The sequence below is a fragment of the Prosthecobacter sp. Pr1 genome (assembly GCF_057652315.1).
In genome coordinates, this window is record NZ_JBYFBS010000003.1 from 57672 (window position 1) to 171414 (window position 113743).

General features: G+C 60.3%; 107 protein-coding genes (2 of these 107 only partly in view). 52 read left to right on the top strand and 55 right to left on the bottom strand.

Annotated features, from left to right (window positions below):
- Both AC24GY_RS05545 and AC24GY_RS05550 read left to right on the top strand, forming a co-directional pair.
- A protein-coding gene (locus AC24GY_RS05545; RefSeq protein WP_487680999.1) for a DUF5682 family protein crosses the window boundary here: on the top strand, positions 1–554 show its 3' portion. Its footprint begins 1711 nt before the window's first position; the window shows 554 of its 2265 coding nt (coding positions 1712–2265); its start codon lies off the left edge, out of view; the stop codon is at positions 552–554.
- Positions 551–1732, top strand: a complete 1182-nt coding sequence (locus AC24GY_RS05550; RefSeq protein ID WP_487681001.1) for a VWA domain-containing protein — start codon at positions 551–553, stop codon at positions 1730–1732. The genes AC24GY_RS05545 and AC24GY_RS05550 overlap by 4 nt, the downstream gene beginning before the upstream one ends.
- 3 nt (positions 1733–1735) lie before the next feature.
- On the opposite strand, the gene AC24GY_RS05555 is transcribed toward AC24GY_RS05550, so the two are convergent.
- Positions 1736–1981, bottom strand: a complete 246-nt coding sequence (locus AC24GY_RS05555; RefSeq protein ID WP_422321100.1) for a MoaD/ThiS family protein — start codon at positions 1979–1981, stop codon at positions 1736–1738.
- Positions 1978–2535 (bottom strand): hypoxanthine phosphoribosyltransferase, encoded by a 558-nt coding sequence (hpt, locus tag AC24GY_RS05560; protein ID WP_422321099.1) that lies wholly within the window; start codon positions 2533–2535, stop codon positions 1978–1980. Before hpt ends, AC24GY_RS05555 begins: the two co-directional genes overlap by 4 nt.
- Positions 2536–2608: 73 nt before the next feature.
- Here hpt and pdxH point away from each other — a divergent pair, with 73 nt between their 5' ends.
- The 9 genes from pdxH (at position 2609) to AC24GY_RS05605 (ending at position 10605) form a co-directional block, all read left to right on the top strand.
- On the top strand, positions 2609–3262 hold the full coding sequence (gene pdxH, locus AC24GY_RS05565) for a pyridoxamine 5'-phosphate oxidase (protein ID WP_487681004.1): 654 nt from the start codon (positions 2609–2611) through the stop codon (positions 3260–3262).
- A gap of 119 nt (positions 3263–3381) precedes the next feature.
- Complete coding sequence (locus AC24GY_RS05570) at positions 3382–3903, top strand: GbsR/MarR family transcriptional regulator (RefSeq protein ID WP_487681006.1); 522 nt, start codon at positions 3382–3384, stop codon at positions 3901–3903.
- A 56-nt stretch (positions 3904–3959) separates the two neighbouring features.
- Positions 3960–4892, top strand: a complete 933-nt coding sequence (locus AC24GY_RS05575; protein WP_487681008.1) for an acyl-CoA desaturase — start codon at positions 3960–3962, stop codon at positions 4890–4892.
- A complete protein-coding gene (locus AC24GY_RS05580) occupies positions 4889–5305 on the top strand; it encodes a hypothetical protein (protein ID WP_487681010.1) in 417 nt (138 codons plus the stop codon). Before AC24GY_RS05575 ends, AC24GY_RS05580 begins: the two co-directional genes overlap by 4 nt.
- Positions 5302–5748, top strand: a complete 447-nt coding sequence (locus AC24GY_RS05585) for a hypothetical protein (RefSeq protein WP_487681012.1) — start codon at positions 5302–5304, stop codon at positions 5746–5748. The genes AC24GY_RS05580 and AC24GY_RS05585 overlap by 4 nt, the downstream gene beginning before the upstream one ends.
- Positions 5745–6188: a thiol-disulfide oxidoreductase DCC family protein gene (locus AC24GY_RS05590; protein WP_487681014.1), complete on the top strand. Its 444-nt coding sequence runs from the start codon at positions 5745–5747 to the stop codon at positions 6186–6188. The genes AC24GY_RS05585 and AC24GY_RS05590 overlap by 4 nt, the downstream gene beginning before the upstream one ends.
- A 32-nt stretch (positions 6189–6220) precedes the next feature.
- Complete coding sequence (locus AC24GY_RS05595) at positions 6221–9487, top strand: PVC-type heme-binding CxxCH protein (RefSeq protein ID WP_487681016.1); 3267 nt, start codon at positions 6221–6223, stop codon at positions 9485–9487.
- Positions 9488–9535: 48 nt separating this feature from the next.
- A complete protein-coding gene (locus AC24GY_RS05600; protein ID WP_487681018.1) occupies positions 9536–10030 on the top strand; it encodes a YcxB family protein in 495 nt (164 codons plus the stop codon).
- On the top strand, positions 10027–10605 hold the full coding sequence (locus AC24GY_RS05605; RefSeq protein ID WP_487681020.1) for a golvesin C-terminal-like domain-containing protein: 579 nt from the start codon (positions 10027–10029) through the stop codon (positions 10603–10605). The genes AC24GY_RS05600 and AC24GY_RS05605 overlap by 4 nt, the downstream gene beginning before the upstream one ends.
- 52 nt (positions 10606–10657) lie before the next feature.
- Here AC24GY_RS05605 and AC24GY_RS05610 read toward each other — a convergent pair whose 3' ends face one another.
- Positions 10658–11551, bottom strand: coding sequence for a sigma-70 family RNA polymerase sigma factor (locus tag AC24GY_RS05610; RefSeq protein ID WP_300199627.1), 894 nt, complete (start codon positions 11549–11551; stop codon positions 10658–10660).
- A 398-nt stretch (positions 11552–11949) separates the two neighbouring features.
- On the opposite strand from AC24GY_RS05610, the gene AC24GY_RS05615 reads away from it, so the two are divergent.
- From AC24GY_RS05615 to AC24GY_RS05630, 4 genes are read left to right on the top strand one after another with little or no spacing between them, the layout of a single operon-like run.
- Positions 11950–12945, top strand: coding sequence for an alpha-ketoacid dehydrogenase subunit beta (locus AC24GY_RS05615; RefSeq protein ID WP_422321089.1), 996 nt, complete (start codon positions 11950–11952; stop codon positions 12943–12945).
- Positions 12946–12957: 12 nt separating this feature from the next.
- Entirely contained in the window at positions 12958–13176 is a 219-nt protein-coding gene (locus AC24GY_RS05620; RefSeq protein WP_422321088.1) for a type II toxin-antitoxin system HicB family antitoxin, read from the top strand.
- Positions 13173–13358, top strand: a complete 186-nt coding sequence (locus AC24GY_RS05625; protein WP_422321087.1) for a type II toxin-antitoxin system HicA family toxin — start codon at positions 13173–13175, stop codon at positions 13356–13358. The genes AC24GY_RS05620 and AC24GY_RS05625 overlap by 4 nt, the downstream gene beginning before the upstream one ends.
- A gap of 12 nt (positions 13359–13370) precedes the next feature.
- The gene (locus AC24GY_RS05630) at positions 13371–14663 is read left to right on the top strand and encodes a dihydrolipoamide acetyltransferase family protein (protein WP_487681024.1); all 1293 of its coding nucleotides are present in this window, start codon (positions 13371–13373) and stop codon (positions 14661–14663) included.
- Positions 14664–14963: 300 nt separating this feature from the next.
- On the opposite strand, the gene AC24GY_RS05635 is transcribed toward AC24GY_RS05630, so the two are convergent.
- Positions 14964–15869: an HTTM domain-containing protein gene (locus AC24GY_RS05635; RefSeq protein ID WP_487681026.1), complete on the bottom strand. Its 906-nt coding sequence runs from the start codon at positions 15867–15869 to the stop codon at positions 14964–14966.
- On the bottom strand, positions 15866–16438 hold the full coding sequence (locus tag AC24GY_RS05640) for a hypothetical protein (protein WP_487681028.1): 573 nt from the start codon (positions 16436–16438) through the stop codon (positions 15866–15868). Before AC24GY_RS05640 ends, AC24GY_RS05635 begins: the two co-directional genes overlap by 4 nt.
- A gap of 163 nt (positions 16439–16601) precedes the next feature.
- On the opposite strand from AC24GY_RS05640, the gene AC24GY_RS05645 reads away from it, so the two are divergent.
- Positions 16602–16961, top strand: coding sequence for an MmcQ/YjbR family DNA-binding protein (locus tag AC24GY_RS05645; RefSeq protein ID WP_487681030.1), 360 nt, complete (start codon positions 16602–16604; stop codon positions 16959–16961).
- Positions 16962–17183: 222 nt separating this feature from the next.
- Here the strand turns inward: AC24GY_RS05645 and AC24GY_RS05650 are convergent, their stop codons facing one another.
- Both AC24GY_RS05650 and AC24GY_RS05655 read right to left on the bottom strand, forming a co-directional pair.
- Positions 17184–17426, bottom strand: coding sequence for a type II toxin-antitoxin system Phd/YefM family antitoxin (locus AC24GY_RS05650; protein ID WP_487681032.1), 243 nt, complete (start codon positions 17424–17426; stop codon positions 17184–17186).
- A 64-nt stretch (positions 17427–17490) separates the two neighbouring features.
- Entirely contained in the window at positions 17491–18246 is a 756-nt protein-coding gene (locus tag AC24GY_RS05655; protein ID WP_487681034.1) for an exodeoxyribonuclease III, read from the bottom strand.
- A gap of 115 nt (positions 18247–18361) precedes the next feature.
- Between AC24GY_RS05655 and AC24GY_RS05660 the strand changes: the two genes are divergently transcribed.
- The 4 genes from AC24GY_RS05660 to AC24GY_RS05675 all read left to right on the top strand — a co-directional run bounded on the left by AC24GY_RS05660 (position 18362) and on the right by AC24GY_RS05675 (position 21813).
- Positions 18362–19036 (top strand): class I SAM-dependent methyltransferase, encoded by a 675-nt coding sequence (locus AC24GY_RS05660; protein WP_487681036.1) that lies wholly within the window; start codon positions 18362–18364, stop codon positions 19034–19036.
- A gap of 128 nt (positions 19037–19164) precedes the next feature.
- On the top strand, positions 19165–20013 hold the full coding sequence (locus AC24GY_RS05665) for a hypothetical protein (protein WP_487681038.1): 849 nt from the start codon (positions 19165–19167) through the stop codon (positions 20011–20013).
- Positions 20014–20176: 163 nt separating this feature from the next.
- Positions 20177–21190 (top strand): DUF5077 domain-containing protein, encoded by a 1014-nt coding sequence (locus tag AC24GY_RS05670; protein ID WP_487681040.1) that lies wholly within the window; start codon positions 20177–20179, stop codon positions 21188–21190.
- Between the two features lie 11 nt (positions 21191–21201).
- Positions 21202–21813, top strand: a complete 612-nt coding sequence (locus tag AC24GY_RS05675; protein ID WP_487681042.1) for a DUF1801 domain-containing protein — start codon at positions 21202–21204, stop codon at positions 21811–21813.
- Between the two features lie 3 nt (positions 21814–21816).
- Here AC24GY_RS05675 and AC24GY_RS05680 read toward each other — a convergent pair whose 3' ends face one another.
- The 5 genes from AC24GY_RS05680 to AC24GY_RS05700 form a co-directional block, all read right to left on the bottom strand.
- A complete protein-coding gene (locus AC24GY_RS05680; RefSeq protein WP_487681044.1) occupies positions 21817–24096 on the bottom strand; it encodes an FAD-dependent oxidoreductase in 2280 nt (759 codons plus the stop codon).
- A gap of 32 nt (positions 24097–24128) precedes the next feature.
- Positions 24129–24554 carry a type II toxin-antitoxin system VapC family toxin gene (locus AC24GY_RS05685; RefSeq protein ID WP_487681046.1) on the bottom strand — a complete coding sequence of 142 codons (426 nt, stop codon included), beginning with the start codon at positions 24552–24554 and terminating at the stop codon, positions 24129–24131.
- 4 nt (positions 24555–24558) lie between these two features.
- Positions 24559–24750, bottom strand: coding sequence for a hypothetical protein (locus AC24GY_RS05690; protein WP_487681048.1), 192 nt, complete (start codon positions 24748–24750; stop codon positions 24559–24561).
- A gap of 56 nt (positions 24751–24806) precedes the next feature.
- Positions 24807–26072 carry a tyrosine--tRNA ligase gene (tyrS, locus tag AC24GY_RS05695; RefSeq protein WP_422322835.1) on the bottom strand — a complete coding sequence of 422 codons (1266 nt, stop codon included), beginning with the start codon at positions 26070–26072 and terminating at the stop codon, positions 24807–24809.
- Between the two features lie 96 nt (positions 26073–26168).
- Positions 26169–26681: a hypothetical protein gene (locus AC24GY_RS05700; protein WP_487681050.1), complete on the bottom strand. Its 513-nt coding sequence runs from the start codon at positions 26679–26681 to the stop codon at positions 26169–26171.
- Between the two features lie 92 nt (positions 26682–26773).
- Here AC24GY_RS05700 and AC24GY_RS05705 point away from each other — a divergent pair, with 92 nt between their 5' ends.
- The gene (locus AC24GY_RS05705) at positions 26774–28855 is read left to right on the top strand and encodes a sulfatase family protein (RefSeq protein WP_487681052.1); all 2082 of its coding nucleotides are present in this window, start codon (positions 26774–26776) and stop codon (positions 28853–28855) included.
- Positions 28856–29209: 354 nt separating this feature from the next.
- On the opposite strand, the gene AC24GY_RS05710 is transcribed toward AC24GY_RS05705, so the two are convergent.
- From AC24GY_RS05710 to AC24GY_RS05725, 4 genes are all read right to left on the bottom strand, one after another.
- Positions 29210–30490 carry an O-antigen ligase family protein gene (locus tag AC24GY_RS05710; protein WP_487681054.1) on the bottom strand — a complete coding sequence of 427 codons (1281 nt, stop codon included), beginning with the start codon at positions 30488–30490 and terminating at the stop codon, positions 29210–29212.
- Between the two features lie 56 nt (positions 30491–30546).
- Positions 30547–30987 (bottom strand): DUF3592 domain-containing protein, encoded by a 441-nt coding sequence (locus AC24GY_RS05715; RefSeq protein WP_422322843.1) that lies wholly within the window; start codon positions 30985–30987, stop codon positions 30547–30549.
- A 71-nt stretch (positions 30988–31058) separates the two neighbouring features.
- Positions 31059–31703, bottom strand: coding sequence for a class I SAM-dependent methyltransferase (locus AC24GY_RS05720; RefSeq protein WP_422322845.1), 645 nt, complete (start codon positions 31701–31703; stop codon positions 31059–31061).
- Positions 31703–32854, bottom strand: a complete 1152-nt coding sequence (locus AC24GY_RS05725; protein ID WP_487681057.1) for a BtaA family protein — start codon at positions 32852–32854, stop codon at positions 31703–31705. The genes AC24GY_RS05720 and AC24GY_RS05725 overlap by 1 nt, the downstream gene beginning before the upstream one ends.
- 184 nt (positions 32855–33038) lie before the next feature.
- On the opposite strand from AC24GY_RS05725, the gene AC24GY_RS05730 reads away from it, so the two are divergent.
- Entirely contained in the window at positions 33039–33830 is a 792-nt protein-coding gene (locus AC24GY_RS05730) for a phosphatase PAP2 family protein (RefSeq protein WP_487681059.1), read from the top strand.
- On the opposite strand, the gene AC24GY_RS05735 is transcribed toward AC24GY_RS05730, so the two are convergent.
- Positions 33820–35526 (bottom strand): ArnT family glycosyltransferase, encoded by a 1707-nt coding sequence (locus tag AC24GY_RS05735; RefSeq protein ID WP_487681061.1) that lies wholly within the window; start codon positions 35524–35526, stop codon positions 33820–33822. The genes AC24GY_RS05730 and AC24GY_RS05735 overlap by 11 nt on opposite strands.
- A gap of 58 nt (positions 35527–35584) precedes the next feature.
- Positions 35585–36013: a hypothetical protein gene (locus tag AC24GY_RS05740; protein ID WP_422322853.1), complete on the bottom strand. Its 429-nt coding sequence runs from the start codon at positions 36011–36013 to the stop codon at positions 35585–35587.
- A gap of 145 nt (positions 36014–36158) precedes the next feature.
- Here AC24GY_RS05740 and AC24GY_RS05745 point away from each other — a divergent pair, with 145 nt between their 5' ends.
- Positions 36159–37259, top strand: a complete 1101-nt coding sequence (locus AC24GY_RS05745; protein WP_487681063.1) for a porin — start codon at positions 36159–36161, stop codon at positions 37257–37259.
- On the opposite strand, the gene AC24GY_RS05750 is transcribed toward AC24GY_RS05745, so the two are convergent.
- Both AC24GY_RS05750 and nrdR read right to left on the bottom strand, forming a co-directional pair.
- The gene (locus AC24GY_RS05750) at positions 37260–37613 is read right to left on the bottom strand and encodes an HIT domain-containing protein (RefSeq protein WP_487681065.1); all 354 of its coding nucleotides are present in this window, start codon (positions 37611–37613) and stop codon (positions 37260–37262) included.
- A 6-nt stretch (positions 37614–37619) separates the two neighbouring features.
- Positions 37620–38108, bottom strand: coding sequence for a transcriptional regulator NrdR (nrdR, locus tag AC24GY_RS05755; RefSeq protein ID WP_395732304.1), 489 nt, complete (start codon positions 38106–38108; stop codon positions 37620–37622).
- A 105-nt stretch (positions 38109–38213) separates the two neighbouring features.
- Between nrdR and AC24GY_RS05760 the strand changes: the two genes are divergently transcribed.
- From AC24GY_RS05760 to AC24GY_RS05785, 6 genes are all read left to right on the top strand, one after another.
- A complete protein-coding gene (locus AC24GY_RS05760) occupies positions 38214–38753 on the top strand; it encodes a flavoprotein (protein WP_422322859.1) in 540 nt (179 codons plus the stop codon).
- A gap of 43 nt (positions 38754–38796) precedes the next feature.
- Positions 38797–39126 carry a hypothetical protein gene (locus AC24GY_RS05765; RefSeq protein WP_487681068.1) on the top strand — a complete coding sequence of 110 codons (330 nt, stop codon included), beginning with the start codon at positions 38797–38799 and terminating at the stop codon, positions 39124–39126.
- Positions 39108–39659 (top strand): DUF6036 family nucleotidyltransferase, encoded by a 552-nt coding sequence (locus tag AC24GY_RS05770; protein WP_487681070.1) that lies wholly within the window; start codon positions 39108–39110, stop codon positions 39657–39659. The genes AC24GY_RS05765 and AC24GY_RS05770 overlap by 19 nt, the downstream gene beginning before the upstream one ends.
- Positions 39660–39803: 144 nt before the next feature.
- Positions 39804–41528, top strand: a complete 1725-nt coding sequence (locus AC24GY_RS05775) for a hypothetical protein (protein ID WP_487681072.1) — start codon at positions 39804–39806, stop codon at positions 41526–41528.
- A complete protein-coding gene (locus AC24GY_RS05780; protein ID WP_487681074.1) occupies positions 41525–43225 on the top strand; it encodes a metal-binding protein in 1701 nt (566 codons plus the stop codon). The genes AC24GY_RS05775 and AC24GY_RS05780 overlap by 4 nt, the downstream gene beginning before the upstream one ends.
- 304 nt (positions 43226–43529) lie before the next feature.
- Positions 43530–45119, top strand: a complete 1590-nt coding sequence (locus AC24GY_RS05785) for a reverse transcriptase family protein (RefSeq protein WP_487681076.1) — start codon at positions 43530–43532, stop codon at positions 45117–45119.
- Here the strand turns inward: AC24GY_RS05785 and AC24GY_RS05790 are convergent.
- Together AC24GY_RS05790 and AC24GY_RS05795 are read right to left on the bottom strand one after the other, a co-directional pair.
- A complete protein-coding gene (locus AC24GY_RS05790) occupies positions 45085–45945 on the bottom strand; it encodes a hypothetical protein (RefSeq protein WP_487681078.1) in 861 nt (286 codons plus the stop codon). The genes AC24GY_RS05785 and AC24GY_RS05790 overlap by 35 nt on opposite strands.
- A 27-nt stretch (positions 45946–45972) precedes the next feature.
- Positions 45973–46992: an SMP-30/gluconolactonase/LRE family protein gene (locus tag AC24GY_RS05795; protein ID WP_487681080.1), complete on the bottom strand. Its 1020-nt coding sequence runs from the start codon at positions 46990–46992 to the stop codon at positions 45973–45975.
- A 74-nt stretch (positions 46993–47066) separates the two neighbouring features.
- On the opposite strand from AC24GY_RS05795, the gene AC24GY_RS05800 reads away from it, so the two are divergent.
- Together AC24GY_RS05800 and AC24GY_RS05805 are read left to right on the top strand one after the other, a co-directional pair.
- Positions 47067–48545: a glycoside hydrolase family 10-like protein gene (locus AC24GY_RS05800; RefSeq protein WP_487681082.1), complete on the top strand. Its 1479-nt coding sequence runs from the start codon at positions 47067–47069 to the stop codon at positions 48543–48545.
- A 219-nt stretch (positions 48546–48764) separates the two neighbouring features.
- Complete coding sequence (locus tag AC24GY_RS05805; protein WP_487681084.1) at positions 48765–49055, top strand: hypothetical protein; 291 nt, start codon at positions 48765–48767, stop codon at positions 49053–49055.
- Between the two features lie 25 nt (positions 49056–49080).
- On the opposite strand, the gene AC24GY_RS05810 is transcribed toward AC24GY_RS05805, so the two are convergent.
- The 3 genes from AC24GY_RS05810 to AC24GY_RS05820 form a co-directional block, all read right to left on the bottom strand.
- A complete protein-coding gene (locus AC24GY_RS05810) occupies positions 49081–49944 on the bottom strand; it encodes a serine hydrolase (protein WP_487681086.1) in 864 nt (287 codons plus the stop codon).
- Between the two features lie 125 nt (positions 49945–50069).
- Positions 50070–51749, bottom strand: a complete 1680-nt coding sequence (rpsA, locus tag AC24GY_RS05815) for a 30S ribosomal protein S1 (protein ID WP_422321847.1) — start codon at positions 51747–51749, stop codon at positions 50070–50072.
- 160 nt (positions 51750–51909) lie between these two features.
- Complete coding sequence (locus AC24GY_RS05820; RefSeq protein WP_487681088.1) at positions 51910–53514, bottom strand: sensor histidine kinase; 1605 nt, start codon at positions 53512–53514, stop codon at positions 51910–51912.
- A 133-nt stretch (positions 53515–53647) separates the two neighbouring features.
- Between AC24GY_RS05820 and AC24GY_RS05825 the strand changes: the two genes are divergently transcribed.
- Entirely contained in the window at positions 53648–54280 is a 633-nt protein-coding gene (locus AC24GY_RS05825) for an RNA polymerase sigma factor (RefSeq protein ID WP_487681090.1), read from the top strand.
- A gap of 18 nt (positions 54281–54298) precedes the next feature.
- On the opposite strand, the gene AC24GY_RS05830 is transcribed toward AC24GY_RS05825, so the two are convergent.
- The 4 genes from AC24GY_RS05830 to AC24GY_RS05845 all read right to left on the bottom strand — a co-directional run bounded on the left by AC24GY_RS05830 (position 54299) and on the right by AC24GY_RS05845 (position 57822).
- The gene (locus tag AC24GY_RS05830; protein WP_422321456.1) at positions 54299–55348 is read right to left on the bottom strand and encodes an MlaD family protein; all 1050 of its coding nucleotides are present in this window, start codon (positions 55346–55348) and stop codon (positions 54299–54301) included.
- Between the two features lie 34 nt (positions 55349–55382).
- Entirely contained in the window at positions 55383–56189 is an 807-nt protein-coding gene (locus AC24GY_RS05835) for an ABC transporter ATP-binding protein (RefSeq protein WP_422321457.1), read from the bottom strand.
- Positions 56190–56192: 3 nt separating this feature from the next.
- A complete protein-coding gene (locus AC24GY_RS05840) occupies positions 56193–56996 on the bottom strand; it encodes an MlaE family ABC transporter permease (protein ID WP_487681093.1) in 804 nt (267 codons plus the stop codon).
- 133 nt (positions 56997–57129) lie between these two features.
- A complete protein-coding gene (locus AC24GY_RS05845) occupies positions 57130–57822 on the bottom strand; it encodes a hypothetical protein (RefSeq protein WP_487681095.1) in 693 nt (230 codons plus the stop codon).
- Between the two features lie 224 nt (positions 57823–58046).
- On the opposite strand from AC24GY_RS05845, the gene AC24GY_RS05850 reads away from it, so the two are divergent.
- The 3 genes from AC24GY_RS05850 (at position 58047) to AC24GY_RS05860 (ending at position 63712) form a co-directional block, all read left to right on the top strand.
- Positions 58047–58487, top strand: coding sequence for a 23S rRNA (pseudouridine(1915)-N(3))-methyltransferase RlmH (locus tag AC24GY_RS05850; protein WP_487681097.1), 441 nt, complete (start codon positions 58047–58049; stop codon positions 58485–58487).
- Between the two features lie 132 nt (positions 58488–58619).
- A complete protein-coding gene (locus AC24GY_RS05855) occupies positions 58620–61559 on the top strand; it encodes a PAS domain-containing protein (RefSeq protein WP_487681099.1) in 2940 nt (979 codons plus the stop codon).
- Between the two features lie 56 nt (positions 61560–61615).
- Positions 61616–63712, top strand: a complete 2097-nt coding sequence (locus tag AC24GY_RS05860) for a hypothetical protein (protein WP_487681101.1) — start codon at positions 61616–61618, stop codon at positions 63710–63712.
- Between the two features lie 98 nt (positions 63713–63810).
- Here AC24GY_RS05860 and AC24GY_RS05865 read toward each other — a convergent pair whose 3' ends face one another.
- The 8 genes from AC24GY_RS05865 to AC24GY_RS05900 all read right to left on the bottom strand — a co-directional run bounded on the left by AC24GY_RS05865 (position 63811) and on the right by AC24GY_RS05900 (position 81231).
- Positions 63811–65970: a hypothetical protein gene (locus AC24GY_RS05865; protein ID WP_487681103.1), complete on the bottom strand. Its 2160-nt coding sequence runs from the start codon at positions 65968–65970 to the stop codon at positions 63811–63813.
- A 17-nt stretch (positions 65971–65987) separates the two neighbouring features.
- Entirely contained in the window at positions 65988–66704 is a 717-nt protein-coding gene (locus AC24GY_RS05870) for a YebC/PmpR family DNA-binding transcriptional regulator (protein ID WP_422321464.1), read from the bottom strand.
- Between the two features lie 360 nt (positions 66705–67064).
- Entirely contained in the window at positions 67065–72683 is a 5619-nt protein-coding gene (locus AC24GY_RS05875; RefSeq protein WP_487681105.1) for an excinuclease ABC subunit UvrA, read from the bottom strand.
- A gap of 244 nt (positions 72684–72927) precedes the next feature.
- Complete coding sequence (locus tag AC24GY_RS05880) at positions 72928–73656, bottom strand: hypothetical protein (protein ID WP_487681107.1); 729 nt, start codon at positions 73654–73656, stop codon at positions 72928–72930.
- A gap of 106 nt (positions 73657–73762) precedes the next feature.
- Entirely contained in the window at positions 73763–73984 is a 222-nt protein-coding gene (locus AC24GY_RS05885) for a hypothetical protein (protein WP_487681109.1), read from the bottom strand.
- A gap of 39 nt (positions 73985–74023) precedes the next feature.
- Entirely contained in the window at positions 74024–76201 is a 2178-nt protein-coding gene (locus tag AC24GY_RS05890; RefSeq protein WP_487681111.1) for a thioredoxin domain-containing protein, read from the bottom strand.
- A gap of 66 nt (positions 76202–76267) precedes the next feature.
- Complete coding sequence (locus AC24GY_RS05895; protein WP_487681113.1) at positions 76268–78196, bottom strand: hypothetical protein; 1929 nt, start codon at positions 78194–78196, stop codon at positions 76268–76270.
- Positions 78193–81231 carry a DUF2339 domain-containing protein gene (locus AC24GY_RS05900; RefSeq protein ID WP_487681115.1) on the bottom strand — a complete coding sequence of 1013 codons (3039 nt, stop codon included), beginning with the start codon at positions 81229–81231 and terminating at the stop codon, positions 78193–78195. Before AC24GY_RS05900 ends, AC24GY_RS05895 begins: the two co-directional genes overlap by 4 nt.
- 89 nt (positions 81232–81320) lie before the next feature.
- Between AC24GY_RS05900 and AC24GY_RS05905 the strand changes: the two genes are divergently transcribed.
- Together AC24GY_RS05905 and AC24GY_RS05910 are read left to right on the top strand one after the other, a co-directional pair.
- Entirely contained in the window at positions 81321–82196 is an 876-nt protein-coding gene (locus AC24GY_RS05905) for a LysR family transcriptional regulator (protein WP_487681117.1), read from the top strand.
- Between the two features lie 93 nt (positions 82197–82289).
- Positions 82290–82967 carry a hypothetical protein gene (locus tag AC24GY_RS05910; RefSeq protein WP_487681119.1) on the top strand — a complete coding sequence of 226 codons (678 nt, stop codon included), beginning with the start codon at positions 82290–82292 and terminating at the stop codon, positions 82965–82967.
- A gap of 82 nt (positions 82968–83049) precedes the next feature.
- Here AC24GY_RS05910 and AC24GY_RS05915 read toward each other — a convergent pair whose 3' ends face one another.
- On the bottom strand, positions 83050–84090 hold the full coding sequence (locus tag AC24GY_RS05915; RefSeq protein WP_487681121.1) for a hypothetical protein: 1041 nt from the start codon (positions 84088–84090) through the stop codon (positions 83050–83052).
- 140 nt (positions 84091–84230) lie between these two features.
- On the opposite strand from AC24GY_RS05915, the gene AC24GY_RS05920 reads away from it, so the two are divergent.
- Positions 84231–84656 (top strand): thioredoxin family protein, encoded by a 426-nt coding sequence (locus AC24GY_RS05920; protein WP_487681123.1) that lies wholly within the window; start codon positions 84231–84233, stop codon positions 84654–84656.
- Between the two features lie 227 nt (positions 84657–84883).
- On the opposite strand, the gene AC24GY_RS05925 is transcribed toward AC24GY_RS05920, so the two are convergent.
- From AC24GY_RS05925 to AC24GY_RS05950, 6 genes are all read right to left on the bottom strand, one after another.
- Positions 84884–85669, bottom strand: a complete 786-nt coding sequence (locus tag AC24GY_RS05925; RefSeq protein ID WP_487681125.1) for an NIPSNAP family protein — start codon at positions 85667–85669, stop codon at positions 84884–84886.
- 47 nt (positions 85670–85716) lie between these two features.
- Positions 85717–86838, bottom strand: coding sequence for a PDDEXK nuclease domain-containing protein (locus AC24GY_RS05930; RefSeq protein ID WP_422321475.1), 1122 nt, complete (start codon positions 86836–86838; stop codon positions 85717–85719).
- A gap of 61 nt (positions 86839–86899) precedes the next feature.
- Entirely contained in the window at positions 86900–87064 is a 165-nt protein-coding gene (locus AC24GY_RS05935; RefSeq protein WP_422321476.1) for a hypothetical protein, read from the bottom strand.
- 17 nt (positions 87065–87081) lie between these two features.
- Entirely contained in the window at positions 87082–87483 is a 402-nt protein-coding gene (locus tag AC24GY_RS05940; RefSeq protein WP_422321477.1) for a PIN domain-containing protein, read from the bottom strand.
- Positions 87467–87682, bottom strand: a complete 216-nt coding sequence (locus tag AC24GY_RS05945; RefSeq protein WP_422321478.1) for a hypothetical protein — start codon at positions 87680–87682, stop codon at positions 87467–87469. The genes AC24GY_RS05940 and AC24GY_RS05945 overlap by 17 nt, the downstream gene beginning before the upstream one ends.
- 83 nt (positions 87683–87765) lie before the next feature.
- Complete coding sequence (locus tag AC24GY_RS05950; protein ID WP_487681129.1) at positions 87766–88674, bottom strand: sugar phosphate isomerase/epimerase family protein; 909 nt, start codon at positions 88672–88674, stop codon at positions 87766–87768.
- Between the two features lie 139 nt (positions 88675–88813).
- Here AC24GY_RS05950 and AC24GY_RS05955 point away from each other — a divergent pair, with 139 nt between their 5' ends.
- From AC24GY_RS05955 to AC24GY_RS05970, 4 genes are all read left to right on the top strand, one after another.
- Entirely contained in the window at positions 88814–89779 is a 966-nt protein-coding gene (locus tag AC24GY_RS05955; RefSeq protein WP_487681131.1) for a hypothetical protein, read from the top strand.
- 63 nt (positions 89780–89842) lie between these two features.
- Positions 89843–90535 (top strand): hypothetical protein, encoded by a 693-nt coding sequence (locus AC24GY_RS05960; RefSeq protein ID WP_487681133.1) that lies wholly within the window; start codon positions 89843–89845, stop codon positions 90533–90535.
- Positions 90536–90610: 75 nt separating this feature from the next.
- On the top strand, positions 90611–90856 hold the full coding sequence (locus AC24GY_RS05965; protein WP_487681135.1) for a ribbon-helix-helix domain-containing protein: 246 nt from the start codon (positions 90611–90613) through the stop codon (positions 90854–90856).
- Positions 90853–91161 (top strand): type II toxin-antitoxin system RelE/ParE family toxin, encoded by a 309-nt coding sequence (locus tag AC24GY_RS05970; RefSeq protein ID WP_487681137.1) that lies wholly within the window; start codon positions 90853–90855, stop codon positions 91159–91161. Before AC24GY_RS05965 ends, AC24GY_RS05970 begins: the two co-directional genes overlap by 4 nt.
- A 33-nt stretch (positions 91162–91194) precedes the next feature.
- Here AC24GY_RS05970 and mutS read toward each other — a convergent pair whose 3' ends face one another.
- The gene (mutS, locus tag AC24GY_RS05975) at positions 91195–93732 is read right to left on the bottom strand and encodes a DNA mismatch repair protein MutS (protein WP_487681139.1); all 2538 of its coding nucleotides are present in this window, start codon (positions 93730–93732) and stop codon (positions 91195–91197) included.
- Between the two features lie 365 nt (positions 93733–94097).
- On the opposite strand from mutS, the gene AC24GY_RS05980 reads away from it, so the two are divergent.
- Positions 94098–94457: a hypothetical protein gene (locus AC24GY_RS05980; protein WP_422321486.1), complete on the top strand. Its 360-nt coding sequence runs from the start codon at positions 94098–94100 to the stop codon at positions 94455–94457.
- An 88-nt stretch (positions 94458–94545) separates the two neighbouring features.
- On the opposite strand, the gene AC24GY_RS05985 is transcribed toward AC24GY_RS05980, so the two are convergent.
- From AC24GY_RS05985 to AC24GY_RS06005, 5 genes are all read right to left on the bottom strand, one after another.
- Entirely contained in the window at positions 94546–95580 is a 1035-nt protein-coding gene (locus AC24GY_RS05985) for an MBL fold metallo-hydrolase (RefSeq protein WP_487681141.1), read from the bottom strand.
- Between the two features lie 82 nt (positions 95581–95662).
- Positions 95663–96592: an alpha/beta hydrolase fold domain-containing protein gene (locus AC24GY_RS05990; protein ID WP_487681143.1), complete on the bottom strand. Its 930-nt coding sequence runs from the start codon at positions 96590–96592 to the stop codon at positions 95663–95665.
- A 38-nt stretch (positions 96593–96630) separates the two neighbouring features.
- Complete coding sequence (locus tag AC24GY_RS05995) at positions 96631–97524, bottom strand: hypothetical protein (RefSeq protein WP_487681145.1); 894 nt, start codon at positions 97522–97524, stop codon at positions 96631–96633.
- 5 nt (positions 97525–97529) lie between these two features.
- A complete protein-coding gene (locus tag AC24GY_RS06000; protein ID WP_422321490.1) occupies positions 97530–99524 on the bottom strand; it encodes an SUMF1/EgtB/PvdO family nonheme iron enzyme in 1995 nt (664 codons plus the stop codon).
- A 19-nt stretch (positions 99525–99543) separates the two neighbouring features.
- On the bottom strand, positions 99544–100890 hold the full coding sequence (locus AC24GY_RS06005; protein ID WP_487681148.1) for a hypothetical protein: 1347 nt from the start codon (positions 100888–100890) through the stop codon (positions 99544–99546).
- 73 nt (positions 100891–100963) lie between these two features.
- Here AC24GY_RS06005 and AC24GY_RS06010 point away from each other — a divergent pair, with 73 nt between their 5' ends.
- From AC24GY_RS06010 to AC24GY_RS06035, 6 genes are all read left to right on the top strand, one after another.
- Positions 100964–102205 (top strand): anthranilate synthase component I family protein, encoded by a 1242-nt coding sequence (locus AC24GY_RS06010; RefSeq protein ID WP_487681150.1) that lies wholly within the window; start codon positions 100964–100966, stop codon positions 102203–102205.
- Between the two features lie 48 nt (positions 102206–102253).
- Positions 102254–102520, top strand: coding sequence for an AbrB/MazE/SpoVT family DNA-binding domain-containing protein (locus tag AC24GY_RS06015; RefSeq protein WP_422321493.1), 267 nt, complete (start codon positions 102254–102256; stop codon positions 102518–102520).
- Entirely contained in the window at positions 102517–102936 is a 420-nt protein-coding gene (locus AC24GY_RS06020) for a PIN domain-containing protein (protein ID WP_487681153.1), read from the top strand. The genes AC24GY_RS06015 and AC24GY_RS06020 overlap by 4 nt, the downstream gene beginning before the upstream one ends.
- A 35-nt stretch (positions 102937–102971) precedes the next feature.
- The gene (locus AC24GY_RS06025; protein ID WP_487681155.1) at positions 102972–103757 is read left to right on the top strand and encodes an NIPSNAP family protein; all 786 of its coding nucleotides are present in this window, start codon (positions 102972–102974) and stop codon (positions 103755–103757) included.
- A 4-nt stretch (positions 103758–103761) separates the two neighbouring features.
- Positions 103762–105099 (top strand): SBBP repeat-containing protein, encoded by a 1338-nt coding sequence (locus tag AC24GY_RS06030; protein WP_487681157.1) that lies wholly within the window; start codon positions 103762–103764, stop codon positions 105097–105099.
- Positions 105100–105239: 140 nt separating this feature from the next.
- Complete coding sequence (locus AC24GY_RS06035; RefSeq protein ID WP_487681158.1) at positions 105240–105764, top strand: 3D domain-containing protein; 525 nt, start codon at positions 105240–105242, stop codon at positions 105762–105764.
- Here the strand turns inward: AC24GY_RS06035 and AC24GY_RS06040 are convergent.
- The gene (locus AC24GY_RS06040; protein WP_300198149.1) at positions 105761–105946 is read right to left on the bottom strand and encodes a hypothetical protein; all 186 of its coding nucleotides are present in this window, start codon (positions 105944–105946) and stop codon (positions 105761–105763) included. The two genes, AC24GY_RS06035 and AC24GY_RS06040, sit on opposite strands and share 4 nt — an antisense overlap.
- Before the next feature lie 126 nt (positions 105947–106072).
- Between AC24GY_RS06040 and AC24GY_RS06045 the strand changes: the two genes are divergently transcribed.
- The gene (locus AC24GY_RS06045; RefSeq protein WP_487681162.1) at positions 106073–107638 is read left to right on the top strand and encodes a long-chain-fatty-acid--CoA ligase; all 1566 of its coding nucleotides are present in this window, start codon (positions 106073–106075) and stop codon (positions 107636–107638) included.
- A gap of 113 nt (positions 107639–107751) precedes the next feature.
- On the opposite strand, the gene AC24GY_RS06050 is transcribed toward AC24GY_RS06045, so the two are convergent.
- The 3 genes from AC24GY_RS06050 to AC24GY_RS06060 are packed head-to-tail and all read right to left on the bottom strand — an operon-like array spanning position 107752 to position 110765.
- Positions 107752–108540, bottom strand: coding sequence for a ThuA domain-containing protein (locus tag AC24GY_RS06050; protein ID WP_487681164.1), 789 nt, complete (start codon positions 108538–108540; stop codon positions 107752–107754).
- Positions 108541–108593: 53 nt separating this feature from the next.
- Positions 108594–109115 (bottom strand): hypothetical protein, encoded by a 522-nt coding sequence (locus AC24GY_RS06055; RefSeq protein ID WP_487681166.1) that lies wholly within the window; start codon positions 109113–109115, stop codon positions 108594–108596.
- Between the two features lie 9 nt (positions 109116–109124).
- Positions 109125–110765: a fumarate hydratase gene (locus tag AC24GY_RS06060; protein ID WP_487681168.1), complete on the bottom strand. Its 1641-nt coding sequence runs from the start codon at positions 110763–110765 to the stop codon at positions 109125–109127.
- A gap of 112 nt (positions 110766–110877) precedes the next feature.
- Between AC24GY_RS06060 and AC24GY_RS06065 the strand changes: the two genes are divergently transcribed.
- Complete coding sequence (locus tag AC24GY_RS06065; RefSeq protein WP_487681170.1) at positions 110878–111090, top strand: hypothetical protein; 213 nt, start codon at positions 110878–110880, stop codon at positions 111088–111090.
- Here the strand turns inward: AC24GY_RS06065 and AC24GY_RS06070 are convergent.
- Positions 111087–111482, bottom strand: a complete 396-nt coding sequence (locus AC24GY_RS06070) for a molybdopterin synthase catalytic subunit (protein WP_487681172.1) — start codon at positions 111480–111482, stop codon at positions 111087–111089. The genes AC24GY_RS06065 and AC24GY_RS06070 overlap by 4 nt on opposite strands.
- A gap of 161 nt (positions 111483–111643) precedes the next feature.
- On the opposite strand from AC24GY_RS06070, the gene AC24GY_RS06075 reads away from it, so the two are divergent.
- A protein-coding gene (locus AC24GY_RS06075; protein ID WP_487681174.1) for a PVC-type heme-binding CxxCH protein crosses the window boundary here: on the top strand, positions 111644–113743 show its beginning. It continues 2841 nt past the right edge of the window; 2100 of the gene's 4941 nt are visible here — the first part of the coding sequence; it begins with the start codon at positions 111644–111646; its stop codon lies beyond the right edge, outside the window.

The following is a 113743-nucleotide window of genomic DNA, read 5'->3' on the forward strand; positions in this document are numbered from 1 at the left end:
ACGACGCAGCCGCTGCCATGCGCAAACGCATCATCGCCACGCATCAGGCCATCAAGCTCATCGGGAATGAAAGCCATCTCGCCGATTGGATGCCGGCGCTCACGCGTCTTGCGGTACTGGGTGGGACGCATGGACTTGTGTGCGGGCTGGCTGCACGCCTGTTGTTTGATGAAAAGACCGAGGATGCCGATGCCACGGCCACACGCATGAGCCAGGCGCTTTCCATTGGCAACGATCCCGCGCCCGCTGCAGCTTGGCTGGAGGGATTCCTGCATCAGAGCGGCATGGTGTTGCTCCACGATGACCGGTTGTGGCAGACCCTGGATGCCTGGCTTGCTTCCTTGAGTGATGAAGGCTTCACCCGCATCCTGCCGCTGGTCCGGCGCACGTTCTCACTGTTTCCCGGCACGGAGCGCACCCAGCTCGGTGCTCGTGCGAAGCACTCGGGTGCGGCTGGTCCGGCAGTGAAGACCGTCATGGCGGAGGAGTGGAACGAAACGCGCGCCCAGAAGCCGCTGGCTGTGCTGGAACAGATTCTTGGACTGAAGTCATGAGCACGCCATCTACAGACAACGAACGACAGCGCCGCTGGCGCCTTGCCCTCGGCGGCGAGGCCAATGAATCCTGCTGCGGACTGAGCGGCGAGGATCTGGAAATCGATCAAGCTCTCGGCGCACTCTATGAGCCTGAAGGCCCCAGTGGTATGAAAGGTGCCCGGCGTGGCGGCACTGAGAAATCCGCTCCACGCGTCGCACGCTGGCTGGGGGACATCCGCAAATACTTCCCCGCCAGCGTGGTGCAGGTGATGCAGCAGGATGCGCTGGACCGTCTGGGCATGCGCGAAATGCTGCTGCAGCCGGAGATGCTGGAGGCCGTGCAGCCGGACGTACACCTCGTGGCGAGTTTGATCTCACTCTCCGGCGTCATCCCCGCCAAGACGAAGGAGACCGCCCGCATGGTCGTGCGCAAGGTGGTGGAAGAACTCATGCGCAAGCTCGCCGAGCCCATGCGCACGGCGGTGACGGGTGCGCTGAACCGTGCGGTGCGCAATCGTCGGCCACGACTGGCGGAGATCGACTGGAACCGGACCATCCGCGCCAATTTGCGGCATTATCAGAAAGACTACCAGACGGTGGTGCCGGAGACTTTGATCGGCTATGGCCGCAAGGCGCAGAAGACCCAGCGGAACATCATTCTCTGCATCGATCAGAGCGGCTCGATGGCCGCCAGCGTCGTCTATTCGAGCATCTTCGGGGCCGTGATGGCCTCCCTGCCTGCGGTGAAGACCCAGCTCGTGGTCTTTGACACGGCGGTGGTCGATCTGACGGAGAAACTTGATGATCCGGTGGAACTGCTCTTTGGCACCCAGCTCGGCGGCGGCACGGACATCAACAAAGCCGTAGGCTACTGCCAGAGCCTTATCACCGATCCCACCAACACCATCCTCGTTCTCATCTCCGACCTCATTGAAGGCGGGGTGGAAAAGAACCTCCTCCAGCGCACCAATGAGCTGGTGCAAAGCGGCGTGCAGTTCATCACCCTGCTGGCGCTCAGCGACGAAGGCGCTCCCTGCTACGACCAGCAGCTCGCTGCCAAGATGAGCCTGCTCGGTGTTCCCAGCTTTGCCTGTACGCCGGACAAATTTCCCGCGCTCATGGCCGCTGCGATCAAGAAGGAGGACATCGCCCTCTGGGCCGCGCAGGCAGACCTCGTGACCACGCGCCATGCGTGAGTTCTACCCCCCCTGCACCGGCGGCATGATCGCCACCTCGCCGCCATCGTGCAGCGGCTCATCGCGCTTCACATAGGTTTGGTCCAGAGCCAGGAGCAGGCTGTTCTGCCAGTCGCTCAGCTTGGGCCAGCGGTCTTCGATTTGAGCGAGCAAGTCGCCCATCGTGGCACCGGCGGGCACTTCGAGGGAGATTTCGTCCGTGCCGGTGATGTCACGAAGGACGGAGAAAAAGAGCACTCGCAGCTTCATGATGCTGGATTGGGGTTCAGGATGCCGATGCAGGGCAGATTGCGGAAGCGACCCTGGTAGTCCATGCCGTAGCCCACGACGAATTCATCGTCGATCTCAAAGCCGGCGTCATCCAGCGGCACCTCACGCAGGCGCTCGCGGCGTTTGCTCAGCAGGACGCAGGTGCGCAGCGAGGCCGGCTGTTGCGCGAGGAGGCGCTCGCAAATGGCGCTGAGCGTGAGCCCGGTGTCGAGGATGTCATCCAGCAGCAGCACGTCCTGATCGCGCATGTCAAAGTTCGCGGGCCAGTTCACCTTCACCTCGCCGGTGGTGGCGGTTCCGCCTTGATAGCTGCTGGCGCTCAGGGTGTACAGCCGCACGGGCATTTCGAGTTTGCGCAGCAGATCAGCTACAAAGAAAAGGCCGCCATCCATCAGCGCCACCACGGTGACGACTTTGCCTGCGAGTTCCGCATTCAAACGCGCGGCCATCGCGTCCACCCGCTCGCTGATTTGCGCGGGAGTGAGCAGGATGCGTTCGAGATCTTGAATGACGCCGGTGACAGAAGATGGCATGGAGCAAAAGAGTGTATAAAAGGCCAAAGCTGACGTAGCGCAGGCCGCACGACACGCGTTTCTTGTAACCTGAATGAACCCAACTGACAAACCGAACCTGCCCGACCTGCGCGTGAGTTACGACCAGGGCGAACTCGACGAACACAGCGCCCCGGCCGACCCCCTGGCGCTCTTCACGATATGGATCAACGACGCCCTCGCGCACAAGCTGCCGGAGCCGAATGCGATGAGCCTCGCCACCAACGGCCTCGATGGCACTCCGACCGTGCGCACGGTGCTGCTCAAAGGCATCGACGAGCGCGGCTTTCATTTTTACACCAACTACGAAAGCCGGAAGGGCCACGAAATCGCCGCCGATGCCCGCGCCGCCGCCTGCTTCTTGTGGACGGACCGCCATCATCAGGTGTGCCTGCGCGGTTACATTTCCAAGCTCGACCGTGCCGATGCAGAGAAGTACTTCGCCAGCCGTCCCTACGGGCATCAAATCGGCGCCTGGGTGTCCGATCAGAGCGTGGTGATCTCAGGCCGTGAATGGCTGGAGCAGCGCGATGTCGAACTGAAGGCGCAGTATCCGGAAGGCCAGGTCCCCTGCCCGCCGCACTGGGGTGGCTACACCCTGCAGGCAGAAGAAATCGAATTCTGGCAGGGCCGCGTGAGCCGCCTGCACGACCGCATCCGCTACCGCAAAGAAAACGGCGTTTGGGTCAAAGTGCGCCTGAGCCCGTAATCACCAAGGAGCGGCACTTGCCAAGTGCTGCCCCTTTTACGTGGGCCACGTCCCGCCCCAGGGCTGAAAAAATCTCGAAAGCCACTTGCCTTTCATTATTTTCAGTTTTTAATGAAAGTGTGAGCAAGGAACTACCAGAATGGGAAAAGGCACGCGAGGAATTCGTGGTCCAGTGGGGTTCGCTCGGCACGCAGTGGGGCATCCCCCGCACCATGGCCCAGATTCACGCCCTGCTCATGACGGCCCCGGAACCCATGTGCACAGACGATGTCATGGAGCGCTTGGAGATCAGCCGCGGCAATGCACACACCAATTTAAAAGATCTCGTTGGCTGGAACCTCGTGCGCATCATCACCAAGAAGGGCGACCGCAAGGAGTACTTCGAGGCGGAGAAGGACGTCTGGAAGATCTTCATCACCATCTCGAAGGAGCGCAAACGCCGCGAGATCGAGCCCGCCATCCACCTCCTGCGCGACTGCGCCGCACGCACGAAGGAAGAAGCCACCGGCCCCGGCAAGGACTTCCACCAGCAGATGCAGGACCTCGACGAATTCCTCAGCTTCGGCGTCAAAGTCGCCGACACCGTGATCTCCATGAAGCACGCCTCCGCCCTGCAGTGGGCCATGCGCCTCCTCGGCTGATCTTTTCATGCCTATGTATTTCACAAAATACTGAAAATTCAGAATATAAAGTCAACATGAACACCGCTCCACTCGAAGTCCGCCGCATGCGCCCGGGCTGTGATGAGACGAATCCCCTCGAGGGCGAAGTCGTGTGGAGTCCGGTGAAGTCGCTCTGGTTTACTACGCATCTGGTCATTGCCCTGATTGGCGGTTGGCTCACGCTCAGCCCGGGGGCCGTGATTCTGTCGGGCGTGTTCACGGTGCTCACCCTATGCCTTGGGCACACCATTGGCCTTCATCGCCTGCTGATTCACCGCAGCTTCGCCTGCCCTCGCTGGCTGGAGCATGCGCTGGTGCATCTCGGCACGGTGGTTGGCATGGGTGGTCCCTTCAGCATGCTTTACCTGCATGACATCCGTGACTGGGCGCAGCGGCATTCGGCCTGCCACCCATTCTACATCGACCAGCGGCCTATCTGGCGGGATGCGTTGTGGCAGCTCCACTGCAAGCTGCGTTTGAAGCATCCGCCGCAATTTGAGATCGAGCGCGAGGTAAGCGAGGATCGCTTCTACCAGATGCTGGAGCGCACCTGGATGCTGCAGCAGCTTCCCTATGCCTTGTTGTTCTACCTTCTCGGTGGCATCGGCTGGGTGGTGTGGGGCATCTCGGTGCGCATTGTGGTTTCGTTGCTCGGTCACTGGCTCATTGGCTACTGCGCGCACAACATCGGCCAGCGTGACTGGCACCTGCAAGGCCATGCGGTGCAGGGCTACAACCTCCCCCACCTGGGTATTCTCACCATGGGTGAGTGCTGGCACAACAACCATCACGCTTTTCCTGACTCTGCTCGTCTGGGGCTCACAACGGCTCAGCACGATCCCGGCTGGTGGGCGCTGCGCGTGCTGAATTTCTTCGGTCTGATCACCCACGTGAAGCTGCCCGCCGACATGCCGGCACGGCCTGAACTCATTCCCCTCAACCCAAACACAAACCACACACCCCTATGAACGAAACCGTCATCAGCTACAGCCTCTACCTCATCCTTGCCGTCAGCATGACGGTCTGGGTGGCGCGCACCCTCCACAAAAACGGCCGCATCTTCCTCGTCGATTGCTTCAACGGGAACACGGACCTCGCCGACAGCGTCAATCACCTGCTCGTCGTCGGCTTCTACCTCGTGAACATTGGCTTTGTCTCGCTCTACCTGAAAAGCACCGAGGAAATCAGCGGTGCCCGCGGCGTCTTCGAACTGCTCAGCGGCAAGATGGGCGTCGTGCTGCTCATGCTCGGCGGCATGCACTTCTTCAATCTCTACGTCTTCACCCGCATGCGCCGCCGCGCCACCCTGGCCAACCTGCCCCCGCCCGTGCCACCCATGCATCGCGTCAGCAAAGCTCACGACATTCTCGACACATTATGAACAAGCTGCTTGCTTCCTTGCGGTCGATGCTCTGCGGGTGGGTAGCTTGCAACATTCTTTTCTGGATCTGCAATCTCTCGTGGATGGTGGATCGTTATAAATCCTTCAGCGATTACATCGGCTACTCGATATTCATGGGAGTTTGCACCGGAATAGTGATCATGTGCGCTTGGTTGGTGATCTTCCTTCCAGTTGATCTCTGGATCGCAGACAACTCCATGCTGCGTCGCCCATGGGTTGCATCGGTCTGCGGCTTTGTGACAGGCGCTCTGTTGACCGTAGTTCTATGGCCCTCCTTTGAGGGAGCTGATTGGCTGGAAAAAGTCACAAGCATGAAATTTTCACTGCAAGACATGCCATACGTCCTTGGGCCTAGCATCACCGGCATGGTGGCGGCCTATATCAGGTCACTTGATCGCGATCCCTTATTGAAGACGCCATGAACACCCTCACCATCTTCTACGATGCGCGCTGCGGCCTGTGCTCGCGCTTCCGGCGTTGGATGCTCGAACAGGCCGCGTATGTGAGGCTGGAGTTTCTGCCTTACGATTCGCCGCAGGCCCTGCGCCTCTGCCCGGATCTCCCGAACTTGCGTGCAGATCAAGAAATCGTCGTCATGGGAGATGACGGCTCTCTCTGGCAGGGCGCGGGTGCCTGGGTGACGTGTCTGTGGGCGTTGCGCGAATACCGCGAATGGTCCCTGCGCCTTGCCAGCCCGGCCATGCAGCATATCGCCCGCCGCGTGGTGCATTGGATCTCCAGCAACCGCATCGGCCTTTCCCACCTGCTGCGTCTGCGCAGTGATGACGCGCTGCGGGCGCAGATCACGGAGACGGCCTGTGACAATGGAGCCTGTTCCATTGAAACACGAAACGCGGCTTGAATGAAGACAGCGGTCTGCGCTGTAATGGCTGAATGTCATTCCTCCGCAGCCTCCTCATCGCCTGCACCCTGTCCGCCAGCCTTCATGCAGCCGAAGACAAAATGCGCCTCGTGCGTGAGACGGACGCACTGACCCCTGATCAGGAGCGCGCGGGCCTGCACGTGCCGCCGGGCTTCACGGTGCAGCTCTTCGCCAGCGAGCTGATGATCAACAAGCCCATCAACATGGCCTTCGATGCGCGAGGCCGCCTGTGGGTTTCCTCTACCGTCGAGTATCCCTATTCCGCTGACAAAAGCCGCTGGTCCGACGAGAAGGGCACGCGCGTCAAAGACAGCCGCGATGCGATCAAAATCCTCGCAGACACCGATGGCGACGGCAAAGCCGACAAGGTCACCGACTTCGCCGACGGCCTGAACATCCCCACCGGCATTCTCCCCTGGCACAAGCCGGAGCACAAAGTCGGCTGCATCGCCTGGAGTATTCCTAACATCTGGTACTTCGCCGACACCGATGGCGATGACAAAGCCGACCATCGCGAGATTCTCTTCGGCCCCCTCGGATATGAAAAAGACACGCACGGCATGTGCAGCAGCTTCCGCCTCGGCCTGGACGGCTGGGTGTATGCAACACATGGCTTCAACAACACGAGTCACTTTAAAGCCAAAGATGGCAGCACGCTCGATCTCCACAGCGGCAACGTCTTCCGCTTTCGCCCCGACGGTTCGCGCATCGAAAAATGGACCAGCGGCCAGGTGAACCCCTTCGGCTTGTGCTGGGATCGCTTTGGCAATCTTTACAGCGCCGACTGCCACAGCTCACCCATCTATCAGCTCATCCGTGGAGCGTGCTATCCCAGCTTCGGCAAGCCCGATGACGGCCTCGGCTTCGCCCCAGTGATGTGTGAGCACAGCCACGGCTCCACCGGCATCTGCGGCATTGTTTACCTCGACGGCGGCGTCTGGGGCCCCGAGTGGGACGACCACACGCTGGTGGGCAACTGCGTCACCTCCCGCGTGAACCACGACACCATCACCTTCACCGGCTCCACGCCCAAAGCCAACGAACAGCCCGACTTCATCACCAGCGACGACCCTTGGTTCCGTCCCGTCGATCTCCAACTCGGCCCCGACAACGCCCTCTACATCGCCGACTTCTACAACAAGATCATCGGCCACTACGAAGTCCCGCTGGATCATCCGGGCCGGGACAAAGAACGCGGAAGAATTTGGCGCGTCGTGAAGGATGACCACACCAAATCACTGACCGACTGCCAGTTGGAAGCCATGATTGACAAAACACTCGCGCAGCAATTGGAGTCGGAAAATATCCGTCGCCGATACTTAGCTGGAGAAGTGATCTTTCAGCGAGGCGTGGTCGCGTATGAGGAGGTCGTCGCAGGGACTGCGAAACCGCAAAAGGGCCAAGTGGACCAAGGAACTGCTTTACGCACGGCTCATGGAATGTGGATCGGTGCCCGGCTTGGGAAGGCGAGTGACAATCAGTTCAAGCAGGCGGAGTCTGTGGACTTTCTCAGTTCAGCTCATGTTTTCAAAACCTTGAGCGCATTGGCTGATCAGCCTGGAGTGCCTGGATATTTTGCCCACACCTATGAAAAGTTTGATGCGCCTCCTGCCGGCGTAGGCACAATCTATTCCACCAAATTACCTGTTGGACCCATAACAAGAGCAAAGGGGTACATTCAATCCTCCGACGGCCGTTTGATCGAGTCCCGCGCTTCGGTGGAAAATCGCAAGGCTCTGGTTGAATGCCTCGGTCTCAGCGAAGATCGAGCCGCGATTCTTGATCTTGTTAATGAACTCAGGTCTTTGAAAGGTGACGAGACGCAACTGCTCACGACTAAAATCGCTCTCCGTCGCATCCTGAGCCACCCTGGAAATCTCAAAGTGCTGCCACCGGATGCGTATGCCGCGGCTGAAGTGGTGCTGGCCGTGCCGAACGCCGAAGCCAGTGCGTGGCTGTGGCGCATGGAAACGCTGGAAAAGAAAGCGTCTATGAGCCGGGCACAGATCCTCCAACATCTTGCGCGTTATGGAGACGCCGATCTGCTGCAATCTGCGATGCAAGAAACCCACCAAGCATATCGAGACAAGCCTGCCGCTTCTCAGCTTGATCTGGTTCAAGCCATTCACAACGGCCTCAGCGAGCGCGGTGCGCCGACTAATCCTGAGCTGCTGCAATGGGCGCAGGAACTTGCCATGCAGCTCCTTGAATCAGCTGACATGCAGCCTGCACCTGTCTGGACTGCGCTGGGCGATGCCAAGTGGTCCTTGCAGACACGGAAGTGTGCGGATGGCTCAGAGGCGCAGGTATTGCAGAGCATGATCAAAGGTGGTGGCGATGAAGAGAAGCGCACAGGGGTGTTGAAATCCAAATCGTTTGCCGCGCCGGAGAAGCTTGTGCTTTGGGTCGACGGACATCGCGGACCACCGACTGCGGAGGCGCATGACAAGAACTTCGTGCGTGTGGTGGATGCGCAGAGCGGTGCCACGCTCGCGAGTGTGTTTCCACCGCGACACAATGATTGCCGGCGAGAGGAACTGGATCTCGCCAAACACACAGGGAAGTCCGTGCGCCTGGAGATCGTGGATGGTGATGATGGGAAGGCTTATGCGTGGCTGGGCGTCACGCGCATTGAGCCAGCGGTGGTAAGCGTGAATGATTTCCACAACGAAGACAGCACACGCAGCGCGCTCAAAACACTCGCCATGCTTCTGCAGCACACGGCACCGGCGGCGCTGCGTGAAAAGCTGGTGACCTATTTGCCACCACGGCCCGCGCCACCACCGCTGCCCGTTTCACCAGAGCAGCGCAAGCAGCTGGATGCCTTGATCACCACGCGAGCGGCGGCGGTTGCCAAAGCGAAGCCGGATGTCGCGGCGGGGAAGACGGTGTTCACCACCAACTGCGCGGTATGTCATCAGATCCGTGGTGCCGGCGGTTTGATTGGCCCGCAGCTTGATGGCATTGGCGCACGCGGAGCGGAGCGGTTGAGCGAAGACATCCTTGATCCGAACCGCAATGTGGATGCGCATTTCCATCTGCACACACTGACGCTCAAAGATGGCTCCTCCCTGAGCGGCTTCCTCAAAGGTGAAGCAGGCCAGGTCTTGATCCTCGCCGATGCTGCGGGGCAGGAGCATCGCGTGTCCAAAAATGATCTTGCGAAGGATGTGACGACGCCCATGTCGCTCATGCCGCCGGTGTTTGGGCAGACGCTGGATGAAGTGGCGTTCATCAACCTGCTGGGGTATTTGATGAATGAGAAGGCGGGGAAGTAGGTTTCAATTTGACGCTGCATTATTAAAGACGCTCAAGCCATCGACATCATGCCCATCGAATTCGACGTTCATATCACTGAAAAACTTCTTCGACGTGTCGCAAGACGTCGGCTGCTTCAACACTGGCCGCGCCTATTGTTCGCCGTGGTGTTGATTATTGTGGCAGTAGCGTTGGATTATCGCCCGGGCACATGGAGCGCTTCTTCGATTTTCGGTATGACGACCATTGGTTTTCTGCTGGTGTTGTATCCCGCCATTGAGATCCGGCAGCGGCGAAGCATTGCTGCCTGGAAACGTATGCAGGGGGATGCTCCCGTACATTACCGGTTGAATGAGGAGACGCTCCAGGCGCAGTCCAATCTTGGGGGCACCGAGTTGAAGTGGACGGTGTTTCGTGAACTCATTGAACATCACGACTGCTTCCTGCTTGCACTGGTTCAGGGAAATAACCTCACATTGCCACGTGAAGGTGTTCCTGCAGAGGCGCTGGATTTTATCCGCCACAAATTTCAGGAACTGAAGCTTCCCATCAAGCGCGCATGATTCTTCGCCTGGCTTCCCTGATAATTTTTTTCGGCGTCGTCATGGCGGCTGATGTTCTCAAACCACACCCCAAGGCTGTTCCAAACATTCATCCGCCGGGCGAGGTGGACCGGCCGGACATGGTGAAGTTTGTTGTGTCGGATTCGGCAATGCTGCCGGGAATTGTGGTGGATGAGATGGATGCGGAGCTGGTGGGTGAGTGGCAGTACTCCACGCACACGCCGCCGTATGTCGGGCTGGGTTATTTGCATGACATGAAAGCTGGAAAGGGAAGCAAATCGGTGACCTTCACGCCCAAGCTTCCAAAGGCGGGCTGGTATGAGGTGCGGCTGGCGCATTGCTACAATGTGCGGCGTTCGACAAAGACGCCGGTGACTATTCATCATGCGGATGGGGAGGCGAAGGTGATTATAAATCAGCAGCAGGAGCCGGAGCATGGGCGGCTGTTTCGCACGCTGGGCACGTTTCGGTTTGAAGAAGGGCGTGCGGGATGGGTGCGGGTGTCCAATGAGGGCACGGAGGCGGACAAGGTGGTGATTGCCGATGCGGTGCAGTTTCTGCCGCTGGCAAAATAGTCCACAAAAAAGCCGGGGGTCTTGCGACACCCGGCTTTGTGAATGATGGATCTTAATCGTCCTCGGCTTCGGCAGCAGCGGCTTTTTTGCGCTTCTTTTTGCCACCGGCGTTGCGGAGAGCCTTGGGAATCGGGTCTTCCTTCTTCTGCAGGGCACGGCGGAGCTTGCGCAGCGCGATGTTTTGCAGCTGACGGATACGCTCGCGCGTGACGCCGAACTCCTGACCGACTTCTTCCAGCGTGCGGGGCTTCTGGCCGGCAAGGCCGAAGCGGGCGTCGATGATCTTGCGTTCGCGTTCGTCGAGAACAGTCAGCAGGCCATCGAGCTGGCTGTGCATGTTCTTGTGCGAGAGCAGGTCGAACGGGGTCTGGGCGTTTTCATCGCCGACGATTTCGCCGAACTCGGTGCTGTCGTCGTCGCTGATCGGGGCGTCGAGCGAGGCAGGGCGCATGGAGGCGACCTTGAGCTGGCTGAGCTTGGCGCGATCAATGCCGATTTCTTCGGAAAGTTCGTCGTCCGTGGGTTCGCGGCCGAGTTCCTCGGACATCGCCATGGCCACGCGGCGCATCTTGCTGATCTTGTCCACCATGTGGACAGGAAGGCGGATGGTCTTGGACTGGTTGGCGAGGGCACGCTTGATGGACTGTTTGATCCACCAGGCGGCGTAGGTTGAAAGTTTGCCACCCTTGTTCGGGTCGAAGCGTTCCACGGCCTTCATGAGGCCGATGTTGCCTTCAGAAATGAGGTCGAGAAGTGGCAGACCGTAGTTGGCGTAATCCTGGGCGATCTTCACCACGAGGCGCAGGTTCGCACGAATCATGTGCGAACGGGCTTCGGGGTCGCCGCGTTTGATGCGTTCAGCAAGCTCGACCTCCTGGTCGGGAGTCAGCAAGTCTGTCTTGCCGATCTCACGCAGGTAAATCTTAATGCCTCCGTCGAGTTCCATATGAGCGTTCTAGTTGGGTAATACGATACAAGGACCAACGTCCATGCCCCGAGCTGAGACGCAGGGGGTAGTCAGTATAAAAGCAATTTCACACTTCGCTCGTGTTTTTTGAGCAAGTTTGCGGCCAGCATAGGATATTGGACCGAAGGAAAGTGGCACAAGCGAAGAATAGACAACCTACGTTCAACTAAACTTTCGGGTGATCGTCAACATCATTTCTAAAAAAAGTTAAGATTTGTTAATAAAAACACCTGCAAATCGGCACTTTTTCAGCTTTTAGAGGGCTTGGTTGGTACTTTGGGATTTTTATCAAGGCTGGCAGTTTGTCCTTCCTCGGTGATGCCGCCCGCTTGACACCGCCCGCTCCTTCCCCGACTTACTGCTCCCTCAAAATTGCCATGCCCCGCCAAATTTCCTACCGCGAAGCCATCCGTGAAGCCCTTGACGAAGAAATTGCTCGCGATCCCATGGTCGTGGTCATGGGCGAAGAAGTCGCCCAGTACAACGGGGCTTACAAGGTGACGGAAGGCCTCTGGGACAAGTGGGGCGACAAGCGTCTGGTGGACACCCCCATCAGCGAGGCCGGTTTCATCGGCATGGGCATCGGTGCCAGCATGCTGGGCGTGCGTCCGGTAATGGAGCTCATGTTCTGGAGCTTTTATACGGTCGCCTGGGATCAGATCGTCAACAACGGTGCGATGGTGCGCTACATGAGCGGTGGCAAGATCAACGTCCCCATCGTCATCCGCGGTCCTGCCAACGGTGGCACCAGCGTGGGCGCCACCCACTCCCACACCCCGGAAAACATCATGGCCAGCTTCCCCGGCATGAAGTGCGTCTGCCCCAGCAACGCCTACGATGCCAAGGGCCTCATGAAAGCCGCCATCCGCGACAATGACCCCGTCATGTTCATGGAGAGCACCAAGCTCTACGGCGAAAAATGGGATGTGCCCTCCAACGATGAACTGCCCAACGGCGAACTCTTCATCCCCCTCGGCCTTGCCGATGTGAAGCGCGAAGGCACCGACATCTCCCTCATCGCCCATGGCAAGGCGGTCATCACCTGCCTGGAAGCCGCCAAGATCCTCGAAGAAGAGCACGGCATCAGCGCCGAAGTCGTCGATCTGCGCACCATCCGCCCGCTGGATGAAGACACCATCCTCGCTTCCGTCGCGAAAACACACCGCGCCGTCTATGTCGAAGAAAACAAGCCTTACTGCGGCATCGGCGCCCAGATCGCCTACATGATTCAGGAGCGGATCTTTGACGAACTCGACGCCCCCGTGCAGCGCGTGTGCAGCCTCGATTCCCCCGCGATCTACAGCCCGCCGCTCGAAGCCCTGCAGCTGCCGACGGCGGAAGTCGTTGTCGCCAAAGCGCTGAGTATTTTCTAAGCTGGAACCGCCATGAAATTCACCCAGGTCTTCAAAAAGGTGCCCGAAGGCTACGTCGGCTTTGTCGAGGAGCTGCCTGGAGCCAATACCCAAGGCGCGACCTTGGATGAAACCCGCGCCAACCTGCGCGAAGCCATTGAACTGGTCATGGAGGCCAACCGCGTGCTCGCCGAAGAGGAGATTGGCAGCGACGAAGTTTATCGTGAAACCATGCTCCTGGCTGCTGCTTGAAACTTCGTGACCTCCTCCAACATCTGCATGACCACGGCTGCGAACTCTTGCGTGAAGGCGGCAATCATTCGATATACGTCAATCGCGCCACGCGCAAAAGCTCCTCCGTCCCGCGCCATCGCGAGATCAACGACTTCCTTGTGAACAAAATCTGCAAAGACCTCGAAATCCCCCGCCCTTAACTTTTTCCCGCCATGCCTAAATTCATCGAAATGCCCAAGCTTAGTGACACCATGACCGAGGGGACCCTCGCCAAATGGACCGTCAAGGAAGGGGACAAAGTCACCGTCGGGAAAGCCATCGCCGACATCGAGACCGACAAGGCCACCATGGAATATGCCAGCCCGTTTGAAGGCGTGCTGCACAAGTTCATCGCCACCCCCGGCGGCAAAGTCCCCCTGGGCGCCCCGCTGGCCGTGATTCTGGAAGACGGTGAGGCCGTTCCGGCCGATCTGGATGACCTCATCGCCAAGGCGAAGGCCTCGGCTGCCCCGGCCCCCGCGGCTGAGAAAAAAACAGCCGCTTCTGCCGCCAAGGTGACCGCTGCCGGTCCGCGTCTGCCTCTGGCCCCGCAGCACAAGAGCCGCGCCGTCGCTGGCGGTGCTGCCCTGCGTGTCAAAGCCTCCCCTCTCGCCAAGAAAGTCGCGGCGGAACGCGGCGTGGATCTCAACTCACTCGTCGGCACCGGCCCTGGCGGACGCATCGTGCGTGAAGACGTGGAAAACGCTCCTGTGGGCGGCGCTTCCGCAGGTCGCGTGGCTGCCACACCGGCCATCCGCCCGGTCATTGGTCCTGAAGACGAACGCGTGCCCACCAGCAGCATGCGCAACATCATCGCCGAGCGCCTCCTGGCTTCGAAGACGCAGATCCCTCACTTCTACCTGCAGATGGAAGTGGATGCCGGCCCGCTCATGGCATTCCGCGCCCACCTGAACGCTTCTGCCGAGAAGACCGGTGGCAACAAGTACACCGTCAACGATTTCATCCTCAAGTCCGTCATCCGCGCCGCCCAGGCCCAGCCTGCGATCAACGCCGCGTGGGATGGAGATGCCATCGTGAAGTTCAAGTCCGTCGGTCTCAGCGTCGCCATCGCCATTGATGACGGCCTCGTCACTCCGGTCATCAAGGAGGCGGAAAAGAAAACGCTGCTCCAGATCAGCCAGGGCGTCAAAGATCTGGCCGGCAAGGCCAAGAACAAGAAGCTCAGCCCCGATGACTTCGCCGGCGGCACCATCACCGTCTCGAATCTGGGTGCCTATGGCATCGACCAGTTTGCCGCGATCATCAATCCGCCGCAGGCCGCGATCGTGGCCATCGGCAGCATCCGTTCCGCACCTGTCGTCAATGACAAGGGCCAGATCGTCGTCGGTCAGCGCATGTGGGTCGGCCTTAGCGGAGACCATCGTGTCGTGGATGGCGCCGTTGCCGCGACTTTCCTGGCTGAAATGCGCAAGCTGCTGGAAAACCCGGCGCTGATGCTGGTGTAAGACAGTGATCTGTTGAAAACAGGTCTGAACAGGCGCGGATACCTTCAGGGTGGCCTGCAAGTTGCAGATGATCTCGCAGCTACTCCCGCGCTCCTTCAGAGCGCGGCTTTGAGCGAGAATGCCGCACATCCAACACCCAGGGCTTGCGCCCTGGGCTGACTCCTGCGGGCCTTTGGCCCACGGCGCAGGGGCTTGGCGAGCCTTGTTGATAGCAAATCGCAAAACACATTTCCGTTTAGCAGGCTGACTCTGGAAAGAAAGTCATAGGCTCCGACGGCGGCTGGCTGGAGACAGCCAGCCCTACCTCGCTTTGGGACGTGGCAGGCGGCGCTGAAGCCAGTCCATGTCCTCCGGCTGCAGATAGCTGAGGTAGAGCGTCATCATCGAGAGAAAGAACAGCATCAGGTTGTATGACATGAGGCTGATGCCCGCGTGCAGGAGGATTCCTGCACCGAAGCCAAACCAGCGCCAGCGAGGAACCATGAGCAGAATGGGAATCGCGAGCTCAATGAGCAGCACCAGGTAAGTGACGATTTTCAGCAGGAAACCATAGTTCAGCACCCAGAGGCCGGGCCACCGTGCATTGTGGGAGAGCAGGAAGAAACTCATGAAGTCTCCGCTCATCCAGTATTCATTGTCCAGCCTTGCCAGCACGGCCTGCAGATAAATCGCCGCCAGCTGCACCTTCATCAGAGTCAGGCCATAGCATGGCACCTGCAGCTCAGTTGGAGCCCGTTTGCGCGCTCTGCGTGAGCGCAACGACCAGCAGGCAGGCATGGGGGAGACCAGCACCAGAAAAGAAGTGCAGCGCAAGACCTCATCCCAGCCCACCAAGATCAGCGGATCACGCATGGCATAGGACACATACCAGACATACACAATGCCGGCAGCCACCCGGGGCCACACGCCCAGCAGCAGCATCACCATGCCGCAGCCGCTGAAAAACATGTAGTTGCTGACGGCGCCCACGTCACGGCACAGGTCAAACACAGACAGATAAGCCCCGACGGTGTACTTCCGCACGACTTCCTGATCCGCCATCCCCACATCCGTGAAGAAAGTCTCACGATCCGGCCAGATCTGCATGAGATTCAGCAGCGACACGAACGCGAACGCGATTCGTATGCAGGCATACAAGCGGGAATCCACCGGGGTCAGAAACAAACCGGTGAAACGGGATTGAAGACTTTGGGGGCCCGTCATCATGGAGTGGGTGGAGCCGTTGTTTTACTGGCAACGAGCGTGCCGAGCTCAAAGGGCCCCAGCACGGAAGGGCGCTCGACAGCGATCTCCTTGAGCGAGCGTACTCCCAGCAGGCTGCGGGTGTAGGCAGGGATCACCTCCAGGCTCACCAGGGTCCGGGGGCTGTAACGCCCCGTGCGGAGCAGCGCCTCCGCAGCACTCTTCATGTAGGACTCACGAAACACGCCTCGTGTGGGATTGAAGACGACATTGGCCATCCAGTTGTTCAGCCGCACCTGGTCGTGCTGGGAAAAACGCCGCAGTCCCGGCAGCACCATGCCCACCTCTTTGGGTTTTTGTCCTTGCTCCTGGACGATCAGCCGCGCTTCCGTGCGGTGCATGTTGGGAATGGTTTCAAACATGGTCCAGAGCTGGTGGCAGCGGGTGACACGCTCATACAGGTTGAACACTGAAGACACATGAATCCGGTCTCTCCAGCGCGTAGGCAGAGCACCGAACAGAAGAAAGACCAGATGTGCCGAGGCAAAAACCACGATCATTATTTTTCGGCTGGACTGGGAGGGCGCACGCATGGGCTGTGCCGCCAAGAAAGAACCGTGATGCACCATTCATCAAACGATTAGAGCAGCATTCGGCGCCTGCGGAGCACTCATGCTGCATGGGTTGTGCGGGTCTGGTCAGCTTTTGCGGGGCATTGTATCATTTGCACGGCTGTCAGACGGATTATCATGCTGCATGGAGCTGCCCGATGTCATCGAACAATGCCTGAGCCTTCCCGGCGCGGAAGAAACGCAGCCGTTTGGACCTGAGGCGCTCGTTTACAAAGTCGGCGGCAAGATGTTTGCGGTCACCTCACCGGATGAGTTTCCCGCGCGCATCAATCTCAAGTGCGACCCCGAGCGCGCCATCGAGCTGCGTGACGAATACAAGGGCATCAAACCCGGCTGGCATATGAACAAGAAGCACTGGAACACCGTGATGCTGGATGGGAGTGTTCCGCCAGCGCTGGTGCGGGAGCTGGTCAAGCATTCGTATCAGCTCGTGGTGGACGCGCTGCCGAGGAAGGTACGGGAGGGGTTGAAGAAAAAGAGCTAAAGGAGAAGTCCCGTGGCGAATCAGGAAGTTTATTTCTGTTTAGCTGGCTGTCTCTTACTTGAAAGTCGTGGGCTTCGACGGCGGCTGGCTGAGGACAACCAGCCCTACCTCATGCCGGGCGTGCGAGTGTTCATGGCGTGAAGGTAGGGCGGTTGGTCCTCCAACCGCCGTCGAGCGTCTCTGTGCGCTCTTTTCAGAAATCGCTCGCCCCGCAGCATCGATTCACAGCAGTCCGAGTTCCTTCATGCCTGCTTCGTCCAATGCCGAAAAAGATTCGCCATTCCAACGAACGGGGGCCGAGGTGCGTGTGCCGACACGGGGACGCGTCAGCGGCGATGGTGATTTGACTGGGACGATACGCGCCACGGCCACGGTTCCCTGACGCAGCATTACCTCCTCTCCCAGAGCCACTTGCTGTAGCAATTGGGAGAAGTGAGTTTCAGCGTAGTTGAGGGTGACTTCCATGATTTAATTGTCGCTTTCCAAACTTAGGGCGTGAAGATGACAAAAACACGGCAGGTCAGCCATCTCACCCCACCACCAGCTCCACCGGACAGTGGTCACTGCCCATCACATCCGCACGGATGGTGCATGACTTCAGTGCGGGTTTCAGTTTTTCCGAGGCGAGCCAGTAGTCGAGACGCCACCCGATGTTTTTCGCCCGTGCATCGGGCGTGCGCTGGGTCCACCATGTGTAGCGGCCGGGGTTGGGATCAAACTGGCGGAAGACGTCGAGGAAGCCGGCGTCGAGGTGCTTGGTGAAGCTGGCGCGCTCGTCATCGCTGAAGCCGGGGTTCATGCGGTTGGATTTCGGATTGGCGAGATCGATTTCCTGATGCGCGCAGTTGAGGTCGCCGCAGGCGATGACGGGCTTGGTCTTCTCCAGCTTCTTCAGGTGCGCACGGTAGGCATCGTCCCAGGAAAGGCGATAGCTGAGGCGTGCGAGTTCAGCCTGCGAGTTTGGCGTGTACACATTCACGAGGAAGAAGTCCGGGAACTCGACGGTGATGAGACGGCCTTCGCGGTCGTGCTCGTCGATGCCGAAGCCCAGCGTGTTCGTCTTGAAGGGCACGCGGCTGAGGATGAGAGTGCCGGAATAGCCTTTCTTCACCGCACTGTTCCAGACGGCGTTGTAGCCGCTGAACCAGCCGAGATCCACTTGGTCCTGCTGCGCCTTGGTTTCTTGCAGGCAGATGACATCGGCATCGCCGTCGAGCATGTATTCGCGGAGGCCTTTGCCGAGGGAGGCACGGATGCCGTTGACGTTCCAGGAGGTGAGTTTCATGGGGAAAAATGACGAATGACGAATGTTGGAATGCCGAATTAGAACGGAAATGGGGATCGTGAAAGCGGGGAATCGGTGATGTTGCGGATCGAGGTGTTAGCACTTTGACTGCGGCATGAGTTTTGATCTGCTGGCACCGCATTACCGCTGGATGGAGGCGCTGTGTGCCGCGGGTCAGGTGCAGCGCTGCCGCACGGCATTGCTGGGGACCATTCCAGCGCCGCGGCAGGTGCTGATCTATGGCGAGGGCAATGGCCGCTTTCTCGTTGAGCTATGCCGTCGCTTTCCTCATGCGCGCGTGACCGTGGTGGAAGCCAGTGCGGTGATGATCGATCTCGCACGTGCGCGGCTGCGGCGTGCAGGACTGGCAGGTGCGCAGGTGGAATTCATCCATGCAGATGCTTTAACATGGCAGCCACCCACGGCGGTGTTTGATCTCATTGTGACGTGCTTTTTTCTCGACTGCTTTCGTGCGGATCAACTGCAACATCTGGTGCCAACCATTGCCAGTGCCGCCACAGCAGATGCGCATTGGCTGCATGCGGATTTTCAAATTGCGCCCGCAGGCCTTCGGCGTGTGTGCAGCCGCGTGATCGTGGGGATTCTGTATGCGTTTTTTCGCTGCGTGACACGACTGCCCGCCCATGAACTGGTCAATGTGGGACCCTATTTGAGGGCTGCAGGATTCACGCGGTGGCAGCGGCGTGAGTTCGTTGTAGGCCTGTTGTTTTGCGACTGCTGGAAGCGTGAAGAGATTGCGTCTCATACTCTTCTCATGCCCGTCGCATAACTTGCTTACTGGATGCCAATCCACGCGGATCAAAGCGAACGTATCCATGCTTTATATGCGGCATGGACCCTAAACCACACTCCCAAAACCGGTGGTTGCTTGCGCTGAGCCTCAGCGTCGTAGCAACCGTGTCTTTTTCAACCGCCACTGCGGGCACGCCCGTCGCTGCGAAGAACCCCGCACCCGAGCCGTTTGACTGGAAGGAGAACACCATCTCCCCGGTCACGAATCCGATGTACTTCGAAGATCCGGTGATCCGCTCCGAAATCCGCCCGATCTTCATCTATCACAACTTCGACAACCAGTTCGTCACGGGTCGTGGCAGTGCACGAGTGGGAGCTGTCCAGTTCCGCTATGCGATCACGGACCGCCTTGCCTTCATCGCGACGCAGGACGGTTATCTGAACATCAATGGCACCGGAGTGAAGGGCAGCGGCTGGATGGATCTGGCCGCCGGCTTCAAGTACGCGCTGATCAATGACGTGCAGAATCAGTTCATCCTCACCCCGGGCTTCACGTTCCAGCTCCCGACCGGTGACAAAGATGTGTTCAATGGTCGTGGTTCAGGCCAGTTCAATCCCTTCATCTCCTTTGCGAAGGGTTACGGCGATCTGCACATCACAGGCAATGTCGGCGCACTCATTCCGATGCTGCGCGATGAACAGAACACCATGGCGCATTACAGCCTGATGGTGGACTACTACGTCAGCAAATGGTTCATCCCCTTCGCCACCGCGAACTTCTGGACCACGCTCAACAATGCCTCCAACATCCCCGGCCTGCGCAGCAACGGCTATGATGTGATCAACTTCGGCGCGGGCAATGCCAGCGGCGCCACCCAGGGCATGCTGGGCCTTGGTTTCCGCTCACGCATTCAGAAGAATGTCGATATCGGTTTTGCCTATGAAATGGCGGTTGTGAAGCCCTACGGCCTGGCCAACACCCGCTTCACCATGGACATGAGCATCCGCTTCTAAGTTCGAGTTTTAGTCAGGTTGAGTCAGAAGTTAAGTTGGTTACGCACGGGGACGAAAGTCCCCGTGCGTTTCTATTGCGGGCCGGTTGTTTTGAGGTTGGCGAGGCAGGGCAAAATGATCTAAGTTGAGGGATAGGGTCGCCGTTATGATCCCCCCGACAACCATGACACGCCAAACTCTTTCCTCTGCCGCTGGCGCACTTGCGCTGCTTCTCGCTCTCAATTCCTGTGGCAAGCAAGAGCAGCCCGCCGCCACGCCGCCGCCTGCGCCAGCACCCGTGGCAGCCAAGCCCGCCGCACCGGCTCCTGTCCCCGCCCCTGCTCCCGTCAAACCTGCGGAGCCGGTGTTTGCCGCTGCGCCCGTGGATTTGAACGGCTTTGGCAGTGACGAGCCCGTTTTGCGCGTGAATGAACCGACGCGCGGTGTGATCGTCATCGAGCCCAAGGACATCAAGCACACCTCCCAGCAGCACTGGGATCAGTATGACTGCACCAGCTTCAATGCCAAGCGCTGGGGCCGCTACGAGGTGCGCGTGACCTACACGCTCAGAAATGCCACGCTGGGCACCCAGTTTCGCTTTGCCCAGCAGCCGCTGAAAAAGACGCTCACGGCCACCAGCCAGCCCAAGCAGGCCGTCTATGGGACGGTGTATGTGGAGAAGCCCACGATGTATCCCTTTTCCCTCTATGCTGCCGCCACCGGGACGGAGCCGGGATTTGAAATTCATGAAGTGGCCTTTGTGCCAGCGCCTGAAGGCCCCGCGCCCGTGCAGGCTGCGGATGGCAGCATCGTGCTGGAAGCCAGCAGCGCCACCACGTGGTCTGAAAACATGCGCTTTGAACCGAAAACCGAGAAAAACTGCCTCGGCTTCTGGACGAGCGAGGACGACTTCGCGGAATGGGATTTTGAGGTCACCAAGCCGGGCCGCTACAAGGTGACCGTGGTGCACGGCTGCGGCACCGGCAATGAGGGCAGCGAAGTGGCCGTGAAGCTGGGTGAGCAGGAGCTGAAATTCAGCGTCAAGGACACCGGGGGCTTCCAAAAATGGTCTGAAGAGCAGGTGGGTGAAGTGGAGATCAAAAAACCGGGCAAGATGCGCCTCGTGATCGATCCGGTGTCGAAAGCCAAGAGCGCCGTGCTCGACGTCAACAAGGTTGTGCTCAAGCCGGTGAGCTGAATTCTGCATGCATGGACTGTGCGCGCACCTCCACCCGTGATCCCGAAACCTGGCTCGATCTCGCGCCGGAGTTTTCGCAGGCCATGGCGCGGCAGGTGCGCGGCTGGATTCAGCGCTGGGAGCCGGATCTGACGGAGTCCATCAAATGGAACGTGCTGTGTTTCAGCGGCAGGAAAAACATTTGCGGACTCAGTGCGTGCAAGAAGCACCTCGGCATCACCTTCTTTCGCGGCACGGAATTGCGTGAGATCACGAATTTGTTTGAAGGCGGTGAAGCCAACACCAGCATCCAGACCATCCGCGTCACCCGGCTGGAGAAACTGAATGCGAAGGCCTTTCAGCGACTGCTGCACGCTGCCGTGGCGCTGGATGCCGATGAATCTGCCAAGCCACCAACACCTAAGCAGCGCGCCGAATGGCCGATGCCTGCGGCGCTGGCGAAGGCGCTGAAGCAACACCCGGCTGCGGCTGCGGGATTCAAGGCCATGAGCATTTCCTGCCAGCGTGAATACAAGGTGTGGATCAGCACCGCGAAGCAGGAGGAGACCCTCCAGCGCCGCCTGGGCGAAACACTCCGTGCTCTCGCCTCTGGCAAAAAGTGGGCGCAGCGCAAAGAGGCGTGAAGCTTAAGGCAGGTGCTCCAGCCGATCCGGCACGCCGTTGTTGTTGCTGTCAAAGGGCAGCGGATCCTCGAGACCTTTGCGCTGGTCCTCATCGTGATCGTTGTCGGGCTGCAGCCATGCGTCGTCGTCATTGAGCCATTCGCCCTGCTGGAGCAGCGCGTGCCAGAGCTGGACCGCTGCATCAGCGCGTGTGAGCGGACGCTGTGCAACGTCTTTGCTGAAGAGCCCTGGATTTACGGGCAGCTTCAAAGCGGTGGCCCAGCGATAGAGCGTGGCCCAGTCGGCCTTGTTGTCGGGATTGAAGGTCTTGTCCGTCGTCACGATGCCCCAGGAGCAAAGGGATTCGATGGCCGCGCGATCCGCATCGTCCTGGCCCACATCGCTGAAGCGAGGCGCTGCAGCGACTTTCCACTCCGGTGCATTTGCTCTGGCGCGGATGACCCGGGCCAGCACGCGGGCGAGCTCGCGGCGCGACATGGGGTGCTCCGCATTGAAGAAGACGCTGCCCGCTTCCGCAGGCCAGATGCCGCGCGCCGCCAGCATGTTGGCGGCCTCAAAATGAGAAGCGTCGGTGGGGAGATCCTGCCAGGGCCAGAGCAGTATGCCGGGACCGCCGGTGCCGCGCACGAGGCGCAGCTGAATCTCGCGCCAGTTTTTTTGCGCAGCCGCTGCGGCACGGGGCTGGATGCCATCGCGCAGGCAGAGCCACGCCAGGGTGGCGCTGGCCTGACCGACGTGCATCATCTGGCCGTGCAGGCGCAGCGCACTTTGCACCACGCTGCTGACGCCGATGTTCTTGGAGCAGCCGAGCAGGCCGTTCATCTGCACCGGCACAAGGCCGCGCAGCGGAAACATCGCGCGGTCGGTGTCGGTGTGCCAGCCGCGAGAAGGCGTCTGCACGTACAGCCATGGTCCATTGCGATCTTCGCTGAGGAAGCGGCGGCGCGTGGGATGGAAGTCGATGTTGAACTGGAAACCGAAGAGGCCATCGGGGACCATCACCTTGGCCCATTTGGGCTCGCGTGTTTCAGCGCGGATGTCCTGCTCGCGCAGCATGTAGAGGGCTTCGAGGCGCAGGCCTTCGCGCACGTAGGGCTTCGGGGGCAGCAGATCCGATGTGCCGAACTCGGTGGTGAGTTTCATGTTGCGGAACGTCTGGGGGAAATCGCCCACACGATCATGCACTGCGGTTTGCAGATGGTAGAGCATGCCCAGCGTGTGCTGCTTCGCGTCGTCGAAGATGAGCTGCCGCTGCGCAGGCGAGAGATCGACGATGTTTTTCTTCGATGCGCCTGCTTCGGTTTTTTCGAGCGCATCCACTACACGCTGTGGAAGATGGCACAGCGGATAATCCTGCACCGGCCAGTTTAGAAATGTTGCCTCCGTGCCCGGGGCGAGGTTGTTGTGCCAGCGATCCACGAGGCGTCGGTGCGTGTACACACTCCAGCCCGACTGGCTGTAGGTGCCCGTGCTCATGTCGCTGTCCACCCATGGCGGTGTTTTATCGAGCTGAGCAAAGGAGCGTGCGTCGTAGCTCGCGGGTTTGGGGATGGTGCTGTTCTTACCTGCTTCGCGGAGGACGACGCACCAGGAGAGGGGATTCATTTCCTGCTGGCCGGCGTCATCGAAAGCGGCGGGTGCACTGGCTTCGCCGAAGCGTGATTTTAGATCCGGGCCTGCACTGTATTTCGTGCCGCTGAGGCGGATGACATCGCCCCAGTCGGAGGAGTCGAGGGTGAGCTTTGCGCGAATGGTCAGGGGTGAGGCAGACGAACGACGAACGAAGGTGACCGCGGTGACGTGGTTGTTTTCGACAGTGACCTTGTCCGGCTGCCAGCCGCGCTCGATGCGCAGTACTCCGGATTCCACGTACGGTTTCACGAGTTCCTCGAAAATCTTCGCTGCGGCTGCGGGTTCTATGGTTTCCGTGCCGCAGTAGGCGTTTCCGGGAGAGGGGATGCCGTAGGTCTGCGAATTGTGCGCGCGGATGCGGTGGATGACCTCGCTGTAGATGCCGCTGCGGGGGAAGTTGACGCGACGGCCGTTCACACCGGTCCATTCATCCGGACACCCCACGCCTTCCGCGCTGAACAGTCCGCCGAGCCAGTCGATGTCATTGACGAGGACGATCTTTTTTACGCCGAGACGTGCGGCCTGCACAGCTGCTGCACAGGCTGATTCATTGCCACCGACGATGAGGAGGTCGGCCTCGAGGGTGGGTAAGTCGGCGGCGTGAAGAGAAATGCCGATGAAGATGGAGAGAAGACAGGGTGCGTACTTCATGGAAAAGAGAGTTGGGAATCCGTCAGTACGGTTCAATCCAGCCAGTTCGCTGCTTTCAGGCCCGGCACTTTGATGAAATGAACCAGGTTGCGAGTCAGCACAGTGGCATCGTGAGCGAGGCCGATGGCGGCGATCTTGAGGTCCTGCGTGCCGGCCTGAGGCAGAAGTTTGCGCAGGTCACGAAAGACCACCGCAGCTTGATCATCGAAGGGGAGCAATGTGAGCTCCATCAGCAGTTCGAGGCTGTGCTGGAACTGTGCATAGCCATGGATCTGCTTCTCGCTGCCGGCCTTCTGTTTGCGAATGAACGCGCTCCAACCCTCGCAAACTTCCTGCGCTGTGATGACCGTGGTCAGCACTTCGGCGCGGTGCTTGGTGAATCGTTGCTTCAATCGCGCGCCGTACCCGGTGTCATGCACGAGTTCGGCGAAGTGGTTGGTATCCAGCACCACAAACATCGGCCTACCAGTTTTCTTGGTTGGCCTGCTTCCGCCATTTGGCTCCAAGCCGCATGGCCTCGGCGAAGTGATGATCGTCCTTGGCTGCGCCAGCGATCTTCTTCCAACCACGGCCAGATGGGCTCATGCTGGCTTCGATCCTGGCAACACGGCGCTTCAGATCGATGATCGTTTTTTCGAGAACCTTGGTGCTCATAAGAGAATTTTGCCATGTTTGGGAGGCATTCGCAAGCGTACCCTTCGCACGCAGGCTTACACCCCTGCCACACGCACGGTCGCGTAGCTTTTCTTGCCTTTGCGGAGGATGCAGAGGCGGCCGCCGAGGAAGTTTTCGGGGGTGAGCACGGGTACTTCTCCGGCTGGTACTTGGGCGTTGTTGATGTAGAAGCCGCCGCCTTTCATGAGTCGGCCGGCATCGCCTTTGGAGGTGGCGAGGCCGAGGGTGACGAGGAGGTCGGCGATCTGTGGGATGCTGGCGAGTTCGACTTCGGTGCTCGGTGCAGAGGCAGTGGCTTCGATGAGGGTGCCGACATCAGCCGTGGCCAGATCGGCACCGCCAAAGAGGGCCTGGGAGGCGAGGATGACTTTTTGCAGCTCTTCTTCGCCATGCACCATGCGCGTGACTTCGGCGGCGAGGCGTTTGTGGCCGCTGCGCTGTCCGGGATTGGCATTGTGCTCGGCTTCGATGGCTTCGATCTCTTCGTGTGAGAGCAGCGTGAACTGGCGCAGGAAACGTGGCACGTCCGGGTCTTCGGAGTTCACCCAGAACTGGTAGAAGGCGTACGGGCTGGTCTTGGTGGCGTCCATCCAGATGGCACCGGCTTCGGATTTGCCGAACTTTTTGCCGGAGCTGGTGGTGATGAGCGGGAAGGTGACCACGTAGGTCTGCTGGCCGCGCATTTTGCGTACGAGGTCGATGCCGGCGGTCATGTTGCCCCACTGGTCGCTGCCGCCGATCTGCACCGTGCAGCCGTGGCGCTCATTGAGCACCACGAAGTCGTACGACTGCAGGATCATGTAGGTGAACTCGGTGAACGAGATGCCGCTTTCGAGACGGGCGCTGACGGATTCCTTCGCCAGCATCCATGCGATGGTGAAATTTTTTCCAATGTCGCGCAGAAGCTCCACGGCGCTGAGTTTGCAGATCCACGAGGCGTTGTCTTCGATGATGGTCTGTTCAGGGACGAGGATGCTGCGGATCTGCACCTCGATGCGCTTCACAAACTCAGCGACGGTCTCGGGCGTGTTGAGCGTGCGCTCGTTCGCCTTGCCGCTGGGGTCGCCGATCAAGCCGGTGCCGCCACCGACGATGGCGATGGCCTTGTGTCCATGCTCCTGCACGCGGCGCAGGGCCATGAGCGGCAGCAGATTGCCGATGTGCAGACTGTCAGCGGTGGGGTCAAAACCGCAATAGAAGGTCTGCTGCGTCTTGAGGGCTTCCTTGAGGGCTTCGAGGTCGCTGCACTGCTTGAGCAGGCCGCGCCATTCGAGATCGGCGATCAGGTCGGTCGTGGGCATGAGAAGGGGAAATGACGAATGACGAATTTAGAATGACGAAAAGGCGGTGGCCCGCTCAACTTCGTCCCTTGCGAGGTGGATGGCGGTGAGACGCCTTTAGGGCGTCGAGCCCGGTTCAGAGCGCAGGAGCTGGGAACCGTTGAATCTTTCGTTGGGCTTGAAGAGCCAGCCGGGGCTTTCATTGCGGACTTCCCAGCGGCGAAGTTCAAACTCAGGCAGCACGAGGTTGCTGTTGGGGTCGAAGACCTTGCGGCCCGTGAAGCGGCCCCAGAGGGTGTACTCGGCATTGTGATCGTCCCCGTAGGCGTAGCCGCCATCGGTGGGCTGCTCGGGCAGACGATAAGGGATCTTCTGGTGGCGCTCGTTCATGATGACGAGCTTTGAGTTCTCCCAGGTCTGCCCCGGACTGCGCACATAACCCCAGAGATGGGTGTGATTGATGTAGAACCGGCGGCCGATGAAGTAATCCCCGCGCGGCTCCATGGCGATCTGACGGTGGCGTGCCTCCACCATGGCAGACTGCTGGGGAGTGAGACCGGTGGTTTCACAGCCGGTGATGAAGAGGCTGGCAAGGCAGAACAAAAAGGAGAAGAGGGCGCGGCGTGGCATGGCTGCGCCCACTGTGAAGCGTGCCGGAGCCGTCGCAATGGGAAAGGCGCAACTTGATGAAAGTCAGCCAGCCTCCCCTTCGTCAACGGGCCATGCGTTTTCTGCCCCTCCTCGCTTTCTTTGCTACAGCCGCTTTCGCCGCCGACACACCGAACATCGTCATCATTCTGGCGGACGACTATGGCTATGGCAGCGCCGGGTGCTATGGCGCGGATGGCAGCCTGGTGAAGACGCCGAACATTGATCGTCTGGCGAAAGAGGGGCGGCGTTTCACGGATGCAAACACGACTTCTTCGGTCTGCTCGCCCACACGTTACTCGGTGATGACGGGGCGCTACTGCTGGCGCACCTCCCTCACGCATGAGGTGCTGGGCACGTTTTCTCCGCTGCACATCGAAACGACGCGGCTGAACATGGCCTCGCTGCTCAAGAAGCACGGCTATCAAACCGCCGCGATCGGCAAATGGCACCTGGGTTATGGGACGGATGACGGCTCGCTGAAATGGCGCACGGACTACACCGCTGAGCTTTCGCCCGGGCCACTGGACATCGGCTTCGACTACCATTTCGGCGTGCCGAGCAATCATGGCGATCTCACCGGCGTGTTTGTGGAGAACCGCTTCGTGTATGGCCTGCGCAGCGGCAAAATCCCCGTCGGCATGAAGCTGCACGGCCCGGATTCTGACGATCCGAATTTCAAAGCCACCTACGGCCCCGAAGACACAGAAGGCGGCAAGGCGACCATCCTCGATCTTGATGCGCCACGGCGTGTGAATGAACGCGTCATGCCGCTGCTCACCACCAAGGCGGCCGAGTGGATCACGCAGCAGAAGAAGGGCACACCTTTCTTTTTGTACTACACGCCCGTCGCGGTGCACAATCCCGTCACGCCCGAGAAGGACATTGCCGGACAGAGCAAGGCTGGACCTTACGGAGATTGGATTCTCGAGCTCGACCGCAGCGTGGGCGGTGTTTTGAAAGCGCTGGATGACAAGGGCATCGCGCAGGACACGCTCGTTATTTTCACCAGCGACAACGGCGGTGTGTTCACGCCGACGCGTGATACCGTGCAGACGCAGGCCTTCAAGGCCGGGCTCAAAGTGAATGCCGGTTTTCGCGGCGGCAAACACGACGTCTGGGAAGGCGGGTTCAAAGTGCCCTTCATCACCCGGTGGCCTGCGAAGATCCCTGCGGGCACCGAATGCAATGACATGATCAGCGTAGCCGACATTCTGGCCACCACGGCGGCCATCGTCGGAGAAAAGCTGCCCGCTGCCGCCACGGCTGCAGAAGACAGCTTCAACGCGCTGCCCGCCTTCCTCGGCACCCAGGACGCCGCACCCACTCGCGATCATATGTTCATCCACAGCTCCGACGGCGTCTTCGCGATTCGCAAAGGACCCTGGAAATGGATCGAGGGCATTCCTGTCAGCGACATCAAACTCGGAGCACGCAAGGCCCACGCGACACAGTTCAAACCTCAGCTCTATAACGTGAAGGAAGATCCCGCCGAGACGACAGATGTCAGCGCGCAGAATCCTGAGGTGGTGAAGGAACTGAGCGTCTTGGTGAATCGCTACCGCGATGGCGGCTACAGCCGCGAACTGCCGCCCATCGTGGAGAAAAAGCCGCAGGCGGCACTTCCCGCACTCTTGGGAAGCCCGGTGCTGGCGCAGGATTTCAAAGCACTGCCGGTCAAGCCGTGGACCCTGACACGTGGTGCCTGGCAGGTGCATGATGACGCCATCTGGAATCCCGCGCCAAAGACCGAGGAACAGGGCGCTACATTGACCGGACCTTTGCCGATCACGGACGGCACCTTGCAGTATGACATGAAGCTCCACACCGCAGGTCGTCATTCGCTGCGCATTCACACGGCTGGCAAGCATTCCTTCCGCATCGTCGTCAGCAGCACAGTGCTGGAGATCACCAAGAATCCCGACCAAGGGCAGGACAAGAGCCAGACGGAGCCGCTGGCCCGGCAGAAGATCAAACTCAATGCCGAAGACTGGCAGACATTGCGCATCACCTTCAAAGGCGATCAGGTGACCGCTCAAATCGCAGGAGTCACGGCGACAGGCAAACACCCGGTGATCGCTGAGGCCAAGGAGCAGGTCAATTTGATCGTGTTTGATGGTGAGTCTGGCTTCAAGAATTTGCAGGTGGTGAAGTGATAGCATCAGCCGTTGAAAAGGAGTCCATTGTGGCAACGGTCCGCATTTCCTGCCTCTCTACATTCCAAGGACGGCGCACCTTTTTGAGCGCCCGCGACGCTGCAGACCCACAAATTCGGACCCGCACAGCGGTTCCCTACCAGCGCTGCGGCACGCGCTGCTCTGGATGGTGGGGCTGCGTTGCGCGCGTTCGTTCCATCGTGGGCTGCCGCCTCATCGCATGCCCCTTTTAAAAGCTCCCGCGGGTGTGACGTGCGGAGCAACGGACCTGTATTCAACAGATCATGGTATGAACAAGTCCTGGCATGCGCTTTCTGTCGAAAAATGCCGTGAGCCGTTTCGATTCCAGAGGCTTCACGGCTCAGAGACAGGCCTGTTTTCAGCGGATCGTGACATAACGGATCCACGTGCCAGAGCGACCGTCAGCGGCAGCCAGAATAGCAGTCCTTCGAAACGTGGCGCAGTTGCCAGCGAGGCCAGTGATTCGCCATCAAACAGCAACCCGCCGCAGCCAAACGCCAGCAGCGCGATCCACGTGGCATCTCCTTGAACAGCCAGTCGACGTGCACGCTTGATTCCATGGCTGAGAACCAGCAGCAGCAGTGCCGCACCGACGATCCCACCATGTACGAAGGTGGCCAGGAAGGCGCTGTGCAGGTGAGACATCATGGAGATGTCAGCTTTGGCCTGCAGTTCGCATTGCCAGATCCCGCACACCCCCCACTGGCCGGTGCCGAGCCAGAGATTGTCCATCGCATTCCACCCAGCCCGGTAGATATCGAGGCGGCTGTTGTCGCCACGCTCGACCGCTTTTTGAAAATGATGGGTGATGCCGGGCGCAGAGGCAGTGACAGCCGCCGGTTCCGAACGCCAATGCGCCAGGTGTGCAAACAGAGGGGCGCTGGTGAAATAGACCGCTCCTGTCAGGAGGAACACACAGACCGCCACCCTGCCACGCCGCCAGCCGCGTGCTGACAGCAGCACCGCATGGCCGCATGCCAGTGCCAGCATGGCACCGCGACTGCCGGAAAGAAACGCCGCGAAATGCAGCAGCACGATGGCGGCCCAGGCGATCCTGCGCGGCAGAGGCGTGGCCTCATGCTCCATCAACGCCGCGAGCCACAAAGCGGCAAAGCCGAAGATCAATCCCGTGCAGACCGGATTGAGTCCCCCGTGAACGAGCAGATTCATGAGCCGCTCTCCCGCCTGATGATGGGGCAGCACGAAATACGAAAGCAGGATGCTGATCAGCGCGGCGAGAGCACTCGTCATTCCCGTCACCCAGCCCACGGCGTGCAGGGATTCACGGCTTTGCGCCTGCTGCCAGACGAGCGCGCAGAACATCACCAGCAGGCTGACGCCGACGATGCCACGCATGATTTCATCCAGCGTGCGATCTGGCACGAAGGGGATCTGGATGCAGGAGCGCACCGTCATCCACAGCAGGAAGGAGATGACTGAAAGCGCGCCGACATCCGTCTGCCAGCGCCTGAGGTGCGGCGTCCAGTCTGTCAATGCCAGCGCGGGCAATCCTGCGATCAACAACCACCCGAGATGCACCCAAATATTGGGCAGGCAGGAATGACCCGCCACAAAGCCGGTCACGGCGATTTGTCCCGCCCAAATTCCGGCCATGGAGCGTCGCAACTCATGCGTTGCGCACTCGTTGATGAAGGCAGGTGTCAGGCTTTTCACGCAAACCAGAGTAAGGCCGCAAGCAGGATCAGCAAGAGCGCACAGGTGAGCGCCGCCATGGCTGAACCCTGCCAGGAAAGCGGCTGCACGACAGCCTCTGCGGGATTGCGCGGATGGTAATACACCGGCACCTCCGAGCCCTGCGTGAGACGGGTGATGAACTGCGTGGTTCGGCCGGCCGCGTTGCCCACGGCCTGATGAGTGAAGCGGTTGCCTTCAAAAGTTTGCCCGCCCACGGTGTAGGAGTAGCGCAGCACCGGGTCATACAGCAGGCAGCCGTCCGGGGTTTTCTGTTTTCCGCGCCGCATTTCCGCCATCACCACGCGGCCCTCGGTGCGCCGCCAGCCACGCATCGACCATGCGGTGCTGAAGCGACGGAGAAAATAGATGAAGGCAAACAGCGCGAAAACGGCACCAAGAAGTACGATGTGGGTCATGAGAAGAAGTGGCTTGCGGCACTCCAAAATGTGAGCAGTTCACCGAACTGCACGAAACACTATCGCCACACTCAGGCCTGCTTGCGGCCGATGAAGATGCCGTAGTTCCAGACACCACCGTAGGCGGCGAAACGCTCATCGAGCAGCGGTGCAAACTTCCCGCTCAGATACGGCCAGAGGTGGCCTTCCATGCGCACATGGTTCACGCCCATCCAGTTCCGAAACCAGGAGAAGTATGAATCGGAGAAATCCACCACGGCGATGCAGCCGCCTTCGGCAAGATCCTCCCACGCGGCATCAATCGCCTTTTCCCAGCCGGGATTGAACATGGACAAGGCGTACGAAAACAGCACGAGATCATAAGGCTTCCCGTCTTCATGAATGGGGGCTGAATAGGAGCGACGCAGCAGTGTGATTTTGTCATCACGCACTTTCTTCGCGGCAATGGCCAGCATCTGTTCGGAGAGATCCACGCCCGTGATGTGGGCCTGTGGAAAGCGCCGGCGCAGGCCTGGCAGATTGCGTCCGGTACCGCAGCCGACTTCGAGAATGCGCTGTGGTTTGCTCACGCAAGAAGCGCGCATCAGCACGCTCTCGCGCCCAAACAGAAAGCTCCAGCGCGTGGCGTCATAGATGCGCGAATGGAACTGGTAGTAGCGTTCCAGCGCGGCACCTGTGCGATGGGCGGATGAGGATGTGTCTGCGGTGATGCTCATCACAGCACCTCCGCAAAGTGCAGGCTGCCATAGGTGCCCACGCGATCCAGCTGATGCAGGGCTTCGGTGCGTTCCGGGAAGAAGCGCACGCGTGAGCGGATCGAGTCAGGTACAAAGTCGAGGTTCACACCTGCCGAGCGCATCAGGATCTTGGCTCCGGGGGCGCTGTTGGCGAGGATCAGCTCCCATTCATCCCGCAGAGCTTCGGTGTCATGGGCTGCGAGCCAGTCCTGATGGTCCAGCAGCACGAAGTGCGTGTACTGGCCGGGATACTCGCGCAGGAAACCCGAGAGCGTGGTGGTGTAGCTCTTCAGGCGGTCCACGCGTGACTTCAGCTCTGGCTGGTTTTCCTGCTTCAGATAATTCGGGCAGCAGCCCAGGGTGTAGGAGCCGGTCATGTACACGCGCCAGAAGTAGTTGTCGCTGATCGGCAGCTCCGTGAACACATGGCGCAGCTTGTCCTTTACATAATCGGTGAGCCCGCCGGGATAGGAATCCTGGATCAGTTTGATCTGCGGACGCGGTACGCCCAGTAGCGTCATCAGTGTGGGCTGGCGCAGCAGCCAGTTGCTGAACGGCCCCCAGATCTCGCGTTCGAAGAGTTCATACGCGCTGCGCTGTTCCTCCAAGGAGCGGGCATCCAGCAGGCAGGTGGCGAAGTTCTTCACGTTCGGGCGCAGCTTGAAGAGCGCATTGCCCATCACATACGCGGCGATGCCGGAGGTGCCGTGGTAGTAGAACGACTTCTTGAGACTCGTGGGATTGAAGAAACTGATGCGTTTGTCCCAGAACCTCTGTGCGGGTTCGGAGAGCGTTTTGCGCACACGGTCATAAACAAAAGCGTACTCAGCATGGGAGCCGAAGCCGAACATCTCAAACAGCTCTTCAAAGTTGCCCTGGCGGATGAGCGCCTGCTTGAGCTCCAGCAGTGCATTCTGCCGGTAGTTCATGTCCACCGCATGGATCTCCGCAGGATTGTCGAGCAGGTAGTCGAGCGCGTTGCAGCCGGCGCTGGTGATCATGACCACGCGGCTGTTCGCATCGAGCTTCATCAGCTGCCGGTCGAGTCGCGGATCCTCCCATGCCGTGTTGTAGATGAGGTTGGAATTGTGAACATGGCGGAAAACCAGGTCATGAGCCGATTTCAACATTTGAACCGGACGGCGGGGTGGGGACTCTTTGAGCATGATCGCGATGGAGTAGTCATTTGTTCACGCGAAATGTGACAATGAGCCAGCAGGCGAGTGTGTTTGTTTCGTCACACAATCAGAGCGCAACGAATTCGTTCCATCCATGCGGTGGGCATTTTACCAATCGCGTTTTCATTGTGAGACGATGTACAAAAAACACGGCCTGCTGCCACCGTATGCAGCGTCCTGGGATGAGCTTGCCACAGAAGCTTCGGCCTCGTGGCTGCCTGCGGGTTTTGATCATCAGGCGCGTCCCCTGCTGGCCTGCTGGTGGGCGGATGTGGTGTGCCTCTTTCGCAGCGCCAAAGCCATGCTGGCGGCCAACCGCTGGAAGCTGCTGGGATTCGTGCTGCTGAGTGTTGCGCTGATTGTCTGGCTCATGCCGCAGGATCTCGCCTTGCTGGCGCAGGTGCGGCATGTGGGGGATTCGGTGGAGTGTGAGCGCATCCGCAGCGTGGCGCGGTGGCTGAGCTACTGGGGCGATCTGGCAGGGTTCAACATGTTCGTCTTCGGCACGCTCACCTGCTTTGCGTTTGTGAGGCGTTCGCCCTTTTTTCGGCGGCTGACTCTAGCTGCAGTCATGGGCACCGTGCTCACTGGCGGCCTGGTCAATGTGATTCGTGTTACCACCGGACGCGCCCGGCCAGGCAGCAACGTGGCGCCCGGATTTTATGGGCCCACCTTGAGCGCCCGCAAACAATCGTTTCCCAGCGCCCACACGGCGACTTCGTTTGGCGCCTGCGTGCCACTGGCCGTCGCGTTTCCACCCGCAGGTGTTCCGCTGCTGGCGGTGTCCGGCGGCGTTGCATGGTCACGCATGCAGAACAATTGCCACCATCCCAGCGATGTGCTGACCTCTGTGCTGCTGGCATTTGCTTTCGGTGTACCGCTTGGCCTCACCGTGCGCCGCATGCGGCGTGCAGCACCTAGCGTTTGATCAAGAGCTGCACCTCCGCCCAGCTGAAGCGTGCCACGTTGAAGCCTTCAATCATCTGGCTCTGCACGCCGACTGATTCAATCTGCAAGCTCGCTGTGTGGTCCTTCGCGGCGGTTCCTTTCGGTGCCGTTCCCAGCATCCCTTTGAACCAGCGGTCCAGCGTCCACTCGCGTTTGAGCACTACCACAGCGACAGGGCCGGATTGCTGAAGCAGCCGCTTCGCCTCGTTCACATCATCCGTGAACTCCCACAGATGGTTCGTGTAAAACACCAGGCTGGGCTCCGTGTAGCCGCAGCCATGCAGGGTCATGCCAGATGGCAGCGTGCCGAGTTCGGCGGCGACACGCACCGGCACGGAAGTCGCGCGCAACTGCTGACCGAGCAGCGCGAGGCTCAGGCTGGTCAGCGCCACTGTCAGGCAGACGAGCCCGGTGTTGCGGCGCGTCATGCCTTGTTTCCACACTGCGCAGGCTATGGCACCACCCACAACTAGAACACAGGTCAATACCCACAGTGCGCTGCCCATCAGATCCCGGATGCTGCCTTGCTGGATTTGCATCGCAAACATCCAGCCGCCTGCGATGAGAGCTGCCATCCCCAACGTCAGCCATTTCGCCGCAACGGGGACTGCACGACTGTGGTTTTGCCATGCCAGCGCCAGCAGCACGATGAACGCCGGATAACCCGGCATCACGTAATGCGGCAGTTGTGTTGCATAGAAAAAGAAGATGATCTGCGGTGCGAGAAACCACGCGGCTAGAAACGACGTCTGCGCTGTCCAGTTTATCCGCAGGCTGCGCCACACTGGCAGTGCAAAACTCATCCAGGGAAAGAGGCTCAGCCAGGTGGTGAGGAGGTAGAAGCCGGGTACAAACTTGCGGCCATTGAAAACATCCGTGCCGCGTTTCACTACATGCTCGCCCATGCCGGTCTTCCAGAAAGCACCGTTGGTTTCGAGCAAAGCCGGTATGCCCCAGGCCGCCACCATTGCCATGGCGATGCACAGGCCGGGCACTGCCTGCAGCCTGCTCCACGGCAGCGGTTTTTTCCAAAACACCCAGCGCCACAGCACGAGAGCCAGCGCGGGTACCAACCAAGCGATGGGCCCCTTGGCCAGAAACCCAGCGCCAAGAGACAGCCACAGGCACCAAAACCAGCCGTGCCACCGCCGCAGTTGCGGCTCTGTCAGCAGCTCCAGCAGGGCCCGGCACGCGAGCGCCACCAGAAGGATCATCGGCATGTCAGCCACGCATAAGCGGCCATGCACCAGCGACTGGAGGCTGGTGAGCCAGGCCACGCCTGCCACCAAGCCCGCGCTGGCATTCTGCGTGAGTTTTCGCGCCATGCCCGCCACAACGAGAGCGGTCAAATAAACGGCTGCGATGCTGTGCAGCCGCGCCGCCAGCTCGTTCACACCGAGCAGGGAGTAGTGCAGCCGCATCCACCAGTAGGTCAGCGGCGGTTTGTCGAAACGGTACGCGCCGTTGAAATAGGGGATCGTCCAGGTATCCCGATCCATCATTTCCACCGTGGCGTGGGCAAAGCGCGGTTCGTCGCGGTCCATGAGTGGGATCGTGGACGTCCCCGGCAGATACAGCAGGAGGGCGAGCACCAGCAGCACCCACCAGCCATGCTGGCGGCAGCGCTGGTCATTCCAAAATGGCGTGGCGGACGAACCCATCACGCCATTTGGCATGAGCGCAGGCTTCTTCCGTCAGCAAGTTCCGACGATTTTGTCACACGGCGACCGCCGGTTAATACAGCAGGAAGCCGATTTCGCTGTCTGTGAGCTGGGATGTGTCATCCACCGCCAGCAGAGCCTGAGTGTCAAAGGTCGCCTCCCACGGAGTCTCCGCCGCTGCAGCGAGCAGAGGCAGATCAGGCACGGCCGTTGCGGGCGCTTCCTGTTTGGCAAGCTGAGTCTCCGCCGCAGGCTGAGTCTGGAAAATCACGAGTGCCAAAGCGAGGGTGGCCACGGTGACCGTGGCGAAGGCCCATTTGGCGGCAGGGGCCGCAAACGAGACATCTTCCCACCAAGTGCGCAAAGCAGCGAGCCAGCCGCGATCCTGCGGGGTCTGGCGGGCGGCACGCACCACGTTCTGGGCAAAATTGGTACGCACCTCGACCGCGCGGGCCTGGGCCAGCAGCTTGGCGATGGGGTCTTGGGGCGAGAGAGGTTCCATGACGGACGGGGGATATGATCAGTCTTTCAAACAGCCCTCACAAACCAAAGTTGCACCCAGACTGGATTTTTTTGCCAGCATGAGCCAAAAGGCTCCGAATCTGCGGGCATTTTCAAATTTCCGCCCATTTCCGCCCGCATAATCCATGAAAGTTTTACTCCGCTGCCTCTGCCTGCTGGTCGTGCTGACGACTTTGCTGCGAGGGCAGGAAGAGCCGTCATTTTATGACCGCATGTGGGCCTATCCAAAGCTCTATACCAATCCCAAAGGGTCCTTCCTGCGCGAGTTCTCCCTGATCGGTCGCTACGAGCTGCAGAACTACCAGGTGGACAGCCATGAGGGCAACGCCTCTGGCTGGGAAAACCGCCGCATCCGCTACGGCATCCGCACCCAGTTTGCGGGCAATATTCAGTTCAGCGCCCAGATCAATGCGGATGCCGATCAGGGGCTGCTTTACGAACGACTCTGGAGCCTGATCCTCACCTGGAAGCCGAGTGATCTCTTTTCGGTTTCGCTTGGGAAGATACGCCCGCGCTGGTCACAAGAGTGGGCCAAGAGCTCCTATGAGCTGCTGACCTTCGAGCGAAGCCTTTTGGTGGACACTGCCCGGCCCTTTTACCTGCCAGGTGTCGCCATCGACGGCAAAAAAGGACGGTGGGACTGGAATGTCGGTATCTATGGCGGGGACTGGGACCGCGAGCTGGGCAGCTTCAATGTGGGGGCGCTCTACGTGGCCAGCCTGCGCTACGACCTCACCCAACAGACCGGCCTTGATCGCGCGAATGTCCGCCTCGACTACATGCAGGATGATGGACGACGCGGCAAAACCGGCAAAGGCCCGTGGGACACCAACATCGCCCTCAGTGCCGATCTCAAAGACGGCCCGCTGGGACTGATGACCGAGGTCCTGATGCTGACGGGCAACGTGGACACCACCTGGGGCCTCACCTTCATGCCCAGTTACGATCTGACCTCCAAAGTCCAGCTCGTGCTGCATCTCCATGCCGCGCGTTCCGACGCTGCTGTCATCCGAGACTCGCGACGCTATGAGCGCGAGGTTGGCACCTTGCCGCAACGTGGCATGGGCAGACACTATGAGTTTGCCTACTTGGGCCTCAACTACCGCATCTATGGTGACCGGTTGAAACTCATGACCGGAATCGAGTACGCGCACATGGGCGGCGTGAGAGGCACCGAGGTCTTCAGTGGCTGGACAGGTCTGAGCGGTATCCGCTTCAATTTCTGATCAGCCTGGCGGCCATTCCAGGCTGCGACCTGCCAGCATATGCACGTGCATATGGGGTACGGATTCGCCTGCATCCTTGCCGTGATTGATCACCAGACGGAAGCCCTTGCTGCGGTCATTGATGCCCAGCTTGTCGGCGATTTTCCCCGCTGCGAGCAGCAGTGCGCCCAGCGTGGCTTGATCTTCGGCCACAGCTTCACCGACGCGCGGAATCAGTTTCTTCGGCACGATCAGCACATGGATCGGAGCCTGCGGATTGACGTCGTTGAAGGCGGCCACCAGATCATCCTCATAGATGAGCGGGGCGGGGATTTCGCGGTCGATGATCTTTTGAAAAATGGTCTTCTCACTCATGGCGGATTAACGGAAAAGTTCCGGCTGCTTGCCATCGCGCGGACGGCGTTCGCCGAGGCTCTTGATCTCGTCGATGAACTCGCCCACGTCCTCAAACTGGCGGTACACCGAGGCATAGCGCACGTAGGCCACGTGGTCGATCGACTCCAGGCGGCGCATGACTTTCGCGCCGATCACGGTGCTGGGGATTTCGCGGTAGCCTTCTTCTTCGAGCTCGTTGGCGATGTCATCCACCAGCTGCTCCAGCTGCTCCATCTTCACCGGGCGCTTTTCGCAGGACTTGCGCACGCCGCCCAGCAGCTTGTCGCGGTTGAAGTTCTCCCGGGCGCCGTTGCGCTTGACCACGCGCAGTTCTTCGCGCTCCACAATCTCATAGGTCGTGAAGCGGAAATCGCACTTCATGCACTCCCGGCGGCGGCGGATGGCATGCCCTTCCCGCGCCTCGCGGGAGTCGATGACTTTATCCTGGGAGCTTCCACATTTGGGGCAACGCATTCAGTCGGGGGGTAGGGGTGGGGAATGTGCTTTCTCGGGGGCAGTATGGCAAGCAGCTTCGTAGATCGGGCTTTGCGGGCGGATTTTCGCGTTTATCGTGGGTTTATGTCCCGCATCATCCTCGGCGTCACCGGTTCCATCGCAGCTTACAAGGCGGCGGACCTCGCCAGCAAGCTCACCAAGGCCGGCCATGGGGTGACCTGCGTGCTGACGAAATCGGCGCTGGAATTTGTTACGCCCCTCACGCTGGGAACGCTGTCTAAAAATCCCGTCATCACCGACCTGTTTGCTGAAAAGGAAGGCTGGCAGCCCGGCCACATCCAGCTTGCCGACGAGGCGGATCTGCTGCTCATCGCCCCCGCCACCGCGAATATTCTGGCTTCCATGGCCAATGGCTTCGCTCACGATGCCCTCACCGCCATCGCCCTGGCCACCCGCGCCCCGATTTTGATCGCCCCGGCCATGAATGGCAAGATGTGGCAGCACCCCGCCACGCAGAAGAACGTGGAAACCCTGCGCGGTTTCGGTGCGCAGTTCGTCGAACCCGCCTCCGGCATGCTCGCCTGCGGGTATGAGGGGGTAGGACGGCTGGCGGAGGTGGAAACGATCCTCCAAGCAGTGGCGGGCGTCCTGGCCACCCGCTAAAACGCCCCTTGGCAGCCCGCCTCCTGTCCACTATCTTTCGCCCATGCACGAGCACGACGACACTGGCGACAAGCTGGAACACGCGTATTTCTGCTACCTCGCGGACAAGTTTGAGCGGGAGCCTGAGCTGTTGCGCAGGGCTCAGGCGACTATTCAGCGCTGGCTATCCATTGATCATCATGGGGCTAAACAACTTCTTTCCTGGCAGCAGCTCATTGAAAATGCTCTTGAAACCCATTCCGGCATGTCGAGGCTTGGTGAAGTGCTGCGTGCGGATGATGAAGAAACTCGCTTTTTGAAAGGTTTTGCTCCCTTCCCCGGCCTGCTCAGTCGCACAGAGAAAAAACAATTTTTATGCGCTTCTCGTCATTGAAGCATTTGGCTGCTTCTGTCTCAGTTATCGCGCCTGAGGCCCGCATCATTGTTTTTGGTTCTTCTTCCGCCCTCTGCACACACCCCAATCTGCCGGAGGTGACCGACAGCTATGAGCAGACTTTGGATGCTGATTTCATTCTGGATCCATGGGACGAGTCATTGGGAAACTTGCTCAGTGACACGCTCGGCAAGGATAGTGGCTTCTTCGAGCACTACAAATACTACGCTGACATCGTTCGCCCCGCCGCTTTCGGCAATTTCCCACCAGACTTCCGCGATCGGCTGGTGCCTCTGGAAGGCTGCCCGCGAGTGTTTGCACTCGACCCGCACGACATGGCCGTGGCCAAGCTCTTTGCCGGACGGCCCAAGGACATTCGGCTGCTGTCATTCCTTTTGGCCACAGCAAGGCTGGATGAAGCGAAGGTGCGCAAACTGCTCTGGGACACGCCGATGGAGGAAAAGTGGATTGTGAAAACGCACGCGGTCTGGGATCAAGTCGTGGCGGAGGCGGTGAAGCAACGACGGAACTGAAGAAAAGGCTTTTTTGCAGACGCATGCGGCAATGCTCGCAAGGGGAGGGTGAAATTCTTGCATGGCTTCACCGGTTTTCATTGACGCTATTTCGCTTCTTTTCCAAAGTCGGTGTTCGTGGGAAATTCGAGTGATCAACGGGGGATGCATCTGCTGGCTGAGGAACAACTCAGTGCGGGCGCGGATGCTTTTCTGGAGACGATTCGAAGCATGAAGGAGCCGAAGGCGCTCGCAGGGCTGGCGGAGAAATGGAAGAATGATCCGCGGCCCTGGGCAAGAACGATGATGCAGCGGTACCTGGAACTGCCCTTCGACAAGCCGGGGCATCAGGTGGTGGTGAAACGGCTGTTCAAGGCTGCGGAGCTGCGAGGGGATGATGCGGTGATGGCTCGCTGCCTGGTGGCGTTTGACCGGCTGGTGCGGCGGGTGCGCGCCAAAGAATTTCAGTGGGACCGGGTCACGCGAGTGATGATCCAGTCGGAGATTCTCAAGACACCGCGCGATGTGTTTTCGAAAGTGATGTCGAAGCACCTCACGCCGAAGAAGCTGGAGAAGTTTCGTCTTTTTAAATACCGCACGCGCTACTACCTGCAGCGGCGGGTGTGGCGGTACTTCCGCAAGCTGGGGTTCAATGAGGGGCCGCGTTATCTTGCGGCGGTCGGGCCGGCGCTGGCAGCTTTTCAGGACGCAGATCTGGCGGCGGGGGAGCACCTGATGGACAGCTGGAGCCTGATGCATGTGCTGCATGGCGAGAGCCAGGCAGTGGAGTTCAGCAATTTGCGGGCGGTGCTGAAGGAAGGACGTACGCTGGCGGACCTGCGGCCGGAGCCGGCGTTTTCGAAGCACTGGCGCACGCCGGAGGGAGTGGTGGCGGCGCTGGAGCTGATTGTTGCTGCGCAGTCGCGGCTGGTGCGGGTGTGGGCGCTGGCCTGGCATCAGGAACTGGCGAAGACGATCTTGGTTGCTCCTGCGGCGGACGTTTTGACCCGCATGCTGGCGCATGGCGATGAGGAGGTGCAGAGCTACGGCGCGCAGCTGCTGGCCGAGTGTGCGGAAGCGGCCAACTGGCCGCTGGAGACATGGCTGAAGCTGCTGAAATGCGAGAACCCGCGCGTGGCCCAGCTGCTGTGCGATGCGATGCTGAAGCATGTGCGTGATGAACGGGTGACGCTGGCGCAGCGTGTGGAGATCGCACTGGCGAAGGCCACGCCGATCGCACGGCTGGGGTTGCGACTGCTGGAGAAGACCCCGCCGCGTGATGTCACCGAGCGCGATGTGATTGCAGGTCTGTGGCGGGCGCAATGTCTTAGCATTGGGGGCGAAATCGCGCGCTGGGCGCTGGCGCAGCTTGGCGCGGCGGAGGTTTATCAGATGCCGGTGGTGTGCCGTTTTTTTGACAGTGCGAATGCGTGCATTCGTGAAGGAGCGTGGGCCTGGATGACGCAGGAAAGTTCACCGGGATGGCCGGATGCGGCGCTGTGGAGCCGGCTGGCGGAGACGCCGTATGCGGACCTGCGCGGACGCATGGTCGATGCGCTGACGATGCGCGCCGGGAAACCGCCTGTGAGCGCCGAAAATCTGGCCCCGGTGTGGACCAGCGTGCTGCTGGATGTGCACCGCGGTGGCAGGCAGAAGCTGAAGGCGCTGCGGCAGATTGCGGACACACTTGCGACCACGCCCCATGAAAAACTGCTGCCAGTGCTGGCGGCCACGGTGCGCTCCATCCGGGGCCCAGAAGCACGTGCGGCGCTGGCGGCGGTGATGTCGCTGCTGGCCAGACGGCCGGAACTGGAAAGCGCGATCGCGGCGGCACTGCCCGAGCTGGTGCTGCATCCAGTGGCAGGAAACCCACTCAAGGCCGCCGCATGAACATCACTTTTGCTTATCGCGGTCGCAGTCATGTCGCTGAAACAGGCGGCGGGCAGATCGTGTCGCTGGCGCCGAATTTGACGCGGGACGTGGTGGCCTTTGACGCGGCATTGAAGAATCCGCTGACTTTTCGTGAGGCCATCTCCGCGCTGCATGATGTGGTGATCAATGATCTGCGCTTCAAACCACGCGACAAAGCCGCCTACGAGGAGTGGAAAAAAGGCGAGCTGCAGCGCGAGCGGGCCATTCGAACGGAGGCCGTGCGTGATGCGCGGCTGGAAGTTGAGTCAAAGCTCAAGCAGCCGATGCCGCGTGATTTTGAGCGTCAGTTTGACCAAGCGAGGAAGCGCTACTGGAATGCGCGGCTGAAGTACTCGGACCACCTGCGCCGCCATGATCAGGAGCTGTGGCGTCTGCTCATGCCGTGCGATCCGGTGATCACCGTGGCGCCAGACGTGGTGTTTTTTGAATGCTTCAGCGCGGATGAGTCGAGCTACGGCTGTCTGAGCGTGGAGCGCGATGAGTGCTTCAGTGCTGCGGGAGGCGTGCAGTGTGGCACGACGAATGTGGACTACTCCTGGGATCTGTTTCACCACTTCCAGACGCTGCGCACGTACCAGCCGGCGCGCTTCCATGTGGATCCCTCCGGCTTTGAAGTCAAAGTGCAGGGCGGGGAGGACTATCGGGAAGAAAAGATCGATCTGCCTGCAGGATGGCTGCGCGGCTTCATGCAGCTGCAGGGGGCGATGACACTGCCGATGCGGCGCGTGACGCTGTCGCGACAGGGGCTGTACTCACTGCTCGCCTGGCTTCGTCGGCACAAGGCACCGCGCAGCCCTCGGGCGCTGCGGTTTGAGATCGTGGAAGGGCGTGCGCCGGAGCTGGTGCTGGAGCCATGGGAGCAGCGCATCATCGACCGTGCTGCGCCGCCGTGCGTGCAGTCGATGGAGCCGATCCGCGTGTGGGGCGTGCGCCGTCTGCTGACGCTGGCGCGTCTGCTGCCGCTGATCGACCGCGTGGAGGTGTGCCTGCTCGGCACCGGTTTGCCGAGCCTGTGGATTGCGCACATGGGGCCGATGAAGCTCACGCTGGGGCTCTCCGGCTGGACCACGAATGACTGGACGCGTGGCAGCGCGCTGGATCTGCTGCTGCCACCGCAGGAGCCGGGGAAAGAATTGATCGACAAAATGGCTGCCACCTTGAGGCAGCAGCAGTCGGCGACTCTGGCCGCACTCGTCAGCGCCGGCGGTGCGACGGAGGCACTGACGACGGCGGCGCTGAAGCATCTGGCGCATTCGGGGCAGGTCATCTTTGATCTGCCGCATCAGGTGTATCGCTGGCGGCAGATCATGCCGCAGGTGCTGGGAGAGGAACAGCTCGGCCCGGAAAACGCGGAGGCGCTGGGCGCGCAAAAGATCCCGGACCGCGAGATCCGAGTGCTGAGCAGCACCGACGCGCCCAACGACACCAAGCTGCACACCGGCAAGGTGCAAACCCGCGAGGTGGAGCTGCTGCTGGACCGCGATGGCATGATGCGCCGCGCGAAGTGCGACTGCTCGCACCATTTCAAAGGAGGATTGAGGAAAGGGCCATGCCGCCACCTCATCGCCTTTCGCCGCAAACTTTTGAACCCGGTTGACCCAGGAACGCCCTCTCTGTATGAGAGGCTCTGGTCCGGGTTTCGCACGAACCCTTAACCACGGAGGCCGCCACCACCGAAATACGATCTTTCCACATTTCCCGAGAGGGGACGCATGCTCACTGAGACCATCCTTGCGGTGTTCCGCCGCGAATGAAGCTGCCCGTCCATGCATCCCCAAGCCCGTTGTTCGGATGGCCACTGTCGCCACCCGACGCTTGGCCAAGGCAACCCGAACGTTCGCACGCGTCGGGTGGCGACAGTGGCCTGAGTGAACGGACTTGGTCCTGAGCAAGTAGTCAGTGACGCATGCGCCCCTCCCGGAAATATTTCGAAACATCGCCTTCGGTACGCACACATTCATGGGACTCTTAAGCCTCATCAGACGACTCCTCGGCCGCGATCAGCCCAGCCAGCCGCCACCTCTTTCCCGGCCTGACTCAAGTCCACGAAACAACGTGGTGCCGCAGGCGCGTGCGACGCCTCCGTCACCCATCCGACGGACGCTGGCGCAGCTCGATTCGGATGTCTTCGCGGGCATTTCCGGTGCCGAGACCAAGCAGCAGGCGAAGGCCATGGGCCGTCCGCTGTGGAGCAATCTGTTTGCCTTTGGCCGTCAGAGCGTCATTCCACCGGTCACGGATGCGCGCACGCTCATGATTGATCGTGCGATGGTGGGCGAGGGGCTTATCACCCCGGAGGAGCTGATGGAGATCCACGAGATCGGCCAGAAGATGGATGAACTGCGGCCGGGGAATGACTGGGCGCAGAATCAGGGCACAGCGGCGGTGATGGCGGACAAGGCGGCCAAGGCGGAGCTCAAGCGGCAAAAGAAAGCTGAGGCTGCGAAGCGCCAAGAGGAGCGTGCGGCGGGCATCGCGCACCGCAAAGCCACGGACATCATTTTCCTGGGGCGTGGTGTCTCAGGCGGTCTGGCGGACCGGAGATCGCATGTGGAAAAGTTGCAGGAGGCGAAGCTGCCTGTGCTCTCGACGCCAGCGGAACTCGCCGCAGCCTTGGAGCTTCCCGTGAAACGCCTGCGCTGGCTGGCCTTTCATGCCGAGGTGGCGGTGGTCACGCATTACATCCGCTTTCAAATTCCGAAGAAGAGCGGTGGTGTGCGGGAGATCTCGACGCCGCACACCGATCTCGCCCGCGCCCAGCGCTGGATTTTGCAAAACATCCTCGAACGCGTGCCGGTGAGCGGCGTGGCACACGGCTTTGTACGAGAGCGAGGGACGCTGACGAATGCGCGCTCCCACACCGGGAAGGACGTGGTCTTGAATGCGGATTTGAAGGACTTTTTTCCCAGCATCACCTTTCCGCGAGTGCGCGGCATTTTTCAGCAGCTGGGTTACTCCCCTGCGGTGGCCACGATGCTGGCGCTGCTGTGCACGGAATGCCCGCGACGTACCGTGGTTTACGATGGACAGACTTTTCACGTGGCCACGGGCCTGCGCGCACTGCCGCAAGGCGCCTGCACCAGCCCGGCCCTGAGCAATCTGTGCGCACGGAAACTGGACCTGCGCTTTGCCGCCCTGGCTGCAAAGCATGGCTGGACTTACACGCGCTATGCCGATGACCTGACCTTCTCCTCCCGTGGCGAGGCGGCGAAGGCCACCGCGCTGATCCTGAGCCGGCTGCACAACATCGTGAAGGACGAGCACTTTGAGATCAACGAAGCCAAGACCCGCATCCAGCGCCGCAATGCGCAGCAGAGTGTCACGGGCGTGGTGGTGAACGACCGCTGCAATGTGGACCGCAAAACACGCCGCCGCTTGCGGGCGATCCTGCATCAGGCAAAGCAGACCGGCATTCCCGCACAGAACCGCATCGGCCATGACAACTTTGCAGGCTGGGTCAGCGGCATGCTCGGCTACGTGAAGATGATCAATCCGCAGCAGGGAGAAAAGCTCTTCAAGGCTTGGGATCTGCTGGGCGGCCAGAAGTGACTCGCTGCAGCCACTCCCTGGCCTTTTCACGCGCCGGGCTGGGGCGCAGGGTCCAGGCGTCGTTGTGATTGCGGAAGCCGGTGCTCAGGAAGGTCAGATCGGCCTTGGGCAGCAGCGGGCGCAGATAGGCTTCGGTTTCTTGGGCATTCGATCCTTCGCCGCAGATGAACTGGGGGCGGTTGCCGAGACGTTTCAGGCGGGCCAGGGCCGACTCGCGATCTGAATGGGGGTAGGGCCAGGTTTTGACGCCGTCGTAGTGGCTGTAGGAAAGAAATCCGCACCACAGGCTGGCGGTTTCGTCGTCGTAGAGGCCGAGGTAGTTGCAGGCGATGGCACCGCGAGAGAAGCCACACAGGACGACCTTCGATTCATCGCCGCCGTAGTCTTGGCAGACGGCCTTCACGGTTTCGCGCAGGTATTTCAGCGTCGGCTGCGGATCATAGGCCGGTGGATTGCCCCACCAGGTGATCGCGATTTCATCGCCTTTCTCATTCAGATAGGGCGAGCAGAGCCAGATGAAGCCACGACCGGCCGAGAGGCCGTAGCCGAGATTGCTGCCTTCGGGCAGGCCGGTGCTGACATCCCCGAACTTGTTGGTGTAGCGGCCATTGCCGGCGAGTTCGACGATCACGGGCATCTTTGCGCCGGGTTTCCAATCGGTCGGCAGGTAGAGCACATGCAGGCCCACTTTGACGCGTTTGCCAGCGGCAGGCGGGCCTGCGCTCAATGCGGGCACGTCGAGATCTGGTGGGATGCTGCGGATGTCCGGCAGTTCCTGCGCGAACAAGCTGGCAGAAAGAAGCCAAAAGAAGACGGCGGTTTTCATGGGGGCTTGAGTTAAACGAGGCGCGGCTCAGCGCAGCGGCACGCTCCAGAGATGACTGCCGGAGGTGATGAAAAGCGTCTTGCCATCCTTGCCACCGAAAGCGCAGTTGCAGCACTCATCAGGAGCGACGGGGATGAAGTCGAGCAGGCGGCCTGAAGGAGACAGGATGTAGCAGCCCGCCTTGAAGCGCGTGGTTTCGAATTCGGTGGGTTTGTTGGTGCCTGCGGCCACGTAAATGCGGCCTGCGCTGTCCATCTTCATGCCATCGGGGCCGCGACCGTCTTTCCAGTCGAAGATGACTTTGCGTGAGCCGGGTTTGACGTCGCCGTTTTGGTCGAGGGTGTAGCGCAGTATCTTCCGCGAACCGCCGTGGGTGTTGTTATTGTTGTCGGCAATGTAGAGATGGTGGTCCTTCGGAGAGATGAGGATGCCGTTGGGGCGTTCGGCTCCATCGCAATGGATGCGGTCGACGTTGGGGATCTCATAAGCGAAAGCGCAAAGACCATCCGGTAATTTGGCCTGACGGTTGATGCGATAGACGCCTTCGACGAATTCGATGTTGGATCCTGCATTCGATGCCGGACCGTATTTGCCGACGCGTGTTTCCCAGATCTCCATCCCAGTGCGCGGTCCATATCGGGGGTCCGTAAAATAGATCCGACCCTGCGAGTCCATGCAGAGGTCATTCGGTGTGTTGAAGCGCTTTCCTTCAAACCGATCCGCCAGCACGGTTATGCTGCCGTCTTTCTCTGTGCGGGTGACACGGCGCAGGCCGGACTCGCAGGCGATGAGGCGGCCTTCCTTGTCGAAGAGCAGGCCGTTGGAGGCGTTGTGGCGGAAGACGGTGGTTTTGCCATCCGGGCCCAGGCGGTTGATGTGCTTGCCGTCGGTGAAGTAGAGGGAGCCGTCTTTCCATGCGGGGCCTTCCGTCGCGCCGATGGCCCCATGATCTTTGGGTTTGGCACCGGGGACGACCGGTGAGCGCTGGGACGAGCAGGAGGCCAGGATGAGTACCAGGGCGAGGGTGGAAAGTGTTCGGAAAGACATGCGGTCCATCAATACGGCATCCATTGGAAAAATTCAGCGACACATCCATCACGCAGCGTTTTCTTGAAGACCCCATGCTTTTGAAATTTCTGCTCCCGATCTCTTTGCTGCTCACCGCCTCGCTGCGTGCCCAGACCGGCGTGCCGCTGCCGGCGCGGGAGCTGCGCGGATCGTGGCTGGCGACGGTGCACAACATCAACTGGCCCAGCGAGCCGGGGCTGCCGGTGGCGAAGCAGAAGGAGCAGCTCAAAACCCTCATCGAGTCGGCGGCGGACGTGGGATTAAACGCCCTCATCTTCCAGGTGCGTCCGGCGGGTGATGCCATGTATCCCTCGCAGATTGAACCGTGGTCGCCTTTCCTGACGGGGCAGATGGGCGTGGCACCTTCGCCTTTGTGGGACCCGCTGGAGTTTGCGGTGAAGGAAGCGCACAAGCACGGGATGGAACTGCATGCGTGGTTCAATCCCTTTCGCGCGCTGGCCGGAGAAAAGCGGGTCCCCAGCGCGGGTCACATCGTTCGGAAGCATCCCGAGTGGACGATGAAATACGGCCCTGACACCTGGATGGACCCCGGCATCCCCGAGGTGCGCGCGCAGGCCATCGCGGTGATCATGGACGTCACGCGCCGGTACGATTTGGATGGCATCCACATCGACGATTACTTTTATCCGTATCCGCTCATGGATGCGGCCAAAAAGAAGATCGAGTTTCCCGACAGCGGAACGTTTGGGCGGTATAAAGCTGCCGGAGGGCCCTTGGAACTCACGGCATGGCGGCGGCAGAATGTGGATGAGACCGTGCGCCTCATCTACGAGGGCATCAAGGCGGAGAAGCGCTACGTGAAGTTTGGCATCAGCCCCTTCGGTTTGTGGCGGCCGAATTATCCTGAAGGCACCGGAGGCGGGTTGGATCCCTTTGAAGACCTCGGCGCGGACTCGCGCAAATGGCTGCAGCAGGGCTGGGTGGATTACCTCACGCCGCAGCTCTACTGGACGATCGACCGGCCCAAGCTCGGCTTCATCACTTACTACGACTGGTGGCTGGAGCAGAACACGCAGGGCCGCCACATCTGGCCCGGCATGAACTCGTCCAAGGTCGGCGATGACCGCAATGCGGGTGAGATTTTGCACCAGATGAGTGTGCTGCGTGAGCGCGGCCTGAAAATGACCCCGGGCCACTTTCATTGGAACTTTGGCTCCCTGCACAAGGACCTCGGCAAGCTCGGCACTTACACGAAGGAGCGTGCCTACACCTCGCATGCCATCCCGCCTGCATCGCCATGGCTCAGTCAGTCGCAGCTACCAGCACCCGTTGTTGGCAAAATCACGCCCGGCGGCAAACTCACCGTCGCCTGGCAGCACAGCGACATACGCTGGATGAGCGCGACGCGCTGGTGGGTGATGCAGGCGCAGATCAATGGCAAATGGATCACGTGGGAAACCTATTTCAAAGACCAGCTCAGCGCCCCATGGCCGGACAATGCCACCGCCGTGGCCATTCGCGCTGGCGGCCTAGGCTGGGAGGTGGGCGAGGCGGGAGTCGTGCTGAAATGACGGGGCAAAACCAGCGCCTGTGTTGCACTGCCTGGAGGCCTATGTCTCGGCGCACACGGAAGTCAGCTTCACGCATTCCCTCTCCCGTCCTGCGCCCATCTACTTTCCTGAAGGCTGAAAAGGTGTGGCGTCCCCTACGAACAAGGAGACTACAAAGCTGCTCGTTTTCTGGAGCCACATGCGGGTTGTCATCCCGGACACAGGCCGCATGTTATGTTCATGAGACCGAGGACATTCGAAATCCGTGGACTGCCCGCCATGCTGCTTCTGGGAGTGGTTGCCATCGTGGGAGCCGGGCTCATTGCTTTGGTCCTCATGGTCGGTGCTGCGGTGGCCGTGGCCGGGCTGGCGATTTCCGCCGTTGCGGCCTTGTATTACACCATCCGACGCAAGCTTTCGTCCGGGACCAAACGTGACATCTGGCTGGAGCCCGAGAAGCCTGTGACGACGTCTTCGTCACTCGTGGTGCGGGACATCGAGGTGGAGGTGCTGCCAGACAAGGAACGGTGAAGCCGGCCGGCTCAAGCCGTGAAGCTCACGCGCAATACTCACGGAACAGGCCGCCCATCATGCAGCCGAGCTGATTGCCAGGCGCGAAGTTGCCACGGGTGTAGAGCACGATGGCATAGGGCGTGTTGCGATAATAAAAGAACAGCGATTCGTGATCCCATTCGCCGTAGTTGCCCGTCTTGCCGCCGATGTAGGTGATGCTCGCGGGCATCACCCAGCGGCCGAGGCCGTACTGATCGCGGCGCATCGCCTCCAGCAGCAGCTCGCAGCCATACTCGAGGCGGTAGTTCACGCAGCGCTCGTAAAACTCCGCGTAAAAGCGCGGTGACTGCCAGTTGTTGAGGATCTCCACATTGGGCAGATGGTATTTCTGCTCAAAGTACTGTTCATCGGCCTTCGTGAGGCGGGCCATCAGGTAGTACCAGGAGGCGTTGATGCTCTGATCACAGGCATACACGATGTTCTGAAATTCCTCGCGTGTGAGATTCCCACGGCGTTTTTCCAGCAGCAGCGCCGCCACCGCAGGTTTGGGCATGGACCCGCCCAGGAAAAGCTTGTCAGCCTGAAATTCGGCAAGATACCGGCCCGTGGCCAGATTCTTCACCGCATAGCCAATGCGCGGATCGTGCTTGTGCGTGCGATACACGTACTCCATGCCCGCTGTGAAAGGCCTGCCATGCGCACTGTGAGAGCGAAAGCGCAGCCGGGCGCCCGAGGCGAGAAAGCGGTTGTGATACTCCCACTGCGCACGCGTTTTGCGTGCCGAGGCACCCAGCACCGAGGTGGCGGGAGCCGCACAGCCGACGAGCGCCGCAGGCAATGCCAGCAGGCCACGCTGCAACCAGGTGCGGCGTGTCTCTGGAAGCGCTGAAGGAACATCCTCGGACATTGCGGGAAACTGCCTTCTTCGAAGCAGACCGCCACAGGGAAAGTGTCAGAAGATGGTCAAGAAAAAGGGGACGCCTTGCGGCGTCCCCTTCGTGGTTGATTGGATGTTGAGTCTCAGATCGCGGATTACTGGCCGCCTGGACGCCACTCTTCGGTGGCGAACTTGAAGGCCTGCTCCAGACCGACGAGGTCGGTGCTTGGGCGGAGGGCTTCGAAGGCCTGGCTTTCCTTCTGGATGTCGGCTTCGCTGTAGTTCATGGCCTTGATGGAAAGGCCGATGCGGCGCTCCACCTTGTCCACTTTGATGACGCGTGCTTCCACTTCGTCGCCCACATTGAGCTTGTCCTTGACCTTCTCGATGCGGTCTTCGCTGATCTGCGAGATGTGCACGAGGCCGTCGATGTCGTCTTCCAGTTCGACGAAGGCGCCGAAGGAGGCGATCTTCGCCACGCGGCCCTTCACGACGTCGCCCACCTTGAAGCGGGTGTCGATGATGGACCATGGATCGGTGTCGAGCTGCTTCATGCCCAGGCTGATGCGCTGGTTGGCCTTGTCGATGCCGAGAACCACGGCGTCCACTTCCTGGCCCTTCTTGAGGAGCTCGGAAGGATGGTTGATCTTGCGGGTCCAGCTGAGGTCGGACACGTGGATCATGCCGTCGATGCCTTCTTCCAGCTCCACAAACGCACCGTAGGCGGTGAGGTTGCGGACGGCACGCTTCATCACAGTGCCAATTGGGTAACGAGCGTCAATGTCGTCCCAAGGATTGGTGTCGAGCTGACGCACGCCGAGGCTGATCTTGCGCTCTTCCTTGTTGATGCCAAGGACGGAAGCTTCGATTTCCTGACCGACGGTGAGAACGTCCGAAGGACGCGCGATGCGCTTCGTCCAGGAGAGTTCGGAGACGTGGACAAGGCCTTCGACGCCTTCTTCCACTTCCACAAACGCGCCGTAGGCGACGAGCTTCGTGACCTTGCCGCGCACGCGCTGGCCGACGGGGTAACGGGCTTCGATGTTTTCCCAAGGATTGTTCTGAAGCTGCTTGAGGCCGAGGGAGACACGCTCCTTCTCGCGATTGACTTCGAGAATCTGGACTTCGATCTTCTGACCGATGCCAAGCATTTCGGAAGGATGGTTGAGGCGGCCCCAGGACATGTCCGTGATGTGGAGCAGTCCGTCCATGCCGTTGAGGTCCACGAACGCACCGAAGTCGGTGATGTTCTTGACGATCCCGATGACTTTGTCGCCAGGGGTGACGCCGTCGAGGAACTTCTGGCGCTGTTCGGCGCGCTCTGCCTCGATGACTTCGCGGCGGGAAAGGACGATGTTTTTGCGTTCGTCGTTGATCTTGACGATCTTGAACTCGAACACCTTGCCGACGTACTCGTTGAGATCCTTCGGCGGGATGATGTCGATCTGGCTGCCGGGAAGGAAGGCTTCGACGCCGACGTTGACCATGAGGCCGCCTTTGACGACGCTCTTGATCTTGCCTTTGACGAGACCGCCGTCCTTGAAGACGTTGTAGATCTTTTCCCAGTTCTGACGGTGGGCGGCTTTCTCCTTGGAGAGAACGACCATGCCTTCGTCGTTTTCGAGGCGTTCGAGGAGGACTTCCACCTCATCGCCCACCTGGATGTCTTCATCTTCGAACTCGTTGGAGGGGATGGCTCCTTCGGACTTGTAGCCGATATCGACGAGGATGACCTGCGGTTTGATTTCGAGGATCTTGCCTTTGACGATGGATCCTTCGGAAAGCTCGCGGAAAGAACCTGCGATCAGGTCTGCGAGAGTAGCTGTTGCGCTCATTATCTGTTTTTACGGGTTGCGAGTGTTTAGGAGGGAACCGCTCGCAAACCTCCACTCCTGAGGCGCACGGCGGGCTTTCGTCCCGCAAAGCCAAAAGGCCTCCGGACAAGAGGGCCGGGATTCTCGGAGAAGTTCCGTGTTTGGCAAGGGGGAAAGTAGGCTAAAAGGAGGCAGGCGCCGCCATCCGCACCTCAAACACCGTCTCGTCCTCTCGCGAACTGACGAGCCGCAGCTCCGCTCCGTTCGCACGGGCAAGCTCGGTGGCGATGTTGAGGCCGAGGCCGAAGCCGTCGGTCTGCCGGGTGTGGGCCTTGTCCCCGCGGAAGAAGCGCTCGAAGAGGCGTTGCTGATTCTCAGCCGGAATGGCGGGGCCGGTGTTGGTGACGGTGAACACGATCTGCGTGTCCTGTTTTGATAGGTGCAATGTGACGCGGCCTTGAGGGCGGTTGTATTTGATGGCGTTGCTCAGCAGGTTTTGAAACACCTGCTGCAGCAGCGCGCGGTCCGCATGTACGGTGATGCCGGGCTGGATGTGATGTTCCAGTGTCAGCCCGGCCTGCTCGCAGAGGATTTCCCCGTCTTCGATCAGGCGTTCGAGATCAAGGCTGAGGTCGTAGCTCTCCGGATGCGTGGGCAGGCGCCCCGCATCTGCCTGGGAGAGCAGCAGCAGGCTTTGCGTGATCTGTTTGAGGCGCGAGGCTTCGGAAAAGAGCGAGACAAAGCGCTCGTGCTCCTCACTGCCGGGAGCGGCGTGGCGCACCGCGTCATCCAGATCCGCCAGCATGATGGCCAGCGGGGTCTTCAGTTCATGAGAGGCGTCAGCGGTGAAGCGCACGGCCTGCTGGAAGCTGCCTTCAAGGCGCTGCATCATGCCATTGAGCACCTCGATGAGCTGGGTGAACTCGCGGTTGTCATCGCGCTGCACGGGAATGCGCTCGGCCAGATCACTCGCCGTGAGGCGCTGGGCGGTGCTCACCACGCGTTCCAGCGGCCGCATCGCCTGCCCGGAAGTCCATAGCGCACCGAAGCCGGCCAGCACCAGGCCCAGCGCTCCCGCACCTACATACCACCAGGCCATGCGGTTGATCTCGGCATAAAAATCTGTGAGCGAGAGACCGATGAAGATGGTGTACGTGGGGCTGCTGAAAGCCCCGAAACGCCAGTCGATGCCGCCGGAGCGCGCGGTGAAAGTGGTCGGCTCGCGCACCATGGGCATCTGCGGGCGGAAGGGCAGATCACCACGCTCCTGCGGAGGTGGCGGCCTGCCAAATCCCGGCGTGCCGAGCAGATCGTCAAAGTCCCTGTCTCTGCGTGGTGGCGGAGGTTCGCGTCGTCGGCCATTGGGTGGGCCGGGGCCTCCGCCAGGGGGCGCGACTGGCGGTGCTCGGCCGATTTCCTCCTGCGTCGGGAAGCAGCTGCGGAAGTACACATTCAGATCTTTGGGGGCGTTGGGCGTGGCGAAGAGGGTCTTGCCCTGCGCATGTTCCTGCACCACCAGCACGGCATGGGTGGCATTGTGCTCCGCTGAAGTGCCAAAGACGAGGTCGGCGATCAGTTTGAACTGATCATCCGTCGTGTAGGGGTCGATGCGGTTCCACACCCGCTGAGCGGGAGCGATGATGCGGTCATCCACACTGCGTTCCAGCGTCTGGCTGGCATACCACCAAGCAGCGGCACCAAAGCCCGCCACTAGCGTCCCTGCGACGATCATCGTCTGCAGGGCCAGGCGGATGCGGAAGCTGCGGGTGTTGGCCGGGGCGCTCATGCAAGGAGGTGAACACCCAGACTCTCATGCGGGGAGCGAGGATTCGCACGAAGATAAACGCCTATTAATGTCCGTCCGCAGTCCTGTGTCATGCACCGCTGCTCCAATGCATGGGTAACCACCCCACACCGCCATGCACCTTGGAGAAGACCACGCCAGCAGCCACACCACGGATTCATCCGCTTGCAATGCCACCTCAATGCTCTACAGCCGCCACTGGCCTGTGCTCTGCGCCTTTGCACGGGCACGCGGATGCGAGGTTCACGATGCCGAAGACGCCGTGCAGGAGCTGTTTGCCAAACTCGTGGCCCAGGGTCAGCACGAGCGTGCCGCGGCCATCGTGGATCATGGCGAGCAGGCGGCCTTCCTCTTTGCCCGCCTGCGCACGCACCTGATCAAGCGCTGGCAGCACCGCACACGGCAGCGCCGTGGAGGTGGCGTGGTTTGCTTCTCGTTGAGCGATGAAAACGGCGGCAACATCGACTTGGTTGATTCGCGTCCGTCTCCAGATGGAGAAATGGACCGTGAGTGGGCCAGGGGCGTGATCGAGCGCGCACTGCATTCATTTAACCTCGAACTTCACGCTCAGGGTCGTGGCGAAATCTGGGACCGCCTTGAGGAAAACATCGTCAAAGGCTGCCGTGCCGCACGTCCGCAGAGTGGCGCACTGCGCACTGCTCTTCACCGTGCGAAGCGCCGCCTGCGCGCGCTGATCCTGGCCGAATGCCGCGAGGACGAAGGCATGCTGCATGCCGTGCTGGCATGAGCCGGCACCCTCACAGGCTCAGCGGAAAATGCCGCGTTTCGGCGGAGATTCTTCGAGATGCTTTTTCGCCTCCTCGGCACGGAGTCTTTCCGCCGTGTCCTTGTACCAAAGCGGACCGTTGACCTTGAAGTTGTAAATCAAGTCACGGAAGTCGGTCATCAAACGCTGGTCATGCATCAGCGCTCCCAGCAGACCTTTACCGGAGGAAATGTTGGCACCGACCACCGCAAATGTGTCGGCGGCCTTTTTGATCGACTGCAGGGATTCATCGGCAGTCGCCATCAGCTTGTCAGCCTTGGCGATGGCGGGGTCGAGTTTGTCAAACATGGGGCCGAGTTTTTTGCTCGACTCCTCCATGTTTTTGGCCGCGCCTTTGAAACTGGTGGCGGCGTCCTTGAGCTCCGCGAGCGCGGTCTTCAGGGTCTGTGCGTTTTCCTCGCCCAGCACCTTGTCATCCACACGCTTGAGTGTGTTGTTGAGGTGTTCCATGCCCTCCTTGAAATTTAGAATCGTGGCATCGGAGAGAGCCTCTTTGTTCACCTTGCCCATGGCCGACTGGACATCTTTGAGAGCGACGCGCACGTCATCCAGCACCACATCGACTTTTTTGCCGACCTTCTCCGCCTGGCTCTGCAGGTCGTTCAGGCCGCCGCCTTTTTCACCTTCGATGATCTTGTCATAATCATGCGGCAGAAACACATCCGTTTGTTTGCCGGTGGGTTTGATTTCCACCAGCGCATCTCCCATCAGACCGGCTGAACCGATGCCAAAGGTCGCATCAGCGGGGATCATGACGTCTCTGAAGAGTTCCAGATCAAGAATCACTCCGGTGAAGGTTTCGTTGAGCTGCGGTTTTTTGTCCACCTTGCCCACGCGCGAGCCACCGAGGAACACGGGCGATCCTTCCTTGATGCCGGAGGCGTTTGGAAAGGACACCTGCAGATGGTAGGTGTCCTTGAACACTTCGCGCACGCGTCCGAACATCAGAATGAGGCCACCGAGCAGAAGCAGTCCGACGAACAGAAAGAGTCCGACGAGCATTTCGGTTTTTTTATCGCTGTCGATCATGAGATGGGAAGAATGAGGGTGAAAAAGGGCGGGTTCAACCGGTGATGTCGGAATGGCCGTTGATAAAGTCCTGCACGACTTGATCGGTGGACGCACGCAGTTCCGTGGGAGTTCCCAGAAAACGGATCTGGCCACGGTAGAGCATGGCCACACGGTCGGCGATCTTGAAGACGCTGCGCATGTCGTGGGTGACGATGATGGACGTGATTTTGTAGCGGCGCTGCATGCGCAAAATCATCTGGTCGATGACGTCGGCGCCGATGGGATCGAGACCGGAGTTGGGCTCGTCATACAGGATGCACTCGCTGTGGTCGATGATCGCACGCGCGATGCCCGTGCGTTTGCGCATGCCCCCGGAAAGAGCGGTCGGGAATTTATGCCGGTGCTCGTCCAGATCCACGGCCTGCAGGGCTTCACGCACGCGGCGGTCGATTTCCGCCCGGTCGCGCACACCGTGCTCCAGAAGCGGGAAGGCCACGTTTTGCTCGACCGTGAGATTGTCGAAGAGGGCGGCGCCCTGGAAGAGCATGCTCACCTTCTTCCGGATGGGGGCCATCTCACGTTCCTTCAAACGGTTCACATGAACGCCATCCACGTAGATCTCCCCGCTGTCCGGTTTGATCAGGCCGATGATGTGTTTCAGAGTCACCGTCTTGCCCTCACCGCTGGGGCCGATGATGCAAAGCGTCTCACCATGCTTGAGCGTGAGGTTGATGTTCAGCAGCACCTGCTGGCTGCCAAAGCGTTTGCAGACGTTTTTCAACTCAATGAAAGCATGCGGGCTGCCGTTGTCAGAGGCAGGGGCGGAGGCTGGAGTCGTGCCGGTGGTTGGTTCAGCCATGACTTAGACAGTGCCGATGGGGAAGACGTAGTTGAGCAGGATGGAGAGGAAGAAATTGACGATGAGCAGCACGAGCGAGGAGATGACCACCGCACGGGTGGTTCCCAGACCGACGCCGACTGCGCCGTTTTCAGCGGACAATCCCTGATGGCATGAAATCAAAGTGATCAGCATGCCAAACACGAAGCCTTTGATCATGCCGATGCTGAGATCCTCCATGTTCGTGTGATCGAGCATGTGAGTGAGGTACCATGCGGAGGGCATGTCATAGCCGAAGCTCGTCACCAGGTAGGAGGCGAACAGGCCGAAGGAAATGCTTTCTGCCACCAGGAAGGGCATGGAGATCATCATCGCCAGGAAACGTGGCAGGACGAGGAAATCGACCGGATGCACGCCCATCACGCGCAGGGCGTCCACCTGTTCGGTGACTTTCATGGTGCCAATGTCAGCCGCCATGGCAGCGCCTACGCGGCCTGCCACCATCAGCCCGGCCAGCACCGGCCCCAGCTCACGGCAGAGCGCCACGGAAACCACGGCGCCCACGGTGGTTTCAAAGCCGAAGTCCTTGAACTTGGCGTAACTTTGAAAGGTGAACACCGCACCGGTGAAGGCACCGGTCACAATCACCACCGCCTGTGAGCCATAGCCGATGGCCACGATCTGCTGCGCCACCAGCTTGAGCCGCCACACGCCCGAACGAACAGCAATCGTCAACTCGCGCATCAAGTCTGCGAGCTGTCCGAGATAGACTAGAAAATGTAGGAAGGTGCGGCCCGGTAAGACCAGCAGGCCTGAAGGTAAATCCATTACGCTTTCATCATCGCATGTTGTGGCATGAAGGCAAATTAACCGAGATCCTTGGAGACGAAAATGAAAAGCCCCGTCTGGAGACGATCCAGACGGGGCAAAGGTATTGAACGACTGCTTGTAGCAGCGAATGCTACTGCGGCGGCACGCGGAAGAGCTTGCCGGTGTAGGGGCACTTGACTTCCATGCCCACGGGAAGGCCGGTCACATCCACCAGCTGATGCTTGGCGGCAAACGGGCTGTTCACGAAGCCAGGGCGTCCGGCGATAGGGGAACCGTAAGGCAGCTCGGCCACTGGGGCGGCGGGAGTTGTCGGTGCCACCGATGGGGCGGAGGGCGCTGTCGTGGTCATGGCGGCCACGTTGCTGTTAGGTGCCACAGGTGTGGTGCGTGGGCGCTCGGGCGCTGCAGGTGTCTTTGGACGATTCGCCGCGACGTTGGATGGGGCGGCGGTCACGCTGCCCGGAACCAGGAAGGGACGCTGCGTGTAAGGGCACACCACTTTGGAGCCAGCAGACATTCCGCGCACATCCACTAGGCGTGGTGGATTGGTGAAGGGAGTGCGAACATAGCCGGGGAGGTCTGGCACTGCCTGCGCCACAGGCATCGTGGATGCATTCAGCATCGCAGGAGGTGGTGTCGCGGGACGATCAGGACCCACGATCGGGCTGGGCGTCTGCACTGGCGTCGTGCTTTTTGCCAGCGTCGGTGATCCATTGGTGGCTCCAAGCGGACGACTTTCGTGTCCCATGTAGTAGGTGATGAGCCCACGACTCTGGATCGCCTGCCATGCCTCACGGGGAGGAACGGCACAGGATGCCAGCATGAGCGTCACAACACTTGTTGCGACGAGATGAACCGGGGAATGAGGTGCTTTGGACATAGGCGTGGCGACGGTTAATTTTAAAGTGGCATTCTCATTTTAACGATCTTTTTAAATTATGCAACAACAAGGATGGTAATGCTGCGCAACAAAATCCATCTTTATTAAAATAACAATAATATCATGCCTGCCTTGTATATCTCGCTGAGATGTGCGCTTTTGACCTCATGCAATGGCGCATCATCACTGTTGGAAAGCCCGGTCACCCGTGGGTTAAAGAGGCTGTGGATCTCTATTGGAAGAGACTACAGCACTACAGCCATTTCGAGCATGTGGTGATTAAAGAAGCTCCGCTGGAGCGGGTGGAGAAGCAGATCGAGGCCGCTTGTGCCGGTGATCTTTGCATTCTGCTGGACGAACGCGGGAGGCAATTGCGCAGCGTAGAGATGGCGAAATGGATCGAAAACGAAGAGGTTTCCGGCCGCAAACGCATCTGCCTCGTGATCGGGGGGGCGGACGGTCACTCCCCGCAGTTTCGTGCCAAGGCCAAAATGGCCTGGTCCCTTTCCACCCTCACCATGCAGCATGATATTGCCTGGGTGATGCTGATGGAGCAGATCTATCGTGCTTATACTATTATTCGCGGGGAACCCTACCACCGGGAATGATTTCAGCAGGCTTAAGGATCAAACTTGCCTCCCGGCGCGTTTATTGCTGAACTGAGACGCAAATCTTCGCACTTTCGCCTTGCTGATAACTTGGGAGAACCTAAATTTCAAATTTTCTCAACTAATCGCGACATGTCATCCTCGGTCCTTAGAAACGTCATTCACCCCAAGGCGCAGTCCGCGCCTCTGGAGAAGGCGCGTGACGAGGCCCAGGACCCGCGCACTGGAGTTCAGGGCGGCCCAGAAGCCCCCAAACACGAATCGGAGGACATGGAGCTGGTGCTGGGTGTCCTGGTGGAAAACGCCCCGGTGGCCATGGCCATGTTTGATCGTGGCATGCGCTACATGCTGGCCAACCGCCAGTGGATCACGGAATTCGGCCTGCAGCAGGTGCAGCCGCTGGTGGGTAAGAGCCAGTATGAAATTTTTCCCGGCCTGCACCCAGGCTGGAGACAGGTCTATGAACGTGCCCTGCAGGGGCACATCGTCCGCAGCGAGCATGATTCACTCAGCGGACCTGATGGCCAGCATCTGGTCTACCGCTGGGAAGTGCGGCCCTGGCGCAAGAAGCGTGACGCCGCTGTCGGCGGCCTGATGGTCACCTGCGAGAAATTCAGCTCGCCACAACCTACAGGGGAGGATGCTGTCAAATCAGCTCCTGCCTCGGAGGATCAAGACAGCTCCCAGCCAGTGGCGAAAACGCCCGATCCGCTGGACTGCTCCATTCCGATGCTGATCCTCAATCTGGACGGAGCGATCCTGCGCGCCAACGTCGCCGCTGCGCATCTGACCTTGGACAAAGGCATCCAAGAGGGCACCACCTGCTTTTGGGAAGTGTTCGGTGAAGGCCGGGACTACAGCGCCCTGCGTCAGCAGACGCTCGATGCACTCACCCGCGTGGCGCTGGCTCACTCACCGGTTCCGGTTTATATCACCACGCACAAGGATTCCTCCCCGGATCCTTCCGTCCCTTCCCGCTGGCTGGTTTCAGCTCTGGCACGAAAAGGGGCGGATGATTCCCCACGCCAGGTCATGGTGATGGGCTTTCCAGCTCCGCCAGCTGCGGAAATCGTGCCTCGCTTCATTCCGCCCATGGCTCCTCCTGCGCCCATGGTGCTTCCCCCTCCCCTTCCTGCGGCAGCGCCGGTGGATGATGCCGCACAGCAGCGTTTGGAAAACGAGCTTTCGCGTGCAAGGCAGGAGTTGCGCACTCTCGCCGAAGCGCAGCAGGCCTTCGGCAGGCGTGAGTCCCGCCTGCGCAGCTATCTTGAAGGCATTCCCTGCGGAGTCTTCGTTTTGGATGAACGCGGCATGCCAGTGTATCAGAACGAAGGTCTGGCCAAACTGCTGGGGCGTCCGCTCGAAGCGGATCAAACCGTCGAAAGCTGGCTGGCTCACGCGTGCTCCACCGAGGAGCATCGCGCGCAGGTCGTGCTCGCCTGGCGTGAAAGCGTCTGGCGGCGTCAGTTGACGCGCACCGTGTCTCTGGCCACGGCGGACGGCCTGCTCAAAGAACTCGAGTTTCATCCCATTGCCCTGCCCGGCGGGGGACTGCTCGTCAGCATTCAGGACGCCACCGAGCACACCCGTCATGAAGAGCAGCTCCGCAGCATGGAGGCCAAGCTCCGCACGCTCATGCAGGGCAGTCCCATCGCCATCGTGATGACGGACAAGGCCGGCGTTATCTTCGAGGTCAACCAGCATGCCGAAGAACTTCTCGGCAAGGCCAAGTCCGAGCTGCGGCGCTATCCGCTGGATGCCTGGCTGGATCCTGACAGCGCCACCGCGCGGCGTGATGCTCTGCGCTCCCTGCAAAACAGCGGACGTCAGGCGGAGGCGCTGGGAGTTCGCATCAAGCGCATCGATGGTTCTTTCTCGCACGCCATCCTGCACCTTGCGGCCGTTCCAGATGCGCAGGGGGAAACCCATTGCACCATCCATTACCTGCAGGAGGTCCATGAAGCCGTGGCCCCCCCCCTGGCAGAGCCAGCGTTTTCCGCCGCACCCTTTTCCCAGGCACCTGCCGCAGCTTCCCGGCCGGCCAGCGTCATCCTGCTCACCACGGATGCGAATGGCCGTGTGCGCACCTGGTCGGTGCATGCCCAGCAGTTGTTCAGTCTCGAGGCCGCCGCCGCCATTGGCCGACCGCTGCATCAGTTTTTCCGCCCTTCAGACGCCACCGGTTTTTTTGCAGATCTCGCCGCACAGGCAGCCCATCCTCAGAGCATCGTTCAGCGTCCGTTTTTCGGCGGGAATGGCAAACGCGGGGAAGTGGAAACCAGCGTGCGTGTGCTTGAGGAGGGCGGGGTTGAACTCAGCGCCCACTTCACGGCCGAAGTCGAAAATTCAGCCGTTCCTCCGCTGCCTGCCGCGATCCTGAAAGCCGCCATCCCGCTGGCTTTCCAAGTGGTGTCGCCTTCCAGCCAGCGCTGGCCGGTGGTTGACCTCGAGCGCGAAAAGCTCCTGCTCACCGAGACGCATCATCGCATCAAGAACCATCTCCAGATCATCTCCAGCCTGCTGAACATGCAGATCAATGGGGTGAGCGATCAGGATGCCCGCAATGCCCTGCGCTCCAGCCAGAACCGCGTGCGTGCCATCGCCGCACTGCACCAGCACTTGTATCAGGTCGCTCTTGGAAAGGGTGACACCTTCAGCGATTTTTCGCGCGATCTCGTCGCGCATCTGCGTGAATGTTATGAGGTGAAGGCGGACCAGATCAAGGTGCATCTGGAAGTGCAGGAAGGCCCCATAGAGCAGGAGTGGCTCATGCCGCTCGCGCTCACGCTCAATGAGGCGCTTTCGAACTGCTTTGAGCATGCCTATCCGCATGGCCGCAAGGGCTTGATCACCGCCACGCTGACCTACACCCAGGGCAGCGGCGAACTCGTCATCAGTGACGATGGCGTGGGCCTGCCCTCCGACTTCCATCCCGGTGAAGGCGGCGGCCTTGGCCTCAAAATCCTCGCGGTCTTCGCCGATCAAATGCGCGGCCAGCTCTTTGTCCGGGGCAATCCCGACCAAGGCACCGAGATCAAGCTGCGTTTCCCGCTGGCAACGCCCGAAGGTTAAACCTTCGGCGTAGCATATTCCTTTTGCCAATAGCGGCGCTGTCGTGACAATGCGGTGTGCTGATCCCACCCACGGCCTGCCTGTGCCTCCTGGCGTTTTTAACGCTTGGTCTTTCGGATGTCCTCGCGCAGCCCGTCACCACTCGCACGGACAAAGTCGCCGAACTGCTCAATGACTGGTTTGCCAAAGGCACAGCGGCGGGGCTCCAGGCCATCACGTACGAGAATCGCGACGGCCAGCATTCGCCCCTGAACACCGCGCAGTATCCGCAGCTGCAGGTGTACAAAGGGGCCGAGAATGAAAAAGGTGCCGCGACAATGATCCGCCCCCAGCCGACTTTGGGCAACTGCTCCATGGCCTCCGGCGCCACGCAGATGGGTTGCCTGCCGCGGATCATCACGATGGACCCCGGGGGCAATCTTTTCCTCGCCAAGCAGTACCTCTCCAACAACCTCTTCATCTATCCTGAACACCAGGACTACGACATTGGTGCCAATGGACAAGGTGGCGGTGGCTATGGCGATCTCCTGCCGCTGAACACCCCCTGCCTGCTCATCTCCCAGGGCTCCTCCTTCACCGATCAGCCCTTCCTCAAGGCCCTGCTCTCCGCCACCGCCGCCTTTCCGCCGGACACGCAGAAGCTCCTCATCGAAAAGCGTCTGCTCATGCCCACGCTGCAGTCCATCTTTCGCCGCTCGAACACGGCGGTGCAGACACCTGAGGACTACTTCACCGGCAAAGCCCATCCGCCTGTCTTCGACGGCATGCAGATCGATGAGGAAAAAATGGTGCGCATCGCCCATGAAATGACGCTGGCGAAAATCCCGCCGCTCGTGCTGATGCGTGTCATCGAGGAAACCAAGATCGAGCCCGGCAAGAACTTCTTCGAGCTCGCAAATCCTCATCCCTGGAAGCTCTCCGACACCCCTGTATCCATCGCCCGCATCCTGCGTGGCAATGAAGCCGAGCACGGCATGCTCATCGGTTTTGATAAAACCATGAACCTCTTCAAAGCCCCGCTGCAAATGCGCGCCGTCGTGTTGCAGGGAGATCCGCGCTTCGTCCACATCGAGTCCGAACCCGGCGGCGATGTGATGCGCCTCCGCATCCGCTGGGAGCCGCCCGTGATCACCGCCACCGGCATCCGCAGCCATCGTATCGACATCGGCATCTTCGCCGACAACGGCTCCAGCATCAGCGCCCCCGCCATCATCAGCTTCTACATGCTGCCCAACGAGATGCACTTCTACGATGAGAAGGGCCGTGTCTCTGAAATCCACTACCAAACTCACAATCCAGACTTCGGTCTGCCCGTCACGGAAACCGACCCCCGCTGGGTGAAGATCCTGCTCGCCTTCAGCATGAAGGACACCAACCTCCGCAGCCGCCTGCTTGATCAAATTCTCACGCCCGATGAACGCAGCGGTCTGCAGCAGCATTACGTCGTGCTCAAACCCCTGCTCGATGCCTTCACCGCCATCGAAAACGCCGACAAACGCAAAGACGAGGCCGCCCAGCTGCGTGCAAAACTCGGCGAGTCCATCAGCTCCGCCTTGAAGAAAAAAGTCGCGGAAAAATCCGATCTCACCTTGCGCGCCACCATCGACAAAGTGCTCAACGCCATCGCCGCCTTTCATCCCTTCTACCTCGGCTCCCAGCGCGAGCTCGATGCACTCGCAGCCGCTTCGCCCAAAGCCACCGCTGTCGCCGATGTCCGCGCAGAGCTTCACCGCCTCATCATGCAGGGCGTTCTCGTCGAGCAGGCCTCCGGGCAGATCGACACCATGTCCCCGCCGGAAAAGCTTTCTCTCGGCGAGCGCTACATGCTGCGTGGCCTGAACCTCACCCTCCTCAGCCAGGTGCTCTTCCCCGACGTTCTCGACCGTTCCACCGCACCCGCCTACGTCAGCCCGCGCCTCACCACACTCAAGCAGTGGCGCGATGTCTATCGCTACGATCCCGACTCCGGCGCACTCAAAGGCTGGATCCGCTACGCCGACTCCCGCATCGCCAACTTCGACGCCGAAGGCCGGCTCCTGCCTGACGGCCCGCAAGGCAAGCCCATCCCCGTCCTTTATGTCATGAATGAAAAAGGAATGCTCACCTGGCGTCCTCAGCCCGAGCCAGCGCCGGTGACTTCGTCCTCGAAGTGATTTCCGCATCTAGCTGGGATGCTCCCATTTGGACTGCGGTTGCGGAGTGAGGAACGAACGCAGCTGCCGTTTTCGCAGGTCGTGCCAGCAGCCTTGCCTCAGTCATAGCTCAGCACATCGTGCATCTTCCACGACATGCGTCCCTTGCTCACTCCATCTTCGCTCCACCGCCGCAGGTCCAGCTCCTCAAAAGGCTCCAGCCATTTCAATGCCGCCTTCAATTCCCCTGCGCCTCCGCTCTGCGCCCGCACCGTCGCAAACGCCTTCAGAAACTCCCGCAGCTTGGTGATGCTCAGCTTCACCCGCATTCCCTTGGCAGGACTCGCGTTCGGCTGCTTGAGTACTTCGGCCAAATGACTCTGCTGCACACGTGATGTGCCAAGCATGAAGAGTCGATCATTCAGCGACGCACACGGCCCCAGCTCTCTCGAATCAAACGGCAGCTCATAGCTGTAGCTCGTCAGCTCACCACTCCGCTTCACCACCACTTTCGGCAGCTCGATCGGTTGCGGTGAAGGCACGTTTTTCAGCAACGTCTGCAGCGCCGTCTCCATGTTATCCCACGACACCCCGATCAACGGGCGGTTCTTGATCTCATGCACACTGGCAAAGCGTGGCACCGGCACCGCTTCACCTCCCGGTGGCAGGCCCGGCAGCAGCGGCATCTTCCCGCCGATGTCGAGGATGAAAGCCCCGTCTCCGCTCAGCGCCTTCTGCCAGATCGTCTTAGTCCCATCATACACGGCGATGACGCTTGGCAGCACCGCGAGATCCGCCAGCTTGAACATTTGCGCAGACTGCTCCCCGCCCACACCCGCCTTGACCAGTTCATGCGCCGTCGCATGCAACGCACGCATCCACGCTTCAAAATAAGCTCTCCCCGTTCCAGCGTCCGACCCCTGCCCGCTCACGCCAAACACCAGCTCCGGTTCATCCAGCAACGCCGAGAACTGCGATGCCTTCGCCAGCTCTGCGGTTTCCGCTGCCGAGGTCCCGCCGGCCATTTCCATCTGTAGCCCGCCGTCCCACCATGCCACGGCCGCGCCGTTTGTGTGCTCGTTGCGGTAATAAGCGCGCTCCGCCGCCGCCAGCTCGATCACCTGCGGCTCCAGGGCGCGCGCCACGCCTGAAAAAATCTTCTCCCGCTGCAAGCCCGCCATCACTCCCCGCACGATGGGCTGAAACGGGTGGTCCGATTGCAGCACGTCCAAGAACACGCCGTCCCAGCACGTGATCAGACCCAGGCCCTTGAGCGCATTCGCATCCAGCGTGCGCAGCTCCGGCCGCGCCAGCAGCGATTCTTCCACCGAGTTGGCCAGTCGGATTTGATCCTTCGATTTCCCCACCGCCACATACGCACGCTGAGTGCCCAGGCCCAGTGCCAGCACCCACTTCTTGCGTGCCAGCACCTCCAGGCCACGCGCCATCCGGTCCTTCATTTCCGGCGTGATCCCCGGCACGGCCTGCGCCAGCAACTCCAGCCACTGCCGCCGCCGCTCCGTCGTCAGCACCTGGTCCATCGCGATCTCATTCACCGTGATCTTCTCCCCCTGCGCCGTCACGATGCGCGACTGCGGCGCATCTCCCAGCCAGTCTGCCAGATGCAGCATGTCGCTCATCCGTTTCAGCACCTGCTCCGGCTCCGGCGATGCCACGCCGATCATCACCGGCGGCATTTCAAAGCGCTCCAGCAGCAAGATCAGCGCCTCCAGTACATCGGGGTCGCGCAGCGCGGCCTCCATCAGCTTCTTCGCATCAAAACTCGTCCCCAGACCCGCCAGCATCCCGCCGCTCATCATGCCGCGATACGCCGTCTCGTTGTAGAGGTCGTTCAACTGCCGCAGCAGCACCAGGCTCTTCACGCTGTCTTTGCCAAAAGCAATAAACGCCTCATCCACTGTCACGCTGTTCGTCTTGTCAGGAGTCGGCGCCTTGTCTTCCAAAAACGCCATCATCTGCCCCCACCAGCGCGAGGCCTTAAGCGCCTCCACATGTTTCTTCAACTGCACGCTGCTCACGCAAAACTCCACATCCACCGGCACGCGGCCTGCCAGCCCCAGCCGGTCAGCCTCCGTCAGCAGCGTGGGCATCACCACCACCGGAGCTTCGGTCTTGGGCTTCGCAGCGGCCTTTTTCTTCCCGCAGCCGCACAAGAGCAGCATCACGGGAAGGAGCAGGAAGGACGAAATTCGAAAGCCGCGCCCCACGAGTCGATGCCTCACCCCGGTGGCATTCGGGCTTTGGCACGGCTTCGTCATTTTGTTTTTGTCATGCGTCATTTCAGCGCCGCATACACCCGGTGCACATCATCATGTCCATCCAATGTTTGCAGGAAATTCGTCACTTCTTCGCGCTGCTCATCCGTCAGCTCCGGGTACTCTTTCGGTACGTAGCTCATTTCAGAGGTCGTCACCACCCAGCCCGCCGCCTTCAGCGCCTTCGTCACCGCGTCCAGCGTCGTCGTCTGCGTGAAAAAGCGCGCGCCGATGTGGCCTGCCGCTTCTTCATCCTCGACCTCCATCGGCTCCACATTCTCCGCTTCGGCATTCAGCGCAGCCTCCTCGATGTCCAGCGACTTGTCCGCATGGTGCGCCTCGATCAGGCCCACATGGTCAAACATCCACATCACCTTGCTCATGGTGCCTGCACGGAACAGCACCTTGATGTCCGAGGCCGTGCGGTTGTTGTTGTCCGTCAGGCATTCCACGATCACCGGCACCCGGTGCGGCGTGAAGCCCTCATACGTCGTCGTTTCATACTGCACAGCATCCGGCCCGGTGCCCGAGCCCTTCGCGATCGCACGTTCGATCGTTTCCCGCGTCACACTTTGCTTCTTCGCGACCGCCACCGCCGCCGCCAGTCGGGCATTGTACTCCGGGTGCGGCCCGCCCAGCTTCGCCGCCACCTGGATTTCACGCACCAGCTTGCCCGTGATCTTCCCCTTCTGGTCTGCGGCCATTTCCCGCCATTTCTGTTTCCATTGTGCGCCCATGATGTTGTCTTTCAGTTCAAAGTTAGACCGTAATCAAAGGTGGGAGCCGTGGGAATGCAAGGAGCACGACCTTGCGAATGCATCCTAGTGGGCATAATCTATGTCATGACCACGCTGACTCTGGAACTACCCGAGGCGCTCTCCGCCGAACAGGAGCTGATCGAGAAGCAGCAGCTTAACGACATCGACTGGGCGTTGAATGCCGCTTAGCAAGGCGCAGCGTCATCCAACGCGACAGCGTCCTGGAGTGCGCCGGACCTCCGGCGCTTTCGAACGTCCTCTGGCTCGCGAAAAGCTCCAGAGGGCTGGAGCACTCCAAAACGCTCTCGCGGCTGTATGATTCTTACCGTGCACAAGTCATCACAAAAACCGCGCCGTCTCGCTTCCCTTGCACTTCTTCACCTGCTCCGGCGTTCCCGCCGCGACAAGCTTCCCACCTTCGGGCCCAGCTTCCGGCCCGATGTCGATGAGATAATCCGCCTCGGCATACACATCCGGATGATGCTCGATGACCACCACCGTGTGTCCTTCATCCACCAGGCGGTGCAGCACATCAATCAAACGCGCCACGTCCTGCATGTGCAGCCCGATGGTCGGCTCCTCGATGAGGTAGAGATTCCGCTTTCCGGCCACGGTGATGCCCTTGAGCCGCTCCTTGTTTGTACGGCCATCGCCGCTGCGCAGCTCAGTGACGAGTTTGATGCGCTGTGCCTCGCCACCGCTCAGCGTGGGGCTGGGTTGGCCGAGCTGCAGGTAGCCCAGGCCCGTGTCAGCGAGCAGCTTGAGCGGACGCGCGATCTTCTGCACCGGCGCGAAGAACTCCGCCGCCTCGGTGATGCTCATGCGCAGCACATCGCCGATGTGCTTGCCGTTGTATTCGATCTCCAGCGTGGATGAATTGAAGCGCAGGCCGTTGCAGGCCTCGCAATGCACGCGCGTGGTCGGCAGGAAGGCCATCTCCACCTTGATCTCCCCATTGCCGCCGCAGGTCTCGCAGCGGCCGCCTTCGGTGTTGAAGGAGAAGCGGCTCGCCGTGTAGCCGCGCGTGCGTGCCAGCGGCACCTGTGCAAACAGCGCGCGGATGTCATCCAGAATGCCCACATACGTGGCCGGGCACGAGCGGCTGGTCTTGCCAATCGGCGACTGATCCACCTCGTGCACCGTCTGCAGATTTTCAAAGCCGCTGATGCTCTTCCAGGCCTTCACCACCTTCGCCTTCGACTTGCTGATCTTCTCGCGCACCGCCGGCGAAAGCGCCCCATGCATGAAGGAGCTCTTGCCACTGCCGCTCACGCCCGTCAGCACGGTCAGACGCCCCAGTGGGATGGACACATCAATGTCCTTCAAATTGTTCGCCGTCGCGCCCGTCACGCGCAGCCAGCCCTCCTTCGCTTTCAGTGCAGGCAGTGCCCGGCGCGAGCCACGCACCGGATGCTTCAGCGGCGTGCGCAGGCTCGCGCCCGTGACGCTGTTCTTGTTCTTCAAAATCTGCGCCATCGTGCCCTGCGCCACGATCTGACCGCCAAATTTGCCCGCGCCCGGCCCGAGATCCAGGATCGTGTCCGCACGCCTCATCGTCTCATCATCGTGCTCCACAACCAGCAGCGAGTTGCCCTTGTCCCGCAGCGCCATCAGCGTGTCGAGCAGCTTCTCGTTGTCGCGCGGATGCAGACCAATGGTCGGCTCATCCAGCACATACAGCACGCCCCGCAGATTGCTGCCTAGCTGCGCCGACAAGCGGATGCGCTGCGCCTCGCCACCGCTGAGCGTGTCCGCGCTGCGATTCAGCTGGAGGTAGCCCAGGCCCACCTCCTGCATGAACTTCAAGCGCTGCGCGATCTCCTTGACGATGTCGAGCGCGATGATGCCCTCCGTGCCTTCAAACTTAAACTTCGCCAGCAGTTTGCCCGCATCTCCCGCCGTCAATCCGGCGAACTGCTGGATCTTCGTGCCCTGCAGTTGCACCGCACGACCGATCTCATTGATGCGGCTGCCCTGACAGCTTGGGCACACCTCACGCGGCTTCTCTCCCTCATCATCCGCGCTTTCAAACCGTCGCTCCTCTTCGAGCTCCGCCTCCAGCACCGAGACATCCGTCTGCCGGTCGCTCAGATCGGTCTTATGGCCCTTGAGACCAAAGCCACGGCAGTCCTTGCACCAACCATGCGGGCTGTTGAAGCTGAACAGACGCGGGTCCAGTTCTTCAAATGACAGTCCGCACGAAGGGCAGCTCATTTCCGTGCTCAGCACGTGCATCGTCTTGTCATTCAGCCGGAGCTTGATCGTGCCCTTGCCCATCTTCAGCGCCGCTTCGATCAGCGGCCGCAACTTCTCGGCATCATCGCTCTTGGCCACTCGGCCAATCACCGCATCAATCGTATGCTCCTTGAAACGCTCCAGTTTCTGGAAGCCCATCGTGTCGCGGAACTCACCGTCGACCAGCAGCGTCTCGATGCCGTGCCGTCCTGCATGCTCCGCCACGTCCGTGTGGAAGCCTTTGCGTGCCTTGATCAGCGGCGCCAGCAGATGCCCGCCACCGCTGCGCAGATGCTGCTGCACCGTTTTCAAAATGGCCTGCACGCTCTGCTTCTTCACCGGCACATTGCACGTCGGGCAGTACTGCGTGCCCAGCTTGGCAAACAGCAGGCGGAAAAAGTGATAAACCTCCGTCACGGTCGCGACGGTCGATTTGCCGCCGCCGCGCGAGATGCGCTGCTCGATCGCCACCGTTGGCGGCACACCTGTGATGAGATCCACCTCCGGCTTCTCCATCTGCTCCACAAACGTCCGTGCATACACAGACATGCTGTCCAGAAAGCGCCGCTGTCCTTCCGCAAAGATCAGATCAAACGCCAGCGACGACTTGCCCGAACCGCTCAGTCCCGTCACCACCACAAACTCATCCCGCGGAATCTCCACCGAGATGTTTTTCAGATTGTGCTCACGCGCACCGCGAATGCTGATGGTGTTGCTGGTTTCTTGCGGCAGCGAGAGCTCTCTCCTTGGAGTCTCCGCCACACGGCTCGCAGCCTGCCCCTTCGAGCCTGAAAGCAGCTCATGCAGATAACGCCCCGTATGCGAAGCCGCACATTCAGCCACCTCTTCAGGAGTTCCAGCGATCACCAAGCCTCCGCCCGCCTCTCCGCCTTCCGGTCCGAGATCAATGACCCAGTCGGCGCATTTGATCACTTCCAGATTGTGTTCGATGACGAGCAAACTGTGCCCCTCTTCAACGAGCCGCTGGAGCAGCTTCACCAGCAGCGCGATGTCATCAAAGTGCAGACCCGTTGTCGGTTCATCCAGCAGCAGCAGACTGCCTGCCGCTGCGCCCGCAGGGTTTTCGATCAAATGCCCGATCAGCTTCAGACGCTGTGCCTCGCCGCCCGAAAGCGTGTTCAGCGGCTGCCCCAGCTTCAAGTAGCCAAGTCCGGCCTCATTCAAAAGATGCAGCTGCGCCACAATCTGCTTCGCCTTCTTCGACGACTCAAACAGCGGGCTGCTGAACCACTCCACCGCAGCCTCCGCCGTCATGCCCAGTACATCATGAATGCTCTGCCCATGCAGCAGAATCTTCAGTGCCGGCGGCTGGTAGCGCTTCCCTTCGCACTCGGGGCAGGTGACATACAGATCGCTGAGGAACTGCATCTCGATTTTTTCAAAGCCATTGCCCGCGCAGCGCTCGCAGCGCCCTTCGCCGGAATTGAAGCTGAAGAAGCCGGGCATGATGCCCTGCGCTTTCGCGTCGTCCGTCTCGGAGAAAAGCGTGCGGATGTGATCAAACGCCCCCAGAAACACCGCCGGTGTCGAGCGCGGTGTACGTGCCAGTGGTGACTGATCCACCATCACCACCTCATGCAGTTGCTCCCAGCCCGTGATCTTGCTCACACGCCCCGGCTCTTCCTCACACACCTCGCCGCGCAGCCGCTGCAGGTTCCGGTACAGCACATCATGCACCAGCGTCGATTTCCCCGAACCGCTCACGCCGGTGATGCAGCAGAAAACCCCAAGCGGAATGTCCACGTCCAGCTTCTTGAGGTTGTTTTGCCGTGCACCGCGAATGGAGAGAGTTCCTGGCTTCTGGTTCGCAGCCGCTCCTTTGCGGCCGCCTTTGGCCTTCACCGGAGCCGCATCTGCCTCTGTCGACTTGGGATTTGAAATGGAACGTCGCTGCGCCGGAATGGGCACACTCTTCCTCCCAAACAAATAGTCTCCCGTCAGCGATTTCACCTTCGCCCCCAGCTTTTCGAGCGGTCCGCTATAAACCAGCTCGCCACCCTTCTCGCCACGACCCGGCCCAATGTCGATGAGGTTGTCCGCGCTGCGCATCACCGCTTCTTCGTGCTCCACGACCAGCAGCGTGTTGCCCTTGTCGCGCAGTCCTTCCATCACACCAATGAGACGTCCAATGTCGCGCGGATGCAGGCCGATGCTCGGCTCATCCAGCACAAACAGCGTGTTCACCAGCGAGGCTCCGAGACACGTCGTAAGATTCACGCGCTGCAGCTCGCCGCCGCTCAGCGTGCGTGTTTGACGGTCCAGATTCAGATACCCCAGCCCTGCACGATCCATGTAGCTGATGCGGCTGGCGATTTCACCGCGCAACATCGTCGCGACATGATCACTCGCCTTGATCGGCCACGACTGCACCAGCGGGTGCAGCTCATCCACCGGCAGCCGCGACAGATCCGCGATGGTATGCGAGCCGATGCGGAAGTTGTACGCCTCTTTTTTCAATCGCCCGCCGCCGCAGTCGCCACACTCCGTGTACGCGCGGTAGCGGCTCAGAAACACCCGCACATGCATCTTGTAGCTGCGCGACTCCTGCCATTTGAAAAAGCCGCGAACGCCGTACCACTCGCCACGGTTGTACGCGTCTTCAGGATCATCCCGCGTGCCTTCAATGAGCCACTTGCGATCTTCCGCCGAGTAATCCTCAAACGGCTTGTGAATGTCCACGCCGCGCTTCCGCGCCGCCTTTTCCAGGTCGAGCTGCGATTCGCCATACGTGCTGCCCTGAAACGGCCGTACCAGCCCCTGATTGATGCTCAGCGACTCATCCGGGATCGCCTTGCCCATGTCCAGCCCCAGCGTGCGGCCAAAGCCACGACAGGTCGGACACGCGCCTATCGGACTGTTAAAACTGAACAGCCCCGGCGTCGGAGCCGGCAGCGTGATGCCGCAGTCCGCGCAGGACCAGTCCGTGGAAAAATGCAGTGTCTCATCGTCGATGCTCGCTGCCACCTTCCCCTTGCCATAGCGCAGCGCTGCTTCCAGAGCCTCGCTCACACGCGCCCGCTGCTTCGCTTCCAGCACCACACGGTCTTGCACCACCATCACCTGAGCCGGCAGTTTGCGGCCCTTGAGTGCGTCCGCCTCATCCAGACGAATCACGTTCCCATACAGCCACACCCGCAGAAAACCCTGCGCCTGCAGAAACGCCGCAAAGTCCTCCGTCACCGTGTTCTTCGGCACTGGCACCGGAAACAGAATCAGCGCCTGTTTCCCCGCATGCGCGTTCAGCAGTTCATTGAGAATGCTCTCCGGTGACTCCGGCCGCACCGGCCGGTGGCACGAAGGGCATGTCGCCTCCGCCAGCCGCGGGAACAGCATCTTCAGGTAGTCATTGATCTCCGTGATCGTGCCCACCGTCGAGCGCGTGCTGCGCATGTTGTTCACCTGCTCGATCGCAATCGCCGGCGGAATCCCTTCGATGGAATCCACCTTCGGCTTGTCCATGCGCTCAAAGAACTGCCGCGTGTACGGAGAGAACGTCTCCACATACCGCCGCTGCCCTTCCGCGTAGATCGTATCAAACGCCAGCGACGACTTCCCCGACCCGCTCGGCCCCGTGATCACATTCAGCTTTCCCAGCGGTAGATCGAGATCGATCCCCTTCAAATTGTTCTGCCTCGCCCCACGAATGCGAATGACATCGTTGAGAGACTTCCGGGCGGCAGTTTTTTTGGCAACACGAGACATGGGGGCGCGAGAGTAACGATACGCCCCTCACTGGCAACCGGGCGCTCATGATGAAGAAAAGAAAGCGCGTGGAGGTGGTGTTTCAAGCCCGGGAGGTCAAGGAAAGCGGCGACGACGATGGCACAGTCTCGATCCCGAAGGGATCACAGCAGGTAGCCAGGGGTCGCAGACCTCTGGAAAACCGAGATCTCCATCAAAATAGCCACATCATTTGTCCGCCACCAGCGCTTGGCCTGATCGCCATTCAGCCTATTGTGTATTCCAAAATTGAGCAGGTCGGAAGATCTTCGAACGGAAATTCATAGATCCCATTATGATCGATGTACAGCTTGCTCCGTTCAATGCCTTGCATCCGGTCCTGCATGTCTTCTTCCCATCCTGGAATACATAGATAACGTGCCTGCCACTTTGAAGGCTCTTCGTTGATGTTCGGACTTCCTGAAACCGGAGTCATCAAAATGCATCGGTGGGTTACTCCAAACCACTCTTCCTCAATCAAGAGGCCTCCATCGACAGGATCATAAAAAACCCGTGTCCTTATGCTGGCGTTCTCAATGGAATCATCTTCTGCATAGATGCTTTCTGCCTCAGCGAGCAGGCGTCCGTCCTTGGTGAGAAGCTTATATTTGGATGTGGTTCGCTTCGGGCCTGTAATGTTTCCCGGTTTGACAGAATATCGCTTCCCAAGAAACAGTTTCAGACAGATTCCAGGGCGGTTCATGAAGGAGAATTCCGTGGGGATGCCATTGCGAACAGTCTTGGGACGCAGGGTTTCTCCCTTTGCTCTTCCGGTGGTTTTATGGGCGGCATATTCCTGCGAGAATTGGTTGGCGCGAAAAGAGGCTCCCATGTCATTGACCGGTGGTGCTGGAATAGTTTGAGTCGCCGGAGTTGTTTTACATCCAGCGAGAAAAGCGCAGGCAGATAGGATAAATCGAAGCCGGTTCATTAACTGCACCGCTTGATGCCGCATGAGGGGCATTTCAACCCAGAAAGGGATTTTTTGACAATGCGAGGCTTAGGGCGCTTGCGAAAGAAAGCCTGGTGCCGCATTTCCCGCCCGCCAAAACAATCTCCTTTCATGCGACCTTCTGGCGCGAGCGAATCTTTCCTTTGAGTTCATCCCAGGAGATGCCGCTGTCAGGCTCGTCACGGTATTCGTGAAGGCGTTGCTGAACTCGTTCCAAGAGCGCCGGATTCCGCTGCACATCGAGCAGCGCATCCAAACACAGCTCTTCTGCGAGCAGAATCTTGTCTTCAATGCTCAAGGAATGAAGAGAGGGATGTTGCTCAATAAGCATGGGCTGAGGATATGAGGGAGACAACCTCTACTCAAGAAGCTATTTCCCCAGCACCTTCTCCAACCCCTCCACCGTCGTCACCGGTGCCTGGCACGTAAAATTCTGGCACACATACGCCGCAGGCTGCCCGTTCACCGGCTTCATTCCTGCGAGCACTTCATTGTGCGTCGCGAGCCATTGCTGACCAGCTCCCCCATCCGCACAGAGAATCACCGCCGTAGGCAGGAACCGCCGCTGCACGTTCGCGGCCAGCGCCTTGAACGCTGCACTGCTCAAATCACCCGCCAGGACGATCTGCTGCTTGCCGCGATGATGCATGTCAAACGCGATGGCCATCACCGGCACCGACGACGGACTGCTCTGCAGCGTCGAACCAAAGAGCGCAAAAATCTTCTCGGCCTGCTTCTTCCACTCGTCCTTGGCCAGCAGCGCGCTGAGGCGCACGAGGTTGAGCGCAGCCAGCGAATTTGGCGAAGGCTCAGCGCCATCGTAGTCCTCCTTGATGCGCAGGACGCTGTTCGGCATGTCCGTGTGCACGCTGTAGTAGCCGCCGTTTTTCGTGTCGAGAAACAGCGCATCCATCTCGGTCTGCAAAGCCGTGGCCCACTGCAGCCACTTCACCTCAAACGAAGCCTGATAGAGATCGATCAGCCCATGAATCAGGCAGGCGTAGTCGATGGCAAAAGCTCTCGGGCCGCGCTCACCTTCGCGCCAGGAGCGGTGCAGTTCTTTGCCCGGTGTGGTGCAAAGCTGGTCATGCAAAAACTGCGCCGCACCAGCAGCCAGCCCAATCATCTCGGCATCCCCAAACGCCGCACCAGCACGGGCGAGCCCGGAAATCATGAGGCCGTTCCACGCGGCGATGACCTTGTCATCCAGATGCGGACGCGGGCGCTTCGCACGCGCTTCAAACAGCGTGGCAATTCCTTGATCGATGATGCCTTTAACCTCTTCTGGCGTCTTCTTGAAAAACTCGGCGGTCTTCTTGAAGGAAATGGCGCGGTAAAGAGTGTTCAGGCCCTTGAGCTCGCCATGCGGATCGCTTTCCGGCCGCGCATTGCCATCGCGGCGTGCACCGTAGGCATAGCGGAAGATGCTGCCGTTTTCCTTGCCCAGCAGCTCGTCGATCTCGGCAGCCTTCCACACATAAAAGGCCCCCTCGGTTTTGTGCTCCGCATCGGCACTGGCCAGACTGTCCGCATCTTCAGCTGAGAAGAATCCGCCATCCTTCTGCCGGAGGTCGCGATTCACATAGGCCACGGTGCTGCGCACGATGTTTTCAAACAGCACATTCTGCGAGAGCTGCCACGCCTCGGTGTACGCCGTGAGCAGCTGCGCCTGATCGTACAGCATCTTTTCGTAATGCGGGATGTGCCAGTAGCCATCCACGCTGTAGCGATGAAACCCGCCGCCGATGTGGTCGCGCATGCCGCCATTGGCCATGCCGCGCAGCGTCTTCACCGTCATCTCCATCGCCCAGTTGCTCTCAGATTCGCGGTCATTCCCCTTCCGCTCCGCCAGGATGCGATGCACCCGCATCAGCATGTTCAGCGACGTCGGCCTTGGAAACTTCGGCGCGCTGCCAAACCCGCCCTCATGGTAATCAAAAGAGCCCGAGAGATCATCATAGGCCTTCTGCACCAGCGTCTCGTGATTGATCTCATCCAGCACCGTGTTTTCGTTGTCCAGATGATCCTGCAGCTTCTCCACCGAGCGCGCCGCACGTTCATCGATGCCCTTGCGATCCTCCGTCCACACCTTGTGCAGCTCGTTGAGCAGGTTCTTAAAGCCAATGCGCCCCGGCGTGTTCTCCGGCGGGTAATAGGTGCCGCCATAAAACGGTTTCAGCTCCGGCGTGAGAAACACACTCATCGGCCACCCACCGTGCCCGCTCGCCGCCTGCACATAAGTCATGTACGTCAGATCCACATCCGGCCGCTCCTCGCGGTCCACCTTGATGGGAATGAAGTGGTCATTGATCAGCTTCGCCGTCTCCTCGTTCTCAAACGACTCGCGCTCCATCACATGGCACCAGTGGCAGGTCGAGTAGCCGGAGGAGAGGAAGATCGGCTTGTCCTCCGCCTTCGCCTTCTTGAACGCTTCCTCGCCCCAGGGCAGCCAGTTCACCGGATTGTGGGCGTGCTGCAGCAGGTAGGGCGAGCGCTCCTTGGCGAGGGCGTTGGTAAATTTGGGGGGCTGGCCGGTCGTATCACTCATGGTTGGGGGTAATGAGATAACGTCCGCATGAGGGCCGGGGTTGCAAGGCGAAGCCTTGACCTTCACTCACTCCACCTTCTTCGGCAGCATCTTCGCCACCACCCACAGCAGCGCTCCCACCACCAGCGCCAGCGCGGCCCAGAGCCAGGGGCTGCCCTTGCCGGAGGGGCCACTGGCATCGGCCTCGTAGCCGGGGAGCTTTTCTTCCTCGCCCAATGTGGCCACGACTTGGGTGGCCTTTTCAAAATCAGGCCTCACCAGCTGGAGATCGTAGCGTGTGTACGGAGCGCGCCGGTTGCCGTAGCAGATTTGCACAGGCGTGGTGTCCGGCACACGAAACATCAGCCGCACCACGGGATACACCACCCGGGCGGCGGTGATCTGCAGCCGCGCATTGTCGCCGTTGTCCGTGGCCAGGTGGATCGTGGCGGCACGCGGCGCGGTGTAGAGTGCCAGATGAAAGGTGATGGCAGCCTGGCCGGGCAGCCGCTGCCAGTTGGCATTGCTCAGGATGCGTTCGAAATGCCCCTTCTCCGTCAGATGCTGCTCGGAAACGGTCAGCGTCCGCGCAAACAAGGGCGTGGGGGAGTCCAGCAGCAGCTCGCTCGCTGGAAAATTCGCAAACGGCATCTGAATGTCCCATTTGGACCATCGGGGCTTGTCAGGATCGGGCACTTCTTTGATGGGGACTTCGACCTGCCTGTCCACGCCCGGCTGGATGGCGAGAAACGGTATCTGATGCCCATCCCGCACCACACGCATGTCGTGCAGGTCATTCGCCGTGAGGGCGAGCACTTCGGGAATCAGCTCCACCACCAGCACCCCGGCTTCCTTGAATTCCACCGGCCGCTGAAACGACCACGGAGAAACATCGATCTCCGGACCCACATCTCCCACATCAGGCGCGGTGGCCGTTTTGCTGAAGCCGGAGTTGGCTTCCACCACGCTGGCCATGGCGGACTGCGCGGACGCATCGCGCAGCTTGTCACTCAGCGCGGCGATGTCATAGCGCGGCTCTGGGGCCTGCACATTGCCAATGTAAAACTGCCACTCCCCTGCGGTATCCGCTTGAAACACCACCGGCACCGGATGCCGCGTCGCTTCGATGCTCTCGATCCGCAGCGGCGGGCTGTCGCCATTGCGAATGACGAGCTCCACTTCACGCGTGGTCGCCAGCTGATGCACGCCGATGTCGAGGTCCTCCGCACTGCGGCCCTCATGCTGCAGCCGGAAGAGCGTGGCACGCGCGCCCAGCAAGGAGGCTTCACGTTGAAACACCGCCTCAGGCATGTGCAGCCGCAGGTTGCCCAGCAGAACATTGGCGCTGCCCAGATCGAGCTTCAGATGCGTTTCACCGGCGGTTTCCGTGCGTCCACGGATCTTCACCGGCTGCGACAGCGTGCGCCATTCAGGCAGATCCCGCCGCACCTGCGCCCCGGTAAACACCACGGGCTTGCTGCGCGCATCATTCAGGGTCACGCGAAAATGCGTCCACGCTGCGGGCGCAAAGGTGAAGCGCAACCGCTCCGTCCCGTTTTGCCGGCAGATCAGCTCGTTGCTGGCCAGCGTCTGCCAGCGTGCGCCATCCAGGCTTGCTTCAAAAGTGGCGGACTTGATGAAACTGGCCGCCGGAGTTTGCAGCAGTACTTCCGAAGTTGTGCTGCCCGCAGGCGGCCGGAATTCGAGCACGGTGTTCAAGGTGTTCGGATTGAGTTCCGCCCTAAACTCCGGGACCTCCACCATCTCAGGCCGGATGATCCGTGGCAAAGCGATGATGTAGGGCGTCTCCACATTGCCCGGGCTGATGATCCGCAGGTCATGAAACGCCGCGCCTCCCTTCGTTTGCGAGGCATCGAGCAGCTCCGGTTCGAGTTCGATACGCGTGAGTCCGGGCTGCGTGACGCGCACCGTTTGACGATGCGTCCACGCGGCAAAGTCAGCAGCACCGGCGATTGAGGACTGGCACAGGGCAATGAGCAGAAGAGGCAGTTTCATGATTTGTCGTCAGTGAGGAAACGTTGATACAGGAACGAAGCGGCCAGGGCAATGACGGCCACCACCATCAGCGCGCCAATGCGGTAGATGCTTTCGATGTTCGCCAGATCGTGCAGAAACAGCTTCAGCAGCGCCACCGCCAGCAATCCGACTCCCGCATAGCGCGTGGGCGCGTTGCGCTGCCAGATGCCGATGATGAGCAGCACCAGCGCATACAGCGCCCAGGCGATTGTGTAGGTCATGTCACGCCCGAAGTTGCCATCGAAGTCAAAGGTGATCGATCGTTCCCCCGCAGGCGTGAAGGCATCCGCGATCTCGATGTTCAGAAGCAGAAAGAGCAGGATGCCACCGAAGGCGCAGAACAGCCCCCGTAGGTTCACCTTGTCCCAGCAATCATTCGGCGGCGTGAGCCAGCGTGCCGCTGCAAACATCGCCAGCGCCGAGAGGCTGTAGGCATAAAGCTGCCAGTTCAGGATGGCCGTCTCACCGCGCATTTGATAGGCCAGCACCGCTGGATTGAGCGCCAGCCGCACGAAGGAGGCCACCAGCAGCACCGCGCCCGTGCCACGCAGGCCGGGATGCGGCACCCGGCGGAAAAGCCAGCACAGCGCCGCACCTTCCAGCGCCCAGCCCAGCGTGATCCACTGCTTCTCAAACTGGATCGGGAAAATGAGTGTGATGAAAAACAGTGCCACACCCCCAAACCACGCGAGCTGCGTCAGTCGCGCCGGATTGTCTGCCGCATGCTGCTTCAGCACAAAGACGAGGCACAGCAGCGGCGCGATGGCAAACGCCACAGGCAGCAGCCCCATCATCTCATTCGGCCAGGTCTGCCCCACGAGACGATAGACAAGACCAAAGGTCCCCAGACCCGCAGCCGCCGAGGCGATCCATGGCAGCTGGCGCTTGGCAAAGAGCTTCTCAAACACCAGCGGAAATGCCGTGAAGAGCGCGTAGAAGCCCAGATACCACAGCAGCGGCGTGGCGGCATGTTCCGCGTTGAAGCTCTGCTGATGCCACGCCCACTCCTGCGCCAGCACACAGCCCAGCGCCGTCGGCACCAGCACCGTGATGCCGCTGATGTGCGCAAGCCCCAGCAGAAACACCGTGAGCAGCAGCGCGAGACCAAACACCGGCGAGGGATCAATCACGTGCAGATGCAGTGTGGCGAGAATGAGCAGCGCAAAAGGCAGCACCGCAGAGCTGACCGGCAGCATCCCTGCCAGCGGCACCTTCGGCATTTTGCGCGAGAGGAAACTGCTGGCCGCACCAAACAGCACCGCAAAGCCGCCCAGCACGATGAGGAACAGTCCCAAGCCGCCGGCGGTATTCGCAGGCAGACGAAACAACCACGCTCCTGCCGTGAGGAGTGTCAGCGCCAGTGCGGCGAGCACGGGAATCAGCGCACCCGTGAAAATCGCCAGACCAATGATGAGCAGATCCACAAGCAGGATCGCCGGCCACAGCATGAGGCTGACCGCATCCAGACACAGCACCGGCATGAGCAGCAGCACCAGCGTGACCACTGGCGTCCAGCTCATGAACAGCGTGGTGGCCTGGCTGCGGCGCTGCCACAGCACGGCAAAGGCCGTGTGCAGCAGGCCAAAGCCGAGATAAATACCGAGCGCATAGGGCAGCAGCTCGTCGGTGAGCCTCGTCGTGGTCCAGATGGAAAGATGCAGAAAGGTGAGTGTGGCGACGATGCCGTGAGCCCTGGCCACTCGCGGCTGCTGCCACACAATGAGCAATACGACGGCATTGATGCCGAGCACAAAGGTGTATAGCAGCGTGGGACGCTCGGCGATGGCACCAAATCCAAGGAAGACGAACGCGGCGAACAGCGCACTGCCGCACAGGGCCAGCGCCGCACCCGCAGGGTAGGCATCCTCATCGGCCCGCTGCCGCGACCACCAGGCAGCGAGCATGAACAAGGTGGCAAAGCCTAGAAACACGATCACCGGAATCCATGTGGCTGAACCCATGGCATACTCGGACGAGCGGAAGAATTTCATCATCCATCCCGCCTGCATGATGATCGTGCCAGCCGCAGCCAAAGCCGTGAGATGCAGCCAGCGTTTGTGTTTGGCCACCGCCAGCACGCCGATGTCCAGCAAGGCGATGTAACTGAACAAACCAAAAGGATTGTCCTGGCCGGTGGAGCAGAGGATCGGCGTCAAAAAGCCGCCCAGCATGCCCAGCACAGCCACCACCTGCGCCTCCATCCGCACCGCCAGCAGGAACGCCGTTGTGGTGATCAGGGTCATCATGCCAAAGGTCACCAGCGCATGATTGAACGGTGGAATGTGGTAGAGGGCATGCGCGGCAAAACTCACGCCATACAGCACCACGATGCCCGTGGCGCACAGCGTGTGCGCCAGCGTGGCATACGGCTTGCGGCGCTGGATCACCACACCCGCACCCACAAGCCCCGCACCGATCACAAAACCAATCGCCGTGCGCAGTTCGGGGGAAATCCATCCGCGCTCGATGCTGAGCTTCACAAAGAAGATGATACCCAGAAACAGGGCCAGCCCGCCCACCCACGCAAAGAGCTTCACCCCCATGAATTGTTCCAGAGAAATGCTGGGAGCCGGTGCAAGTGAGGGGCGTGGCTTGGGCTCCACCGTTGGCCTGAAGTCCGGCGCATGCACGATAGCAGGGGGAATGGGAGTTTTGACCGCAGCGGGTTCGGAGGGCGGAACCGGCGGCGGTGCAGCCGGAGCCGTTACGAAGACGGGTTCAGCTGAAGGAACAGGCGCATGCTTGGCGATGGTTTCAGGCGCTGCCACCGGGGCGGCAGCCGCCGGAGCCTGCTGTGCCTGTGCCGGCCTAGTCCCGGCTTCGAGCGCTTCTATGCGCCGAACCAGCCGCGCCTCGCGTTCGACGCTCCGCGTGGTGATTTCCCGAAGCGAGCTGATTTGTGCGCCCAGTTCATCGCCGCGCCGCCGCGCCCTGACGGCAATGACGAGCGCGATGATGGGCATGATGAGCACCGCGCCACCGATGATCACGAGAATGAAAATGATTTCGTCCATATTGCTGCGCAGTCTCTCAGGATCGGCAGACAAGGGAAATTGATATTTCCACGTGGCATCATTGATAAACCGTATAGCCTTTCACCTGCATGAACGTCCATCACCTCGAACTCTTCTACTATGTGGCGCGTCACGGCGGCGTGAGTGCGGCGGCCCGGGCCATGCCCTACGGCATTCAGCAGCCGGCTATCAGTGCCCAGATTCTCCAGCTCGAAGATGCTCTTGGTGTCACCCTGTATCAGCGGCGCCCCTTCCAGCTTTCCCGCGAAGGGCAGACGCTCTACGATTTCATCGCGCCCTTCTTCGGTGGTCTCACCGAGATGGGAGATCGCCTGCGCGGTGGCGGAGAAAACCGGCTGCGCATCGCCTCCGCAGAAGTCGTGCAGCGGGACTATCTGCCAGAGCTCTTCGCCCGCATGCGCCGGCGGGTGAAAGGGTTTCATTTCACCCTCACCCATGGACGCCAGCAGGAGATCGAAACCCTGCTGGCCGCACAGGAGGTGGACATCGGCTTTGGCACACTCATGGAAAAAACCGTGGCCAACATCGAATCGCGCGAGCTGCTACGTCTGCCGATGGCCCTGCTGGTACCCAAGCAGAGCGGCATCACCAAGGCCGAGCAGATTTTTGAAAAGGATCGCATTGATCTGCCTCTCGTCGCCTTGGAGGCCAAAGACGTGGTGGCGCGTTCCTTTCAGGCCGCCCTGCGCCAGCGCGGTGTCGAATGGCTGCCCAGTCTCGAAGTCGGCAGCTTCGATCTCGTGCTGCGCTATGTTGTCGAAGGTTTTGGTGCAGGCCTCATCCTGCTTCATCCGCGCATTGAACTTCCCGCCCAGGTGAAAGCACTCGCGCTGGATGGTTTCCCACCGCTTTGCTTTGGCGCCCTTTGGACAGGACGCCTTTCGCCATTGGGAGAGGCCTTCCTCGCGGAAGCGACTGCCCTGGCGGCTGAACTGGCCCCGTAGTGGGAGATGCTTGGTGCGGCTTGTCCGGCCTAAATCACGTTCCTCAAGAATCGAATGAATAAGCTTTGAGCCTACGCGTCGGAGGTGAGGATTATGAAAATCAAATCGCTCTCACTTCTGCTCGCTTCACTTACCGTCGCCGTCTCTCTGACCTCCTGTGAGGAATTCGCTGGCCCGTATGCTTCCGGCTATGGTTATGGCGGTGGGTACTCGTCCCGGCCAAGCTACTACGGCGGCGGCTACAACTCGCGGCCAGTAGTGTCATACAACAGCTTTAACAGCTACAGCTCGCGGCCCTATTCCGGTTATTCAAACCGCTCTTACTCCACGCCCAGCTTCACTTCATTCTTTGGCGCGCCCTCGCATCACTCCAGCCGCGGGTACTCATCTCCTTCCTACGGCCATCACCAGCACCATTCGTCCGGTCACTCCGGCGGTGGCTTTTCCAGTGCTCCCTTTTCCTTTGGCGGCAGCTCTCATCACTCCGGTGGCAGCACGCACCATTCCGGCGGCAGTTCCGGCGGCAGTTCCGGTGGCTTCGGTGGTGGCGGATTTGGCGGCGGCACGACGCACCACTCTAGCGGTGGCTTCGGTGGTGGATCTTCAGGAGGCTCCGGTTTCGGCGGCAGTTCCCACCACCACAGCAGCCACTCATCTGGCGGTGGTTCACACGGTGGATTTGGCGGCGCTCCATCCGCTCCATCGGGCGTTGGCGCTCCCAGCCACTCCAGTGGCGGACATCACAGCGGCGGCCGTCATGGCATGCATTGAGAGTCGGAACGACCCTCAAGGAATCTGATCATTGCAACGCCCGGAGGTTTTCTCCGGGCGTTGTGTTATACACCGATTCAGCTCACTCCTGCGGCAGGTGGCCAATCACACGCGGCTTGCCCGCGCCTTCCCACAGCATCAGCGCGGGGCCTTTGTTTTCCTCCGTCGCATCTCCGCAGAAAAACACGCGCGGCGTGCCGCCAATCTCAATGGCACAGAACCCGGCCGCGTATTCCATGTCATCCGCAATGACCTCGGTTTTGTTCAGCGAGTAGGACATGGCATCGAGCTGATCTTTCGCGCTGGGAGACTCGTTGGAGGTCGGCGCGTACATGGGCTTGGCAGGCAGCGGCGTGCGCAGTATCGCGGACATGTGGCGCCCGCGCAGCTGGGCGTAGATCCATTTTCCTGCCGGAGCCACATGCTGCACCCACATGCTGCCACCATTGGCCTCGTCCGTGTTCATGATGGCCAAAGGCGCGATGCGTGCTCCCACCAGCGTGCCCAGACGCTCCGTACCCGTATCGTCATCCGCCTGAATGCCACCTTCCCACACATCGCCGTCGCTGATGAAAAACAGACGGCCGTCGTTGGAAAAAACACCGCCCGTCGCGCTGCTCACGCGGCGGCAGAAAATGGACAGAAAGGTGTGTTTGCCGCCCGGTTTGCGACCGTAGAAAGTCCCCATGCTCGTCGCGTCAGCCGTTTCATTGCCACTGACAAAAAGACAATCCGTGAGCGGCGTGCCCGGCACCGTGGCCACGAACAAATCCGTCGCGCCCACCACCGGTGTCGTGGCGTAAACGCGTTTCACTGGCTTCGCTGCACCGGGCGTCCACACCCACACACCCTCTTTGGCCAGAAACAGCGTTTCACCCTCACTGCCTGCGGCCACGCTTTCGATGCTCTCGTCCTTCAGCTCCGCTGGCAAAGGCGCCTGCGTGATCTTTCCCGTGGCAATGTCCACCTGCACCAGCCCGGAGCGGCCCCGGCTTCCGAGTCCCATCGTCACTGTCCTGCCGTCTTTCGAAAAGAAAGCCTCATTGGCTATGCCGGATTGAAATGAAAACGTCAGGGCAAGAGAAGCACTGACAAGAAAAACCGGAAGTCGTGAGATGCTCATGGCGCACGGGTTAAGGCAGCCTGCTGGCAAGTCAATGCGCATCAGCCAGCGCCATGATTCTTCGGGCTCATGCAAAATATGGGGAATAAAAAACGCCCCCAGCACATCTCATGAATCGTTCCCTTTAATACCCCCCAACCATGAAAAAAACCATCCTCCTCATCCTCGCTGCCGCCTCGAGCCTCGCCCTGGCCAGCGACTTCCCGAAAGGCAGCCCGGACTTCAAAGACAGCAGCACCGTCGCCATGAGTGCCGCGAAAAAATCCGGCAAGCCGGTTATCCTCGTCTTTTCCGCCGCCTGGTGCCCACCCTGTCAGGCCATGAAACATGACGTCTATCCCAGCGCCGAGGTGAAGGCCTTTCACGACAAATTCGTCTGGGCCTACATCGACATCGATGATGCGCGCAATGAAAGCGTCGCCAACAAGTACGGCGTCAACGGCATCCCGCACATCGAGTTCCTCAATGCCGAAGGCAAGGAGGTCGCCAAACAAGTCGGCGGCACCTCCTCCGAAGAGTTCGCCAAGACACTCCAAAACGTGCTGGCCAAGGCGAACAAATCTTGATGAGACGGGCTCAATGGATTGGCACGTTTCCAGAAACGGCACCGTGCTCACCAAGTCATAATAGGGTGTCTTGAAGGCCAACGGCCTTCCGTAACATAGCCCAGGGGTGCCGAGCTTTAGCGAGTGCTCCCCTGGGTTGGTCCACGGTCTTGCTTCTTCTCAAGCTCGAACCCTGAAGGGGTTCCGTCCCGCGCCACCCATGACGCAGCCAAGAACCTTTCGACTCCTCAGATCTGTGAATATGCTGTCGGCACCAGCACCAGGTTCGTGATGCGTGACACGATCTCCTTGTCCGTAAAGCCGGGCGTCGTTTTGAGCTTCGTCCATTCCGGATCGACGCGGAAAGTGTTCCATGCCTGATCCTTCGCTGCGGCATCGCTGAAGCTCAGCATGTAGGTCAGGTTGGGCATCAGCGGCCCCAAGATGGTTTCGCCAAAGAAAACGGCGTTGAGTCCGCTGCGCTTGAAGATCGCCAGTTCGCCGATGTTGAACATCTCGATCTTCTTCTTCCCCGTCTTCTCGCTCGGGCTCTCATAGATGCGCAACTGGTAAACCTGGCTGCCCTTCACCGGCACCGCCATCGCAGGCATGCCTGCGATGCCCTGCGTCAGCCAGCTTTCCACGCGTTCGTACACCGCATCCGCCGCCGGTGCATCGAGGTAAGCCGCGCCCTGCTTCTGCAAGGCCGCGTCTGCCAGCAATTCCGCACTCTTCGCGAGTTGATCCAACGAGCTGTACCGCAGCACCACATAAACTACAGGCGTCCCTTCCGCCTTCTCCGGCAGAAACACCCCCACGTTTTTCACGCCGAGACGGTTCAGCGCCGGAATCGCCGCATCCTTCAGGTAAGTCTCCAGAACACTCTGTTTCTCCGCACTCTTGAGAGTGTACTTCCGAATTTCAAAATACTCCCGCGCAGCTCCGTTTGGCTCATCAGCCGCAGGCAGGTTTTGAATGGCGCCGACCAGCCCGCTGGCGGCCACGGTGGATTTGAGGAAAGTGCTTCGAGTCATGAGAGGGTTCGTAGATTAAGTGTTGGAATAGAAACGCTGTGCTTGGCTCAGCGAGCACGTCGCGTGCGGCTGGGAGTTCTTTTCTTGGATCGTGTCGGGGTGGGCTTGTCTTGCAATCTCTGCTCGCGCGCAAAAATCTCCATTTCACGATTCAGTTCGGCACGCAGTTCGTCCTCACTGGGAAGCACGAGCCGGTATTTGCTGGCAAAAAGCTGTTCATGACCGTGCAGCACGGAATAGCGCACCACGCTGGCATCCTTGTGGGCGCACAGAATGATGCCCACGGTGGGTCCGTCTCCCGGCCCCCGATGCTGCTCGTCATACATGCGCACATACATGTCCATCTGGCCAATGTCTTGATGCTCCAGCTCCCGGGTTTTGAGATCGAAAAGGACAAAGCATTTCAGCACGTAGTTGTAGAAAACCAAGTCCACGTAGAAGTCCTTCGTTTCCGTGCTGATGCGTTGCTGCCGCGCCACAAACGCGAAGCCCTTGCCCAGCTCAAGCAGGAAAGATTGCAGATTGCTGACGAGCGAGTCTTCCAGATTCGACTCCAACAGCTTGCCTGTGCCGGGCAGTCCCAGAAACTCCAGCACGATCGGATCACGAATAAAGTCGCGCGGGCTGGGCGCTTCCAAGGCCAGATTTTGCACCGCCTCCACCTTCACGGCTTTTTTGTCCCGGCTCCTCAGCAGCCTCTCATAGTAAAGGCTGCCCATCTGCCGTTCCAAAGCGCGCGTGCTCCAGTTCTGCGCGATGGACTCACGCACATACCATTCACGGGCTGCTTCATCATCCACGCGCAGAAGAAGGCGGTAATGCGTCCAGCTCAATTCAGGACGCACTGCGTCTAAATTTGAAAAGGCAGCATGGAACTGTCTCATCTTGTAAAGGTTCGAGGCATCATATCCACGGCCAAACTCCGTTGTCAGCTTGTCTGCCAGCCGTCTGAGCAGGCCGGCTCCATATTCAGCCCGCTGCGCTCCCTCTTGCTCAAACTCCACGATATGACGGCCCACCTCCCAGCAGGTGCGCACCTGCATCACGTCGACAGCGCGCAGCAGCTGCGCTCGGGATTCCAGAATCAGCCCGCGCAACTGGCTCAGCAGCCGGTCAAAACCATGACCCGCCTTGACGATGGATTGCCTGGGCTTCTTCGGTAAGGGCATGCGGCCCAACATTGAACGTCGCCGTCGGACTCTCAACCACGTTTCTCCACAAACCCTCGGATCAGTCAGCAGCCTTCATGTTGATAATCGAATCACTTTGGGCTTTCTGCGTGCCTAGCTGCGAAACATTCCCTGTCTCAAAATCCGCCACCGTCAGCACCTTGTTTTGCGCCGCCGCTGCGGCAGTCAGCATAACGAAGAGAAGAGCGATCAGGTTGGGTTGCATCAAGCGATGTGGGTGAATCAGGCTTGGATGATCGTCAATAGATCGGCCAGTTCTTCAAAGTGAGCGTCCTTGCAATAAAGGGGCAGGCCATGGCTTTTGGCGGTGGCAGCGATCCAGAGGTCGTTTTCTGGAATCGGCCTGCCTTTGAGAGCGAGAGCTTGCTTGAGTTCGGCATAAGCAGTGGCTGTTGCGTCATCAGGCAGGAGGATGACAACCTCACGGTAAAAGCGCTCCCATTGTTCGATGGCACGTCGGCTGTTGCCCGCGCGCTGGATCCCGAAGCGCATTTCTCCAAGAGCTGTGAGCGGAAGGTAAAGCTCTGTGGCCGCCTTGAGCTTGGCAGCAATCACAGGATCACCAGTCCGCATATGACGAACGATGACGCTGCTGTCGAGGGCAAGGCTACCAGGCGTTTTCATCCACGGTGCTGCATTCGGCCAGGGCTGTTTCGAGTGCTTCGCCTTCTTCGCCAGTCAGACTGCCAGCAGTGGCGTCGATCATGTTTGCGCGGCGCATGCGGCGTTCTTCGATCAGAGTTTGAATGAAATCGGCTGTCTCCTCCAGTTGGTCGGCTGGCAGGCGTCGCAGTTCATCCATGAAGGTCAACGCAGTCGTCATGACTCAATAATACACTCAGGGGCATTGATTGTCGAGATGGATGAAAACGTACAGGTGCGACATGTTTGTTTTTGGGGTTTCCTTCACCCCACCTTCGCCACTGCGCCCGCCAGCACCCCATGACACTTCTTCGCCGCAGCAATCGGCTCATACCCCGGCTTGCTGAAGATCTGCCCGCTCACCTCCACCACCACAGGTCCCTGGTACCCATGCTGCTTCAGCGCCGTGAAATACTTCACATAATCGGTCTTGCCCTCGCCCGGCAGCAGAAACTGGAACTTCGCAGCATCACCCGTCGCGTCCTTCACGTGAATGAACTTCGTGCGCGGCAGCAGCAGCTTCATGCTTTCCTCCATGTCGATGCCCTGCAGCTCAAAGTGGCTGTAGTCATACGTCACCTGAATGGACGGAGACTTCACCTGCTCCAGCAGCCACAGCAGTCGTTCAGGCGAGTTCACCGCACTGCCCACATGCGCCTTGATCGCGATGGTTGTCTTCTCCTTCTCCGCCACTTCCGCCCATGCGTGCAGCTTCTCTACCATGCCCGCCTTCTGCTGCTCCCACGTCGCCGGTTTCCCACCGCACACCGTCTCGATGATCGGCGGCTGCGCGGCGTTCATGTCGCGCGCCACCTGCGCCGCATCCTTGATGCCCTGCAGGTTCAGCGCATGCGCCTTGTCATCTGCCGTCAGGCTCAGGTTCACCATCAGGCAGGGCAGGTCCAGCTTCAGCGCCGCAAGCTGCTTCACCGCGTCAGCCCGCGCTTCCGCCGTAAAAACCTTCGGCTCCGTAGGAAACCCCGCATTCAAAGCCAGCTCCACATTCGCATAGCCGATCTCCGCACACACTTTCAGCGCCTCGCTCAAAGTCAGCGTCTTCATCCCATACAAACTGAAACCCAGACTCACACCTCCCGGCGCCGCAGCACGCGCGAATGATGGCAGGGCGGCAAACCCCAGGGCAGTGTGAAGAAAATGGCGGCGTGTGGTCATGAGAGATGGGTGGGTGGACTTGTCTGATAAACTACCGGGCGCTGCATTCCTTGCATCGGAAGTTTCACCGCCATCATGTCGAATCAGTGAGAGACAAAACGCCGCCGCCGCGTTTCCGCGACTTCCCACTCCTCCGACCATGACACGCAGCTTCCATCACATCGCCATTTGGGCTTTCGCACTCCTCTCACTTCCCATGGCGGCCGGCGCGGCCGGCGAAGCGAAAACACTGAACGTCCTCTTCATCGGCAACAGCTACACCGCCCGGCACGATCTCTCCACCGTGGTCAAAGCCATGGCCGAGGCCGGCAACTCGGGCCTCACCTTGAACCGCACCGATGTCATCTACGGCGGCCGCACCCTCAAGGACCACTGGCGGCTCGGTACACAAAACATCGTCAAACAATCTACCCTCACCGAAGCCGAGGAAAAAGCCACCATCGCCGCCCTCGAAAAAGATGCCGCAGACCCCAAGGACAAATACGCCAAAAGCGCCCTCGCACGCCATGCCGAAGTGCTCGCCAAGCTCGAGGCCAACCGCAAACCCTGGGACATCATCGTCCTCCAGTCCTATCGCGATGACATCGAGGGCGATCCCACACTCTATGCCGAATACGCACCCAAGTTCGCCGCACTCGCCAAAGCCCAGGGCGCACGTGTCATCCTCTATGAGACCACACCCAACACGCAAAACCCGCAGCCCCTGACCAAGGTCCCCGATCCCGCACCCATCCTGGCCAAAGAGCGCGCCATCGCCGCACTCGCCAAGCGCATCGATGCCTCCGTCGCCCCCATGGCTCTCGTCGCCCTGCGCTGCCAGACCCAGCGCCCCGATCTCACGCTGCGTTTCATCAATGACGCCCATCTCAATCAGACCATGTCCTACCTCACCGCCTGCACCCTGTATGCCGCCATCTTCCATCAAAGCCCCGTCGGCCTCCCCATCGACTCCGTCACCGACATCCGCACCATGGAAACTCCCACCCACGACAAGACCAAGGACCGCGACGGCAACCCCATCACCCGCAAGTTCTCCGACAAGGACCGTGCCGACCTCCAGCGCATCGCCTGGGAAGGCTGGTCGGAATTTCAGAAGCTGCCGTGATGGTTCCATCACGTTGCCGCCGTACTTCACCCCATGAGGAAGAAAGGGAACTCCATAAAGCAGGTGCCTTGCGCCCTCTTCCTTGGCCTGTGCAAGGCTGTGACGCTGCATGCCGCAGAGACCATTTCACCTGATGATGATGGTGCGATCCCGCGTCCGGTGAACATGGAAGACTTTGACGCGCTCGTCACAAACTCCCCCTTCACCCGCTCCCTCGGCGTCTCCGACTCACTCATCCTCACCGGAGTCGCCCACTTCGAAACAGACACCTTCGCCACCCTGCTCGACACCAAAACCTTCGAGTCCCACGTCGTCTCCAAGACCCCCAATTTCCAAGGCTGGCAGCTCGTCGGCGTCGGCGGCAATTCTGCCGAGATCCAAACCTGGTCCGCCAAGATTCAGATCCCCGGCGGTGAGGTCATCTCCGTCCGCTACCAAAAGCCCCCGCCCAGACCTCCTCGATCCAAATCAGGCGGCAGCAGCTCCGGAACCTCCGGTGGCAACGCTCCACCGCTCACATCTTCCCAGCTCAACGAGGCCAAAGCCGCCGCCGTGAACTACAAGGAAGGCTTCTCCTCAGACGGCTACCCCAAGGCCCCGCCCCCCGAGATGGTCGCCAAACTCTCCCGCCTCAGCACCTCCCAGCGCGAGACCATCAACCAACAAATGCTCGGCCTCCGCAACCAAGGCCTCGGCCTCGACGAACGTCGCAAAATCTACGAAGGCCTGGTGGATCGTTCGTTGCAACGGCGGTAGTCGGATTCTGAATCGGCCCGTGCAGTCTCTTTTTGAGAGGTTGCAGCCCGTTAACTTTGTGGCATTTCGTTGAGCATGACCATCACCCTACCACCAGCTCTGGACGCACTCGTGGCCAGGAAAATGGCCTCCGGGATGTATGCGGATGAGGGCGAAGTGGTGCGCGACGCCTTGCGGCAGATGGAGTCACGGGAATCAGCGCTGGTACTGTTACGCCAGGAAGCCTCCTTGGGCTTTGACCAGTTGAATCGTGGCGAGGCCATCGAAATGGATCGTGACGCCTTCATGAATCACTTCCGCAATCGCAGGCAGGCTGCATGACCTTCCGTCTGGCTCAGGCTGCCATCGAAGACCTGGAGTCCATCGATGACTACACTTTGCGCACCTGGGATGCCGAGCAGGCAGACCGCTATCTGGCGATGCTATGGGCCGCCTTCGAGCGCATCGCGGACAATCCAACTCGCTGGCGTTTGCGCTCAGAACTTCATCCTGACTGCCGCATCTGCCTGGCAGGCCGACATGCCATCTTATTCCGCGTGAAGGATGACCGTGTCGAAATCGCCCGCGTGCTCCATGATGCGATGGATTTTTCTCGTCATGCCGAAGACTTATTTCAGGAGAGCTGATCGATGCAGATGCGCCTGCTTTTGCTAGAGGCCTCACCCAAACAACACCATCTGCCCCGCGTCCGCGTCACTCACGGCCTTCTTCCTCACCTTCGCCGGCACACTCGTCGCCACCGGCACCTCCTTCACACTCTCCGCAGGCTGGTGCCCCGCCTCAAGCTGCTGCAGCACTTCCTTCGCGCGCTCAATCACGTTTTCCGGCAGGCCCGCGAGCCTTGCCACCTGGATCCCATAACTCTTCTCCGCGCAGCCCGGCATGATCTTGCGCAGGAAGATGATCTGCTGGTTCCACTCCTTCACCGCCACGTTGTAATTCTTCACCGCACTGCGGCTTTGCGCCAGCGCCGTGATCTCATGGTAGTGCGTCGCAAACAACGCACGCGCGCCCACTTTGTCATGGATGTGTTCGGCCACGCTCCACGCGATGCTGAGCCCATCAAACGTTGAAGTGCCGCGCCCGATCTCATCCAAGATCACCAAACTGCGCTCCGTCGCATTGTTCAGAATCAGCGCCGTCTCGTTCATCTCCACCATGAAGGTACTCTGCCCGCGCGCGATGTCATCGCTCGCGCCGATGCGCGTGAAGATGCGATCCACCAGCCCCACCTCTGCGCTGAACACCGGCAGGTAGCTGCCGATCTGCGCCATCAGCGTGAGCAGCGCCGTCATGCGCAAATACGTGCTCTTCCCCGCCATGTTCGGCCCCGTGATCAAAATCAGCCGGCTCTCCTCCGGCTCCAGCGTGATGTCATTCGGCACAAAGCGCTCGCCGCTCGTCAGGTTCTGATCCAGCACCGGATGCCGCCCATCACGGATGAACAAATTGCGCGTCTCATTCAGCACAGGCCGTGTGTAGTTAAACAACCGCGCCGTTTCCGCCAGCGAGCCCACCGCATCCAAAATGGCAATCGTCTCCGCCGTCTCCTGGATGTGTACCAGATGCTCCAGCACACGGCTGCGCAGCCCCAGAAACTCCTCATACTCCAGCGCCTTGCTGCGCTCCTCACTGCCGAGGATCTTGTCCTCCATCCGCTTCAGCTCATCCGTGATGTAGCGCTCGCCATTCACCGTCGTCTGCTTGCGGTGATAGTCCGCCGGCACGCTGCCGACGTTCGCTTTCGTGATTTCAATGAAGTACCCAAAGACCGCGTTGTATTTAATTTTGAGACTCTTGATCCCCGTGCGCTCGATCTCACGCTGTTGCAAATCCGCGATCCACTGCCTGCCCAGCGTCGAGGCCGCGCGCAGTTCATCCAGCGCAGGCAGGTAGCCCTCGCGGAAGACGCCGCCTTCCTTGATCTGCATCGGCGGCTCATCCGCGATCGCACGCTGAATCTCCTGCGAGATCCCCGTGAGATCATGCAGACGCGCCAGCAGGAGCGGGATCATCTTGATCCCTCCTTCAGAAAGCGACTCGGCGTCCTTCTCCGCGATCAGCTGCTCCAGCGCCGCACGCAAAGCCGGCACCACTTCCAGCGACGACGCCAGCATCAACAAATCACGCCCGTTCCCACTGCCCTGGCTGAGGCGTGAGCTCGTCCTCTCCAAATCGCGCACCTCCTTCAGCAGCGTGCGGATCTGGCTGAAGAGCATGCTCTCCTCCAGCAGCGCCGCGATCATGTCCTGCCGTTGCGTCAGTGCTTCCAGATCTCTGAGCGGGTGCAGCACCCAGTGCCGCAGTTTGCGCGCACCCATCGGCGTGCACGTGCGGTCCAGCGCGCTCAGCAGCGTATGCGCATTGCCACCCCGTGCCGTCACCAGTTCCAGATGGCTCTGACTCGCAGCATCAATGAGCACCACATCGCTGATCTGCGCATACCGCAGGCGTTGGATATGATCGACACTGCGCCGCAGTTGAAACTGCAGATACTGCAAAATGCAGCCCGCCGCACCGATCGCCGCGCTCAGCCCCTGGCAGCCAAAGCCATCGAGCGATTGCACCTTGAAATGCTGCGTCAGACTGTGCTGCGCCTGATCAATCAAAAACAGATAACTTTCAATGGGCTGCGCACAGCTCGGACTGCCGAGCGCCGCGATCAAGTCCCCCTGTTCCTCGCTGTACAGCAGCTCGCTCGCCTGCAGTCGCTCCAGCTCATCCGCCAGTTCCGTTGTGTCCTTGAACTCCGCCACCTCAAACTCACCCGTCGTGTGGTCCACATACGCCAGGCCCAGCTTCTTCCCCTCGCGAAACACGGCCGCGAGGTAGTTCGATCGGTTCGAGTCCAGCAGATTGAGATCATTGATCGTCCCTGCGCTCAGCACCTGAGACACCGCACGCTCCACGATCTTCCCCGGCACCGGGTCCGTCGTCTGCTCCGCGATGGCCACCCGCTTGCCCGCCTTGATCAGCTTCGCGATGTACCCCTGCGATGAGTGATGCGGCACCCCGCACATCGGCACCCCGTTGCGCTTCGTCAGCGCCACATTGAGGATCGGCGAGGCCGTCTTCGCATCCTCAAAGAACAGCTCATAAAAATCCCCCAGGCGAAAGAACAGCAGCACGTCCTCCGGCAGTTCGCGCCGGATGGCGAGGTACTGCTTCATCATGGGAGTGGTGCTGGCGTCGGACATGGGCGGGGGCAAGGAATCAAGAGGTTGGACGGAAGGTCAAGATGGAGCAATGACGAATGACGATTTCGGAGCCGCGCGAAGCGAGACACACGAATGAAAGGGGCCCGCAGGGCGAGCAAAGCGAGTGAACGATGAAATGCCTCTGCAGCGCCGCCACCCTGCCAAACCTGCGTTTGTCCGCTGCCCAACTCACGTCCTTCGAATAGGCAGATTCAGCAGGCTACGCCGTGGTCACGGTCAATGGCTCCCAGGTGGCGGCTGCAGTTCACGCAGGGTCACACACAGGAGCCTTCCAAACACTGAAGATTTCAGTGGGATGAAGTGTGCGCTTGATCAGCAGCAGCATGTTTGCAAAATAGAACATTATGAACCAACCCCAGCGCGAAGCCCTGTTCGACATTCTCAGTCTCTCCATCTATGCCGACGCGCACATCTCCCTGACCGAAGATCGTCTGCTGGAGTCCGCCTTTGTCGCCGAAGGCTGGGATTCGGAGTACCCGAAGAGCCTCTTTATCGACGAGTCCCTGGCCCGCGCCCGTGAGGCTGCCGAGAGCGACGACGCCATGTTCGATTACATCAACGAGAAGGCGCAGGTCTTCACCACCAAGACCGCGCAAAAGGAAGTGCTTGGCGTGGTCAAAAACATCCTCAAGAGCGACGGCGAAACCCACGAGGAAAACGAGTTCTACAATCTGCTCGTTCAGGCCCTGCCGAAGACGAAGTAGTTTCCGAGTCCGCTCATGAAGAGCAGAAGATTAAGCGCTGCGGCCAGCAGCGCTGGGAGCTAGGGCCGCCAGATAACAGTCAGCGGCCCTAGATGGCTGCATCGGCTGGTTCGGCGTTCGATTCCAGGTTCCAGTGCGCCGGGTAGCCAGTCTTCGGAAAGATCTGCCGGGCTTCCTGCAACATCTCCAACCAGTCAGCACGTTGGTATCGATCCGACAAGTGGAACAGCACCAGTTCCTCGACCTGAGCCCGTTGCGCCAGAGTCGCCGCAAGGACCGTGGTCATATGGAAGTTTTTCCTGGCCAGTTCCATGTCCGCGTGGCGGTACTGCCCTTCGCAGATCATCACCCGGCAGCCACGCAAGGCTTCGGTCAGGCGCTCCATCGCCGCTTCATCCAGCATGAAATCCGTCAGATAGGCGATTGAGTCCCCGGGCGTTTCGACGATCAATCGCTCCCGGAGCTCGCCCATGGAGTGCGTGACACCATCGATCACCACCACCTCGGAGCTGCTCGTTGACTCCTTCAACTGCTTCAGCCAAGGCCCCGGCCGCAAGCCCAAGGACGGCAGCCGGGAGGTGTCAATGTTCCGCCGCGCCTTCTCACGGACTACGTAGGCCAGCGTGGGGGTCCGGTGGTCCATCGTGACAGCATCCACGGCGCATCCAGCACCATCCCAGAGGGTTCGGACATACGGCTGCGCCCCTTCGTCATGCGCGACCGCGAAGGCCTCACGCAGCTCCAAACGGGCCGTGTGGATCTGCCCGGGATGGATGTCGGAGATACGCAAAGTCGCCGACATCTCCTCATGCAGGTTCCACAAGAATCCTTGGCAGCGGTGTTGCAGGATGCGGATGGTTTCCGGCGGCCCCCAGATCCGGTTTGGCTTGGTCTGCCGGTTGAATATGCAGCGGAAGAACGAGTCAAATCCCCCCACATGATCCATGTGCAGGTGCGAAAAGAACAGGTGATCAATCGCCTGGATGTCGGCAAACGGCAGGTCAGAAACGCACCCTTCGCCGCAGTCGAACAGGAGGCGTTCGACGGCCTGGCCGCTGTCCACCTGCACCAGCAGAGCGTTATCCCCGCCAGCGGTCCCTAGGATGCGGAAAGAGATGCTCATCGTCATTGCTACCGTTCAGGTGCCGGACGTCAAGGATCAGGCATCAGTGGGCATCATCGCAGGCACGGCCCTGTCGCACCCCTCACTTCACCACCGGCTCACCCAGGTGCTTCTTGAAGAAAGCCGCCGCGATGTCCACCGTCTCTGCGCACCACGGATCTTTCATCCAGAACGGATGCGGCGCGTCCTTCAGCGTATGCACGGCGGTTTCGATGCCGAGCGCCTTCAGCTTCTCCATCATCTCCGCACGGCCCACTTTGAGCGTGTCTTTTTCCCCTTCGATGTAGATCGTCGGCGGCACCCCGGCGCGCACGTGATTGATGGGCGAGGCTTCTTTGTAAACCTCCGGTTTTTCCAGCGCATTGCCGCCAAAGAAGAGGATCGCGCTCTCGTTCTTTTGGAAATAGTTGGAGTCCACAAGGTTCTGCGTGGCCGCCATGACGATGCAGGCCTTCACCGCGCTGGATTGATCCTTGAACGGGCCTTCACCTTCAAATTCGGGCAGTCCCGTCGTCATCGCAGTCAAGCCGGAGAGATGCCCGCCCGCAGAGCCGCCCATGCAGCCGATGCGGTCAGGGTCAATTTTGAGCTCCTGCGCATGCGCACGCAGGCATCGCAGCGCGGCTTTGCAGTCGTGCAGCGCCGCCGGGTATTTCGCTTCGGTGGAAAGGCGGTAGCTCACCAGCGCGGTCACGAAGCCGCGTTGCGCCAGGCGCTCCATCATCGGCTTGTCAGCCTCCACCTGCCGGGCCTTCCAGCCCCCGCCATGAATGTCCAGAATGCAGGGCCACGTTCCCGCCGCATCAGGCACATAAACGTACAACTCCACCGTGTGCTCAGGATACTTCGCGACCTCGATCGTCTTCAGCGTGAATCCGGCCGGAGTCTGCGGCTTGAGCGCCTTCCACTTCGGGCCGTTGGCACCGGCCTTCGCCGCCGGTTTGGGGTCGGCAGCGTGCAGGGCGCTCAGCGCAAGAGAAAGGGCAAGGCAGAGGGAGAAACGAAAATGCATGGGCATGCATAACGCCCCCAGAACCTCGGGTCCTAGCGTTATTTCTTCGCTTTCGGCACCGTGCCCATTTCTGCCGAAGGACGTTCGGAGGCTTTGCGCAGGGCTTTCCTTGGCGGAGGAGGCGCGCCGGGGTCAAAAGGTGCTCCGCCGACCACCTGCGCTCCGCCTTGGGTCATGATCAGGGTGGGCCGGTTGCCTTCCGGGTCTTTGTAGTACGTGCGCTGGTGCACCTTGCCATCCGGGTTCACCACCACGTGGCAGAAAACATGCGGCATCGCCAGGAACAAGACGTGCAGCTTGTTATGCACGTCGATGCTGATCTGTGGCTGCACCGCCATCATCGCAGGCCCCAGCAGGAATGTGGCGATGTAGGCTCCGCTGCGGTCATCCGTGATGCGGCAGTAGAGCTGCAAATCATCCAGCTCGCGAAACAGGATGACCTGGTAGCGGCGCTGACGCCCGGCTCCGGTGAAACCCTGCGGCACACCAAACGGCTGGTCAAACATGTTCGGCTTGGAGTCCGTGATGGTCATGCGCAGTTTATTGGACATGAAGTACTGCCCGGAGATTGGGTGCAGCACATTCGCAAGAATGGTGAAGGTTCCCAGGCTGGACGTGGAATAGCCGCCGGAAATTTCCACCGTGTGCTTGGTCGTGCCACCTGCCGGCAGGGTGATGGGCTCCTCCGAACTGATCCCCACAGGGGCCAGCCGCTGCCCAGTGGACTGGGTGATCTCAAACTGCAGCCAGTCGGGTGCGCCATGGCCGCCCACGATCACATCCGCACCGGAACGGTTGGTGACAGTCACCACCGCCACCACTGGCTCGCCCGTGAGGAATTGATTTTTCAGCAGGGTCAGATTCGTGACGTATTGAGCACGGGCCTGGCCGCAGCACAGGCAGAGGATCAGGAGCAGGAGGAGGCGGTTCATAAGCTTCAAGATTTGGGTTTGGCTGGCGGTGCAGTGCTGGCAGCGGGGGCGGTGCTGCTGGCGGTGCGGAAGCCGCGCGCGAGTGTAGCCTCATTCGCGGATTCAGGAAAGCGTCTGTCGGTGAGCAGCTGGTCGTTGCTCTTCAGGCCGAAGTGCCCGCCACGCACCACGGGCACCTTGATGTCGATGTAGTCCGGGTGCGAGGGCCATTCGCCGGACTGCGTTTCGCCCGCAGTCCATTCGCTCACGTTCCCGGCCATGTCACACACACCGTAGGGGCTGACGTCCTGCGTGACGCGTGTGATCGGCGCCCAGAGATTGTACCCGTCGATCTTGCCACCTTTGCCTTTCGGCGACGCATCGTAATCATCGCCCAGGTTGGCCGCCTTGCTGTTGGGCTTGTTGCCCCAGGGGTAGATCCAGCCGTGCTCACCACGGGCGGATTTTTCCCACTCCTGCTCCGTTGGCAGGCGCTGGCCGTTCCATTTGGCAAAGGCATACGCATCCCACCAGTCCACCTGGGACACCGGTGTGTTGAGCGTGATGCTCTCACCGTTGAACGTGGTGCCCGCTTTGGCGGCGGCATAATACTGGCCCCACTTCACAGGCTCATGGCTCGTTTTGGTCTTCGGTTGCAGGGAATGATCAAAGGCTGTCGTCGGCGCTTTTTTCAGTGCCTTCAGAAAGTCCGCATACTGGCCGATGGTGACCTCATTCTTGCTGATCCAAAATTCCGGCAGATTGATCTTCTCATTCTTTTGATAAATGAATGTGCCGGCTGGGATCTTCACCATCTCGATGGGAAGCGCCGAAGCATTGGCAGTTGGCAGGGTGTTGCTGCTGTTCATCAAGGCGCCGAGGCCTGCGACCACCGCCAGAATGAGGACGATCATCACCCAGACCCACCAGGGTTTGTTGCCGTTGACGTTTACCGGCAGCGTCTCCGCCTCGATCTTGCGCACGATGCTGCGCTCACGCATGTCGTCACGCACATCATCGAGCGCGTTCAGCAGTCCGTTCCAGTCGTGGTTGGCATCGGCCAGCGATTGCAGCAGTCCACGGGACTTGCCCTCTGCGGCGATGGGGCGCATCAGGTCCAGAAAAGCCTTCACATCCGCCTGCGGATCGCGCTTTTTGGCCACGGACGGGCGGAAGAAATTCACGATGCTCGCCTGATGGTCCGCATCAATGTAGATGTCTCGCGGCGAGATGCTGCGATGATGGTAACCACGCTCCGTGGCAAACTGCATGGCCTCCGCCACTCCGAACAAAACCTCCGCAAGGCGGCGCTCGGTCAGCATCTCATCCGTCAGCTCGATCTCCGACAAACTGCGGCCGCGCGGCAGTTCGCGCGTGTAAAACAACCAGCCGTTCGTCTCACCCGCCTCATACAGCGGGGCGATGCGTGGATGCATCAGCGAGGCCTTCACCCGCTCACGTTCCTTGAACTTCGCCACCACATCCGGCTGCTTCAGAAACTCCGGCTTCAGCAGCACCAAGGCCACCGGTCGTTGCACGGTGATCTGCAGCGCGCGGTAGGTTTCAGACTCCCGTTCAATGTAGAGCCGCTCCAGCACCTGGTAGTTTCCCAGCACGGTGCCAGGCACCATGACCGGTGGCGGTTCGTTGGACTCCACCGGCAGCGTCAGCAGCGCTCGCACACGATCCAGCAGCTTCTCCGGTGTGTAAGGTGCATCCTTGAGCACCAGGCCGTCGGCGATCTGGTCTTCAAATCCGGTCAGGTCGTAGCGGGTCGTGAAAAGAACCCGTGTTTGCGGAAATCGTGCGCGCACCGTGTCGCGCAGCGCAAAGCCGGTTTCCTGCGTTTGAAAAATCGCCTCGGTCACGAGGATGTCGAGTGAGTCGGCTTTCGCCACCCACGCAGCCGCCTGGGACGGGCTGGCAAAATCAACCACGGTGTACCCAGGGAGGTTGTCCCTGAGCCAGATGGTTCGGGTGCCGCGCAGTGCGGCATTGGAATCAACAAACAAAAGAGTCATGCGGGCATGTCAGTGGCGATCATTTTCCCATCGGCGGGAGCAGCGGATTCACACCCGCAGGAGCAGCGCCAGGTGTGGTTCCGAACTCCAGGAGATCGCGGGGCTCGGCAGCCACATCCTGGAGTTTGTTGTTGTAGTAGAGCCGGAGCATGTACCCGTAGTACGAACGGCGTCCATGCTGCTGGATTTCGGCGGGGGAAAGGGCGGGCAGGTGATAAACGACGTCCAGCAGCTCCTCGCCGGTGCCGTTCCAGTCCACAGGCGCGGACTGCCAGGATTCGACCGGTTCAGGGGCGATGGTCTGCGCCACTGTTTGGTTGTTCACTCGGTCAAAAAAGAACACCTCAAGATTCAGCTCCTGCGAATTGATCGGACGGTTGCCCGCACGGGAGATGGGGACATGCAGCACGTAGCGTTCGCCGGAGGGGACCTGGAAATCACGGATCGCCTGGCAGGCGCCGAGGCGCAGAAACTTTTCACCGTCCGCACCGGAGGCAGCCGATAATGCAGGTGCCGACACCGCTGCCGAACCCGCGCCCAGCCTTCGTGAGGCAAGTTCAAAATAACTGCCCGCCTTCGTGGCTCCGAGAAGCTGAATGCGCCGCCATGCGTCCGTCGCCTTGGCCGTGATCCCCATCTGTTCGTAGGTCTGCGCCATCTCGGCAATGATGGCCGGATGATCCGGCGTCAGTTCATCCGCCTTGCGCAGCAGTTCCAAAGTGCCCTGCATGTCGCTCAGGCCGCGGAGCTCCTTGGCCGCCGTGATGACGTAGTTCACATCCCGCAGCAGTGCCGTGGCGGCATCGGGTTTGGAGTTGGGTCCAGTCGGTGCTGTCGTCTTGAATCCTGCAGCCTGCGTGCCAGACACTGACGGAGGCGCGGAAGTCAGAGAAGTCCCAGGCATGGCAGGAGCAGGTGCAAAAGTCTGAGAGGTCCCGGGCAGGGCAGGAGCTGGGGCCGCAGGAATAACCGGCGTCGCGGCGGTGGGCGGAGCCTGGGGGATGTACGCTGGGGCGGGCATGGGTGCCGCAGCTCCGATTTTGTCGAAGGAACCGATGGGTGGCGGAGCATTCGACACAGGGGGCGCGGCGGGTGGTGCTGGCATCAAAGACCCCGGCAGGGGGGGGGCAGTGACGGCACTCGGTGGCATGGCGATCTGGCCGATCTCCGGCACCATGCTAGGCACAGGCGCTGGCAGAGTCGGCGCGGCTGCCATCGGGCTCTGTTCCGCAGCAGGAGAAGGGTGGGCTGTGAGCAGTTTGAACGCCAGGCTGAGCTGCACCACCGCCAGCACGCATAGCGTCCCCATCGCAACCGCAGTAGAACGATCACGCTCGGAAGACAGAATGGTAGATGGAGGAGTCACAAGTTGCTGAAAAAGACGCTCATGGTACGATTTAGGCCTCCTAGTGTCAATGTTTCAGGGTTCTTCGTTCAAAATGCCGGAAGGTCACTCCCTGCCGCTGTTTTCTCATGCCATTGAAACGTCACCGCACTACCGGCCGTGTGCATTTTCCTTCACTCCCGCCGAAATCGCGGCGCAACTGTGCCACCGCGAGGGCTTGGTATGGATGGATTCGTCTCTGGCGGCACCCGGCGCGGTCTCCGTTCTTACCGCCGAGCCTGTCGCCCTATTGCGGGGCCACATCGACCGGGACTGGGAAAAAGTACGTACTGCGTTGCGCATTCCCCGGGCCTCGGCCGGCGGTTTGTACGGCTGGGTCGGCTACGACGGCCATTTTGTCTTCGGTATTTACCCGCACGGCCTTGTTTATCATCATGACACCGCAAAATGGTTCGAATTCGGCGATTTTAAGTGGCAGCCCTCCCCCTGCCAGCCTGCCGCCGCCCCACGCCTTCATTTCACACCCGGCGTCCGCAGCGCAGACTTCATTCACAGTGTCGAGCGTGCCCAGAGCTACATCGCCGCCGGGGACATCTACCAGGTAAACCTTTCCTACCCCTGGCAGGCAGCCTGGCCGCAGGAAGCCGATGCACTGGCTCTCTATTTAAAACTGCGCGCCGTTTCCCCCGCGCCGCACGCCGCCTTCATGCAGCTGGCCGGGACCACCGTCCTCTCCGCCTCCCCCGAGCTCTTCCTCCGCATGCAGGGCTCCCGCATCGCCACACGGCCCATCAAAGGTACACGTCCTCGCTTCGCCGCTGACCCCGAACGTGACGCCGCCGCCGTGCGCGAGCTCACCACCTCGCCCAAAGAGCGTGCCGAACTCCTCATGATCACCGACCTCGAACGCAACGACCTCGGCCAGGTCTGCGAATTCGGCAGCGTCGCCGTCCCGGAACTGTGGCGCGTAGAAAGCTTCGCTCAGGTCTTCCACCTCGTCTCCACCGTCACCGGCATCTTGCGCCCGCATGTCGATCACGTCGATGCCTTCCGCGCCTGCTTCCCCGGCGGCAGCATCACCGGCGCACCCAAAAAACGCGCCAGCGAAATCATCGCCGAACTCGAACCCCACGCCCGCGGCCTCTACACCGGCGCCATCGGCTGGTTCGGCTTTGATGGCCGCAGCCAGTGGAACATCGCCATCCGCACCGCCGTGCAGAAAGACGATCAAATCACCTTCCACGTCGGCTCCGGCATCGTCGCCGACTCCATCCCCCAGCACGAGTACGAAGAAACCCTCCACAAAGCGGCGGGTATTCTGGCTGCAGCGGGGTGAGGCATGCGGCGCTTGCGGTTCAAGGCATTGAGTGGCAAAATCACCCTCATGACCGCGACGCTCACCATTGACGAAGCCGGGCAGATCAATCTGCCGGAATCCCTGCGGCGCGTCTTCGGCGTCGAACCTGGTCAGCGCCTGCGGGCGGAGGTCACCGAGGATAGAATCGAAATCGTGAAGGATGTTCCGGTGGTGACTGCGGGGGAGATGGAAAATGGAGTTCTCGTGCTGCCCAGGCTTGGCATCAAGCTGGACGCCGGTGCCGCTGTTCGTGCTGAGCGTGACGACCAGGCCACCCGTGCATTGCGGCGATGAGTTTCCTGCTGGACAGTTCGGTGTTGATTGCAGCACTTGCACCCGACGAAATCAGGCATGCGGAATGCCTGGCGCTGCTGATGAAAGGTGAGGGAGTGATTTGTGTGCATGCGTTGCTCGAGACGTTTTCAACGCTTACGGGCGGCAAGCTCGGCATGAAAGTGGATGCTGACTTGGCGGCGCAACTGCTCAGCCAGACGATCATGCCTCGTGTTCGTCTTGTCGAACTCAGTGCGGAGGAACTGCTGAATGCGCTCCAGGTGGCGAGAAAACACGGTGTGCGCGGCGGAGCTGTTTACGACTACGTGCACCTCGTCTCGGCGCGAAAAGCCGCTGCCGATGTTCTCTACACGATCAACCTCACCGATTTTCAAGCTCTCCGCCGCACAGGAGATCCTGAGATTAGGCTTCCTTGATAAGCATTCACTTCCAAGGCGTATGTTCATCCCTCATGAAGCGCCTCACCTTTCTCGCCCTTGCCCTTGGCATTCTTTTCGCCCCGCTGATCCACGCCGCCGATGACAGCCGGGTCTACGAATTGCGCATCTACACCTGCAACGAAGGGAAGCTTGATGCCCTGCTGGCCCGCTTCCGCGATCACACCTGCAAGCTCTTTGAAAAGCACGGCATGAAAAACATCGGCTACTGGGTGCCGGTGGATGAAGAGAACGGCTCTGAAACCACCCTCATCTACGTGCTCGAACACAAGAGCCGCGAAGCCGCCAAGGAAAGCTTCAAGGCCTTTGGCGCTGATCCCGAATGGCAGGCCGCCCGCAAGGCCAGCGAAGAGGGGGGCAAGATCCTCGCCAAAGCACCGGAGTCGATCTTCATGAAACCGACGGATTTTTCACCGTCGCTGACCATTGCCAAAGGCAGCAAGCCCCGCGTGTTCGAAATGCGCACCTACACCACGCCGGAAGGAAAGCTCGACGCCTTGCTCGCCCGTTTTCGTGATCACACCGTGAAGCTCTTCACCAAGCACGGCATGACCAATCTCGCCTACTGGACCCCGACGGATGCGGACAAAGGTGCTGCCAACAAGCTGATCTACATCCTCGCCCATGACAGCAAGGAAGCCGGGCTCGCCTCCTTCACCTCATTCCGTGCTGATCCCGATTGGGTGAAAGCCAAAGCTGCCAGCGAGGAAGCCAACGGCGGCCCGCTGACCATCCAGCCCCAGGCCGAAGGCGTGAAGAGCATCTACATGAAGGCCACGGACTTCTCACCCATCCAGTAAGACCATGCGCACGCTCTGCCTCATCCTCCTCGCCACCTCCCTCCACGCCGCCACCCCCACCTTCGACTGGGTTGCCGCAGGTGGTGGAGCCAAAAGTGACAAGACCCGCGCGGTCACCTTTGACCGTGAAGGCAACGTCTTCCTCGCCGGTGAGGCGACCGATGACGGTACCTTTGGCGACCAAAAACGCACCGGACTCGGCGGCATGGATTTCTTCCTCGCCAAAGTCTCCCCGGAGGGAAAGTTCCTCTGGGTCCGCAGTCTAGGCGGCAGCCTGGTGGACCGCGGCTATGGCGTGGCCACCGATTCGGCGGGGAATGCCTACGTCACCGGTCACTACCAAAGCACCGATGCCCAGGCCAACGGCCAGACCCTCCCGAATTCGGGTGATTATGACATCTTCATTGCGAAATACGACACAAGCGGAACACTGCTTTGGATCAAAACGGCCGGCGGCAAAGGCTACGATTACGGCCACGGAATCGTGGTCGATTCCAAGGGCGACATCGTCGTGACGGGTGCCATCGCAGGCGAAGCCAAGTTCGGCGACGTCACCGTGAATGCCGGCAGCACCACCCGCCCCATCTTCTGCGCCAAGTATGACTCCGATGGCAAACTGAAGTGGGTGAAGGCAACCGGTGGCAAATTCTCCGGCAGCGGCCACGGCCTTGGTGTCGATGCCAACGACTCTATCTATATAGGAGGCAGCGGCGGCGGCACAGGCACGATGGATGCAGTGACCTTGGATGCCAAATCCCAGGCTGGAATCGTGCTGAAACTCACTTCCTCAGGCGAAGGCGTCTGGGCAGCCACCCTCCCGGGCGTACCCAGCGCAGGCTTCCATGAAATCGCAGTCGATGCTAAAGGACGCACCTGGTGTGCAGGCATGTTCAAAGGCGTTCTCAATGGTGGCCCCGTGCACACCACCGGGGACAAAGACAACGATGGTGTGCTCGCGCACTATAGCCCCGAGGGCAAACTGGTATGGAGCCATGTTCTCCAAGGTCCGGCCACCGACTACTGCCTCGGTGTCGCCACGGACAACACGGGGCGTTGCTTCGTGACAGGCGAGTTTTCCGAAACTGCCACCTTCGCTGATCAGACTCTCAAAACCCAAGGTGCCACGGACATCTTTACAGCTGCTTTTGATGCCAAAGGCGGCCTCGAATGGCTCGTCCAAAGCGGTGGAATCAAGGGGGACAACGCCTACTGCATGGCCTGGCACCCCTCCGGCAGGCTAATTATTTCAGGGTCTTGTGTCGCACCTGCGACATTCGGTGGCCAGACCATGGCGTCGCCCGGCGGGGCCGAGGCTTACGGGGCAGTTCTTCGTTTAAAGTGACGTTGTGGCTCTAAATCGGGCCTTAGGGTCGTCCTAAGCTAGGTATTTGGCCTGTCCCGGCTACAAACCAGCGCGTTGACAGGGGTGTCGAACTCGTCACCATGCGCGCCCCTCCGACCGGGCCCCCCATCTGGTCGAGCGTGACCCAACAACCAACCGACAGATTGAATCCAACCACCCTCCTGTGCCTCGCTGCTATGTGCGTCTCCGCTGCCGCGGAAGAAGTTAAAAGCTCAACCACAACCCCAGCTGGCACTCCAGGCCAGGTCATTGCAGGCGTCAAGACAACCGCCTACACTCACGACGAAAGCGACCATATCGAATACGGTGCCCGCACCGCAGCCGGTACCCCGCTCAAGCACGGTCAGATCCGCAGTGCTGCTGCAGACTGGTCCATCTATCCGGTGGGCACGGTGTTCCAGATTCAGGGAGATCCCTCGATCTACGTCGTCGATGACTACGGTTCCGCCCTCGTGGGCACGAAGACCATCGATCTCTACAAGCCGACGTTCGGCATGATGAACAACTGGGGCACGCGCCACGTGACCATTCGCGTCCTCAAGTGGGGCTCGTTCATCAGAAGCCTCACCATTTTGAAGCCACGGGCCTACAAAGCCTGGCATGTGCGCGAAATGGTCGCCCGGATCGAATCCCGTCCGGCTTAAGCCAGGACGCTTTCCGGGACACGAGCTACAATACGCCCTTCGGGATCACGCACGACGATTTTGCCGTGGATGATCTCGGGGGGATTGCTGATGCCCTTCACGTAGTCTGCAGCCAGATCCTTGCTGCAGCCAAGTGACTGGCGGATGCGGACGGCGAGTGTTTCAGGGTCAATGTCAGTCATGGGTCTTCGACTTTAAGCCACCTTGGCGGCAAAGTCGTGGCAAGAATCATCGCGCTGGCGGAAAAGACTGCGCATGTTTTTCGCTCGCCACTGCGGGGCATGACTTCCTATGATCGGCCGAATTTCATGGAAACCCCGCTCTCGCCCCTCGATTTCGCCCGCCGTGCCCGCCGACTTTATGCTGACCGCGAAGCCGTGGTGGATGGAGAACGCCGTTTCACCTATCGTGAATTCTTTGAGCGCTGCGACCGCTGGTCGGCTGCGCTGCAGCAGCTTGGGGTGAAGCCCGGCGAACGCGTGGCCACCATTGCGCCTAACACGCACTCTCATCTGGAAGCGTTTTACGCCATCCCTCAGATCGGAGCCGTCATCGTTCCGATTAATTTCCGCCTCACCGCCGCCGACTTCGCCTACATCCTGAAGCACAGCGGTGCCCGAGTCGTCTGTGTGCTTGCCGATTACCTTGACGCGGTGGATTCGATCCGCGATCAAGTGCCCGGGGTGGAGCATTTTGTGGCCTTCACGGGCAGCAGGCCCGGCTGGACCGACTACGAAGTCACGCTCGCAGCCTCTCCGCCCGATTTCGTTGCCGCCGAAATCTCCGAGACGGAGATGATCGCGCTGAACTACACCAGCGGGACCACGGCGAATCCGAAAGGCGTCATGGTTTCGCACCGCAACACGGCCTTCAACATCATGGGCCACCTGATGCATACCCATATCACCAGCGCGGACCGCTACCTGTGGGTGCTGCCCATGTTTCATGCCAATGGCTGGACCTTTGTCTGGACCGTTACCGCCGTGGGTGGCCGTCATGTCTGCCTGCCGAAGGCGGACCCACGGCTCATTTTCGAAGCGATCTCACGGGAGGGAGTCACTCTGCTGTGCGCTGCTCCGACCGTGCTCATCGGCATGGCCAATGCGCCGGAAGAGCTCCGCAAGAACGCACCGCGTGGTGTCCGCGTCATCACTGCCGGTGCTCCGCCTGCTGCCGCCACCATTGAGCGCATGGAAGGCGAGCTCGGCTGGGACATCACTCATGTGTATGGTCTCACGGAGGTTTCGCCCATCGTCACCATCAGTGAGACGCGCCCCGAGCACGCACAGCTCACCCCGCAGGCTCGTGCTGTCATCAAGGCCCGGCAGGGGGTGGAATACCTCGCGAATGCGGAGGTCCGCGTGGTCGATGATGATGGCCAGGAGGTCGCTAAGGACGGTGCGGCCATGGGTGAAATCATCATTCGCGGCAATGCCGTGATGAAGGGGTATTATAATGACCCCGCTGCCACGGCCATCCGCGACGGGTGGTTTTATAGCGGAGACGCCGCTGTGGTGCATCCGGACGGCTACATCGAAATCCGCGACCGCTGGAAGGACATCATCATCAGCGGAGGTGAGAATATTTCATCTGTTGAGGTGGAGGGCGTGCTCTTGCGCCATCCTGCCGTGCAGGAGTCTGCCGTCGTCGGCTTGCCGCATGAAAAATGGGGGGAAACACCGCAGGCTTTTATTGTGCTCAAACCCGGTGCCAGCACCACGCCCGAGGAGCTGCGTCTGTTTTGCCGCGAGCATCTGGCGCACTTCAAGGTGCCGCATGGATTTGAGTTTATTGCTGAGCTGCCGAAGACCGCGACGGGGAAGATTCAGAAGTATGTGCTGCGTGGCGGGCGGGCGAATATTGCTGCGCAGTAGAGGAGGATAGGCCTCCGGCCTGACCACGGCTTGAGGCGTCTCGCCTTAGTTTTTGAATCAAAGGCGGGACGCCTCGATCCGCCGACAGGCCGGAGGCCTATCCTCCGCAGCCGTCATTGACCCGCAAGCTTGCCGTCTTCCACGTGCACGGTGCCGCCGCGTACTTCGATCTTCTCGCGCGCCTGCTCCACCGGCACATGGCGTGGGGTGTTGGCCGCCGCTCCTTGCGGACGTGCCCAGCGGATGCCGTTGGCAATGACACGCTGCACGTCCGGCAGGTGGTAGATGGGATACACTTCGTGGCCGGGGCTGAAGTAAAAGATGCGACCGCTGCCGCGAGTCCATGTGGCGCCGCTGCGCATCACCTCGCCGCCTTGGAACCAGGAGACGAAGATCAACTCGTCCGGTGTGGGGATGCCGAAGGGCTCGCCATACATTTCTGATTGCTCGATCTCGATGCAGTCGCCAATGCCGGCGGCGATGGGGTGGCCGGGATTGATTTTCCACACACGCTCGCGCTCGCCCGCTTCGCGCCAGCACAGGGCGCAGCTGGTGCCCATGAGGCGTTTGAAGACTTTGGAGAAATGCCCGGAGTGCAGAACGATCAGCCCCATTCCTGCGAGCACCCGTTCTTGCACGCGGGTGACGAGCTCATCGCTCACCTGATCATGCGCCGCATGGCCCCACCACAGCAGCACGTCGGTTTGATCCAGCACTACCGGGGGCAGACCCTGATCCGGTTCATCCAGCGTGGCGGTGTGCACGTTGAAATCGCCATGCTTGGACAGCGACTCCGCCAGCGCCCCGTGAATGCCGTTCGGATAAATGGCTGCCACGGTGGGATTCTGCCGTTCGTGGACAAATTCGTTCCAGATGGTGACGCGGATGAGGGGATTGTGCATGGATGATGACTCTGAAATTACGTCGGGTTACGGCTTCTTCGCGAACTGAAAACTCAACGTCTTAGCTCCTTAGGACCTTCTTGCGAAGATGAATGATCGTGGCTTTCCAATGTATCGATTTCCATTGCCTCCTGATCGGTGGCCGGTTCCCGCCATGTAAATCTACCTCGTAAAGTGTAGCACAGACACGGAAAGCCGATGATCACCAGGCCGCACAAGGCATTCCATGGTGTTGCGCTGCTTCTTGGTCCTCCAATCTCGATTGGCTTTGGATGAATCAGCCACGTGTCCAGCAAATACCAAGAGTATGCGCTGAATACGGACAACATGACGAATCTCCCGGCCCACCAGAAACGCGGTCCGTTTAGCAATGCAAGAAAGAGGCAGGAGGCAATCAGGCTGCAGCCCAAAAACAAAAAGCCTGTTTGAAGATCATTTGCCGAGAATCGGACATAAGCCATGAGGGCCATGAACAGAGCCAAGCAAAGCATGAGAGGACCAAGAGTCCAAAACACAAACCGGCTTCCACCAAGAAGAACGTCTCCAAACTTCTTTGCTGGCTCGTCTCGTTTCATCGGCTTGTTTTAATGCTTCACCGAGCAGCCCGGACCGACGGTCTGGAAGAAGTCGTTGCCCTTGTCATCGACGAGGATGAAGGCGGGGAAGTCTTCGACTTCGATTTTCCAGATGGCTTCCATGCCGAGTTCGGCGAACTCGACGACTTCGACTTTCTTGATGTTTTCCTTGGCGAGGATGGCGGCGGGGCCGCCGATGCTGCCGAGGTAGAAGCCGCCGTGTTTCTTGCAGGCGTCAGTGACCTGCTGGCCGCGATTACCCTTGGCGATCATGATCATGCTGCCGCCGTGGCTTTGGAAGAGATCGACGTAGCTGTCCATGCGGCCAGCGGTGGTGGGGCCGAAGCTGCCGCTGGGCATGCCGGCGGGTGTTTTCGCCGGTCCGGCGTAGTAAACGGGGTGGTTCTTGAAGTAGTCGGGGAGGGGCTTGCCGGAATCGATCAGCTCCTTGAGCTTCGCATGGGCGATGTCGCGTGCGACGATGATGGGGCCGTTGATGAGCAGGCGCGTGGTGGTGGGGTACTTGCTCAGCTCGGCGCGGATCTCGGCCATCGGACGGTTGGTATCGATGCGCACGGCGTTGGTGTCTTTGCGGTGGCGCAGCTCCTCGGGGATGTAGGGCAGGGGATGGGTTTCGAGCTTCTCGATGAAGATGCCATCCTTGGTGATCTTGCCTTTGGCCTGACGGTCGGCGGAGCAGGAGACGCCGATGCCGATGGGCAGGGAGGCGCCGTGGCGTGGCAGGCGGATGATGCGCACATCCAGGGCGAAGTATTTGCCGCCAAACTGCGCGCCGATGCCGCACTCGCGCGCGGCTTGCAGCATCTGGGCTTCGAGTTCGACATCGCGGAAGGCGCGGCCGTGTTCGTTGCCGGTGGTGGGGAGGTTGTCGTAGTACTTGGTGGAGGCCAGTTTGACGTGCTTCATCGTCGATTCAGCGGAGGTGCCGCCGATGACGAAGGTCAGGTGGTAGGGCGGGCAGGCGGCGGTGCCGAGGGAGACCATCTTGTCGCTGAGGAACTTGACGATGCTCTTCGGATTGAGCACGGCGCGGGTTTCCTGATACAGGTAGGCTTTGTTGGCCGAGCCACCGCCTTTGGCGATGAAGAGGAATTTGTACGCGTCGCCATCGGTGGCGTAGAGATCGATCTGCGCGGGGAGATTGGTGCCGGTGTTCTTTTCGTCGAACATGTTCAGCGCCGCGTTCTGGGAGTAGCGCAGGTTGTTCTCGGTGTAGGCAAGGTAGACGCCTTTGGAAAGCGCTGCTTCATCGCCACCGCCGGTCCAGACCTGCTGGCCTTTTTTGCCCATGATGATGGCGGTGCCGGTGTCCTGGCAGAAGGGCAGCAGGCCAGCGGAGGCCACGTCGGCGTTTTTGAGCATGGTCAGCGCGACCATGCGGTCGTTTTCGCTTGCCTCGGGGTCCTCGAGGATGGCGGCCACCTGCTTCAGGTGCTTGGGGCGTAGGAAGAAATTGATGTCATGAAAGGCCTGGTTGGCCAGCAGGGTGAGAGCCTCGGGATTCACGACGAGGACTTCCTTCTCGCCAAATGTCTGCACGGAGACGTGTTCCTTGGTCAGCAGACGGTATTCGGTGTCATCGGTGCCGAGTTCGAGGAGTTCCTGGTAGTGAAAGGGGGGCGTGGGCATGGGGAGGTGAATTTGAAAGGGATACGAGTTCGGGCAACGAGGGAAAGGAGCATTTTGCACGTTGTCAGGCGGTGCTGGCAGGGATAGTCTCGCCCCAATGATTTTGGAAACGATGCCCGTTGTCCAGCAGCTCAGTTCCCGGGACAAGCGGCTGCTGGCCGAGGAGCTTTGGAACGCCGCCGATGCCGAGGACGCTGAGGTGATGGACGAGGCTGCGGTGTTGCAACTGCTGGATCGGCGTCTCGCTGACCATGAGGCCACTCCTGAGGCGCTTGCCGCGTGGGAGGAGGTGAAATCACTCGTCTTCCCGAGCAAAGAAATTTAAAGTGGCGACTCAGCAAAGACTGGCTTCTTCCAAATGGGCACGCGGGTCTTGATCTCCTTCAAGTACCAGTGGCACAGCTCAAAGGACTCGGCGCTGTGCTTGGTGCGCACGCGGATGACAATGCTGGGCTGCTCTGCCGCCACGAAGCCGAGGCGGTGCTGGATGAAAACGCGGTGCAGGCCGTGGTCGCGCTGGCCGCGGTCGACGAGCTCCTGGAGCGTTTTTTCCGCCATGGGCAGGTAGGCGCTGTAGTCGATGCCGGAGATGACTTTTTCGTCCTCCATGCCGCGCACGACGCCGAGAAACTGTGCCTCGGCTCCCTCGCCCGGCTGGAAATCGGCAGGGGTGGTGGGGATGGGCTCTGCGGAAAGAATGAAGCTGGCGGGGGGCATGGAAGGAGGGGCACAGGATTACCACAGAGTTCACAGAGAGGCACAGGGATATAAATCCGAAAGTCTGTGCCCCCTGTGGTGAACCGGAGTAGTGCATGGCCGATTGCTCATAAAACTTGTCCGTTGGTGCGGGTTTCTGATAGCGTTTGAATCCTCCAACCATGAAACGCCTGCTTTTCCTTCTCCTCGCCGCCCAGCTCCATGCGGAGACCCAGATCACCTGGAAGCGCCAGCAACTGCACGGTGACTTTTATTCGGAAGGTGCCGCGATCGGCGACATCAATGGCGATGGCAAACCGGACGTGGTCGCGGGGCCGTTTTGGTGGGAGGGACCGGCGTTTGAAAAGAAGCACGCCTATTACGAGCCGAAGATTTTCAGCATCAATGGCTACTCGGACAATTTCTTCGCCTATGTGCAGGACTGCAACGCCGACCAGAAAAACGACATTCTGATCCTCGGCTTTCCCGGCAAGGAGGCGCGGCTGTACCTGAATCCGGGTACGCATGATGACAAGCCATGGCCCGTGAACATCGTGGCGGATGTGGTGGACAATGAGTCGCCGGTTTTTACCGACGTCACGGGCGATGGCAAACCGGAGATCGTGTGCAGCACGGGGGGCAAGTTTGGATGGTTCGCGCCGAACTGGGAGAAGCCGACTGAGAAGTGGCCTTTTGTGGCGGTGACGGAGGATGTGAAGGTCGCCAAATTCACCCATGGCCTCGGCGTTGGCGATGTGGATGGAGACGGACACATGGACCTGCTAGAGGCCCGTCATTGGTGGCGCTGTCCTTTTGGAAAAGGGCAGGTCAAGCCGGGACCATGGGAGCAGCACAGCTTCGCGGCGGGCATTGGCGGCGGCGCTCAGATGTTTGCGTATGACTTTGATGGTGACGGGCGCAATGACATCTTCACCAGCCTCGCGGCGCATCGCTATGGCGTGGCCGTGTTTTTGAACCGCTCGTCTGTGAGCCATCTCAGCGGTAACAATACCTACACGGGAACGACTGTGGTCGTAGGCTCAACGCTTCAGACCTCTGGTGCTCCGGCGGCGGCGCCAGCCAATCCGGGCCCCAATTGGCAGCGCGTCATGCTGGCCAGCGAGCAGCCTCAGGACAACGACTACGGCATCGTCTTCTCCCAGCCGCACGCCGCGTATCTGGCGGACATCGACGGCGACGGCATCCAGGACATCGTCACGGGGAAGCGCTACTGGGCGCACAACGGCCATGATCCCGATGAGCGCGGCCACCGTGTCATTTACTGGTATCAGACCAAGCGTGATGGGAAGGGCGGCGTGGATTTCGTCCCGCATCTGGTCGATGCCGAAAGCGGCGTGGGTGTGGATGTGCAGGTGGGCGATGTGAATGGGGACAAGCTGCCTGACATCGTGGTGGGGAACAAAGCGGGGGTGTTCATCCTCACGCAGGAGAGGAAGGACACCACGGCGGATCTGACGGCGAAGAAAATGTATGGTCCTGCGTTGAAGCCACAGAAGGAGTATGCGCATGGCACGCGCGTCAGCGGGGAGCGCCTGCGTCCCTCAGGCAGTCTTTCGCGTCCCGCGGAAGACCGTCTTAAGGCAGCCGCAAACACACCGGCTGGCGAGAGCGATAGAACGGCATCCGGCGGGACTCCGGATGCAGCACGCGAGACGCGTGCGCTCCCTCACGCGCTGGACATCATGCAACTCCCCGGCGGGTTCAAGGCGGAGCTGATCGCGGCGGAGCCGGACCTTGTGCAGCCGATTGCGTTCACGTTTGATGAACGGGGACGCATCTGGGTGGTGGAGGGAAACAGCTACCCGAAGCCACGTGAGGTGGGCGCAGGGCAGGACCGCATCAAGATTCTTGAAGACAAGGACGGCGATGGCGTGTTTGAGACGAAGAAGATTTTCTGCGAGGGGCTGAACTTGGTAAGCGGGATCGAGCTGGGTTTTGGCGGGGTGTGGGTGGGCGCGGCGCCGTATTTGATGTTCATCCCGGACAAGGATCATGATGACAGACCCGACCCCATTGAGGGCGAAATGGCGAACCAAGTTCCCGGCCTGAACTTTCCAGCCAAAATTCTCCTCGATGGCTGGGGCAGCCAGGACACGCATGAGACGCTGAACAGTTTTATTTGGGGGCCCGACGGCTGGCTGTACGGATGCCACGGCGTCTTCACGCACAGCAAGGTCGGAAAGCCGGGCACGCCGGATGATCAGCGCAAACCCATCAATGCCGGCATCTGGCGTTACCACCCCGTGCGGCATGAGTTTGAG

Bases quoted from the DNA above. Each gene is read 5' to 3' on its own strand.
- AC24GY_RS05550 (WP_487681001.1), top strand. From the start codon at position 551: ATGAGCACGCCATCTACAGACAACGAACGACAGCGCCGCTGGCGCCTT.
- AC24GY_RS05555 (WP_422321100.1), bottom strand. From the start codon at position 1,981: ATGAAGCTGCGAGTGCTCTTTTTCTCCGTCCTTCGTGACATCACCGGC.
- hpt (WP_422321099.1), bottom strand. From the start codon at position 2,535: ATGCCATCTTCTGTCACCGGCGTCATTCAAGATCTCGAACGCATCCTG.
- pdxH (WP_487681004.1), top strand. From the start codon at position 2,609: ATGAACCCAACTGACAAACCGAACCTGCCCGACCTGCGCGTGAGTTAC.
- AC24GY_RS05575 (WP_487681008.1), top strand. From the start codon at position 3,960: ATGAACACCGCTCCACTCGAAGTCCGCCGCATGCGCCCGGGCTGTGAT.
- AC24GY_RS05580 (WP_487681010.1), top strand. From the start codon at position 4,889: ATGAACGAAACCGTCATCAGCTACAGCCTCTACCTCATCCTTGCCGTC.
- AC24GY_RS05585 (WP_487681012.1), top strand. From the start codon at position 5,302: ATGAACAAGCTGCTTGCTTCCTTGCGGTCGATGCTCTGCGGGTGGGTA.
- AC24GY_RS05590 (WP_487681014.1), top strand. From the start codon at position 5,745: ATGAACACCCTCACCATCTTCTACGATGCGCGCTGCGGCCTGTGCTCG.
- AC24GY_RS05595 (WP_487681016.1), top strand. From the start codon at position 6,221: ATGTCATTCCTCCGCAGCCTCCTCATCGCCTGCACCCTGTCCGCCAGC.
- AC24GY_RS05600 (WP_487681018.1), top strand. From the start codon at position 9,536: ATGCCCATCGAATTCGACGTTCATATCACTGAAAAACTTCTTCGACGT.
- AC24GY_RS05605 (WP_487681020.1), top strand. From the start codon at position 10,027: ATGATTCTTCGCCTGGCTTCCCTGATAATTTTTTTCGGCGTCGTCATG.
- AC24GY_RS05610 (WP_300199627.1), bottom strand. From the start codon at position 11,551: ATGGAACTCGACGGAGGCATTAAGATTTACCTGCGTGAGATCGGCAAG.
- AC24GY_RS05615 (WP_422321089.1), top strand. From the start codon at position 11,950: ATGCCCCGCCAAATTTCCTACCGCGAAGCCATCCGTGAAGCCCTTGAC.
- AC24GY_RS05620 (WP_422321088.1), top strand. From the start codon at position 12,958: ATGAAATTCACCCAGGTCTTCAAAAAGGTGCCCGAAGGCTACGTCGGC.
- AC24GY_RS05630 (WP_487681024.1), top strand. From the start codon at position 13,371: ATGCCTAAATTCATCGAAATGCCCAAGCTTAGTGACACCATGACCGAG.
- AC24GY_RS05635 (WP_487681026.1), bottom strand. From the start codon at position 15,869: ATGATGACGGGCCCCCAAAGTCTTCAATCCCGTTTCACCGGTTTGTTT.
- AC24GY_RS05640 (WP_487681028.1), bottom strand. From the start codon at position 16,438: ATGCGTGCGCCCTCCCAGTCCAGCCGAAAAATAATGATCGTGGTTTTT.
- AC24GY_RS05645 (WP_487681030.1), top strand. From the start codon at position 16,602: ATGGAGCTGCCCGATGTCATCGAACAATGCCTGAGCCTTCCCGGCGCG.
- AC24GY_RS05650 (WP_487681032.1), bottom strand. From the start codon at position 17,426: ATGGAAGTCACCCTCAACTACGCTGAAACTCACTTCTCCCAATTGCTA.
- AC24GY_RS05655 (WP_487681034.1), bottom strand. From the start codon at position 18,246: ATGAAACTCACCTCCTGGAACGTCAACGGCATCCGTGCCTCCCTCGGC.
- AC24GY_RS05660 (WP_487681036.1), top strand. From the start codon at position 18,362: ATGAGTTTTGATCTGCTGGCACCGCATTACCGCTGGATGGAGGCGCTG.
- AC24GY_RS05670 (WP_487681040.1), top strand. From the start codon at position 20,177: ATGACACGCCAAACTCTTTCCTCTGCCGCTGGCGCACTTGCGCTGCTT.
- AC24GY_RS05675 (WP_487681042.1), top strand. From the start codon at position 21,202: ATGGACTGTGCGCGCACCTCCACCCGTGATCCCGAAACCTGGCTCGAT.
- AC24GY_RS05680 (WP_487681044.1), bottom strand. From the start codon at position 24,096: ATGAAGTACGCACCCTGTCTTCTCTCCATCTTCATCGGCATTTCTCTT.
- AC24GY_RS05685 (WP_487681046.1), bottom strand. From the start codon at position 24,554: ATGTTTGTGGTGCTGGATACCAACCACTTCGCCGAACTCGTGCATGAC.
- AC24GY_RS05690 (WP_487681048.1), bottom strand. From the start codon at position 24,750: ATGAGCACCAAGGTTCTCGAAAAAACGATCATCGATCTGAAGCGCCGT.
- tyrS (WP_422322835.1), bottom strand. From the start codon at position 26,072: ATGCCCACGACCGACCTGATCGCCGATCTCGAATGGCGCGGCCTGCTC.
- AC24GY_RS05700 (WP_487681050.1), bottom strand. From the start codon at position 26,681: ATGCCACGCCGCGCCCTCTTCTCCTTTTTGTTCTGCCTTGCCAGCCTC.
- AC24GY_RS05705 (WP_487681052.1), top strand. From the start codon at position 26,774: ATGCGTTTTCTGCCCCTCCTCGCTTTCTTTGCTACAGCCGCTTTCGCC.
- AC24GY_RS05710 (WP_487681054.1), bottom strand. From the start codon at position 30,490: ATGGCCGGAATTTGGGCGGGACAAATCGCCGTGACCGGCTTTGTGGCG.
- AC24GY_RS05715 (WP_422322843.1), bottom strand. From the start codon at position 30,987: ATGACCCACATCGTACTTCTTGGTGCCGTTTTCGCGCTGTTTGCCTTC.
- AC24GY_RS05720 (WP_422322845.1), bottom strand. From the start codon at position 31,703: ATGAGCATCACCGCAGACACATCCTCATCCGCCCATCGCACAGGTGCC.
- AC24GY_RS05725 (WP_487681057.1), bottom strand. From the start codon at position 32,854: ATGTTGAAATCGGCTCATGACCTGGTTTTCCGCCATGTTCACAATTCC.
- AC24GY_RS05730 (WP_487681059.1), top strand. From the start codon at position 33,039: ATGTACAAAAAACACGGCCTGCTGCCACCGTATGCAGCGTCCTGGGAT.
- AC24GY_RS05735 (WP_487681061.1), bottom strand. From the start codon at position 35,526: ATGCCAAATGGCGTGATGGGTTCGTCCGCCACGCCATTTTGGAATGAC.
- AC24GY_RS05740 (WP_422322853.1), bottom strand. From the start codon at position 36,013: ATGGAACCTCTCTCGCCCCAAGACCCCATCGCCAAGCTGCTGGCCCAG.
- AC24GY_RS05745 (WP_487681063.1), top strand. From the start codon at position 36,159: ATGAAAGTTTTACTCCGCTGCCTCTGCCTGCTGGTCGTGCTGACGACT.
- AC24GY_RS05750 (WP_487681065.1), bottom strand. From the start codon at position 37,613: ATGAGTGAGAAGACCATTTTTCAAAAGATCATCGACCGCGAAATCCCC.
- nrdR (WP_395732304.1), bottom strand. From the start codon at position 38,108: ATGCGTTGCCCCAAATGTGGAAGCTCCCAGGATAAAGTCATCGACTCC.
- AC24GY_RS05760 (WP_422322859.1), top strand. From the start codon at position 38,214: ATGTCCCGCATCATCCTCGGCGTCACCGGTTCCATCGCAGCTTACAAG.
- AC24GY_RS05765 (WP_487681068.1), top strand. From the start codon at position 38,797: ATGCACGAGCACGACGACACTGGCGACAAGCTGGAACACGCGTATTTC.
- AC24GY_RS05770 (WP_487681070.1), top strand. From the start codon at position 39,108: ATGCGCTTCTCGTCATTGAAGCATTTGGCTGCTTCTGTCTCAGTTATC.
- AC24GY_RS05775 (WP_487681072.1), top strand. From the start codon at position 39,804: ATGCATCTGCTGGCTGAGGAACAACTCAGTGCGGGCGCGGATGCTTTT.
- AC24GY_RS05780 (WP_487681074.1), top strand. From the start codon at position 41,525: ATGAACATCACTTTTGCTTATCGCGGTCGCAGTCATGTCGCTGAAACA.
- AC24GY_RS05785 (WP_487681076.1), top strand. From the start codon at position 43,530: ATGGGACTCTTAAGCCTCATCAGACGACTCCTCGGCCGCGATCAGCCC.
- AC24GY_RS05790 (WP_487681078.1), bottom strand. From the start codon at position 45,945: ATGAAAACCGCCGTCTTCTTTTGGCTTCTTTCTGCCAGCTTGTTCGCG.
- AC24GY_RS05795 (WP_487681080.1), bottom strand. From the start codon at position 46,992: ATGTCTTTCCGAACACTTTCCACCCTCGCCCTGGTACTCATCCTGGCC.
- AC24GY_RS05800 (WP_487681082.1), top strand. From the start codon at position 47,067: ATGCTTTTGAAATTTCTGCTCCCGATCTCTTTGCTGCTCACCGCCTCG.
- AC24GY_RS05805 (WP_487681084.1), top strand. From the start codon at position 48,765: ATGAGACCGAGGACATTCGAAATCCGTGGACTGCCCGCCATGCTGCTT.
- AC24GY_RS05810 (WP_487681086.1), bottom strand. From the start codon at position 49,944: ATGTCCGAGGATGTTCCTTCAGCGCTTCCAGAGACACGCCGCACCTGG.
- rpsA (WP_422321847.1), bottom strand. From the start codon at position 51,749: ATGAGCGCAACAGCTACTCTCGCAGACCTGATCGCAGGTTCTTTCCGC.
- AC24GY_RS05820 (WP_487681088.1), bottom strand. From the start codon at position 53,514: ATGAGCGCCCCGGCCAACACCCGCAGCTTCCGCATCCGCCTGGCCCTG.
- AC24GY_RS05825 (WP_487681090.1), top strand. From the start codon at position 53,648: ATGCACCTTGGAGAAGACCACGCCAGCAGCCACACCACGGATTCATCC.
- AC24GY_RS05830 (WP_422321456.1), bottom strand. From the start codon at position 55,348: ATGATCGACAGCGATAAAAAAACCGAAATGCTCGTCGGACTCTTTCTG.
- AC24GY_RS05835 (WP_422321457.1), bottom strand. From the start codon at position 56,189: ATGGCTGAACCAACCACCGGCACGACTCCAGCCTCCGCCCCTGCCTCT.
- AC24GY_RS05840 (WP_487681093.1), bottom strand. From the start codon at position 56,996: ATGGATTTACCTTCAGGCCTGCTGGTCTTACCGGGCCGCACCTTCCTA.
- AC24GY_RS05845 (WP_487681095.1), bottom strand. From the start codon at position 57,822: ATGCTGGCATCCTGTGCCGTTCCTCCCCGTGAGGCATGGCAGGCGATC.
- AC24GY_RS05850 (WP_487681097.1), top strand. From the start codon at position 58,047: ATGCAATGGCGCATCATCACTGTTGGAAAGCCCGGTCACCCGTGGGTT.
- AC24GY_RS05855 (WP_487681099.1), top strand. From the start codon at position 58,620: ATGTCATCCTCGGTCCTTAGAAACGTCATTCACCCCAAGGCGCAGTCC.
- AC24GY_RS05865 (WP_487681103.1), bottom strand. From the start codon at position 65,970: ATGACGAAGCCGTGCCAAAGCCCGAATGCCACCGGGGTGAGGCATCGA.
- AC24GY_RS05870 (WP_422321464.1), bottom strand. From the start codon at position 66,704: ATGGGCGCACAATGGAAACAGAAATGGCGGGAAATGGCCGCAGACCAG.
- AC24GY_RS05875 (WP_487681105.1), bottom strand. From the start codon at position 72,683: ATGTCTCGTGTTGCCAAAAAAACTGCCGCCCGGAAGTCTCTCAACGAT.
- AC24GY_RS05880 (WP_487681107.1), bottom strand. From the start codon at position 73,656: ATGCGGCATCAAGCGGTGCAGTTAATGAACCGGCTTCGATTTATCCTA.
- AC24GY_RS05885 (WP_487681109.1), bottom strand. From the start codon at position 73,984: ATGCTTATTGAGCAACATCCCTCTCTTCATTCCTTGAGCATTGAAGAC.
- AC24GY_RS05890 (WP_487681111.1), bottom strand. From the start codon at position 76,201: ATGAGTGATACGACCGGCCAGCCCCCCAAATTTACCAACGCCCTCGCC.
- AC24GY_RS05895 (WP_487681113.1), bottom strand. From the start codon at position 78,196: ATGAAACTGCCTCTTCTGCTCATTGCCCTGTGCCAGTCCTCAATCGCC.
- AC24GY_RS05900 (WP_487681115.1), bottom strand. From the start codon at position 81,231: ATGGACGAAATCATTTTCATTCTCGTGATCATCGGTGGCGCGGTGCTC.
- AC24GY_RS05905 (WP_487681117.1), top strand. From the start codon at position 81,321: ATGAACGTCCATCACCTCGAACTCTTCTACTATGTGGCGCGTCACGGC.
- AC24GY_RS05910 (WP_487681119.1), top strand. From the start codon at position 82,290: ATGAAAATCAAATCGCTCTCACTTCTGCTCGCTTCACTTACCGTCGCC.
- AC24GY_RS05915 (WP_487681121.1), bottom strand. From the start codon at position 84,090: ATGAGCATCTCACGACTTCCGGTTTTTCTTGTCAGTGCTTCTCTTGCC.
- AC24GY_RS05920 (WP_487681123.1), top strand. From the start codon at position 84,231: ATGAAAAAAACCATCCTCCTCATCCTCGCTGCCGCCTCGAGCCTCGCC.
- AC24GY_RS05925 (WP_487681125.1), bottom strand. From the start codon at position 85,669: ATGACTCGAAGCACTTTCCTCAAATCCACCGTGGCCGCCAGCGGGCTG.
- AC24GY_RS05930 (WP_422321475.1), bottom strand. From the start codon at position 86,838: ATGCCCTTACCGAAGAAGCCCAGGCAATCCATCGTCAAGGCGGGTCAT.
- AC24GY_RS05935 (WP_422321476.1), bottom strand. From the start codon at position 87,064: ATGCAACCCAACCTGATCGCTCTTCTCTTCGTTATGCTGACTGCCGCA.
- AC24GY_RS05940 (WP_422321477.1), bottom strand. From the start codon at position 87,483: ATGAAAACGCCTGGTAGCCTTGCCCTCGACAGCAGCGTCATCGTTCGT.
- AC24GY_RS05945 (WP_422321478.1), bottom strand. From the start codon at position 87,682: ATGACGACTGCGTTGACCTTCATGGATGAACTGCGACGCCTGCCAGCC.
- AC24GY_RS05950 (WP_487681129.1), bottom strand. From the start codon at position 88,674: ATGACCACACGCCGCCATTTTCTTCACACTGCCCTGGGGTTTGCCGCC.
- AC24GY_RS05955 (WP_487681131.1), top strand. From the start codon at position 88,814: ATGACACGCAGCTTCCATCACATCGCCATTTGGGCTTTCGCACTCCTC.
- AC24GY_RS05965 (WP_487681135.1), top strand. From the start codon at position 90,611: ATGACCATCACCCTACCACCAGCTCTGGACGCACTCGTGGCCAGGAAA.
- AC24GY_RS05970 (WP_487681137.1), top strand. From the start codon at position 90,853: ATGACCTTCCGTCTGGCTCAGGCTGCCATCGAAGACCTGGAGTCCATC.
- mutS (WP_487681139.1), bottom strand. From the start codon at position 93,732: ATGTCCGACGCCAGCACCACTCCCATGATGAAGCAGTACCTCGCCATC.
- AC24GY_RS05980 (WP_422321486.1), top strand. From the start codon at position 94,098: ATGAACCAACCCCAGCGCGAAGCCCTGTTCGACATTCTCAGTCTCTCC.
- AC24GY_RS05985 (WP_487681141.1), bottom strand. From the start codon at position 95,580: ATGAGCATCTCTTTCCGCATCCTAGGGACCGCTGGCGGGGATAACGCT.
- AC24GY_RS05990 (WP_487681143.1), bottom strand. From the start codon at position 96,592: ATGCATTTTCGTTTCTCCCTCTGCCTTGCCCTTTCTCTTGCGCTGAGC.
- AC24GY_RS05995 (WP_487681145.1), bottom strand. From the start codon at position 97,524: ATGAACCGCCTCCTCCTGCTCCTGATCCTCTGCCTGTGCTGCGGCCAG.
- AC24GY_RS06000 (WP_422321490.1), bottom strand. From the start codon at position 99,524: ATGACTCTTTTGTTTGTTGATTCCAATGCCGCACTGCGCGGCACCCGA.
- AC24GY_RS06010 (WP_487681150.1), top strand. From the start codon at position 100,964: ATGCCGGAAGGTCACTCCCTGCCGCTGTTTTCTCATGCCATTGAAACG.
- AC24GY_RS06015 (WP_422321493.1), top strand. From the start codon at position 102,254: ATGACCGCGACGCTCACCATTGACGAAGCCGGGCAGATCAATCTGCCG.
- AC24GY_RS06020 (WP_487681153.1), top strand. From the start codon at position 102,517: ATGAGTTTCCTGCTGGACAGTTCGGTGTTGATTGCAGCACTTGCACCC.
- AC24GY_RS06025 (WP_487681155.1), top strand. From the start codon at position 102,972: ATGAAGCGCCTCACCTTTCTCGCCCTTGCCCTTGGCATTCTTTTCGCC.
- AC24GY_RS06030 (WP_487681157.1), top strand. From the start codon at position 103,762: ATGCGCACGCTCTGCCTCATCCTCCTCGCCACCTCCCTCCACGCCGCC.
- AC24GY_RS06040 (WP_300198149.1), bottom strand. From the start codon at position 105,946: ATGACTGACATTGACCCTGAAACACTCGCCGTCCGCATCCGCCAGTCA.
- AC24GY_RS06045 (WP_487681162.1), top strand. From the start codon at position 106,073: ATGGAAACCCCGCTCTCGCCCCTCGATTTCGCCCGCCGTGCCCGCCGA.
- AC24GY_RS06050 (WP_487681164.1), bottom strand. From the start codon at position 108,540: ATGCACAATCCCCTCATCCGCGTCACCATCTGGAACGAATTTGTCCAC.
- AC24GY_RS06055 (WP_487681166.1), bottom strand. From the start codon at position 109,115: ATGAAACGAGACGAGCCAGCAAAGAAGTTTGGAGACGTTCTTCTTGGT.
- AC24GY_RS06060 (WP_487681168.1), bottom strand. From the start codon at position 110,765: ATGCCCACGCCCCCCTTTCACTACCAGGAACTCCTCGAACTCGGCACC.
- AC24GY_RS06065 (WP_487681170.1), top strand. From the start codon at position 110,878: ATGCCCGTTGTCCAGCAGCTCAGTTCCCGGGACAAGCGGCTGCTGGCC.
- AC24GY_RS06070 (WP_487681172.1), bottom strand. From the start codon at position 111,482: ATGCCCCCCGCCAGCTTCATTCTTTCCGCAGAGCCCATCCCCACCACC.